The sequence below is a fragment of the Flavobacterium sp. MAHUQ-57 genome (assembly GCF_051908335.1).
GTDB lineage: Bacteria > Bacteroidota > Bacteroidia > Flavobacteriales > Flavobacteriaceae > Flavobacterium.
The window spans coordinates 980,958-1,096,300 of sequence record NZ_JBPZTE010000007.1 but is presented as its reverse complement, the minus strand read 5'-3'; the positions used below and the strand labels follow the sequence as shown (position 1 = coordinate 1,096,300).

Below are 115,343 nucleotides of genomic sequence, written 5' to 3'. Positions count from 1 at the left end.
GATGATCATTCATTTTTGAAATTAACAGTTAAAGTTCGCCATAAAATTGTTGCCGATGGGTTAAATGACGCAACTTTTGATGTAACAAACAAAGGAGTGCATCTGAATGCAAAAGATTTCAATGCCATTTTGGATGATCCCAATACAATTGTAGTGGATTTCAGAAATCATTACGAAAGTGAAGTAGGTCATTTCAGAGGAGCAATTACTCCCGATGTGGAGACCTTCCGCGAATCACTCCCAATCATCAATGATCAATTGAAAGATTTCAAAGAAGATAAAAATTTGGTGATGTATTGTACCGGCGGTATTCGTTGTGAAAAAGCTTCTGCCTATTTCAAGCACCAAGGCTTTAAAAATGTATACCAACTAGAAGGCGGTATTATAAATTACGCCAAGCAAATTAAAGAAGAAGGACTAGAAAGTAAATTCATTGGTAAGAATTTCGTATTCGATCATCGATTAGGAGAAAGAATTACAGATGATATTATCGCGCAATGCCATCAATGTGGTAAGCCTTGTGATACCCATACGAATTGTGCTAATGATGGTTGCCATTTGTTATTCATTCAATGTGATGAATGTGCAGATAAAATGGAAAACTGTTGTTCATCCGATTGTTTAGAAACAACGCATTTGCCTTTGGCTGAGCAGGTGAAGAAAAGAAGAGGAATTCAAGTTGGTAATAAAATTTTCAGAAAAGGTAAATCGGATTCGTTAGTGTTTAAAAAATCAGGTGAGCTTTCTGCAATTCCATTAGCTAAAGCGACCGGTGAAGAAAAACCAAGAAATATCCGTCAGAAAATAAAAATTAAAAAAACGCTCGTTGGAAAAGCGGAACATTTCTTCGTAAAAGCCAATGTTGCACAGTTTTTAATTACCAATGGTGAAATTGAGGTGGGTAATACAATTTTGATTTCTGGCCCAACAACAGGTAACCAAGAATTGGTAATTTCCAAATTGCGTGTAAATGGTTCAGAAGGTACAAAAGGAACTGTAAATGATAAAATTACCTTTGAAGTGCCTTTTAGGGTACGTCTTTCTGACAAACTATTCAAGATCATCGAATAAATTTTTTAAAATTTACCGATTTTAAATCCCAAATCCCAAAATGTAAAAATTGGTATTTGGGATTTCTTTTTTGGAATTTAAAATATGTATCTTTACCCTCTAATAGTAATTTGGCAATAGTAGTTTCATGTTACAATGGAACGATCAATATATATAAAATTATGGCATGTAATAGTTGTTCAACCTCGACTGGCGGAGCGCCAAAGGGGTGTAAAAATAATGGGACTTGCGGTACCGATAGCTGCAATAAATTAACTGTTTTTGATTGGCTTTCTAATATGAGCCTTCCAGGAGGTCAAGAGCCTTTTGATTGTGTGGAAGTGCGTTTCAAAAACGGGAGAAAAGAATTCTACAGAAATTCAGAAAAGCTGACCCTTAGCATTGGTGATATTGTTGCCACTGAAGCATCTCCAGGACACGATGTAGGTATTGTTACTTTAACCGGAGAATTGGTTAAGGTTCAAATGAAGAAAAAGGGGGTAAATCACGAAGGTGAAGTTCCTAAAGTGTATCGTAAAGCATCACAAAAAGACATCGATATTTGGAGCGAAGCACGCGATAGAGAAGAGCCAATGAAAGTTCGTGCTCGTGAATTGGCAATTGCATTGAAATTGGAAATGAAAATTTCGGATATAGAATTTCAAGGTGATGCCTCAAAAGCAACGTTCTATTATACAGCCAATGACCGTGTCGATTTTCGTCAATTAATTAAAGATTACGCAAGTGAATTTAAAATCCGTATCGAAATGAAACAGGTAGGTTTCCGTCAGGAAGCTTCTCGTTTGGGTGGTGTTGGTTCTTGCGGACGAGAATTGTGTTGTTCTACTTGGTTGACCGATTTCAGAAGCGTGAATACTTCTGCAGCACGTTACCAACAATTGTCGCTAAATCCTCAAAAATTAGCGGGACAGTGTGGTAAATTAAAATGCTGTCTGAATTATGAATTGGATACGTATATGGATGCTTTAAAGCATCTTCCGGATATGGACACGAAGTTATATACAGATAAAGGAGAAGCAGTATGCCAGAAAATAGATATTTTCAAAGGGTTAATGTGGTTCTCTTATGTTGATAATTTCTCTCAATGGCATGTATTGAAAGCAGAACATGTAAAAGAAATTATGGCATTGAACAAACAGAAAACGAAAGTTTCTGCGTTAGAAGATTATGCAATTGAAGCTGATAAACCGGAAGTGGAAAAAACGTTCCAGAATGCAATGGGTCAGGATAGTTTAACCCGTTTTGATCAGCCTAAAAAGAAAAATAAAAACAACAATAAAAAACGTCGCCCTCAGCAAAACCAAAATAAAGAGCAACAGCAACCGGTTGCACAAGCTGGTGGTGAGAAAAAAGAGAATAAACCAAACCGTTCTAAATTTAGAAATGACAAGAAGAATCCTAAAAAGTAGCCTGCTGTTTTTTTTCTCCGCATTGATGTTGGTGTCATGTGATGAAAGTCAGGTCTTTGATGAATACAAAACAATCGAAGATGGATGGCATAAAGACAGTATTATTACATTTGATTTTGAGCAAAAAGCGTCAAATATTCCTGTAAACTTGTTTCTTAATGTAAGAAATAATAACGATTATGAGTTTAGTAATCTATTCTTGATTGTGAAAATGGAACAGCCCAAAGGAAAAATAAAAGTGGATACTTTGGAGTATCAAATGGCTAATGCTGATGGAACACTTATGGGTGAAGGTTGGTCAGATATTAAAGAAAACAAACTTTGGTACAAAGAAAATATGTCTTTCCCTGAAGACGGAAAATACAAAGTATCCATTCAACAAGCTGTAAGACAAACCGGAAAGGTTAAAGGTGTGGAACGTTTGAATGGGATTACAGAAATAGGTTTTAGAATAGAATCATTACAAAAGAAATAGGATGACACAAAAAACAAAAACTAGCAAACCAGACTATTCACCTTACGTGAAAAAATTCTGGAAATTTTTCTTCATGGGATTTGGAGGAATTTTATTGTTTTTCCTTTTTGCTTCTTGGGGACTTTTTGGTCCTATGCCTTCTTTCTCAGAGTTGGAAAACCCGGAATCAAATTTAGCTACCGAAATCATCTCGTCCGATGGAGTTACTATCGGAAAGTTTTTTAATGAAAACAGAACACCAATCAAGTACGAAGACTTGCCTCCACATTTGGTAAATGCTTTGGTTGCTACCGAAGACGAACGTTTTTACGAACATTCAGGAATTGATGGAAGAGGAACAATGCGAGCGGTTTTAAGTATCGGTACAAGCGGAGGAGCTAGTACATTAACACAGCAGTTGGCTAAGTTATTGTTTCACGGTGAAGGGTCAAAATTTTTACTGTTTCGTATTGTTCAAAAAGCAAAAGAATGGATTATTGCTATTCGTTTAGAACGCCAGTATACCAAAAATGAAATCATTGCAATGTACCTAAACAGAGCCGATTTTATCAATACGGCTGTTGGTATCCGATCGGCTTCCAAAGTATATTTTGCTAAGGAACCGAAAGATTTAACTGTTGATGAAGCAGCCATGCTGGTCGGAATGCTTAAAAACCCTTCTTTGTTTAACCCTCTTCGTCGTGAAGAAAAAGTAAGACTTCGACGCAATGTGGTATTGAAACAAATGGAAAAGAACAATTTCTTGACGGCAAGCCAAAAAGAAAATTTTCAGGCGAAACCCATTAAATTAACATTTACTCCAGAAAAATACAACGAAGGAACAGCTACTTATTTCCGTGAATACCTTCGAGATTACATGAAAAAATGGGTATTGGAAAATAAAAAAGAAGACGGTTCTGATTATAATATCTATTCTGACGGTTTAAAAATCTATACTACCATCGATTCTAGAATGCAATTGTATGCCGAAGAAGCTGCGAAAGAACACTTGGCAAATCTGCAGGAAGAATTTTTTACGGAAATGAAGAAAAATAAAACGGCACCGTTCGTGAATATCCAACAAACAGACATCGATAAAATTATGGAACGATCCATGCGTAATACAGAGCGTTGGAGAATTTTGTCGGAAAATGGAAAAGATGAAGAGGAGATTAAAAAATCATTCTACATCAAAACGAAAATGACCGTTTTCACTTGGAAAGGAGATAGAGATACCATCATGACACCGTACGATTCTATTCGTTACTATAAACATTTTTTACAACCGGGATTAATGGCAATGGAACCGCAAACCGGTTTCGTTAAAGCGTGGGTTGGTGGAATAGATTATCGTTATTTCCAGTACGACCACGTTGGTTTAGGTGCAAGACAAGTGGGTTCAACTTTCAAACCGTTTGTGTATGCGACAGCTATCGAACAATTAGGGATGTCACCATGTGATACTATTGTGGATGGTCCTTTTATGATTCGCAAAGGTAGACATAATGTAACGGAAGATTGGGAACCGAGAAACTCTGACCATAAATATCGAGGAATGATGACATTGAAAAAAGCTTTAGCCAATTCGGTGAACACGGTTTCAGCAAAATTAATTGATAGAACGGGACCGGATGCGGTGATTGATTTAGTGAAGAAATTGGGAGTTGAAACGGATATTCCTTCTCAACCTTCGATTGCTTTAGGAGCGGTAGATATGACCGTGAGAGATTTAGTGGCCGCTTTCAGTTCGTTTGCCAACCAGGGAATTTATTTGAAACCACAGGTAATTACGAAAATCGAAGACAAAAACGGTAACGTCATTTTTGAACCAAAATTAGAATCCAAAGACGTATTGAGTAAAGATGTTGCGTATGCGGTTATCAAATTGATGGAAGGAGTAACCGAATCCGGTTCCGGTGATCGTTTGAGAACACAAGGAGGAGGATGGAAATACAATAGAGTAACGGGTTATCCGTACATGTTTGATAATCCTATTGCCGGTAAAACAGGAACAACTCAAAATCAATCCGACGGTTGGTTTATCGGAATGGTACCTAATTTGGCAACAGGTGTCTGGGTGGGTAACGAAGACCGTTCGGCGCATTTCAGAACATTGGCATCCGGACAGGGTGCTACCATGGCTTTGCCAATTTGGGCTTTGTTCATGAAAAAATGCTATGGTGATCCTACTTTGAATGTATCGAAAGAAGGTTTCGAAAAACCAAAAGATTTATCAATCAAAGTGGATTGTTATGTTGCTCCGAAAAGAACGGTTAGTGACTCTATCGCCAATGATTCTATTGCGGTTAAACCAGAAGATGAAAATAATACAGACGAATTTAAAATTAATTAAATTGTACTTGAAGCTTTTCCAGCTGTACGCTGTATCTTTTATTGCCATTTGTTAAAGCAATAAAAGGATGCCGCTTCCATCTGGGCTAAAACAACAAACTAATGATTAACAGAAAAGTAAACAACGTTAAAGAGGCTTTGCACGATATTAAAGACGGACAAACCATCATGCTAGGTGGTTTTGGTCTTTGTGGAATTCCTGAAAATAGTATTGCCGAATTGGTAACTAAAAATGTAACGAATTTGACTTGTATTTCGAACAATGCAGGTGTAGACGATTTTGGATTGGGTTTATTATTGCAAAAGCGTCAAATTAAAAAAATGATCTCTTCTTATGTGGGTGAAAATGCCGAATTTGAAAGACAAATGTTGTCCGGAGAATTGGAAGTGGAATTAACACCTCAAGGAACTTTAGCAGAGAAATGCCGCGCCGCTCAAGCCGGAATCCCCGCTTTTTTTACTCCGGCAGGTTTTGGTACCGAAGTGGCTGAAGGAAAAGAAACTCGTGAATTTAACGGAAAAATGCATGTGATGGAATTAGCATATCAAGCTGATTTTTCAATCGTAAAAGCTTGGAAAGGGGACGAAGCAGGAAATTTAATCTTTAAAGGAACCGCACGTAACTTCAACGCTTGTATGGCAGGAGCTGCTAAAATCACTATCGCCGAAGTAGAAGAATTAGTGCCGGCGGGTACATTGGATCCAAACCAAATTCACATTCCAGGGATTATGATCAATCGTATTTTCCAAGGTGAGAAATTTGAAAAAAGAATCGAACAACGTACGGTAAGACAAAAAAGTTAATCATGGCATTAGGTAAAGAAGAAATCGCAAAAAGAATCGCAAAAGAAGTTAAAGATGGATACTATGTGAATCTAGGTATCGGTATACCTACTTTAGTAGCCAATTATGTTCGAGAAGATATTTCGGTTGAATTTCAATCTGAAAACGGAGTTCTGGGAATGGGACCATTTCCTTTCGCAGGAGAAGAAGATGCAGATGTAATTAATGCCGGAAAACAAACCATAACAACATTACCTGGCGCAAGTTTTTTTGACTCTGCATTCAGTTTCGGAATGATTCGCGCGCAAAAGGTTGATCTAACTATTTTAGGCGCTATGGAAGTTTCTGAAAATGGAGATATAGCCAACTGGAAAATCCCAGGAAAAATGGTGAAAGGTATGGGAGGCGCTATGGATTTAGTAGCTTCTGCCGAAAATATTATTGTAGCCATGATGCACGTCAATAAAGCAGGAGAATCTAAAATTCTGAAAAAGTGTACTTTACCACTAACCGGAGTTGGTTGTGTGAAGAAAGTGGTTACTGAATTGGCCGTTTTGGAAATTACAGACAAAGGCTTCAAATTATTGGAAAGAGCACCTGGTGTTTCAGTAGACGAAATCATCAAAGCTACCGAAGCAAACCTGATTATAGAAGGGGAAATTCCTGAAATGGTATTTTAAATAATTATTAAAAAATAAGTAAAAGGGTCGTGCATTGCACGACCCTTTTTTGTTATGACATTAACAAAAAATATGGTTTTACCATATTTTTATTTCAATACTTTAACATATTTTTGTTTTTTAACGATATAAAACCAAATATTGTTAAGAATATTCAAAATTTGTAAGTGTTACGCTCGGTTTTTATTAATGTTAATAATTCTGCATAAACACTGCGATTTTGATAAAAATAAACAAATTATTAACCAACCAAAAAACCAACCAAATTATGAAAAAACAACTACGCGGTTTAGCCTCGCTGACTGCATTGTCGTTGTTTACATTGTCGTCGTTTGCTCAAACAGACAAAAATGTAAGCAAAATTGAAAAAAATGGAAATGGAACTCCTGGTTTCATAACATTTAATGAAAATGCAGGCTTCAAAACCTCAGATTCTCAATCGCTGTTCAAAAGCCAATTGGGTTTAAAAAACAACCAAAACTTCTCAAAGATTAAGTCAAACACTGACGAATTGGGTTACACCCACGAAAAATTTCAATTGTTTCACCAAGGTATTAAAGTAGAATTTGCCAATTACACGCTTCACGCTAAAAATGGCAGAGTTACTGCAATGTCAGGTGAGTACTACACGATTGGAAATATCGATGTACAACCTTCGCTTTCTGCAGATGCAGCATTGAATAGAGCATTGTCACAGATCAAAGCTAAAAAATACCTTTGGGATAATAAGGAAGAAGCTTCAAAACTGAATTATGAAAAACCAAAAGGGGAATTGGTATTGCTACCCGTTAGTGATAATGATGTAAAACTAGCCTATAAATTTGACATCTATGCTACCGCTCCGGTAAGTAGAGGTGATGTTTATGTTGATGCTAAAAACGGACAAATCTTATTCTATAATGCAACCATTAAGCACTTAGGCGAACATAGTCATGGTAAGAATTTAGTACCTAACAATAACAATGATGTTAACCTATTCAAAACACCTTCAATTTTCGTTGCAGCCAATGCAGCAACACGTTACAGCGGTACACAAACAATCCAAACGCTATTGAGTGGTTCTTCGTATATCCTTCAGGATAATACAAGAGGTGGTGGTATGCAAACGTATAACATGAAAAAAGGAACCAATTATTCTTCAGCAGTAAACTTTACGGATGTAGATAACAACTGGACTGCTGCGGAGTTTAATAACACCAATAAAGATAATGCTGCACTAGACGCACATTGGGGTGCCGAAAAAACGTACGATTATTTTAGTACTGTGCATTCTAGAAATAGTTATAATAACGCAGGTGCAAAGATTAACAGTTATGTTCACTATAGCAGCAACTATAACAATGCATATTGGGATGGTTCTCGAATGACCTATGGTGACGGAAGTGGAACAGGAGGATTTAACGCTTTAACGTCTCTAGACGTTGCTGCACACGAAATCGGACATGCTGTATGTACTTACACGGCCAATCTAGCCTACCAAAAAGAATCAGGTGCAATGAACGAAGGTTTCTCAGATATCTGGGCAGCTTGTGTTGAGTTCTTTGCTGCACCAACAAAACAACCTTGGTTAATTGGTGAAGATATCGAAATGAGATCAGGACATGTGGCATTGCGTTCAATGAGTAACCCAAATGCTGAAGGACAACCGGACACGTATGGTGGAACGTATTGGATTAACCCTAATTGTACACCAACACAATCCAACGACTATTGTGGAGTGCACACGAATTCAGGAGTGCTTAATCACTGGTTCTACATTTTGTCAGTAGGTAAATCGGGAACAAATGATTTAGGGAATGCTTTCAATGTAACAGGTATCTCTGTTGATAAAGCAGCTAAAATCGCGTACCGAACAGAAGCAAATTACTTGTCTGCCAATTCAACTTTCGCGAACGCAAGAACATATTCTATACAATCGGCTACAGAATTATACGGTGCCGGTTCTGCGGAAGTAATCGCTACTACAAATGCATGGCATGCTGTAGGTGTAGGTGCTGCTTATTCTGGTGGAGGAACAGATACTACTGTACCAACAACACCTACAAATTTAGCAGCTTCAGGAACAACTTCGTCTTCTACGAACTTGACTTGGACAGCTTCTACAGATAATGTTGGAGTTACAGGTTATAACATCTATAATGGGGCAACTTTAGTTACGACTTCTACTTCGAATTCAGCTACTGTTGCTGGGTTAACAGCTTCAACGGCTTATACTTTCACAGTTAGAGCAAAAGACGCAGCAGGCAATTTATCTGCAGCTAGTAACGCGGTGAATGTAACGACTTTAGCTGGAGGAACTACAACCTACTGTGCATCCAAAGGAAACAGTGTAGTCGATGAATATATCGATTATGTTGCTCTTAACGGAATGACGAATACTACCGGTGCAAATGCTGGTTACGGTAACTTTACAAGCTTAGTAGCGAATTTACCTTACGGATCCAATACTATTGTTTTCAGCGCAGGATTTACAGGATCTGCTTATACAGAATACTGGTCTATCTGGATCGATTACAACAAAAACGGTACGTTTGAAACTTCAGAAAAAGTAGTAGCAGGTTCTTCTTCAAGTAGCGGCAACTTATCATCAACTTTCACAGTACCAACCACTGCTTCGGCTGGAAATACAAGAATGAGAGTTCAAATGAAATACGGTTCTACTTCAACGGCTTGTGAAACGTTTTCTTATGGAGAAGTGGAAGATTATACAGTAAATATTGGTGCTTCTGCTATTACAACTGTAACGGGTGATGCTACAATCGCAGAAGAATCTAACGTGTTCGATTTCGATATGTATCCAAACCCAACAGAAAATACTTTGAACATTAGAATGATAGATAACCGTAGTGTTTCTTATCAAATTTACAACCTTATGGGACAATCTTTGAAAACAGGAAAAGTAACACAACAAGAAATTAATGTGGCTGACTTAGCTTCTGGATTGTACATTGTAGAAGTGAATGATGGTCAAAAAGCGATTACTAAAAAATTCGCAAAAAAGTAAATCAAATAAATTAAACTAATCTAACTGGAAAGAGGCTGAGCAATCGGCCTCTTTACATATCTAGGTTTTTGAACAATTTCAAATGTTTTAAAAGCGATACTAAAAATTTAAAAAAAACCAACACACCATGAAAAACAAACTAATTAAAAAGTATAGCCAACTAGTAATAATTGGTTGTATGTCGTTTTTTTCTACTGTTGTGAATGCACAGTTTAATTCGGATGCACCATGGATGAATGAAGCGTCTACAAAAGCAAAAGGAAAAGAATTGACTATGGATGAAATAGTAGCTTCTTTTGATGCGTATTGGCTAACACACGACAAAAACAAAAAAGGATCGGGTTACAAACCGTTCATGCGCTGGGAGTACTATTGGAGAAATAATACACACCCTAACGGAACTTTAATCACACCTTCGGAAACTTGGAACGCTTGGAAAAATAAAAAGAATGCCAAAAAAAGAAGCACCAATTCCATAACTGCTAAAGTAACAAATTGGCAACCAGTGGGACCATTTTCACATACAATTACAGGATCATGGTCTGCCGGACAAGGAAGAGTCAATGTAGTCTATGTCGATCCTAATAATTCCAATATTATATATGTAGGAACACCTGCCGGAGGGATTTGGAAAACGACCAATGCCGGAACCAATTGGACTCCACTATCGGATGAATTACCACAAATTGGAGTGTCAGGAATTGTGACCGATCCTACCAATTCCAACATCATTTACATTGCTACCGGGGATAAAGATGCAGGTGATACTTATTCAATTGGAGTGCTAAAATCAACAGATGGAGGAACAACATGGAATACTACCGGATTGTCTTTCTCAAATACTTCCACCAGAGCTGCAGATATTTTTATCCATCCTACCAATCCAAGCATCCTATGGGTGGCAACCAGTGCAGGGGTATATAAAACTTCCAATGCAGGGGTTTCTTGGACCAATGTATTAAGCGGAAATATTAAAGATATTAAAATAAAACCGGGTGATCCAAATACGGTGTATGCCGTTACAACTTCAACGTTTTATAAATCAATAGATGCGGGCTCAACATTTACTGCCGTTACTTCTGGATTACCAGCAAGTTCCGGACGATTAGCCATTGATGTGACGCCCGCAAATTCCGCCTATGTATATGTATTAAGCGCAACAACAGGAAATGGTTTCCAAGGATTGTACCGCTCTACAAACAGTGGAACATCATTCACTAAAACAGCTTCAACCACCGATATTTTCGAATCTACTCAAGCATGGTACGATATGGCATTGGCCGTTTCTAGAACCAATGCCGATTTGGTCTTTACAGGTTGTTTGAACGTTTGGAAAAGCACGAACGGAGGAACTTCTTTCACAAAAGTGAACAGCTGGAGTTCGCCAACTTCTGCAACATATACACATGCAGATATTCATTTCTTAAGATATTATGGTGATAAGCTATACTGCGGAAGCGATGGTGGTATCTATGTTTCTTCCAACAATGGAACCTCTTTCAGTAGCCTAACTACCGGTTTGCAAATCGGACAATTCTATAAAATCGCCGTGTCCAAACAATCCTCAGGAAATATGGTTGGTGGATTACAGGATAACGGAGGGTATGCTTATAGCGGTAGCCAGTGGAAAAATTATTATGGCGCCGATGGAATGGATACTGGAGTAGATCCCAATAACAGCAGTAAATACTACGGTTTTATCCAATCGGGTTCGAATTTGTATGTAACAACTAACGGTGGGAATAGCTTGACTTCAACCATTACCGGTCCTGGTACTGGAAACTGGGTAACACCGTTGGCTATAAACGCAGCCGGAGATGTTTTCGGAGGGTATACCAAAGTCTACAAACTAAACGGAACTTCTTGGATTGGCAGTACAACCACTTTCGCCAGTAATGTGGAAAATGTAATTATCGATCCGTCAAACGACAATATTATGTATGTTTCTGACGCAGCCAAATTGTATAAAAGTACCGATAAGGGAGTTAACTTTACCTTATTGTATACTTTCCCAACAACAGTAAAAGACATCCGTGTTCATTCTACCAATGGCACTATCATTTATGCAATTACGCAAGGAACCGGAGGTTTGGTATATAAATCAACCGATTCTGGTGTTACGTTTACAAGTATAAATACCGGATTACCGTCTATTGGTAAAAATGTAATTGTGCATCAGGCAAATAATCCGTTAAATCCTTTATATGTAGGAACTTCATTGGGCGTGTATTACAGAGACGATAGCTTGACGGCTTGGGAACCTTTTGATACAAATCTACCGAATGTACCGGTAACCGATTTGGAAATCAATTATGTCGACAACAATATTACAGCTGCAACATACGGTCGTGGTGTTTGGAGAACGTCTATTGCAACAAGTACAGATACTCAGGTTCCATCTACACCAACTAATTTAGCAGCCTCAGGAACCACATCTTCGTCAACAAACTTGACTTGGACTGCTTCAACTGATAATGTTGGGGTTACCGGATATAATATCTACAACGGAGCAACATTGATCACAACTTCCGCATCGAATAGCGCTACAGTTTCCGGATTGGCAGCTTCAACGAATTATTCTTTTTCTGTTAGAGCGAGAGATGCTGCAGGAAATGTATCAGCATCTAGTAATGCGGTTGCCGTGACAACTTCTCCTATAACGATTACCTATTGTGCTACTAAAGGAAACAGTGTGGCCGATGAGTTCATCGATTATGTAGCCATCGGTGGAATAGCTAATTCGACTGGAGCTAACGCCGGATATGCTAATTTTACCAACTTGGTAGGTAATCTACCTTACGGATCCAACACCATTACCTACAGTGCCGGTTTTACAGCCTCAGCGTATACCGAATTCTGGGCAGTGTGGATTGATTATAATAAAAACGGTACTTTCGAATCAACAGAGCAAGTGGCTTCTGGTTCATCGTCTAGCAGTGGAAATCTGTCCAGTACGTTCACTGTGCCTACCACAGCTTTGGCCGGAACTACAAGAATGAGGGTTTCTATGAAATACAACGCAGCACCAACGTCTTGCGAAACGTTCTCGTATGGAGAAGTGGAAGATTATACCGTGAATATTGGCGCAGCAGCACCGGTAGTACCAATTAGTGCAACTGCAATCGCTAATGAAGAGAATATTTTCGATTTTGATATGTATCCGAACCCTGTGGAAAGTATATTGAATGTTGCTATGGTAGATAACCGTAAGGTGTCGTTTGCAATCTACAATCTGAACGGTCAACAAATCAAAACCGGAAAAGTAGCTCAAAAAGAAATTAATGTGTCCGACTTGGCTTCAGGATTGTATATTTTAGAAGTTAATGACGGCCAAAAAACAATCAGTAAAAAGTTTACCAAAAAGTAAATCGGTATAACGAATACAGAAACAGAAGAGAGGTTGAGCAATCAGCCTCTTTTTTTATAAAATAAATCATAGCTTTGCATAATAATTTGGGCGTGCCCCTTATCCCGTTTTACAAACGCAATAAGGGTCGGGCTGTTCGCGCTACACGGTAGCTTGCTTCCATCCCTCACGCGGCTTAACACAGAAAAAATGTCCTATCCGAAAGTTATTTTAAAATCAGGTAAAGAAAAATCCATTCAACGTCGCCACCCATGGGTGTTCAGCGGAGCCGTTTATGGTGTAACACAAGAAGTGAATGACGGTGAAATGGTCGATGTGGTCGATTCCAATAACAATCATTTGGGTACAGGCTATTTCAGTGATAAAGGAAGTATCGTAGTACGTATCTTAACTTTTGCCAAAGAAACATTTTCAGAAACCTTCTGGAACGATAAATTGCAATCGGCTTGGGAATTACGCACGAAATTATTGGATTTGGAAGTAACCAATGCGTTCCGTGTAATTCACGGAGAAGGCGATGGAATTCCGGGTTTAATCATCGATTATTACGATAAAAACTGGGTACTGCAAGCACACTCTTCGGGTATTTATTTCCAAATTGAGAAAATAGCAGAAGCCATAAAGCATAATTTTGCTACCAATTGTGATACGATTTATTGTAAAAGCAGTGGTACGTTACCCAATACGGGTAAAGACTTTTTCTTATATGGCGATAAAGCTGAAACCGTAGCTAAAGAAAATAATATTCTATTTGCTGTTAACTGGGTTGAAGGCCAAAAAACGGGCTTCTTCCTGGATCAAAGAGACAATCGTAAATTGTTAGGAGAATACGCGAAAGGCAAAAAAGTATTGAATACCTTCTGTTATACGGGTGGTTTCTCTATTTATGCCATGAGCGCCGGTGCCGAGTTGGTCACTTCCGTGGATATTTCCCAAAAAGCAGTCGATTTGGCCGACAAAAATATGCAACTGAATTTCCCGGATTCCAATCATAATCCTGTCGCTTCCGATGTATTCGAATTCATGAAAGCACACACACAACAGTACGATGTAATTGTATTGGATCCGCCGGCTTTCGCTAAAAGCATCAAAAGCAAACATACCGCTACACAAGCATACAAACGGTTGAATATTGCCGGATTGAAAGCATTGGCGCCAAAAGGTATTCTGTTTACTTTTTCTTGTTCTCAGGTGATTGACGATGTATTGTTCTACAACACGGTTGCCGCAGCGGCTATCGAAACCGGAAGAAACATTAGAGTATTACACAAACTCTCACAAGGTCCGGATCACCCAACCAACATTTACCATCCGGAAGGACATTACTTAAAAGGATTGGTTTTATACGTAGAGTAGAATTACTGAAATGATTTTTAAGCAAAAGTTTTCAAATTATAATGTTTTATCTACGGGTGTAGATGGAGGACATTACTATATTTCAACTTAAATTAAATACAAAGGATTAACAAGAACAATAGTAGTGTTTTTTGAAAATAAATTAGACGAAAAAGCGCTATTGGCTAATGAAGAGATTTTGGTAAGAGGTAATTTAATTGACGATGGTTTGCAACAATCTTTAACTCTAAAAATACTATAATTATTCGTTAAATAAAAAAACCCGCTTCATCATTGAAGCGGGTTTTCTATTTTCTTTACTCTTTATTCTATTGTCTTAAAAACTATAAATTAGCAAAGAAATCATTGCCTTTGTCATCGGTGATGATGAACGCAGGGAAATCTTTCACTTCAATTTTACGAACGGCTTCCATACCTAACTCTTCAAAGTCAACCACTTCAACTGATAAAATGTTTTCTTTGGCTAAAATAGCTGCTGGACCACCAATAGATCCTAAATAGAATCCTCCATAAGTAGCACAGGCATTGGTCACTTCTTTAGTACGGTTTCCTTTTGCTAACATGACCATACTTCCTCCGGCTGCTTGGAATTCGTTCACATAAACGTCCATTCTTCCCGCAGTAGTCGGCCCAAAACTTCCCGATGGCATTCCGTCTGGGGTTTTCGCTGGTCCGGCATAATACACCGGGTGATTTTTAAAGTAGTCCGGCATCGGTTTTCCGGCGTCTAATAATTCTTTGATTTTAGCGTGAGCAATGTCTCTAGCAACAATCAATGTTCCGTTAAGTTTCAAACGGGTTTTGATCGGATACTTCGACAACTCAGCCAATATTTCTTGCATTGGTTTGTTCAAATCAATCTCCACTGCAGGTTCCAAATGCGGTGCGGTTTCTGGTAAAAATTGTTTCGGATTGGTTTCCAATTGTTCCAAAAAGATACCGTCTTTGGTAATTTTTCCTTTGATGTTTCGGTCAGCAGAACACGATACTCCCATTCCAACCGGACATGAAGCAGCATGACGCGGCAAACGAATCACACGAACATCGTGGGTTAAATATTTTCCTCCAAACTGCGCACCAATATGACTTTCTTGACAAATTTGTTGTACTCTGGCTTCCCATTCTAAATCACGAAACGCCTGTCCTGACATGTTTCCAGAAGTAGGTAGGTTGTCATAATAACCGGCAGAGGCTTTTTTTACAGTAGCTAAATTCGCTTCTGCAGAAGTACCACCAATTACAATAGCCAAATGGTAGGGAGGACATGCCGAAGTTCCTAAATCCATGATTTTTTCACGGATGAATTCTTCTGTCGATTTCTCGTTCAATAAGGACTTTGTCTTTTGGTATAAGAAAGTCTTATTTGCCGATCCACCACCTTTGGTCAAGAATAAAAATTCGTAAGAATCTCCTTTTTTAGCATAAATGTCAATTTGCGCCGGAAGATTCGATCCCGAGTTTTTCTCTTCAAACATAGAGATAGGAACAATCTGTGAATAACGAAGATTTTTGTTTTGGAACGTATTGAAAATCCCTTTCGATAACCATTCACCATCATCTACACCAGTATACACATTTTCTCCCTTTTTTGCCATCACGATTGCAGTTCCTGTATCTTGACAAGAAGGCAGTTCTCCATCAACGGCTACCACTGCATTCTGCAATAAGTTGTACGCCACGAAACGATCGTTGTCTGTAGCTTCGGGATCATCAATAATATTTTTTAGCTTTTGTAAGTGTTTTGAACGAAGCATGAAAGAAACATCATTCATCGCTTCTTGCGCCAATAATTCCAAACCTTTTGGATCTACGGTTAAAATTTCACGGTCGCCTAATTGTTCTGTTTTTACATAATCAGAAGTTAATTTTTTGTACTGCGTATCGTCCTTTAAAATAGGATACGGGTCTTGGTATATAAAGTCCATGAAGTTATTTTTTGATGCGTAAAGATAGCAATAATTACGAAAAAAGCCGATCAGAAATCGGCTTTGAAATTTTTATGGTTTCGGAGTGGTTACCAGTTTTTTTACTAAATCAGACTGTCCGAACAGCATTTTTTCCAGTAATGGTTTTAAGCTGTCTGGGAAGGAAACCCACGGATTGGTTCCTAAATACAATTCTTTTAAAACCACCAAATTGTTCATTTCCTCTGGAAGTGTTTTCAATTGGTTTTCATCCAAATCGACTATTTTCAATTGAACCAAATTCCCAATAGAGTTAGGAACTTTACGAATCAAGTTCTTTTCCACATTCAAGGTTTGTAAATTGGTCAGATTCCCAATTTCATTCGGAAGTACACTAATTCTATTTTGGTTTACCATTAGGGTTGTTAAGTTAGGTAACGCGCCAATCTCTATCGGAAGGATTTCAATTTTATTATTACCTGCATTGATTACTTTTAAATTTCTGCAGTTCTCGAAACCGGGAAAAATAGCTCTGATGGTATTGGTAGAAAAATTGATTTCAGTCAAATTAACCAATCCACTCATTTCGGCAGGAAGATCACTAATGCGGTTATTGCTCACATCCAGTTTTCTTAATTTGGTCAACTTTGCAATGGAAGTTGAAATGTATTCCATTTTATTGCGACTCAATTCCAGTTTTTCAAGATTTGGAAGTTTACAGATTTCAATCGGAAAACGCTGAATCTGATTGTTGTTCAAATACAACTCCTTCAACTTGGTCATTTTACTGATCTCAATCGGTAAGGAAACGATTTGATTGTTTCTCAAATACAACTTCTCTACATTGACAAATCGAGCAATTTCAGGCGGAACCTTGGTTAGTTGTTTGTTCGAAAGGTCTAAGATTTTTACTTTCTGAGGGTTCTCAGCATTGATATCACTCTCAATACCTACTTCTTCTTCTTGTGCGGAAGCGGCAATTGGGAGTAGAAAAAACAAGGCCAATAAGGCTAAAATAGATTTTTTCATATTCATAAATTTGGGCGCTATAAAAATAATCATTTTGCTCAAAATCAATCTATAAAATTGTTTTTTTAAGATTAAATTATTGTAAACATCCTAAACTACTTACAGGATTAAAAAAACAAACTGGCCACTAATATGGCTGTGATAACACAAATCAAATCTACCAGTAACATCATCCCTAAAGTATATCGGGTGTTTTTAATATTAACCGATCCAAAATAAACGGCAATCACATAAAAGGTGGTTTCTGCACTACATTGGAAGATACAAGCCAAACGTCCAGTGAAGGAATCCGGGCCGAAATTACGCATCGCATCAATCATAAATCCTCTGGAACCTCCCGAACTAAAAGGACGCAACATGGCTACAGGCAGCGAATCGGTGATTTGTTTGCTCACACCAATATTCGAAAAGACAAACGAAATACCATTACTGATGATTTCAAATAAACCACTGTTTCTAAAGAAGGAAATGGCAACTAACATTCCCATTACGTATGGAAAAATCTTTACTCCGGTAGTCAATCCGTTTTTAGCTCCTTCCACAAAAGTGTCGAATATGGTCGTGTCTTTTTCTGTAAATTTCGCTTCGTTCTTGAAAGCAAATACCAACGTAAAACCAATAATCGTAACCAACATCAATCCGGAAAGATTCCCGGTGAAATAATTTTTACCGATTAAATCCATACGGTTGATATAGAATAACAAACCGGCAATTCCTGCTATAACAGTCGTAATGGCAACAACTAATGAAGCGCTTTTGAAATTGATTCGTTGTTTGATACCCACCAGAATAAATGCAGCAATCGTACCTACAAAAGAGGTAATAATACAAGGCAACATCACATCCGCAGGATTGGAAGCGTTTTCAGCAGCACGGTAACCAATAATAGAAGTAGGGATTAGTGTCAATCCTGCCGCATGCAAACACATGAACATAATCTGTGCATCACTCGCTTTGTCTTTCTCTGGATTGATTTCCTGCAAACTCTCCATGGCTTTCAAACCGAATGGCGTTGCAGCCGAATCTAACCCCAAAAAGTTAGCCGCAAAATTCAACGTCATATAGGAAATCGATTCGTGATTCTTCGGAACGGTTGGAAAGACTTTAGAAAAAACCGGACTCAACTTCTTCGCTAATTTTTCGGAAGCGCCAGAAATAATGAGTAATTCCATTAAGCCGCAAAAGAAAGCCAAATAGGCAATCAACGGAATAATCAAATCTGTCAAACTGTTTTTACAGGTAGGTAATAATCCATCCGATTTTTGAACACCACTGTATACTTTTACAGTCTGGTTTTTATACACATACGTAGTATCGGCATTAACAGTATCACGATTAACAACCATAGTCATATCCGGCGCTTTTTCAATACTGTCGGCAATAAATTTCGGCACTTGTTTTAAGTATTGCTCTGAAATTAAAATAGGTTCATCCTTTTTACCATTCAATACATAATCGATAGAATAACTGTTTCCGGTAAATAAACTTACCACTACAAAAAGAATAGACGAAATAAAGATTACGAGCCAAAATCTGCTTAAAACCATAGATTATAAAATTTAACCGCAATGTACGCAAAGTTTTTACAAAGCACACACAGCAAAATAAGTTTCAAAAGTTACACATGAATAATTTCTTCTTCAATCAATAAATCTTCCCTACGCAAACGAAGCAGGATTTGTGCAACCGCTATCACATCTTTTTCACAATAGGTCACAATGCGGTCAATGTTTTTGTCTGCATAATAAACCCGGGCTACTTCACTGCCGTCGATGTCATCTTTTGGCGAAGGTATACCCAAGACATTGGTCAGTAATTTCAATGAGGTGTAATGTTTGAAATCCCCGAATTTCCATAATTCCAAGGTGTCCAAATGGGGTACTTCCCAAGGTTTCTTCCCAAATAAATTCAGCTTTTGCGGTATCGGAAGTCCATGAATAATCATACGTCTGGCGATAAATGGAAAGTCGAATTCCTTGGCATTGTGTCCGCATAAAATATGTTGGGGCTGACTGAAATGATTGTTCAGTACATTAGAGAAGTCTTTCAGTATCTTGACTTCTTCACCAAAAAAGGAAGTAACTCTAAAGTGCCTGATATCTCCTTTGAACGTAAAATAGCCTACCGAAATACAAACTATTTTTCCAAACTCGGCCCAAATCCCGGCACGGTCATAAAACTCCTCCGGAGTAAAATCGTCTTTGCGTTGGTATTTGGTTTTAAGATCAAAAAGTTCTTGCTTGGTATCGTCTAAGTCTGAAAAGGATTCCGTTTCAGGAACGGTTTCAATATCTAAAAAGAGGATGTTTTCGAGCTGGATTTTGTCTAACATGATATGATGATTTTGGCGTTGATGTTACGAATGTAATAAATAGAAAGGTGTAAAACCGATTTAAGATTTTGATAATACGAAGGGGGTATTTCCTAATTCGATTACTAATTCACTTTCATCTAGTTTGATGATAACAAGTTTTGCCTTTTTGCCGGTTTTCGAAACAGTATTAATGATATTGGAATTGTCTGCATCAAAACTCCATTGGGCTGCCTCTGATTTTCCCATTAAGGTAAGGATCATTTCACTTTCTTTAAAATCCAGACTAAAGCCTTTAAACATCATTTCAGTCATTGCTAAGTTTTCCTCCTCTTGTTTTTCTTTTTCATAAATTTCCTTATAAGTCCATTTGCCAATTATAGCCTTTTTTTCCTGGGCTAAACTGGATAAGGAAAAGAACAAAATACAAATAGTTACAATGATGTTTTTCATGATATTGATTTAGTTATTGAATAATTTAAAATAAACTTTGCTGTTGCGACGGACTTTCATGTTCCAACAACCATTTCTTACGCCACAAGCCTCCGGCATAACCGGTCAGCGAACCATCACTGCCAATCACTCGGTGACAAGGAACAACAATCCATAACGGATTTTTGCCATTGGCCGATGCCACAGCTCGGATGGCTTTCACATCACCTAATTTCTTGGATAAGTCCATATAGGAAGTGGTCTTGCCAAAGGGTATAGTAAGTAATTCCTGCCATACTCTCTGCTGAAATTCGGTGCCTTGTGGATTGAGTGCGAAAGTGAATTCGGTACGTTTGCCTTCAAAATAATCCTGTAGCTGCGTAACGGCTTCTTGAAGTACTGCAGGAATGGTTTTGCTTTCGTTCCCCTCGGATGATACCGACTCGAGAGCAACGCTCGAACTGGCGCAGCAAATCACCGCAATGCCGTTCTCGTCTCCTTCTATTTTTGTAATGCCCAATGGCGATTGTATATACGCAGTTTCCATCGCATAAAAGTAAAACATTTAAATAAAAAAAGCCATCCGGGGATGACTTGATTTTTGTTTTATTTAGCAAAACTGAGCATATACGCTTCTAACGCTTTTAACTCTTCTTCAGGTAAATTCTTAGTGATTGCAAAGTTGGTTTTCATCGTTGCATACTGACTCGGATCAACAATCGGTTCGCTTTTTTCCTTCAGGAATTCAGTAATGCTTCCGCCTTTTTCTTTGTAAATTTTGGCAATGTCCTGTATCGAAGGTCCAACTGTTTTTACTTCTGGTTTATGACAAGTATAACAAACACCTTTTCCTTCAAATATTTCTTGTCCTAATGCCTCCGGTTGTACTTTCGTTGTTGTCGTTAGGTCTTCATCGGTTTTCCCAAACTGCTCTTGGCTTTCTTTTTTACACGATAAAAAACTGAAAACAAGTAGGGTAAATAGTAATTTCTTCATTATTTCTGATTCAATAAAATAGCAGCTTCTTTAGCAAAATAGGTAGAGATTAAACTGGCACCGGCACGCTTGATACACATCAATTGTTCCATCATGATTTTATCATGGTCCAACCAACCTCTTTCAGACGCTGCTTTAATCATGGCATATTCTCCGGATACATGAAATACTGTTACCGGAACATTCACCGCATTTTTGACTTCTCGAACAATGTCCAAGTAGGCAATCCCGGGTTTTACCATAACCATATCGGCACCTTCTTCCACATCCATAACGGCTTCTCTAATGGCTTCAATACGGTTGGCATAATCCATTTGATAGGTTTTTTTGTCTTTCGGAACGGCAATTTCAGCTTCTTTTGGCGCACTGTCCAAAGCATCACGGAAAGGACCGTAAAAGGCAGAGGCATATTTCGCCGAATAACTCATGATGCCTACATGATGAAATCCTGCAGCATCCAATCCTTCACGCAAACGCAAAACACGACCGTCCATCATATCACTCGGTGCTACAAAATCAGCTCCGGCCTGCGCATGTGAAACCGCCATTTTAACTAAGGCTTCTACTGTAGCATCATTGGCAACATCTCCGTTTTCAATAATTCCATCATGACCATAAATCGAATACGGATCCAATGCCACATCCGGCATCACAATCATCTCAGGACAAGCTGCCTTGATCGCACGAATGGCTTGTTGCATCAATCCGTTCGGATTCCACGCTTCTTTTCCGGTATTGTCTTTCAAATCATCATTGACTTTCACATAGATATTAACCGCACGAATTCCTAAGGCAAATAACTCCTGTACTTCAGCTACAGTTAAATCAATCGATCGTCTATAAATGCCTGGCATGGAAGGAATGGCAACGGAAACATTTTCGCCTTCGGCAATGAACATGGGAAACATAAAATCGGCAGGACTTAAACTGGTTTCGCGCACTAAACTTCGTATCGATTCATTCACGCGCAATCTTCTGCCTCGGTGTAATGGAAACATAATGTGATATTCAATTATTGAGGGTGTAAAGGTACTGAATTCCGGTTAATATCTTTCTCTTTACATATGATGACTATATGTTAATTATATCTTATTTTTGCGCCATGAAAAAATGGACTTTATTAAGTATTTTCTTTCTTCTGACCAGTTGTTTTGAAATCACCGAAAAAATCAAGCACAACAAAGACCAATCCGGCGATTATACGCTGGTTGTCGATTTTTCCAATTCATGGCTCAAAATGAAATCGGCAATTATGCTGGAAGAAGTCGACGGTGTTAGCATACCCAATGAAGAGGAAATCAAAGCAAAATTGGCACAATTCAAATCGGATGCACTTAAAATAAAAGGGGTTTCTAATGTATCAACCTCCCACGATTTTAGCAGTTATATTTTTAAAATCAATTTTTCCTACAGCTCGGTTGAGGTACTCAATAAGGTGCTTAACAACATGAACAAGAAAAATAACTTAGTGCACTTCCGGGAAAATGAAGGTAAATTTGAACGAATTGCCTCCTATCCATTACCGAAAAGTCTAACGAAGAACGACGATAAAAAGGACGATTTACTCAAGGCGCATATCACTGCGGTGTATACTTTCGATAAAGAAGTAGCCAATAGTCAAAATCCCAATAGTAAACTGTCAAAATCCAAAAAAACAGTGTTTTTAAAACAGAATATATGGAATGTTTTAAATAACAATAAACTGATGAACAATTCCATAAGCTTCACAAATTAATTTATGAAAAAGTATTTCTATTTATTTTTAATGCTACCTGTATTGGCTTTCGGACAGGTGCAAAAACAAAATCATGACTATTTTGTTCAATTCAATATGCCGCAGTTGGATAAAAAAGTGAACATTGATAGTATCTTAAATCACAAGGCTTTAAAAGGTTTCAGCCAAGAAAGTGCTAAGGTGAAACTAAACGATTTTATGTCGTTTGTTGACAAGACGAAACCGGTTACCATTCACGGAAATTATACCGATAGTATTCCGTACTACCAAATTTCATTGCCACTTCGCAATAACAAAGGCTTGAAGCAGTTCATTCAGAATCAAATCGATCAAGACAAAGCAAACGATACTATCGTAGAAACCATAAAAAGCTTCCCAAAATACGAATTGTATTCTCCTAAAAAGAACAATTATACGCTGGCATGGAACAACGAACATCTTGTTTTGTATGGTCTTATGGATGAAAGAAAATACGATGCGTATGCTGTTGATAGCGTTGCAGTAATTGATTCAGCAGCTGCTGTGGTAGATACAGCATATGCAGTAATTGAGGAAACTGCACCAATTGTAGTGGATGAACCGGCTGTAATCGAGGAATTGAAACCTATAACCGAATTAGAACCTGCAAATGATGAAGAGGAAGGGGAGTCCGGTGAGGCCGATCTTTACAATGAAGACTATTACCGAAATCTTGAAGAGGAAAATAGAAGAGAACGCGAAAGAGAACGTTTGGAAAAACAAGCCAAACAGGAAGTGCAATTGGCATTGTTGTTCGATAATGGGTTTACGTCGCCGGTTTCAGATAAAATCAATACCAAAGCTGATATCTCTGCGTGGGTCAATTATACCAGCTTAATGGGTAAATTCAATGTGTTATCCTACTTATACCGCTATATGCCGAACGTTAATAGCTACAATGCAACACACTCTATCAAAGGAATGAACTGTGACTTTTATTTTGAAAATGATAAAGCCAGAATGGAACAATCAATTGAATATTCTGAACCTTTGGCTAAAATTGTTGCGAAAGTAATTGCAAGAAAACCAAACAAAACAATCTTTAAGTATTTTCCAAATGAAGCGCCATTGGCTTATATGTCGTACCATGTTAACACAGAAGAGGTGCTTAAAAGTTACCCAAAATTAACAGAGCAAGCGCTGGCAAGTTTACCGATGGAACAACAAGATTTGGAAATTATTACCGACTTGTTTAGCACCATTATCGATGAAAAAGCTGCAGCTACGATTTTTGACGGTGACGTTTCCATGTTCCTTCACAACATGACGCCTTACACTAAAAATATAACCGAGACCACATACAACGAGGACTATGAAGAGGTGTTGGAAGAAAAAACAATCACGAAAACAAAACCGATTTTTTCTATACTTTTAACTTCTTCGCACCCAACATTGGTGAACAAATTATTGGATCTTGGAGTACGAAAAAAAGGTTTGGAAAAAGTAGGGAATGATTACGTAATCACTAAAACCTCTGAAGAATTCGGACCAATTGTCTTACTGAAAGACGGCGATGTTTTCGTAATCACCAACGGATTGAATTATTTGACAAATACTACCAAATCTGGTTTCGCTGTCAACACCAAAAAAGAAATCGCCAAAAATTATTTTGTCGGAAATTTGGATGTAAGTGCATTCATAAGAAGCCTAGTGAAAGCAAATCCATCCGAAAAAGATGCAGATAAAATGATGAGATTCGCCAATCAATTCAAAAACTTACAAGTCAAATCGGCTAAAAAACTGAAAGAGAATACCATGAAATTAGAAGCAGAATTCAATGCAACTAACAATTCGAAAAATATTATTCTTCAATCTTTGGATTTATTCAGCTACTTGAAGTAAAAGAAGTTACAACCTACCTTTAACAAGGATTTCCAATGAGCCCGATACTATTTCGGGCTCTTTTTTTGTAAGTTACGGTTGCATTAATATCGCCTCAAAGTATATAGTAATAAGTGAACTGTATATGACGTATATATGACGTATATATGGCGTATATATGGCGTATATATGGCGTGTATATATCGTATATATGTCGTGTGTATCTAGCACATGAATTGCTCTTGAGTGAAGAAGGAGCAGTGTATAATCGCTTTTCACCTTTAACTATAAACGACAAACCATAAACGATAATCAACTCCTGACCATAAAAAAAGCCCCAAATAGGGGCAGTTTGAATCTGTTTTTATTTTTTAAACCCAAGCTTTTGGGTTGGCTAAGACTTGAATTAATCGCTCTTCTTCACTTCCTTTTTCAGGATGATGGTCATATACCCATTGTACATGGGGCGGTAAACTCATTAGTATGGATTCCATTCTTCCATTGGTTTTTAACCCAAATAAGGTGCCTTTATCATGTACCAAATTGAATTCCACATAACGTCCTCTACGAATCTCCTGCCAAGTGCGCTGCGCTGAGGTATAAGGCAAGTCTTTTCGCTTCTCGACAATTGGTAAATACGCTTCAAGGAAACTATTGCCTACCTCGGTAACAAACTGATACCAATCTTCCATAGACATAGTTTCGGTTGCTTTGCAATGATCAAAGAATAAACCGCCAATACCGCGGGCTTCATCACGATGCGCATTCCAAAAGTACTCGTCACATTGTTGTTTAAACTTCGGATAAAACTCCGGATTGTGCTTGTCGCAAGCTGTTTTACACGTCTGATGAAAATGACGGGCATCTTCCTCAAACAAATAATACGGCGTCAAATCTTGTCCGCCACCAAACCAGGAATTGAGTAATGTTCCTTCTTTATCATACATTTCAAAATAGCGCCAATTGGCATGAACTGTAGGAACCATAGGGTTTTTCGGATGGATAACCAAACTCAGTCCGCAGGCAAAAAAATCAACCTCGCCCACATTGAAATAGGTCTGCATGGCTTTAGGTAAAGCGCCATGTACCGCAGAAATATTTACTCCGCCCTTTTCGAATACTTGACCGTTTTCAATAACACGGGTTCTTCCACCTCCACCTTCGGGACGCTCCCACAAATCCTGACGGAATCGGGCAACACCATCCATAGCTTCCAATCCTTTGCAAATTTGATCTTGCAGTGTTTCTATGTAGTGATAAAATTTAGTTTTCATCTATTCTGTATCGTTTATTCGTAGTCTAATTTAAACTTCTTTTTCAGTTGTTCTATTTTTTTAGTTTCGCCAAAAATATACATCGCATCTTGTCCTCCGGTACTAACGTAAACAAATTCTTCTGTTATCCCAGAATCTTTTACAATTAAGTCCAATAATTTTGGAAAACTTTCCATATCATACCAGTCGCCGAAATCTTCTGGAAACATTACATAACATTTGTTTTTATAATGAACCAAAAACTGGTAGTCTAACTGCTCTTTTTGGGGATTCAACTTTGCAATTACAACCGATTGTATACCGCTAATTTTATGCTTGGATGCCTGAGCAAAATTATCCAATAATACATCATAGTCTACTGGTGTGAATCCGGTTTCGGTATCAAATGCCACACTGATTTTAGCGATTTCCATACAGGTATAAATCGAATTGAGGTCATTGGGATACTCATTTTCAGTCAGGTAGTTGGTAACCTGTTCTTTCGAAATCGGCTGTTCAATTAAGCCGCTACTATAAAGGTACTGATTGATTTCGTCAAACGTATATTTGTTAATGGTAAACGCTTCCAACAATTGGTGTTGTAGTTCTTTGGAGCGGATGTTTTCTCGAACCAATAAGGTAAATTCCTCTTTTTTCTTGTTCTTAAAATACGTTAGTAATCGGTCATGATCATAGGCGTCTGTAAATCCAAATCGGTCAAACTGTTGTAAAACGTGTTGCTCAATATTTTTGTTTTCTTGTAAAAATGGATCTTTTTGAATCACTTCAAGCATTTCAAAGTAAATGTCTTTTTTTGTAAGACTCTCCAATGTAGCGCCTACTTTCTCTGAATTGTTTAGAAACCGTATTGATGTCAGCTTTATTTTATTTTTAAAATCGTCAATATCTTCCATCCCTTTTAATTCTTTGATCAAGGTATCTTCAATTTTTTTAAGTAAGCCGAATGTTCTTTGATCTCCATTATCCAGTACTATTGAAAGTAAAGCAAGTTTAAGTTGTGATTCTGAAAAAAAGGACAAATGGGTGTCATGTTTAAAATCGGCATTCGTAACAGGATTTTTTTCAAGGTAATCAAAAACAATGTCTAAGATTTTCTTTTTTTCCTGCTCTGATCCTTTTTTCAATATTTCTGAAATTCCCTCAAAAATCCAGGTTTCGTGAAGTAAATTTTTACCTTGTTTAAAATAGAGTTCGTGGATGTAATTGACTGCTTTTTCTGTTGTGCCTTCTTGGGCAAGCCAGAAGAAAATACGTCCGTTATCCTTCGATTGCCCTGAGAGTAATCGGTTTTCAAATAAAGGAATACTTCCTTCTATCTTGTTAATTCCTAAAAATTGAACAACAATATGTTCTAGATTTTCATCTTCAATGTATTGAAAAAGCAGTTGCTTTATCGCTGGATCAAGAATTAGTTTCTTGGGTTTCTCATCAAAAACCAAATCCATTTCAGAAAGCAGGGTATTGATTTTTTCTAGATTTTTTTCTCTTAAAATCTTTATAATATCGGGTACAACCGAATTGTCACCATTACGATAGCGTCTCCCAAGTTTGGATTCGTGCTCCAACTTTAGTTTAGCCTCCTTCTTTTTTTTCTCAACAACACATTTTTCAATATATTGAGAAATCAATTGCACCTCTTTGGTATCGGTAATGGTAAGGAGTGTAGGGACTTTTTTCTCCTTGTTGTATTTCTGAATTATTTTTTGAACGGCGATACTGTCTTTCTTTAAGCTTTGTGCATTTACCGATGTAAGTATGCCCAGCAATAGAAAGGAAAGTGAATGGTTTACAACGAATAAACTAAGATTTTGGATAATTTGAAATAACTTATTTTTCATTCTTCCGATTCAGTTTGTATACAATCATAATGCCACCACGGTAGGGCAATAATTCGCCACTTTTGTTGAAATGTTTGGCATTTTCATAACGTTCTCCGGTACTTAATAAATAACCGTTATAGTAGGCTTGTTGAGATCCGCCTCCTAAAAAGGCATCCATTGCAAAGCGCTCATTAATTTTTACTTGATAACCCACCGTAACACCGTAGAGTACATTATATCCTTTTTGGTAATAGTCGGTATTGATATAGCTCCACTTCTGCATTTTGAAAGCCGAAGCACCTACATGTCCACCTATATAGAATCCTTCCATCGCTTTTTTGGGGTAATACCGAAACTCAGGAATCACCATATAAGCCTGCTGTGGAGCACCGTTGATCGATTTCCAAACCGAAGCCAAAGCATCTACTTGAAAACTGGTTTTCTGTCCCAAAGCAGTTTCAATCCCAACTTGTGGAAAACCAAGAACGCTGATGACATTGGCCTTTACAGTAGTTTGTGCTTGTGAAAAGTGACAAACCAACAGCAATAGAAAAATAAAGGAACTAGTAGTGAGGCGACGACGCATGCCCAAGATTACTTTTGGTATTCTTTAACGGCTTCAATAAAAGCTTTAGCATGGTCTACCGGGATGTTCGGTAAAATACCGTGTCCAAGGTTTACAATGTATTTGTCCTTTCCAAATTCATCAATCATCTCATGTACCATTTTTTTGATGGTAGGTATTGGAGATAATAAACGTGATGGGTCAAAATTACCCTGTAGTGTGATGTTACCGCCGGTTAAATAACGGGCGTTTCTTGCCGAACATGTCCAGTCTACTCCTAAAGCTGATGCTTTCGATTTCGACATTTCATTCAAGGCAAACCAACATCCTTTACCGAAAACAATTACTTCTGTTTCTTCGGCTAAAGCTTCTACAATCTGGTTGATGTATTGCCATGAGAATTCCTGATAATCTACAGGCGATAACATTCCGCCCCAAGAATCAAAAATCTGTACGGCATTTACGCCTGATTTTACTTTTTCTTTTAAGTATAAAATGGTGGTATCTGTAATTTTCTGTAATAAAGAATGTGCTGCTACCGGGTTTGAAAAACAGAATCCTTTGGCAGTATCGAAACTTTTAGATCCTTTCCCTTCTACAGCATAACAGAAAATAGTCCATGGGGAACCCGCAAAACCAATCAAAGGTACTTCGTCGTTCAACATTTCTTTGGTCAGTTTGATGGCATCCATTACATAGCCCAAACTTTCTTCAATATTCGGAATGAATACTTTTTCAACTTGCTCTGTTGATCGGATAGGATCCGGGATAATTGGACCTAAATTGTCTTTTAATTCCACATGGATTCCCATAGCTCTTGGAACTACAAGAATATCAGAGAATAAAATCGCAGCATCCGGCTTCACAATTCGGATAGGTTGAACTGTAATTTCGGCAGCCAATTCAGGGGTTTCACAACGGGTAAAAAAATCATATTTATCACGTAATGCTCTGAATTCTGGTAAATATCTTCCGGCCTGACGCATCATCCAAACAGGTGGACGTTCAACAGTTTCTCCTTTTAATGCTCTTAAAAATAGGTCGTTTTTTATCATCTTATTGCTTTTAGCGAACTGCTATTCGTGTTTGTAATAATTTATGGTTTGAATAATCGTGTTTTCCACAGTAGGTTGATTCGCGATTATAATGTTTTTTATTTTCTTGGATTCCAATGCTTCTGCAGTAGTGTTGCCTATGCAGAATGCAATTTCATCAGTAATGTTGTTTTGCTGAAAATAACTTTCTACCGCCGACGGACTAAAAAATAGAATACAGTCCGGTTTGGCGTTCATCTTTTGGGGTGTTAAAAGTGTTTCATAAACCTGTATCTCATTGAAAACAATTCCGGCTTCCTTCAATAAATCAGGAAGGGTATCCCGACGTAAAGTACCACTAAAAAAAGTATAACTTAAATCACTATATACTAAAGCTATGATTTCGGCCAAATCTTGTGCATATCCGGTATAAGCCACTACCTTAAATCCGTTTTCTTCCAGTAATGCTTTTGTTTTTAATCCCACACAGAAGACTTCTTTGGACTTCAACTGCTCAATAGAGGGATGATTCAATAGTGCATTTACAGCATTCTGACTCGTAAAAATCAAAGCACTATTGGTGTTTTTTAATTCGAAATCCAAGGTTTTGGTTTCGATGAAATCTGCTTCAATAACAGAGAAATCTGCATTCAATAAAAACTGCTTTTGATTGGTCAAAAGTGTTTTGGTTGAGAGTATACGGATTTGTTTCGCTGCCATAAACCGGTTATTTTTTTAATTTTTCCTTGATGTCGGCCATCAATTCCGCACCACCATTGGCTAAGATTTCTTTTGCACAATGGAATCCTAATTTCTTCCATTCCGAAATATCAAAAGCACGGTCTATTTCTAATTTCTGCTGACCATCCAACGAAAACAATACACCCTGAAATTCAATCGTATCATTATCTTCATTGTATTTTGCTAAAGCACCGATGGGTGCAGTACAACCGCCTTCTAATGTTCTTAAGAATTGACGTTCTATGTAGGTGCAAATTTCGGTTTCAACATGATTCAACTCACGCAATGCTTCCAATGCAAACGTGTCATTTTCCATGGCCACTACTAACATGGCACCCTGAGCAGGTGCAGGAATCATCCAATTCAAATCAATATAAGTTTCAGGTTTTAAATTGATTCGCTCTAAACCTGCTGCTGCAAAAACAGCTCCATTCCAGTCGTTGTCTTGTAGTTTCTGCATGCGTGTATTGACATTCCCACGCAAATCAACTACCGTATGAGTAGGGTATTTGTTCAGCCATTGTGCCTGACGGCGTAAGCTTCCAGTAGCGATAGTTCCGGTTGATTCCAAAAAATCAAGATTGCCTTTGTGTACCAAGATATCTAGTGTGTTGGCGCGTTCTAAAACTGCTGCCTGTACTATCCCTTTTGGCAAAGCAGTCGGTACATCTTTCATAGAATGTACCGCAATATCCACTTGACCTGAAATCATGGCTACATCAAGTGTTTTAGTGAAAATTCCGGTAATTCCTAATTCGTATAAGGGTTTGTCAAGTATGATATCACCTTGCGATTTTACGGCAATGATTTCTGTGGGATAACCTAAATCGTTTAACTGCTTTTCAACAGTATGCGCCTGCCATAAAGCTAATTCACTATCGCGGGTTCCTATTCGGATGTTTTTTTTGTTTGAACTTTGTTTTGACACGTATATTGGAGTGTTTATCAGTGTTGTACTGATTGGCTTTTACAATTGAAATATCTTTTGGATCCATTCTACACTTTCGTCAACCGTAGTGTTTTCGTCTTTTAAATGATTCGCAAAATGATTGGTTATTTTTTGGATAATTCGGTTACTGATGATTTCTGCTTGTTCTTCATCAAAATTATCCATTTTTTTCTTTTGGTAGGTCAATTCTGTTTGCTTGATTGCATTCAGTTTCGCCTTTAACGCATGAATGGTTGGAGCATACTTCCTGCCTTTAGACCAAGTAATAAACTCTTCTTTGATTTCTTCAATAATCGCTTCGGCAGCCGGTACTTGTTTCTTTCTGTTTTCCAAAGTTTCATCTGTAATTTGCGACAAATGATCCATGTGTACCAGTGCTACACCTTCTACATCCAATACGTTTTCGTTTACGTTTTTCGGAATCGATAAATCTAAAATCAAAAGTGGTTTTTTTAGATTTAGAATAGCCTTGTCTACTGTAGGGTTTTGTGCACCAGTGGCAACTACTAAAACATCGGCTTTTTGAATCTCAACCTGTAAATCAGTATAGTCTTTAACAATTAAGTCTAGTTTTTTTGCTAATTTTTCTGCTTTATCTTTGGTACGGTTAATTAAGGTAATTTGGTCGTGTTTGGTATGTTTTACCAGATTCTCACAAGTATTTCTTCCTATTTTTCCAGTGCCGAAAAGTAAAATGTTTTTCTCCGAGATATCGGGAACAGTCTTGAAAATATATTGTACTGAGGCAAACGACACCGAGGTAGCTCCAGAGGAAATTTCGGTTTCATTTTTCACTCTTTTGCTTGCCTGTATTACTGCATTGACCAAACGTTCAATATAAGCGTTAATCAATCCGTGTTTTTTAGAAGTAACAAACGCGTTTTTGATTTGAGATATGATTTCAAAATCACCTAAAATCTGGCTATCCAATCCAGTGCCTACACGAAATAAATGATTGATGGCTTCTTTGCTTTTGTAAACGTAAGCTACTTTTTGAAAGTCCTCTACTGTGCCTTGACTATTGTCACACAATAATTTGATGAGTTGGAATGGATGTTGTGCAAAACCGTAGATCTCGGTTCTGTTACAAGTTGAAGTAACAATTAAACTTTCTATGCCTTCATTTTTTGCTTGAGTTAACAAGGATTCTTTAGCCTGTTCGTCCAGACTAAATTTTCCTCTTATCTCCGCATCAGCCTTCAAATAACTTAATCCAATTGCGTAAAATGTAGTGGTTTTGGCCTCCAAATTGTTCGTCATCCCTTAAAATCAATTGATGGGACAAATTTAATCGGTAGGAATTTATAAAAGTAACGCTAAAAGTTCTTTTTGTGTCGCTAAACGTTTTTTTGGGAATAAAAAAGATTTCAATCGTTATTTCTTTTATTTTTGTAGCAAAATAGGGTCGTTAGAACATGATTATGTAGAATCATTCTAAATAAATAGTTTTCTAGACTTTTGTTTATATTGAAAAAAAGTATCGCTATGAGTACCAGAGAAGCATCAAATTTTTCGGAAGAGATTAAAATTGACGATGAGTTTATTTTAATTCGTTTTCAGAATGATACCGCAGAACATCTGACCTATAAGCGTCAGGTTAAGACCGGATTGATTCAGTTTCATTTTGGTTTAAAAGGCAAGGCAAAATTTATCTTTAACCAAGGGAATTATACGCTGGATTTGATGGAAGAAAAGTCTTTACTTTTTTATAATCCTGAAAAAGAATTGCCTTTGGACGTTGTTTTAGAACCGAAATCCTGGATAATTTCCATTTTGATCTCCATAAAAAAATTCCATGGTTTGTTTACTTCCGATGCCGATCACATTCCGTTTTTAAGTGAACAGAACAAAGACCGAAAGTATTATGGGGAAGAGAATATTACGCCTTCAATGGCGATTGTACTAAATCAGATGTTTCATTATAGTCTCAATCCTTCCATTAAAAATTTATACTACAAAGGGAAAGGATACGAATTGTTGAGTTTGTTTTTTAATAAAAATGAAGATCCCAATGCGGAACAATGCCCCTTTCTTATAGATGAGGAGAATGTGCAGCGTATTAAGAAAGCCAAAGAAATTATTATAGCCAATATGGCCGAACCTCCCGGCTTGGAAGAGTTGGCACATCAGGTTGGTTTAAACCTAAAAAAACTAAAAGCCGGTTTCAAACAAATTTATGGTGATACGGTTTATGGTTTTTTGTTTGATTATAAAATGGAGTATGCTCGGAATTTGTTAGATTCTGGTTCCTACAATGTGAATGAAGTCGGACTAAAAATAGGATATAGCACTGCGAGTCATTTCATTGCAGCATTTAAGAAGAAATACAACACTACACCCAAGAAATATTTATTAGAAAAAAGCATATAGATGAAAGGAGTTTTATTAGTGAATTTAGGATCTCCGGAAAGTCCGGATCCAAAAGACGTGAAACCATATTTGGATGAATTTTTAATGGATAAATACGTGATTGATGTTCCGTATTTGTTGCGTGCATTTTTAGTACGAGGAATTATTTTACGAAAACGACCAGAAGAATCTGCTCATGCCTATGGTAAAATATGGACAAAAGAAGGTTCTCCGTTAGTGGTGATTTCTAAAAATGTACATCAAAAAGTACAAGAAAGAGTTGCTATTCCAATCGCTTTGTCAATGCGTTATGGTTCAATGACCATTCAAAAAGGACTTCAAGAGTTAAAAGATAAAGGTGTTACTGAAGTATTGCTTTTGCCAATGTATCCACAGTATGCAATGGCATCGACCAAAACAATTATAGTTTTAGCGGAAGAATTGCGTAAAAAGCTTTTCCCTGAAATGAAATTCACGGTCATCAATTCATTTTACAACCGAAAAGAGTATATTCAAAATTTAGCCGATTCCATTAAAAAACATTTGGAAGGATTCGAGTACGACCATCTTTTATTCTCTTATCACGGGATTCCTGAACGTCATATCCGTAAAACCGATGTAACCAAATCTCATTGTAAAATTGATAAAAGTTGTTGTGTGACGGCATCTCCGGCTCATGAATTTTGTTACCGTCATCAATGTTTTGAAACCACACGCCAAGTAGTTGAACTTTTAAATATTCCAAAAGAAAAATACAGTGAAACGTTCCAGTCTAGACTAGCTGGTGACAAATGGCTTGAACCGTATACTGATATCGAAATCAATAAAATGCCGAAAAAAGGTATCAAAAATTTAGCAGTGGTTACTCCTGCATTTGTTGCCGATTGTTTGGAAACTTTGGAGGAAATTGCCATGAGAGCTAATGAAGATTTCGTAGAAAATGGTGGTGAGAAATTCAAAGCGATACCTTGCCTGAATGATGATGAAGCTTGGATGGATACTTTAGCAAAATGGATTACCGATTGGGCTAAAAATTAACCAATATGGAGCTTTACAATTACATCAAATCACTGCATTTAATTTTTGTAATCACATGGTTTGCCGGATTGTTTTATATCGTACGCTTATTTGTTTACCATGCCGAAGCGAAACAAAAGCCTGAACCTGAACAACAAATCCTAATCAAACAATACCAGTTGATGCAATACCGTTTGTGGTATATTATTACATGGCCAAGTGCGATTTTGGCTAGTTTTTTTGCGTATTGGATGTTGTTTTTTACAGATGCAGGTACTGTTTGGCTAAGCCAATCGTGGATGCATGTTAAATTGGGATTTGTGTTTCTTTTGTATTTATACCATTTGAAATGCCATCAAATTTTTCTTCAGCTACAAAAAGACGATGTAAAGCACTCTTCAGGATTTTTCCGATTATGGAATGAAGGTGCTACCCTAATTTTATTTGCAGTTGTTTTTTTGGTTATCCTAAAAAATGCCATCAATTGGATTTATGGGGTAATAGGTATTGTACTTTTTTCTGTACTTTTAATGCTGGGTTATAAATTCTACAAACAAATCAGAGAAAAAAAGTAATCAATGGAAACCCTTTTGAAGGTAAAAAACTGGTCGTTACGCGTTAGAATCTTTTTAGCAATGATTCTCATAACGATTGTATCGTCTATTTTAATTGCCGGGGTATCATTAGTGCATTTTCAAATTGAAAATCAAGAGTACCATCAGGACAGGCTAATTCGGAAGGAAAATCAAATTAAGCAACATATTCAATATGTCCTCGAGGTGACTCCGCATCCACTGACAACATTCAACTTGCAATCTATTTTTAAAGATAAAATATTTGAGATTGCTGATATTCATAATATCGAAATCGATATTTATGACTTATCTGGACATTTGATAATTACATCGAAAGCACCCATAATAAAAGGACAGTTGTCTCCTAATTTACCTGAAGCAATAATTCGTAGAATTAAAACTTCCGAAAACAACAGGTATGTATCCATAGCCGAAGACGAGCAAAATACCTACCGTTTTTCCTATACGTATCTGATGGATTATATCGAAGACAAACCGATAGGGATAATTCGTTTACCCTACGTTGAAGAAGATGATTTTTACAAAGAAGAAATTATCAGTTTCCTGAAAATTTTTGGGATGGTATATTTTGGAATGATTGTTATTTCTATTTGGATTGCGTATTATTTATCACGTTATATCACGAGATCTCTTAAAACCATTTCCGATCGTTTAACCGAGACATCTTTAACGGAGAAGAACGAAAAAATTGATTTAGTAACCAATAGTTATGAAATCGATAGATTAATACAATCGTACAATCATATGATCGATGAGTTGGAAGAAAGCGCCAACAAATTAGCACAAGGTGAAAGGGAAGGAGCTTGGCGAGAAATGGCGAAACAAGTGGCCCACGAAATTAAAAATCCTTTAACACCAATGCGTTTGACTGTGCAGAGCTTTGAAATGCGATTTAACCCAGAAGATCCAAATGCAAAACAAAAACTTGCGGATTATTCCAGAACTTTAATTCAGCAAATTGACACGATGAGCGCTGTAGCTTCTGCTTTTTCTAATTTTGCTTCGATGCCGGCACAGCAAAACGAAACCCTTAATGTGGTGGATGTAGTGGATTTGGCACTGGATATTTTTAATGAGGATTACATCGAATTTTCAAGCGAATCGGAAGAAATTATTACCAAAATTGATAGAACGCAACTGATTCGTATTATCACCAATTTAGTTAAAAATGCTATACAGGCAATTCCAGAAGAACAAGATATCAAAAGAATTGACGTTACCGTAAAAAGAGAAAATGGAAATGCGGTCATTAAGGTGCATGACAACGGAAATGGAATAGCCGTAGAGGATTTTGACCGAATTTTTGAGCCTAAATTTACAACCAAAACCAGCGGAATGGGATTGGGATTGGCAATTATTAAAAACATTATAGAAAATTATAACGGAACCATTACCTTCGATTCTACCATTGGTAAAGGAACTGTTTTCAAAGTAACATTACCTATCATTAACCAATAATTTAGTTATGACATTTGAGAATATTTTAGTCGAACACGAAAAAGGAATTGCAACAGTTACCATTAATCGTCCTGAAAAATTGAATGCATTGAATAAAGCAACCATCGAAGAATTGCATGATGTTTTAAAGCAATTGGATGCTAACGAAAATGTACAGGTGGTTATCATTACCGGAAGTGGAGAAAAAGCTTTCGTCGCTGGTGCCGATATCTCTGAATTTGCTCATTTTTCGGCAAAAGAAGGCGCACAACTAGCAGCCAAAGGACAGGAATTGTTGTTCAATTTTGTAGAAAAGATGAAAACACCGGTAATTGCCGCAGTGAACGGTTTTGCTCTAGGTGGTGGATTGGAATTGGCCATGTCGTGTCATTTCCGTATCGCTTCAGATAATGCTAAAATGGGTTTGCCTGAAGTTTCTTTAGGAGTTATTCCAGGTTATGGTGGAACGCAGCGTTTACCTCAATTAGTAGGTAAAGGTCGTGCTATGGAAATGATTATGACTGCTGGAATGATTGATGCTGCAACAGCATTGAATTATGGTTTGGTAAATCATGTAGTGCCGCAAGCAGATTTATTTGCAACATACATGACTATAGCCAATAAGATTTTGAAAAATTCACCGGTTGCTATCAGTAAAGCAATACAGGCTGTGAACGCCAATTATAAAGACGGTGTAAATGGTTATGAAATTGAAATTAACAAATTCGGCGAATGTTTTGCTACTGCCGATTTTAAAGAAGGAACAACGGCATTCTTAGAAAAGAGAAAAGCGGAGTTTACTGGAAAATAAAGCATACTAAAAAGAGAACCAATTCGGTTCTCTTTTTTTATTTATGGCCTTCCCATTCTGCGTAAAATTGGGAAAGAAACTGTTCCATGTAACGGTGACGTTCTTCCGCAATTTTTTTGCCAGAAGCGGTATTCATTTTGTCTTTTAAGAGCAAAAGTTTTTCGTAAAAATGATTGATAGTTGGGGAATCACTTTTTTTGTATTCTTCCTTATTCATATTGAGGTTGGGTTGAATGTTCGGATTGTATAAGGCACGGTTTTTAAAGCCGCCATAATTGAAAGCTCTTGCCACACCAATCGCTCCAATAGCGTCTAATCGATCGGCATCCTGAACAATTTCCAACTCGATAGAGTTGAATTTCTTCTCGAAATTTCCACCTTTGAATGAAATGTTTTCAATGATGTTAATTACATGTTGGATGGTTTCTTCTGCGACATTTTGACTTTCCAAAAATTCACGAGCTACTTTTGGACCAACCGTTTCATCTCCATTGTGGAACTTACTATCGGCTACATCATGCAATAAAGCACCTAATTTTACAACCGTCAAATCGCAATCTTCTCCTTGTGCAATCAATAAAGCATTTTTAAACACGCGCTCGATATGAAACCAATCATGACCTCCTTCGGCATCATGTAATTGTTCTTTGACGAAGGTAATGGTAGTATCGATCAAGCTCATATTAAACGGTTATTGAAGGTTGTACCCATTTGAATAATTTTTCTTCTGCAGGAATTACTAAACGTTCCGCAATTCTGGTCATTCGTGAAGGTAATTTCATTAAATAATCTCTCGCTTTTTCTGCTTCATCTGTCAAACCAGTAATCTTATCAATTTCCCATTTGTCAATTAATTTTTGAAGAATCTCTACATAATCCATAGCAGTATATACTCCAATACGTTGCGCCGATTCTGAGAATTTTTCAAAGGCTGTACCTATTGATTCTCCAGATTCACGAATTAAATGCGCTGGCATAGTGATTTTTTGCTTCATCATGTATTGAAAAGACAACATCATTTCGCTTGGATCAATTTTGAAAATACGGTTAACAAACTCGGAATAAGCATGATGGTGGCGCATTTCGTCCCCAGCAATCAAACGACAAATTTTAGATAATTTGTGATCTCCAAATCGTTTGGCAATTTGAGCTACACGATTGTGAGAAATGTAAGTAGCTAATTCTTGAAAGCTAGTAAATACAAAGTTTTTGTAAGGATCTCTGTCGGTTCCCGGATCAAAACCGTCATTAATTAAATGCTGTGTAGTAATTTCCACTTCACGCATGTTTACTTTTCCGGATAGGTACAAATATTTGTTTAATAGATCGCCATGACGGTTTTCTTCTCCCGTCCATTGACGTAGCCATTTTGCCCATCCGTTATCGCCGCCTTCTCCTTTTTGAGAAACGCCTTCCACGTCCATCAACCAAGATTCATAAGTTGGTAAAGCTTCTTCGGTAATGGTGTCGCCGACTAAAACTACCCAGAAATCATACGGTAAATCTTTTGCAATTTCTCTCAATTCTGTTACTTCTTCTAGAAAAGTATCTTTTTCAGAATTGGGTAATAAATCACTTGGCTGCCATATTTTTTCTACAGGCATCAAGTAGGTCTCGACAAAGGAGTCGATGTTTTTTTCTAAAAACTGCATCACTTCACGACGCACATTTTGTATAGACATAATTAACTTTTTTTGATGTTTTGCGTGATAACACTTTCGGTTTTTTCGATAATTTCTTCGAAAGTATGATCGCTAATTTTAAGTGGTTTGTGAATGGTAAACGACAAACGATTCCCCAAACCTAAAGGGAATTGTCCATAACGCGTCATTTTCCATGAATTGTTTATGGTAACAGGTAAAAAGTACGCGTCGGGCGCAAATTTATACAGCATTTTCAATCCGTTGACAGCAAAAGGTTTTGGTACACCGGTTTTGCTTCTTGTTCCTTCCGGAAAAATAACAACAGAATAATTATTTTTGTTAATATACTCAGCTACACGTTTGATTTCAGGCAGAGCTTGTTTCGGATCTTTTCTGTCTATAAGTGCAGAGCCACCATGGCGGAGATTAAAGGAAACACTTGGAATTCCTTTCCCTAATTCTTTTTTACTGATGAATTTTGGATGGCATTTTCTTAAAAACCAAATATACGGCGGAATATCGTATAAACTTTGATGATTGCTTACAATAATTAACGGCTGGTTGTTGGGTATATTTTCAAAACCTTCAATCGAATAAGTAGTGCCGAGTAGGTGAGTGGTTCGAACTAAAAAACCATTTAAAATCGCAACACTCCATCGATGTGCGTTATAACCGAATACAGTAATACAAAACCATTGAATTGGATGAAACAGAACTAGCCAAAATCCGAAAAATAAATAATAGACAATAGATAGCGGATAGGAAATAATTTTTTGCATCGCTTTAAAGTTTGCACAAAATAAATAAAAAAATGTCATTCTGATGAAAGGATAGCCTTCTTCCAGAATGACATTTGTATTGTAATCAAATCAATTAACAGAATTCGCTATACGCATCTGTTAAATTTTCTGCAATAATTTCAGCTGGGCGACCTTCAATATGGTGACGCTCTAACATGTGAACCAATTCTCCGTCTTTAAATAAAGCAATGCTTGGTGAAGACGGTGGAAAAGGGAACATGTGTTGGCGAGCAGCATCTACAGCTTCTTTGTCTACACCTGCAAAAACAGTTACCAAGTGGTCTGGTTTTTTGGCACCAGCTAAACTCATTTTAGCTCCCGGGCGCGCATTACGTGCTGCACAACCACAAACCGAATTTACCACTACTAATGTTGTTCCTTTTTGAGCTAAAGCATTTTCGACAGCTTCAGCACTATATAAATCTTGAAAACCTGCCTCTGATAATTCAGCACGCATTGGTTTTACCATTTCCTCTGGATACATAATTTTTGAGTTAAAAAGTTAACGAACGCAAAGGTACGAACTTGATGGATTATCTTCTAGTATGTTTGGCTATTTTTTAACGAATTATTCTTTTTTTGAATTGAGCTCAAAATCATTGACATGAAGTTTTTTGATAAGATCAAACATTGGACATCGTTTGCAACGCTTGCTTTCTTTTTTTTTGTACTTCTCACAGCATTTCGACTTACAATCTTTGGCGATTTTAAGTTGCTTTTGCAACACTTTGTCGTGTTTCTCTTTTTTTTTATGTTTCTCTTTTTTACTCAAAACATAATGGGATACGATTAATTTTTGGCCCCGACCGAACTTTTAACATTCAGTTGTTGTATGTCTCTGTCAAATAGATATAACCCTCCTTTGTCATCTCCAATGAGATTGATTTTATCCAAAATGGTTTTCGCTTGTGCTTCTTCTTCGATTTGTTCGGCTACATACCATTGTAAGAAATTGTGGGTGGCATAATCTTTTTCCTGTAAAGCAATATGTACCAGTTCGTTGATCGAGTTGGATACGAATAATTCGTGCTTGTACAATTCTTCAAACATTTCTTTAAAATCACCAAATTGTGTTTTGGGTGCTTTTAGTTCGGTTACAGTTGCGTGTCCACCACGTTCGTTAAGGTATTTAATCAGTTTGAGCATGTGCGCTCTTTCTTCATCCGATTGTAAATACATAAAACTGGCAATTCCTTCAAAACCTTTAGTTTCGGCCCAGCAAGCCATGGATAAATAAATTTGTGAAGATTCGGCTTCGATACGAACTTGGTTATTTAATGCTGATTCGATACTTTTAGATAACATAACTTTACTTTTTTCATAAAGTTACGAATTTTTTTATTGCATTTCTGCTTTCAATCTTTCTAAAAATAATCCTACATGATAGCCATCCATTAGACCGTGATGTACATGTACAGAGAAAGGCATACTTTTTATTCCATCGGTTTCAGTGAGTTCACCAAAGGCTATTTTTGGACAGCTGTCAGGATAATTAAAGCCGCGTGCATGAGAAACGGATGAGAAATTCACCCATGGCACTGCAGAGAAATGAATCAGATTGACTTCATTGAACTCACGAGTAAATAATCCGGAAGTAGTTTGAATTCTTTCGATTTCTTTTTGGGCAATTGCATTAAATCTATGAATGTCTTCGTCAAACTCGATGAATGAAAAGCCAAAAGTTTTGTCTTCACGCATAATCGTTGCCGATACATTGATTCGGTCAAATACAACCACTTCATTGTTTATGATCCTATACCTGAAATTTTCAATACTATTAATTGCTATAAGCGTTTTATGCAGGTAATAGACGAAAAACGAAATGTTTAATTCTTTCGCTTTTTCATAGGCTCCAGTGCAATCCAGTGGAATGGTAAACCCAAAAAAAGGTTCGTCCATTTTACTGAAGAACTCGTAATGTTCTTTACGATTCCAGGTAGCTAAATCTAGTTTGCGCATCATTATAGCAAAGGTAAGATATTCATAATTTGTTCTACCGCTTGGAAGTTAGCGTGATCGATTTCAAAATCTATTTTTTCGTATTCCCATGTCGTATGGTAAGGTATATGAATAGCGTGACCACCTATGTTCAATACAGGAAGAACATCTGATTTCAGTGAATTGCCAATCATTAAAAATTCAGATTCTTTGATATCAAGTCGGGACAACATTTTCTGATAATCCAAATCGGTTTTATCGCTCATCACTTCAATATGGTGAAAATAATGACCCAAATGGGAATCGTGTAATTTGCGATGTTGGTCTTTCAAGTCGCCTTTAGTAGCTACAATCAATTTGTATTTACCGTGGAGTTCTTTTAAAACAGTTTCTACATTAGGTAACAATTCAACCGGTTTTTCCAGTAATTCTTTTCCTATTTGTAGAATTTTTTCTACTGCTTTTCCGGAAAGCTGATGATTGGTCAAGGACAAACCAGTCTCAATCATGGATAACGTAAATGCTTTAATCCCGAAACCATACAATGGTAAATTTTTCACCTGATGGGTTAAAATGAGCTGCAACAATTCCTGACGAGAAGCAAAGTCCTGAAATAGGTCACAAAACTTGGCTTGTGCTTCGTCAAAGTAGGGTTCGTTGTGCCACAGTGTGTCGTCGGCATCAAATGCGATTACTTTAATGTTCATTAGGGTGTGAATTTTCAAAAATCTTTCTTTAGAGGGATTTTTCTGATATGTACTAAGTTATTAAACTTTAGCGTATTTAAAAAGGATTTAGTAATCAAACCGGATTGCGGGAAAATAACTTTTATGGGTGTTTATCAATCAACAAATTTTATGAAACTGTATTTTATCATTTATAGTAAGCCGTTGAAGGTTATTTTGATTTAAAATTGATAGAAGGTAGTTTGTTTTAATTCCTTGTTATAACTTGTTAAATACAACTTGTTTTTTAAACTGTAAACCAATTGAAATTCTTGATCTTTTTGAGTTTCAATATATTTTCTCAAGTTTTCTAATTTTGAATCCTGTGCTTTTTCGGCAACATGATTAAAATTTGAATCAAAAATGATTTTGGTATGTACAACTATTTTATTGGCATAGGAATTAATTTCCAAATTACTAGTATTTCCAGCCACCAAAGCACCAACTATTCCACCAATTAACCCACCAAATGCTCCGCCAATAAATGCCCCTGAGTTTTGTTGTGGATAAGAAACACCACCAAGCGTAATATGGTATTTGTCATTTTCAAAATAACCTGAGATAGAAGGATTTTGTCTGTTAACTCGTCTTATAAATTGATTCGGCTTTTCTAAAATTGTTTTTTTAGTAATGCTTCCAATTTCCTCAGTTAAATCAGAATTATAAGTAGTTCCAAAATTATCTATTTGATATAATATATTTTTAACTTCATTGTTTTCAGCATCTTTTATGCTTAAATAAATCTTTCCTTCGATTGTTTTTATTTGAAAAACATGATTGTTGATGATATAGGAATTTGAATCAATAGTAGCTAACTGATTGTCTGTAGTAACAAACTGTTTGTTGAAAACCTTCTGTGATGAGGAAAAGTCTTTTAAATTAATGGATAGTGTTTGCGTGAAATTGGAATTGTAATCAAAACACAAAGTTAATACGTCATCTTTTAAGAAGATCTTTTTCTTTTGAGTACTTGAAACTAACGATGGGAAGGTATTGTTTGACATAACTCTGAATCCGTCTTTATAAAAAGCTCCATTTCCTTCCCAACATATATCATTAAAATTGGCGAAACCACCATCTGAGTTCAAGAATTTCATATCTTTAAGATCGACTGTTTTTTGAATTGCAGCATTTTTTTCTAAAACGAAAATGGTTAATAAGTTGCTTCCTTTACTAGAAGATAAAATATAACATTTTCCGTTTTCCGATAAGTGAGAAATTACTTTTCCTTTGTTTTCTGAAATCAAATCAATTTGGCTTGTTTTTACAGTATTGGTAGCAAAGTCCAATTCCTTGACTTCAATAGTATTATCTTTTGCCCAATAGGTGTAATAAAGATTGTCGCTAAAACTATATCCCAAATAGAATCTATTTTCCTTTTCTGCAAATGATTCCGAAATTTTTCCTTTAGGACTCATAGTATCATCGAAAAGTAAAAAATCGATTTGAGTTTTATAGTTGTAAATAAATACAACTTTTTCATTTATGTCATCCGTTAGAGTGACAACATTTTTTGGTTTATTAATTTCATAACTAAATGTGTTTATCTTTTCTTGAGATAATGAAATTTGCTGCACAAATAGCAGAAAAGCAATGATTTTTAGTTTCATGATGTAGTAACTTATTATGCGATAGTAGCTCCGTTTTCCACTCCTTCTTTTTCAGGAGACACAAATACTAATTTTCCTTCAGCATTGTTAGTCAATAATAACATTCCCTGACTTTCTACACCACGTAACGCTCTTGGTGCTAAGTTTACTAGAACGGTAACTCTTTTGCCAATAACTTCTTCCGGTGTAAAGTGCTCGGCTATTCCCGAAACAATCGTACGAACGTCAAGTCCTGTATCTACTTTTAAAACTAATAATTTATCCGCTTTTGGCATTTTTTCAGCTTCGATAATGGTTCCAACACGTAAATCGATTTTTGAGAAATCATCGAAAGTAGCAGTTTCTTTTTGAGGCATAATTTTATTGTTATCAGCAACTACATTGGCTTTTTTAGTTGCTTCGAGTTTGTCAATTTGTTTTTGTATTTCAGTATCTTCAATCTGAGCGAAAAGAATTTCAGCATCACCAATAGTATGACCTGCCGGCATTAAATTGGAAGTTTCTGAGACTGTATTCCAGTTCAATTCGTCTAGTTTCAAAATGTTGGCCAATTTCGAAGCAGTGAATGGTAGGAACGGTTCCGCCAATACACGTAAAGCTGCGGCAATTTGTAACGCCACATACATTTGTGTTTTTACGCGCTCAGGATCGGTTTTTACCATTTTCCAAGGCTCTTCATCGGCTAAATATTTATTACCCAAACGGGCTACATTCATCATTTCTCCCAAAGCTTCTCTGAATCGGTAGCGTTCTACTGAAGAAGCAATCACTGCTGGATAGGCTTTCAATTCTGTTAAGGTTGCTAAATCAACTTCACTATATTCATTTGGCGTTGGAACAACTCCTTCATAATATTTATTCGTCAATACCACTACACGGTTAATGAAGTTCCCGAAGATAGCCGCTAATTCGTTATTGTTTCTCGCCTGAAAATCTTTCCAGGTAAAATCGTTGTCTTTTGTCTCAGGTGCGTTCGCCGTCAAAGCATAACGTAAAGCATCCTGTTTTTCAGGAAAATCAATCAAGTATTCGTGTAACCAAACCGCCCAGTTTTTAGAAGTAGACAATTTGTTGCCTTCTAAATTCAGGAATTCGTTAGCAGGAACATTATCCGGCAAAATGTAACTTCCTTCCGCTTTTAACATCGCTGGGAAAATCACACAGTGGAATACAATATTGTCTTTTCCGATAAAGTGTACTAATTTGGTATCATCCGATTTCCAATACGGCTCCCAGTCTTTTCCTTCACGTGCCGCCCATTCTTTGGTGGAAGAAATATAGCCTATAGGCGCATCAAACCACACATATAGTTTTTTACCTTCAGCACCTTCAACTGGAACATCAATTCCCCAATCCAAGTCACGGGTTACCGCACGGGGTTCTAATCCACCATCAATCCATGATTTTACCTGACCATAGACATTCGGTTTCCAGTCGTTTTTATGACCTTCTACAATCCATTCCTGTAAGAAATCAGAATATTCATTTAATGGTAAAAACCAGTGTTTTGTCGATTTTAAAACAGGCTTCGTTCCTGTGATTGTCGATTTAGGGTTAATTAAATCGGTTGCATTCCATGATGACCCACATTTTTCACATTGGTCTCCATAAGCTTCTTCATTGCCACATTTTGGACAAGTACCAATTACAAATCGATCGGCTAAAAACTGTTCAGCTTTTTCGTCATACAACTGATCTGTTGTTTCTTCGATGAATTTACCTTCATCGTATAATTTTCTAAAAAATTCTGAAGCCGTTTTATGATGAATTTCCGCTGAAGTTCTAGAATAATTGTCAAAAGAGATTCCGAAATCAATAAAGGATTGACGAATGATTCCGTCGTATTTATCAATTACTTCTTGAGGGGTAATGCCTTCTTTTTTGGCTTTCATGGAAATGGCTACACCGTGTTCATCGCTTCCGCAGATGTAAGCTACATCTTTTCCTTGTAAACGTAAAAAGCGGGCATAAATATCACCGGGCACATAAACACCAGCCAAGTGACCAATGTGGATGGGACCGTTTGTATAAGGCAATGCTGCCGTAATGGTATATCTCTTCGGATTTTGTAACATAACGCAATTAAATTGAGTGCAAAAATAAGGTTTTTAGATTTATTATGCTGATTTTTATTAGAAGCTATTCTCTCGTCTTTAGGACGAGATCACTCTATCTTTTTTTGCCATTGGTCAAAGCAAAAAAAGGATGCCGTTTCCATCAGGGCTATTGTATTATAATTTTTATATTTGTCAAACCTGATGCAGTTCAAATGAAAAAGGCACTTACATTTTTACTTTTAGTATTTTCATTCACCTTAATGGGACAAACCAAAACTATGATTACACCTCCTTTATTAAAAAAAGGCGATACCGTAGCCATTGTAGCTACAGCGCGTAAAAATATTGATGACAATTTAAAACCGGCAATCGATTTGCTTAAAAGCTGGGGATTGGAAGTAAAAGTGGGGAGCACAATTGGTTTGGATTTGAATCAGTTGGCGGGAACCGATGAACAACGTGCTAAAGATTTTCAGGATCAGTTGGACAATCCTAATGTTAAAATGATTTGGTGTGTCCGTGGTGGATATGGTACGGTTCGTATGCTGGATTTGTTGGATTTTACAAAGTTCAAGCAAAATCCGAAATGGATTGTAGGCTTTAGTGATGTCACTGTTTTACACAGTCATTTGAATACAATGGGTTACCAATCCATTCACGGTATCATGCCGGTAACGGTTGCCAAAGCTTCGAAACAAGCAAAAGAAACAATGAAGGTCGCTTTGTTTGGTCAAGAACGATTGGAATATGATATTCCTTTTCATGCAATGAACAAATTAGGTAAAGCCAAAGGAGAATTAGTTGGAGGAAATTTATCCATTTTATACAGTTTGTTTGGTTCACCTTCTGCCATAGATTGCAACGATAAAATTTTATTCATTGAAGACTTGGATGAATACCTGTACCATATCGACCGTATGATGATGAATTTAAAACGCAATGGTTGTTTGGAAAGCATTAAAGGAATCATGGTGGGTGGAATGACAAAAATGAAAGACAATGACATTCCTTGGGGTAAAGATGCTTTGCAGATTATCGAAGATGTTACCAAGAAATACAATATTCCTATCGTTTATAATTTTCCTGCAGGCCATATTCAGGATAACCGCGCATTGGTTTTCGGTTCTCAAATCGAATTGGATGTGAATGCAGAGTGTACAAAAGTGTATTTTGAATATAAGTAATGGCGGATCACAACGATTTAGGAAAACAAGGTGAAGTTGCTGCAGTCGCTTATCTTCGAGAAAATGGGTATGAGATTTTAGAGCAAAATTTCGTTTTTCAAAAGGCGGAAATTGATATTATTGCCCGGAAAAGGGATTGGCTAATTGTAGTGGAAGTGAAAACCCGTTCTACTGTAGAATTTGGTTCGCCTGAGGATTTCGTCAACAAAAAGAAAATAAAACTCTTAGTCAAAGCCATTGATGCTTATGTAGAACAAACCGGACTTGATTTAGAGATTCGCTTCGATATTATTGCGGTTACCAAGGAAAACGAGAAATTTAACATAGATCATTTGGAAGACGCCTTTTATCACTTTTAAAAAATATTCTGTTGTTTTTGTAACAAATTGTTTTATTTAGTAAATTTGCACAGAATTTAAAACAAGTTGGAAATGAAAACGATTTCTTCTGTTGTAGAAAACTACATTAAGACTAAGCCTTTCTTACTGAATGCCTTATCGCAAGGTATTATTAATTTGACTTCTTTGGCCAGAAATATTTCTGACGAGTTGGAAGCGGAATTAGGAAAAGATGTGAAGCAGGGAGCTGTCATTATGGCTTTGAAACGTCTTTCCGAAGATTTGGATTTTCAAGTGAATCATAAAGTTACTAAAGTATTGAAAGGAATTGGTGAAATCACGGTTCGTTCTTCATTAACTGATTATACTTTTTTAGTCTCGGATACTATTTTTGCAAAACAATCCGAATTGATTGCCGAAATTAATGACTTACCGGATGTTTTCTTTACATCTTCTCGAGGAGTTCATGAAACCAATATTGTGTTAAGTGATAGCCTGGCACATTTGGTGGACAAATATTTCAAAGGGGAAAAGTTGACGCAAAAACTGGAAAACCTTTCTTCAGTAACGGTAAAATTACCCAAAGAAAACACTACAACTTCAGGGATTTATTACTTTATTTTCCAACGTTTGGCTTGGGAAGGGATTATCATTTACGAAGTAATTTCCACTTCAAATGAATTCACGGTTTTAGTAAGTGAAGATGTGGTAGATAAAGCTTTTAAAGTAATTAAAGACTTGAAATTGACGAAGTAAAATTCAATACAATTTTTATTTATTCCGATGAACATAATTACAATTTCCAATCCGGTTTTAGTTCCTAAAAATCTGACTAGTTTATCTAAGTCCTATATGTTTAGGGCGGGTTTGGCAATACTCGCAATTATTCTTTTTTTCGTTTTATACCTTGCCTTGCTATTTGGTTTGGTACAATTAGTAAAGCTTGCTTTTTTTTATGAGATTGAAAATGTCAACAAATTCACTCTTTTAGTAAAATTGGGCTCAATTGCAGGATCAGTAATGCTATTGTTATTTACATTAAAGTTTATAGTAAAGCTTAAAAATGTAAAGCCGCAGAACAGAATAAAACTCAAAAAAGAAGAAAACCCTCTTATATTCGATTTCATTCATCAGATTTGCAAAGAGACAGGTGCGCCCAAACCTAAATCAATTTATATAGACCCCGATGTTAACGCCTATGTCAGATATACTAATGTATGGTTAAGTTTGCTATTACCTACAAGGAAAGAATTGACTATTGGACTTGGTTTGGTGAGTTCATTGAATTTGAGCGAATTTAAAGCGGTAATGGCTCATGAGTTTGGTCATTTTTCCCAAAGAAGCATGAAAATAGGCAGTTATATACATAGCGCAAATACCATTATTTATGATATGATTTATGACAGGGATAAATGGGATGAAATTCTTGAGCAATGGAGAAATTCCGATTTTAGGCTTTCTGCTGCAGCGTGGGTTATAACACCTATTATTTGGATCATTCGAAAAACTCTCGAACTTTTTTATATGTTTCTGAATTTAATGCATTCCTCTCTTTCGAGGGAAATGGAGTTCAATGCGGATAAAGTAGCTGTAAAAAGCGCAGGCAGCCTCGCAATTGTATCAGCTTTATGGAAACTTGATTTTGGTTTTTCCTACTGGGAGACAATATTGAATAACGCCTATTATGCTTCAAAAAAAGAGATATTTACAGATAATCTTTATCATCATAAATTAAATTATGCACAGAAAAACCTACCTCATTTAGAGGAAAAATTTGAGAATCTATCTGTCGAAGAAAATGGTGTTAGAAAATTTTTCAATGCTGATGAGCATTCAAGTGTAAGTATGTATTCCAGTCACCCGCCTAATGATCAGCGAGAAAAGAGTGCTAAAACTCCTTTTGTAGAATGTGATGAAGATCAACGCTCGCCTTGGATTTTATTTTCAAAAGAAGAAGAAATACAAAAGGAAATGACAAAATTCATTTATGACAAGTATTTTGGGCTTCAGCCAGAAGTTTTTGTCAATCACAATGAATTTGAGAATTTTATCGAATTGGAGTCAAGAAATTTGAATCTCGTAAATGAATATCAAAATACATTTCAATTTCGTTTTATCAATTTGCCTGAATTAAATTCGTTGGAACAAAATGATATTTTTGAAGGGGATTTCAAGAAAAGGGTTGAACTTTTAAAAGAAGAATTAACAGTTTTAATGGAACCTGTCGTTAACATTGAAGAAAAAATGAATCTAGCTATTCAAATTTCCAATGACGAAACCAAAATTAAATCTCTAGAATATAAAAATACTCACTACAATAAAAAAAATATTATTGAAGCGTATAATATGATGTTTAATGACAGAGAAGAATTATTCACAACTACTTTTAAAGAATGGGATGAAAAGTTCATAAAGTCACATTATCGATTGGCCAAAAAGTACAATAAGGATAATGAATATAAAAAATTACTTACTCAGCATAGTAAAATAATAAATGTCTACAAAAAACTTATTGAAGTTAAAAATCAAATCATAACCGAGATAAACATACTTCAAGCTAAATCAGATGTAACACCTTCTGAGGTGACTTCCCTTTCTGAAGATATTATTCATTTTTGCCTGAAGATTAATGATGAAATCAATAATATTGATGAAAATAGTTTTGTAATGATTTCAAATATCGACTCTGTTCAAGAATTAAAAGATGCCTTTATTGATGGTGGATTAATTAAGAAAGAAACAGGTAATATATTTGAAAATGGAGGATTAGATAGGATTATGTTTGCAATTGAAAACGGAATTGTAAATTCTAATCGTATTGAAAATAAGAACTTGGATGAGGTTCTTAAATTCAACAATGATCTCGTTTTACTTGAAACCTAAACCATCTCCATCAATTCCAATCCCTTCTTAATCGATTTTACATTTTCGAAAGTCAATAATAAACGAAGCCCGTTTTTGGTCTCTTTTTCTTTCATCTTGCACAGGTTACTGTTTTGCTGTACAAACTGCAATACTTTATGAAAACGCGCCGATTGGTAATACGTGCTTTGCTGATCACCTATAAAATAACAGACCATTTTCCCTTGCTTTAAAATGACTCTTTCCACACCAATGTGAGTGGCTTTCCATTTAATACGCAAGCTATCCAATAACGCTAAGGCTTGCTTAGGTAGTTTCCCGAAACGGTCTTCTAGTTGTTGTTGGTATTCTTGTAATTTTTCTTCGGTTTTGATGATGGCCAAATCGTTATACAAACTCAAACGCTCGGTAACACTGTTGATGTATTCGTCCGGGAATAACAATTCGAAGTCGGTATCAATTTGTAAGTCTTTGACATATTCTTTGGTTTCCACATCGCTTTCTTCGGGATACAAATCCTTGAATTCGTTTTCTTTCAATTCTTCAATAGCTTCTTGCATGATTTTCTGATAGGTTTCGAAACCAATTTCATTGATAAAACCACTTTGTTCACCACCCAATAAATCTCCCGCTCCACGAATTTCCAAATCTTTCATCGCAATATTGAAACCACTACCCAATTCACTGAATTGTTCCAATGCCTGAATACGTTTTCGGGCTTCATCAGTCATCGCCGAATACGGTGGCGTAATAAAATAACAAAACGCTTTTTTGTTGCTTCTTCCCACACGACCGCGCATTTGATGCAAGTCGGATAAACCGAAATTATTGGCATTGTTGATGAAAATGGTATTAGCATTTGGCACATCCAATCCACTCTCAATAATGGTTGTGGCAACTAAAACGTCAAAATCACCTTCCATGAACGAAAGCATGACTTCCTCTAGTTTTTTACCATCCATTTGTCCGTGACCGATTCCCACTTTGGCATTAGGAACCAAACGCTGTATCATTCCGGCAATTTCTTTGATATTTTCAATACGGTTATTGATGAAGAAAACCTGACCGCCGCGTTCAATTTCGAATGAAATGGCATCACGGATAATTTCTTCGTTAAAACCAACCACTTGTGTTTCGATAGGATAACGATTAGGCGGAGGAGTGGTAATTACAGATAAATCCCTGGCGGCCATCAATGAAAACTGTAACGTCCTCGGAATGGGAGTGGCTGTCAATGTCAGTGTATCCACATTGGTAGCAATGGTTTTCAGTTTGTCTTTCACGTTGACTCCAAACTTCTGTTCTTCATCTACGATCAATAATCCCAAATCTTTGAATTGCACATTTTTATTCACCAATTGATGGGTGCCAATTACTATATCCAGTTTTCCGGATTCCAAATCTTTTAGGATTTCTGTTTTTTGTTTGGCCGAACGGAATCGGTTCAGATAATTCACATTGACCGGTAAATCTTTCAATCGTTCTTTAAATGTTCGGTAATGCTGGTAGGCTAAAATAGTGGTTGGAACCAAAACGGCTACCTGTTTGCTGTTATCTACGGCTTTGAATGCTGCACGAATGGCCACCTCGGTTTTTCCGAAACCTACATCACCACATACCAAACGATCCATTGGACGTTCGTTTTCCATATCGGCTTTGACTTCCTGAGTAGCTTTGACCTGATCGGGTGTGTCTTCATAAATGAAGGAACTTTCCAACTCAAGTTGTAAATAACTGTCGGGAGCAAAAGCAAATCCCTTGTCAAGTCTTCGTTTCGCATACAATTGAATCAAATTGAATGCAATATGTTTGACGCGTGCCTTGGTTTTTTGTTTTAAGGCTTTCCACGCTCCCGAACCTAATTTGTAAATTTTGGGTGGCGCTCCGTCTTTTCCGTTGTATTTCGAAATCTTGTGCAGAGAATGAATACTCACATAGACAATATCATTATCGGCATACACCAGTTTGATCGCTTCCTGAGTTTTGCCTTCTACCTGTATTTTTTGCAATCCGCCAAACTTTCCGATACCGTGGTCAATGTGTGTTACATAATCACCCACTGACAAAGCATTCAATTCTTTTAAAGTGATATTCTGCTTTTTGGAATAACCGTTTTTGATGGAGAATTTATGGTAACGTTCAAAAATCTGATGATCGGTATAACAAGCTATTTTATTTTCTTCATCAATAAAACCTTGATATAAGGGCAGAACAATGGTTTCGTAATCTTTGACAAAATGTTCATGGTTTTGCTCGTCCATGGATTCGAAAATGTCATGGAAACGTTTCGCCTGTTGCTCGTTAGCACAAAACAAATAGTTTCTGATGCCGTTTTGCCTGTTTTCCTTCAAATTCTCCATCAACAAATCGAATTGTTTGTTGAAGGAAGGTTGAGGTTTGGTATAAAACTCAAAACTTTCCTGAATCTTGAAAGTGGGTTTTGAACTCAGTTCCACTACCGAAAATTGCAAGGCTTGTTTAAGAAAGGCTTTCTGATTCAGAAATAATTCTTCGGGCGAAGCATGCTTGATTTCTTTCGATAATTTCTCGAAACTCTCTTCGGCTTTGCCAAATAATTTGTCCAGATTCGCCCCAAGCAAATCGGTATTCTGAATAAAAAGAGTAGTTCTTGGATGAATATAGTCTAAGAAACTTTCTCTTTTTTCTTCCAATAATTTATTTTCAAAATTCGGAATGATCGTAATCTTATTTTTCTTTTCTACCGATAATTGTGTAGCCACATCGAAAGTTCGGATACTATCGACTTCGTTGCCGAAAAACTCAATTCGGTACGGATTGTCATTGGAAAAGGAAAATACATCTAATATTCCGCCTCGTACTGAAAATTCACCGGGCTCAGTAATAAAATCAACACGTTTAAAATGGTATTCGAATAAAACTTCGTTGATGAAATCAATGGAAAGATTGTCGCCAACCGCAATTTTTAAGGTGTTTTTTTCGAGCTCTTTTTTGGTGACTACCTTTTCGAACAAAGCCTCCGGATACGAAACAATAATAACCGGTTTTTTTCTTGAATTAATACGGTTTAATACCTCGGAACGTAACAATACATTGGCATTGTCTGTTTCTTCAATCTGATAAGGTCTTCGATAAGAACTAGGATAAAAAAGTACGTCTTCTTCACCTACTAATTCTTCCAAATCGTTGAGTATATAAGCGGCTTCTTCTTTCTCGTTACAGAGTAAAAGAAAAGAATTTTCCTTTTTACGGAACAGACTCTCGACGACAAAAGATAAGGAAGAACCTAATAATCCTTTGATGTGCAATTTGGCATCACCGGTAATAGCATCGGCAATGGAAGTAATTTTAGATTGTTCTGCAATCAGCTGCTTGATGTAATCGGTACTCAACGGTTTTTATTTTATTTCTTCAAATGATTCTATTTCTTCGTCCAAAGCAGGTTGTACCGGCGCAGAAGGCTTCACTACAGTTCCGCCTGCACGTTGGATCATTTCGGCTTCTCCTTCTTCCAGTTGGATTTGGCTTCTTCTCACCGTTTCTTCAATTTGGTCTTGAAAAGCATTGACTTCGAGATTTAAGTCACGCACCAATTGCAATACTTTTTTTTCCGGGATTCGGTCCAGATTAATGAACATATGCAATGCTTTGACTTTAGTGATTAAAGTTGCGAGGCGACTTTTGGTTTGTCTTTTATTGAGCTTTTCCGGAATAGTGGTTTGAAGCACTTCTGTTTTGGTGACTAAACTGGTTGTCTTACGTTTGAATGCACCAATAGTTCCTTTCGGTTTTTGGTACAGTTCATCAGTAAACAAACGCCATTCATTCCAGTTGGATGCAATGGATTGTGAGGCCGGAGTTAATTTTCTTCGATTAAAATTCCATGCCTTATTGATGTTATTGAAGACTAATTCTTTTTCTTTTTTGGCTCTTGTGATTTCAATTTCATGTTGTTCGCTATCGTTTTTACACGAAAACACAACAAAAATTAAGCTCGATAGAACTGCTAAAAATGATTTCATAGGTTTGGATAAAAATGTAATAGCAAATGTAAGGTTTTTGTTTTTTGGATAACTATAAGTGTTAAAGTTCTTAAGAGTTAATAGAGTTAGAAATAACGAAAACTGTATCTTTGTAGCACAACTTTTCTTAAAATGGATACTAAAATTTTAATTATAGGTGCCTGTGGTCAAATAGGTACTGAACTTACTCAAAAATTAAGAGAAACTTACGGTAATGAAAATGTAATTGCTTCTGATATCAGAAAATTAAATATTGACGTAGTTAATGACGGAATTTTTGAAGTAGTCAATGCGCTGGATTACAATCAGATTGAACATTTGGTAGAGAAATATCAAATTACCGATGTCTATTTAATGGCAGCATTGCTTTCGGCTACTGCCGAGAAAAACCCTGCATTTGCTTGGGATTTGAATATGAATTCGTTATTTCATGTCTTGAATTTGGCCAAAGCAGGAAAAATCAAAAAAGTATACTGGCCTTCAAGTATTGCCGTTTTCGGACCTACGACGCCAAGAGACAATACACCACAATACACGGTTATGGAACCATCTACTGTTTATGGAATCAGTAAACAAACCGGTGAAAGATGGTGTGAATACTACCACGTGCAATATGGTGTTGATGTGAGAAGCATCCGTTATCCAGGATTAATCAGTTGGAGTACACCTCCAGGTGGCGGGACAACCGATTATGCTGTAGATATTTATCATAAAGCGATTACCGAAGGGAAGTTTACTTCATTTTTATCTGAAAATTCGGCTTTGCCAATGATGTATATGGATGATGCCATCAAAGCTACCATTGGTATCATGCAAGCTCCAGCAGAACAGATTAAGATTCGCTCTTCGTATAACTTATCGGCCATGAGTTTCACACCGAAAGAAATTGCAGAAGAAATCAAAAAACATTTCCCAGAGTTCACCATTGATTATGCACCTGATTTTCGTCAGAAGATTGCTGACAGTTGGCCAGCTAGTATTGATGACTCAAGAGCAAGGGAAGATTGGGGTTGGAAAAATGATTTCAACATGGATAACATGACGGTCGAAATGATCACAAAACTGAAAGAGAATATTTATAAATAATAAAAAAAGGGAACGTTGAAACGTTCCCTTTTTTTATTTCCCTAAAATGTATTTTGTTCCAAAAAAAGCAACGAGAAAAGTTAGGATAAAAAGGATAAGCTGAAATAGTAACTTATTCTTGGATTGGGGTTGATTGTTGTCTTCCATCGGTATTAGTTCGGTTTATAATTTGCTTTCAATTTTTCAATCAACGGATCTTCTAAAGCGGCTTTGACTTTAATCACCTCGTTGGTTGTATCATTAGGAACGGTCATCGATAAAACATAATGCTTTATCTTCCATTCTTTTCCTACTTTCATTAGTACACCGCTGCCACGGCATATTTTCATCTGTGTATTTAATAATTCGTCAAACCAAGCCATTTTTCCTGATTTGTCAAAATAGATATTTCTTTCAATAGCCGTGAAATTCCAGGCTTTTCCTCTATCAAAATAGGGTTTGGCGAAATCCATAAACTGTTTTTTGTTCCAGTTTTCGGTGGCATCTGTTCCAATGAAAATAGATTCTTCAGCTAGGTAATTAAAGTAAGTGTCAAATTTACCTTCCGCCGCAGCTTTATGCCAATTGTCTAATAGTAAACTGATGTTAGTTTTCTCTTTAGTTTGTGCCTGAACCAATGTAGAAAGGAATACGAAAGCAAAGAATATTTTTCTCATAAAAATTGAAATTGATGGGACTAAAGTACTTAAAAAAATTAAGAAGATTTAGGCTTTTAGATAGATGTTTCAGCTAATCAATTGTTACTTACCCATTTATTCAAAAACGAATAGAAAAACACGCCAAAAAAATCAGGAAAAACACCCTTCAAAAAGTGCGGTTTTCCCGTAATACAGATTGAATTTGTTTTAGTTACTTTGTAATACAATACATACAGCATTTTTATATAATGCTGATAATGAGTATTGTGGAAAGCCCCCTTTTCTTACCCTAAACATCTCATTTAAAATAAAAAGAGATGAATTTAAAAGTCGTTATAGAACAACTCAGCAAGCTTGTTGATCCCGGTCAAACAGTAGTTGAAATCACCAATATTGCCACTTTAAATGACGGGGATGATTTTCTGTTATCAAAATCGGTCATCGTTTTGTCAATCGTAAATATCGAAGAAGACAAAACGCTCAAAAATCAATCGGTCTACTTAAGAGATACAAACGATCAAACGAATATTAGCCGATACAAACAACCTACCCAGCATTTAATTATTTCGGTGCTGTTTGCTTCATATAATAAAGACATGGCAAAGTACCTCGATGGTATTGATAAGCTAAAAAATGTAATCAGTTATTTCCAACAAAACAATTCATTCTACTATAAGATAGATGATACCGAGATGATTGATTATGATACTTATTTAACCAAAACCGAATTGCAAAAAGAACAATACCAAAAAATTACTATGGAATCGGTGAGTTTAACCACAGAGCAGCTCAACCAAATGTGGTCGTGTCTAGGATCGAAGTATATGCCTTCCATGCTATACAAAATGCGCTTGTGCATGATCCAACAGTCACCAACTATTCAGGAAAAAGTCATCAAGAAAGTGAAGGTCGATTTGTGGGAAAATAATCAGAACGATCCCGTAGGCCTATTAGAATCAGGCGAATTTGATAAGTAACCAATAAAATAACAATACAAACAATAAATTAAACAGTCATGAATGTAAGTTCTCTAAAAACACCGGGGGTCTATATCAATGAGATTGATGCTTTTCCTCCTTCCGTTGCACAGGTTGCAACAGCAGTACCCGCTTTTATAGGTTATACCGAGAAAGGACCTTTGGTTCCTACTCGTATCACTTCCTTTATGGAATTTGAGCAAATTTTCGGAGGTGCGCCTAGCCCTGACAATGTAACGATAAACATAGGTACAGAAACGTATGACGTTGCAGAAAGTAAATTTAAATTATACAACAGTCTCCTTTTGTTTTATCTGAATGGTGGAGGGGTTTGTTACATTGTATCGTTGGGTAAGTTCACAGATAACCCAACTTTTTCAGCAGCTACTGAGTTTGTTGATGGGTTGGATCTTTTGAGAAATTTTGATGAGCCTACTTTATTGTTGGCCCCAGATGCAGTCAATTTATCCGCTGATAATCTTGCAGCACTACAACAACAAATGTTGATGCAATGCAGCGATCTTATGGACAGATTTTCAATTTTTGATGTAAAACCGGTAACTGCTGTTAATAAAACAAATTTGATAGCAAGTAGTGAAAGTTTTAGAGACAAAATTGGTAATATGAACCTAAAGTATGGAGCAGCCTATTATCCGTTTTTAAATATCAACTCGACTTATAAATTCAGATTCAGCACAATTGACGCTCAAGTTAATTTTGCAAGTATTTATGCATCTGATGCTGTTGTTCTACCATTAATCACAAAGTTCAAAACACAATACGATTTAGTCTATAAACCAACGGCAACAAAAGGGATTGTGTTTCTTTGGAATGAAGCAGCTTTTCAAGTAAACAAAGATAAGGTTGTAATTGCAAACGATTTTTCTAATACCAATGCTTATTTCGCAAAGCTTGTCAACTTATTGGCAAAATTGGGTAAGACTTCAACGGTAACTGATGCAGATTTAAAAACGTATGTTGAAAATGTAATTGCTACTTCACTACGCCCTTATCTTCAAAGTCTAATTGATTTTAAAGCGATTTATAATACGTTAAAAGATCCGGGAACGAACGCTGTTTTTGTTGCTGGAAAACAAATTGCAGCAACTATTGTTGTAGCTGATTTTGAAGCTATATGGGGTCCTTTAACAGTTTCGGGTACTAATCCATACACCGGCGTTTTGGAAACATCGACTCCTTTAATTGCCGATCTAAACAAAATACAATCGGCATTAGATAAGTTAAGAACATCTATTCTGAATGGTATGAACAATGCCATGACTTCGATTGAAAATTATATTCAACAACAAGAAAGTACTCTGGTAGCCAATATGCCATTATTTGCAGATATCGTTGCCAAGCTTTCAGTTTCTATGAATACTGTTCCTCCATCTGGTGCCATCGCCGGGATCTATGCTAAAACAGATGCAACCAGAGGGGTATGGAAATCGCCTGCAAATGTTAGTATCAATAGTATTATAGGGTTGACCGATGATATTAATGATGCTAGTCAGGAAGATATGAATATTCATGAAACTGGAAAATCTATCAATGCTATCCGAAAATTTACTGGGAAAGGTTTCCTAGTTTGGGGCGGAAGAACCTTGGCGGGTAACAGTAACGATTGGCGTTACGTGAACGTTAGAAGATTAGCCAATATGATTGAAGAATCGGTTAAAAAAGCATGTATGCAATTTGTATTCGAACCGAATGTTGCTCAAACATGGGTAAGTGTGAAAGGGATGATAGATAATTATCTGACCACTTTATGGAACGATGGTGCTTTGGCTGGACGTAAACCCGAACATGCCTTTTTTGTGTCGGTAGGATTGAATGAAACGATGTCGGCTCAGGACATTTTGGAAGGTAGAATGATTGTGAAAATCGGTTATGCTCCTTCAAGACCAGCTGAGTTCATCATATTGGAGTTCAAACAAATGCAACAAAGATCATAGTCAGTTATTAATTTTTAAAAGATAGAGATATGCCAAATATGGATTTTCCACTACCAAAGTTTCATTTTAGCGTGACTTGGGGTGGCAGTAAAATAGCCTTTACAGAAGTTTCAGGCTTGAATAAAGAAATGGATGTTATTGAACACCGTGTAGGGTCAAGCCCTGAATTCTTTAAGAAGAAAATGCCAGGTATGCAAAAATTAAGCAACATTACTCTGAAAAGAGGAGTGTTCGTGGGTGATAACGAATTTTTTGAATGGTACAATACTGTTGCACTTAACACTGTTGAAAAAAGAACAATCATCATTTCATTGTTGGACGAAAACCAAAAACCAAGAGTAGTTTGGACAGTCAACGACTGTTTCATTGTTTCCTTGAAATGTACCGATTTGAAATCGGATGCCAATGAGGCAGCCATTGATACTGTAGAAATTGCGAATCATGGTTTCACTGTTGAATATAAATCATAAGCACTATGTCTAGCAGTGATCCTATAGTTGGTTTTCATTTTTCGGTGATTTTTGAATTGGTTCCACAATTTTCGATTGATACCAAGTTCCAAAGTGTTACCGGATTGAAAGTAACTATGGAAACAGAATCCTATACCGAAGGGGGGCAAAACCGTTTCAAACACAGTTTTCCCCTTCGTTCGGGATACCAAGATTTAGTCTTGAAAAGAGGATTGACTTCTGACATGTCAGGATTGTCGATGTGGTGTACTCAAGCATTGGAGGATTTTGTTTTTTATCCCGCCAACCTCGTAGTTTCATTACTTAACGAAAATGGAAATCCAATTAAAGTATGGTATGTTTCGCACGCCATTCCTTTAAGTTACGAGTTTAGCGATTTTAATGCAGAGGAAAACAAAATTGTGATTGAAACCATTACACTACGGTACAACTTTTTTAAGGAAATACCTGTTCCAAATTTCTAAAAAAAATGACAAATGGCAATAGAAATTAAAGAGTTGCGAATCAAAGTAACTGTTACTGAACCAGGAGAAAATTCATTCATTACAGACAAAATAAGTCCAACGAAACTTCAGGAAATGAAAGCTGAAATTGTGAATGAATGTACTCGGAAGGTTTTGGAAAAAATTAAAGAAAGAACAGAAAGATGATAAGTGGATTATTAGGCATAATAGATAAAATGCGCATTGAGGTCTTTCCAACCAAGGATTATATAGAACCTCCAAAGAAAACCATTTTTGTGCAACTCAATCCGGAAAAATATTCCATGAGACACAATGTGGAGTTTTGCGAAGGGCAAGCCATGGGAACTTCAGGAAGCGATCTACGATTTAACCGCATCGAAGGGGAAGAAGTCAATTTTGAGTTTTTTTTCGATAGCTCGGGTATCGTTCCTCCTGGAAAGATTAAAGACGGAAAAGGAGAGGAAGGTTTACTAGATGCACTCGGAGATATTGCAAATGCACTTAAACCGGCTATTGTTAATCCCTTTGCTGAGGTAGAAACCGTTGAAAAAGAAGTCGAGGAGTTTAAAAATTTATTAATGGGCTACGACGGTGAAACGCATCAGACTGCTTTTTTAAAATTGCTTTGGGGTGGCTATAGTCTTACATGCCGTTTGAAAAGTATGGAGATTGAATATACGCTATTCCGTAAAGATGGACGACCAATTCGCGCTAAAGTCAAGTGTGTTTTCAAAGGAACTATCGACTATAAACTTATGGTTGCCAAAGAAAATAAAAACTCACCGGATTTAACACATCAAAGAGTGATAAAAATGAATGATAAACTTACACTGTTGTCTGAAGATATCTATCAAAACAATAATTACTATATCGATGTGGCTCAGAACAATAAATTGTTGAGTTTCAGACAGCTTCAATTAGGGCAAAAATTAAAATTCCCACCAATTAAATAATAATCATGCCAAACGTACAACCTTTTTATCCTTCTGAGACATTGCTCAAACTGGAGTTCCTTATTAATGGAGAGAATAAGGGTTTGGATAATTTATTAACCGAAGGGAAAGTACATTTCGAATTGAATAAAATTCCCTTTGCAAAATTTACCTTCACTTGCTCTGAAGAAGATTTTAAAGAAGGAGGTGATTCGCCTTTACAATCTTTGAACAGACCTCAAGGATCGGCACCCATAGAAATTGAAGTTAAGGTGGCAGCAGGAAATGAAATGAAAACGCTATTTAAAGGAGTCATCAAATCATTAGATCTTGAGCATGAAAATTGTAATGTGGTAGCCAAAATAGAATGCAAAGACATTGCTTTACGGCTGTCACAATCATCTACGGAAGCCGAAAACAACAATCAAACTTTCGGGGAAAGACTCACGGCTTTTACTAATGGTTTGCAATTGAGCGACAATCTCTCAGGACAAAGCTGGAGTGAAGAGCATATCACACAAAATAATAACGCAGTTCCGTGGGATTATTTGATTGGTTTTCTCGATTCTATAGGAATGCTAGTGTCCTTACGTAATGCAGAATTCACCGGAATTGACATTGTAAATCCAGAAACCTCTGCTACTTATATGGCTGAAAACGGAATCAATGTTTTTGGGTTTACCGGAAGAGTAGATCCTGAGAGAAGACGTTCCATGGTAACTATTCAACATTGGGATATTGAAAATCAAACGGTAAATACAGTGACATCAGAACAAGATGCAACGGAGAATCCACATACAGTACGAATCGATCAAACCAATCTGCAACCGGAAACCTTGCAAAGGATAGCGGATACAATTATTGCCAAAAGTAAAATTGCTTCAATAACCGGGACGGTAACCACATTTGGAAATCTAGAAGCTAAAGCTGGAGACTATATCGGATTTAGTAAAGTGAATCCAGAAATTGACAAGGAAACATTGCTTATCAGTACTGAGGAACATCTTATCACCAATGGCTGTTGGAAAACGGTTTATACCTACGGTTTAGAGAGTGAACGATCATTTACCGAGAATACAACTACAGGAATCAATAACGCTCATGCACAGGTGGGGCAATCCAATACTATCAACGGATTATTGATTGGTATTGTGACTCAAATTGTGGAGGATCCCAATAATCAGTTCAGGATTAAAGTCCGAATTCCACTTTTGTCAGAAAATGGAGAAGGGGTTTGGGCTAGGTTGGCAACCCTGAATGCAGCAAATGAAATGGGAAGTTATTTTATTCCCAATATCGATGATGAAGTAATTGTAGGTTGTTTAGGAAATAATCCAGATACACCAGTAATTCTTGGTAGTCTTTACAGCAGTACTCGTGCAATGCCTTTTCCCATCACCGAAGAAAATTATCTCAGTGGTTTTGTAACCAAAGAAGGTACAAAAATTATCATGGATGACGAAAAAAAGAGCATTGAAATTAGTACTAAAAAAGGAAACATATTAACCATCAGTGATGACCTTAAAGGGTTTGTACTGGAGGATGAAAATAAAAATAAAATCACTATGAACGATCAGGGAATTACAATAGAAAGTTGTAAGGATTTGAATTTGAAAGCCAAAAGTAATATCAAAATCGAAGGAGCTCAAATATCAGCAAATGCTAGTGGTACAATGGAATTAAAAGGATCAATTATTAATATCAACTAAATGGGAGCAGCAGCAAGAGCAACAGATATGCACACTTGTCCAATGGTAAATGGCACTGTGCCTCATGTAGGCGGACCTTTATTACCCGGTGGCAATACTACAGTTATAATCGGAGGAGTAACAGCATCAGTTGTTGGGGATAGTTGTGTGTGTACCGGACCAACAGATTCTTTGGTCGCAGGTTCTTCAAGTGTTATGATTGGTGGTAAACCTGCCGTTCGAATGGGAGATTCAACAGCTCACGGAGGTGTAGTGGTGGCGGGTTGTCCAACAGTTATCATTGGCGGATAAATAAAATAGTAACATGAAAAACAAATCATTTTTAGGAACAGGTTGGGGGTTTCCTCCAACATTTAGTAACCAATCGGGTACAGTACAAACGGTTTCGGATGAAGAAGATATTTACCAGAGCCTACACATTTTGCTCTGCACACAGTTGAAAGAAAGGGTAATGCGATCGGATTTTGGTTGCGATTTAAGTGCTATGTTGTATGAAAGTATAACCGTCACACTTTTGACGAAAATTAAAGGAATAGTGAAAAATGCAATTCTTCAGTATGAGCCAAGAATAGATTTGCTTGAAGTAGAATTTTATATGGAAGATGTAAATAACGGACTCATCAAGATTGAGGTTGTATATAAAATTAGAGCAACAAATTCTAGAAAGAATTTTGTATTCCCTTACTATCTGGAAGAAGGAACATTTGTGAAACCGCTTTAGCAATAAACTAGGTAAAATCAAGCGACAAAAGATGATTTTTAAAATAAGATTTTACAGAAGAAACAATAATCGAAAATGAAAAACTGTAACACCATATTATCTATACACGAAGGAATGGGAACAACTCAATTGGATCGAGTGCGCCCCGAACTTCAAACAGATTTTTTTCTGATCGATGAGAGAAAGGAAGAAGACTTTATTTTGTTTATACAACGTCTTTCGAAGTATGTGTCTTTTTATAACGAATTTGATATTGCAGAAAGTGATTGGAGTGCTTTTTTTAGCAAAGAATCCACAGCGATACTTATCTATATTGCCGGTTGGAATATTGAAGTGCAGCAACGCCTTTTTGAAGTAAAAAAGAATGAAATTCTTCTCAATACTGATTTTTTAATTCAACAAACATTACTGCAAAAATACTTCACTCAAATCAAAACCGATTTCGAAGATTTGCTGGATCGCGCAGCCATACTAGACAACGAAATTCCCGAAAAGGAAAATTTGATGGCTTCTTCGTATGCAATCAGTAATCAATTTGATACAGTATCCAATTTGATCACAAATGCTGACGATATTCCGGCTTTACTCCAAAATTACGTGTTCATCAAGAGTGTACAACAATTATTCGGATTATTATTGTCCTGGAAAAATTTTTCCAACAATGCCATCGAATTTCAGTTGAACGGATACACGAAACATACACCACATTATGCATTGTTCCTTGCTTTCGTTAAATTATTAAAGGTTGCTTCAAACCATTTTAATGAACTCACAAAAAAACATCTGGATTTTTATTATAAAGATGTCCTTAAAACAGAAAACCAACGAGCAACACCAGATTATGTTCATATTGTATTGGAACCCTTTGATACCAAACCTTTTTTAGTGCCTAAAGACACCATTTTCTTGGCAGGAAAAAACAGTATGGGGCAAAAGAAGTTTTTTGCTTCTACAGCAGATCAAACGGTTAATGGCATTAAGCTGAAATCATTTTGCAGCTACCATCGAAATGGAGATTTATTTTATAAAGTAGCTAATTTATTGCCATTAAACGGACAAGGAAAAAGCTTTGATTGTTTTAACTCAGAAAAAGAAGTATTTAAAGAAGGTATCCTAATTGCGAGTCCGCTTCTATTTCTGCAAAGTGGGGAAAGAAGTATTTTTTTACGTTTTAATGATAAAAATTTCAATGCTACTGATTTTGATTTTTACCTAACAGGTGAGAAGAAAGTAATTGAAGTTCTAGAGAAGCAAAATGTTAAGGAAACAAATAATGCGGCCAATACACTCATAAAATTAACAATTCCAGCAAAAGAGAAAGCAATTGTGCCTTACAATGCAGAATTGCACCCGGAAATTTTGGTAAAAACAGACTTTCCGGTTTTGAAAGTTATACCGAAAAATAAAAATGTGATCAGCACGGTAAAAAATATCTTCATCAAAGTGGAGGTAAACCAATTCAAATCATTTGTGCTTGAATCTGATTTTGGAGGGATTGATTTTGAGAAACCGTTTTATCCTTTTAGCGAATTTCCAAAAAATGGGAGTGGTTTTATGTTGTCTTCCAATGAATTTTTCATGAAGAATAAAGCCGTGGCTAATCTGGGTATACCAACTGATTTCAGTGGTTATGAATACATTGTTGTCAACGATGGGGTGGATAAAATTCAAGCTGTAGAGGATATCCAAAAAGCGAAAAGCGCTAAAAAACAAAATGACGATTTTCTAGGATTTGACATCGATGCTGAGATGATGGAAATTCAGGATGAATTCGATGAGATTACTAAGAATGTGACCAAAATCAAATGGCTGACAGGAAACGATTGGATGCTCAATAAAGTGAATGTATTTCAATTGGATAACGGTCAATGGAAAAGCTATTCGGAAGGTTTACGGTCAATTACCAATGAATATCCAATCGAAGAATTTCACTTTGATGAAATCATAACAGAAGAAATTACATCAAGTGGTAAAATCAGAATTGAACTCGATGGTGTTGATTACGAAGGAGAGAAATACATTCAAAATTATATTGCAGCAAGCGCAGATGAAGGTCATGATGCAACTTTTCCCTACAAGCCAAGAATAAAAGAATTCACTTTCAATTATTCGGTTTCTGAGACAATTAATCTAGCAACCAAAGCCAATGGAGCGAATAATACGGTAGAATTGTTTCAAGTGTTACCTTTTGGGTATGCCAAAAAAACAAAAGGAGCTATTACTTTTTCGACAATTTCTTCTCAGGAAGGCTATATTTATTTGGGATTTGATAAAGTACAACCCAATGACGGACTTACTTTCTTATTACAACTGGAAGAAGGTACCGCCAATCCACAACTTCAGCCGGCTACTATCACATGGCATTATTTGTCTAACAATGGTTGGACCGATTTTGAATCCAATGCAATTGGTGATGAAACACGTTCGCTTACACAATCTGGGTTGGTGGCAGTAAGCATTCCTGAATTTAACAGTTCCAACAATACAGAATTGGCATCTAATATATTTTGGATGCGTATTACAGTTTCTAATGTTCAGGCAACGTGTAAATGGCTGGGCGTTCATGTTCAGGCGTTAAAGGCAGTTTTAACAGATTATGAGCATATCGGCATAGAATTTCTAGAAACGACACCTAAAGAAACCATTAGTAAGTCCTATAAATCTATTGGTGGAGTAAAAAAAATTCTACAACCCTACGTTTCTTTTGGAGGAAGGGTTAAAGAAGAGGATTCGTCTTTGTATACTCGTATAAGTGAACGATTACGACATAAAAAAAGAGCCATTACTACTTGGGATTACGAGCGTATTGTGTTGCAGCAATTTCCGGAAGTAGCCAGAATAAAAACGTTGAATCATTACCGATACGATACTAAAATATCCAATGTGGCAGCGGGGTATGTAACATTGATTCCCATTGCCAAAACATCACCAACAGAAAATATTAACTGGAAACCTTTATTGAGTCTTTCAAAGATGATGGCCATTAAAGAATACTTAAAGCAAATCAGTTCTCCACATGCTCGAATCAATGTAAAACCTCCGAAATCAGAAATGGTTAAGGTTAATTTTAAAGTAAAATTCAGAGAGCAAGAAGGGATGGATACCCGATTGTATCTGCAGCAATTAATGGAAACCATTAATCAGTATCTGAGTCCATGGGCGTATGATACTGTGGATGTCAATTTCGCCGGGAGTATTGAATTTTCTGCTATTATTCAACTTTTAGATAATCAGCCTTTTGTTGATTATATAACCGATTTTAAAGTTACTCAATACATTTTGGATGAAAACTATCAGATTGTAGGAAGCCCGATTCAGAACTTGAATAAAATTACACCACAAACCGATTTTACACTTTTCATTCCAACAGAAACGCATCAAATAAAGGAAATAAAATAACAGGTCATGGAAACAGAATTTTTTATACCAAAAGACAGACAGCTGCTCCCATCACAGGATTTTCAATACCTGTATAAGGCCGGTTTACAATATATCGAACAATTGGGGCAGCAATTTTGGACCGATTACAATGCACATGACCCAGGAATAACCATTATGGACGTTTTGTGTTATGCCATTACTGAATTGGGGTATCGCGCAGATTTCGACATTAAAGACATTTTGACCCACAAAGACGGAGTCATTCGAAATAATACTTTTTTCTCACCAGCAACCATTTTTACCAATGCTCCATTAACGGTTATGGATTATCGTAAAATGCTAATCGATATAGAGGGAGTTTCTAATGCCTGGCTATTGGCGACAAAGAAAATAAAAGATGGTCAGGGCTATAACTTGCCAAATGATGCTGAAGCGAGCTTGTATCTCAACAAACTGGAAGACAAATTAAGTTTGAAGAGTAAAGACAAAAAAAATAATCCACTTCCGAAACTGGCTCTAAGAGGACTTGGAAAGGTGAAAATCGAATTGGACGAAGATCCTATATTGGGCGATTTGAATACGTTACTGCTGGAACATGCGTTCTGGAAAAATAACCGATGGGTGAATTTTAAAATCATTCCTCAATTCACAACTTGGAATCATCCCGATGCCCAATTGTTTAAAAAAATGAACACACCTTCTAAAATTACTATAGATAGTGTGAAGAAAGTACAGGATATTGTTATGTTGATTGTGAACCGATATACTAAACCATCGGATTCATTACACTTTAGAATTTTCCCTGAAGATGCTTCCGAAGCCGATCTTATAGTACAGTATTTTAGTACTGAAGCACACGTGTGCGAAGTGATTTCTCTTTTTGATCAGAAAAAAACAAAAATCCAAAAAATAGTTTCAACGATTGCGCTCAAATTACAGCAAAACAGAAATCTTACTGAAGATTATTTGTGTACGGAGATTATCGAAAAAGTTCAAATTGGGGTTTGTGCCGATATCGAACTGGAACCAGGATCCGATGCCGTTGAGGTAATGAGTAAAATACAAATAGCGATTGATAATGTAATCAGTCCGAAAATCAACTTTTATACGCTTACTCAACTGGTAAATGAGGGTTGGCATTCGGAAGATATTTTTCTTGGTCCTAGATTGGAACATGGTTTCCTAAAAGATGAAGAAATTGAAAAAGCACAATTAGCACAAGAAATTTATGCTTCAGACATTATTGCTATTCTGATGGATGTGGATGGGGTTCATTCAGTTAAAAACTTAATGATGACGGCCTACACTAACTTAGGAAAGCCTATCCCAGGAGCTATTAATCAGAGCTGGGTTTTGGAACTTTCGGGAGAAGTAAAACCAGTTTTTAGTATCACACAATCTAAACTGTTACTTTTTCAAAAAAACATTCCTTTTTTGCTAACCGAAAACCAGCAAATGTTGGTAGAGCAAAAAGTAATGTTCTACAAAGCACAATTTCAACAAAAGAAGTTACGAAATACTCAAAATGATTTCACCATAGAAAACGGTGAGCATTTTGAACTCCAAAAATATTACAGTATTCAGGATGATTTCCCAGCGGTATATGGATTGGGTAAAAATGAAGTTTCAGAGAAAGAAATGCCCCTTCGTAAGGCTCAGGCGAAGCAATTGAAAGGGTATTTGTATTTCTACGAACAACTTTTGGCCGATTTTTTTAATCAGTTGTACAATGCCAAATGGCTTTTAGATACCACTACTTTGGAACAGACTTATTTCCCAACCTTTCTTGATAAGAATCATTGGACAGATGAAGAGTTTTATTCGAAATCGCTTTTCAAACCAACACTAAAAGATGCATTGTTAAAAGGGGAATTGCTAGACAATGAAGTGTCATTATATGAGACCAAAAGTGACTTTTACGACCGTCGTAACAGATCATTGGATCACTTGATAGCGCGTTTTGGAGAAAGTTTTAGCGATTATGTTTTTATGATGTATCAGGTTACACAGGATACATCAGGTATGGGGTCACTTTCTTTTGATAACGCTGATTTGATTCTCGATAAACAAAATTTTATTAATGAATATCCAATCATCAGTAGCAATCGTGGTTTAGGTATGGATTATTTGAATGCTTCTTTGAACACAATAACGGGAGTATTGGATTTTGCTCCGTTCTGGAATACTGAACATCGAAGCGGATATGAAAAAAGAGTCGCCAGACTATTGGGTATTGGAGAGATTCCATTGCGCGATATTGTGACCGAAGAAGGCCCTCAGACACAATGGACCGTAGAAACACCAACAGGAGATTATCTTTTTAAAATTGTTTCCCCTGCAGTGGATTTGGTAGCAAAATGGGAATGGGCACAACTACATTTCTTAGATCAAAATTTGTATAAAATAGACAGTTATGGGGGTAAATATTATTTGTATTTGATGAATGATACCCTTAAAACTGCTCGCTTTGAAAAGAAATTTGATACGGCGGAATTAGCGTATGATTTTCTGGAAAAAATGATGAAAGTACTCAATTTATATTATGAAAATTTCTACTGCTTAGAACATATTTTATTGCGTCCTTTCAATAATTCTACATTTACTGACAATGACCTGTTAACAGTTTGTCTGAATGACGACTGTGACGATGAAGCCAAAAATGATCCTTACTCTTTTAAAGCTACACTTGTTTTGCCAGGGTATTTATCACGCTTCAAGAGCTTGATTTTTAGAAAATACGCCGAAAAAACTTTCCGTCAAGAAGCACCGGCTCATGCCTTATTGAAAATCTGCTGGGTTAATGCCAGTGATATGTTAGGATTTCAGAAAACCTATAAAAAATGGCTCGAGGAATATCGTCATTACCGATTGAAATTCTGTGAAAATACACTAACTAAAAACGACCAAGTACAATACAATAAAACATTAAACGAATTGGTAGTGGCTTTGAAGGAGCTTAATACCATTTATCCAGAAGGTAATTTATACGATTGCCAAATCAGTGAAACCAAAAACCCAATCATTCTAGGAAATACATCATTAGGAACTTTATAAAAATACATCATGGAAGCATATAACACATTTACATATCCCGTTTTTGAAGCCGATCAGGTTTTAAGTCAGAAGGAACTTAACATGGCAGTAAGCCATCTTGAGGAACAAGACCGTATTACCCGGAAAAATTTAACAGGAATTGGAATCATCTGCGGATTGGATTTGGTTTTTCCAAATGCGAACAGCGTGAAAATAACTTGTGGTACAGCTGTAACCTCATTGGGGTATCAAATAAATTGGAAAGAACAATTATTAACACACTATCAGGATTATGAGTTGTCGGAACAGTTTTTACAGCCCGATTATACAAGAGAACCTTATTTGGTAAATATTTTTAAGTATTCTGCCAAATATACTCCAATAAAAAACTGTTTTGAATTGCTTCCTTCAAATTCCGCTGTTGTCAATAAAAAAAGTATTCCTAATGACTTTTTTGATGATAAAGTAATCATGCTTCTTTTGGAGGTTACGCTAATTGATCAGAAAAATTGTGTGACCACCAATTGTGATGACAAAGGGAAAAGAATGGAATTCAATGTCCGACCATTAGTAATCCCAATTTCGGAATTGACAGAAGCTTTGGCTCCGGATTATCCATTACCTACTTGGTATAAGAAATTGAGTTTCCCTAGATACAATGTGCCTTTTAAAAACACAGTGACCGCAATTCAGGTTTTGGATGGTTTTACAAAAGTTTATAGTGATGCCTATCTTACCGAAATTTCAAATGCTATCAAAACAATTTATGACGCACATCAAAATAATTTGCCAGCAAGTACAACTGTTTTGGGGAATTGTAAATCTACTTTAGTCAATTCAGTCAATACCTATAAATCGAGCGTATCTGTTCAGTATTTATGGGATTGGATTTCTGATATAGTTGCTGGGTATAACGAAATCATTGCCTTTAAAAAAATAAACCCGGCTTTGTGTTGTGTTGATGAAAATTTATTTCCTTTTCATGTCATTCTGGGTGGTGATACTCCTGAAAGTATGGCGTATAGAACACCTTTTTTTGCTACGCTGAATGAAAAACAAAAAGAAGGGCTACAACTGAAAAAGTTAATCGGACTTTTTGAAAAATTAGCTTTGATTATTACTTCTTTCGATATTGAAAAAGGAGCCAAAATTAAAGTGACACCTTCTTCTTACGGAAATGTGTCGCTAGCAGACAAAGCCATACCGTTTTATTATGACCAAATTTTGGAGTTGAACAAGAAATGGAACCCTGAGTTGACGGTGAAAAATCAAAATGACTCAATATTATCTTACTATTCTGATTTACCCAATTATACCAATAAAACAGAGGTCACCAAACCATTGTTGTTTGATATCGAACCGTATAATTTTTTCCGTGTCGAAGGTCATGTCGGAATGAATTATAAAAAAGCATTGAAGGATCTGAATTTAATCCGTGACAGCTACAATCTACCTTTTAAAATTACAGCGTTAAATGCAGTTGATTTTTTGAATAAGGAAGTTGATATCATGAAGTTTGACGGTCGTTGGGACGATTTGGAAACGGATTATGATCTGGCTCGCAAAAGGGTGTATAACATCACAGAATTCGTGATCAAATGGATGGATCAAAGAAGAAATGTGCTGGAACAGAAGAATATCATGACCAAACAAAACATTGATAACTTCAAAAACATTCTGACACAACTTAAGAACTTATTGACTAATGATTTGAAGCAATTTCTTCCAAACTACAAATCATTTTACGAAATTTTCAAGCAACTGAATTTGGTCTTTTTGTTTCATCGTTGGTGTATCCAATTGTTCAATCCGGAATTATCCACTTTGGCAGAAGATCTTATCGATAGAATGGACGATATCAACGAATTATTTTTGGAAGATCCGTTCACAGTAATTTACGAAGAAGCCAATTTGAGATGGCAAAAATTATACAAAGATTTGTTCTTTACTACTTTCCTTAAAAAACACCCGGGACTAGAACATAAAGCAGGAGTAACAAAAGGAGGAACGTTTGTAGTGGTTTATGTGGATACTACAATCTTCAAAGCTGCTGCGCCACCCTTGATTTATACCAATTTATTGAATGCCGTTACAGCGTATAAAGACAATATTGCAATTGATCAGTCAGTTAAAGATGATTTGGCCAACAGTGTGAAGTTCACTGATTACAAGTCTCAATTGAAGAAAAAACCGGTACAAACTTCAAGTACAAAATGTCAAGAGGAAGCGGATAATATCAAAAATGATATTCTAGAATTGGCTCAATACAACATGGAAGCACACTATACTGCTGAAATGAGTGGGTATATTTTAGAAAACATCAAAGGCGTTTTGGAATATGAAGTGGGTTCAGCTAACCAAAATATTCCTTTTCAGCAAACCGTAATCGCCGATTTCTTTTTACCGTATACCTGTTGCAGTGATGGAAATACTATAGAAGTAAAAATTGAAGTGGAACAACCCTTAAGTATCTCTCTTGATCCGAAGGTATTTTGCCAAAAAGATCCTGGTGAATATGAGATTATCATCAAAGGACCGTCAACCGGAATATTTACAGGCACTGGAAAAGAGGCTGTAGTGAAAAGCGGTGACAAATATTACCTACAGCCAGGAAACGATTCGGTGGAACAACCTAAAATTTATACGCTCCAATATGAAGCAGAAGGAGAATTGAGTAATACAATTGAATTTGAAATCAAAGCGCCTTCCGGATTAAAATGGAAAGCGGAAAGAGATGCAAATGATCCTAAAAAATTCATTTTCACCAATACTATACCTGGAGATACACATGAATATGAAATTGATTTCGGTGATGGTACACCCGATGTAATTAGTAAAGTAAGTCCAATCTCTCACGTTTTTGATTTTGACGAAACCCAAAAACAATTTGTCGTTACCATCAAGCAATTGGGAGAAGTATGTGCAAATACACAAAGCTTGACAGTTAAAATTATAGGCGACTTTAAAGCGGGCGATTTTAATTCAAATGATTTTTATACTGAACAATAATTAAATAAACTAAAGAACTATGGCAACTTATCAGCAAATAATTGACAAAATCAATGGTATTACCGATAATGGTAATAATACGGCAGCGGAAGTAAGAAGTGTACTTACTGATATTTTGAATTATAACGATACTGAAGCATTTGAAGTGGCAACTGCCGATATGGTGGAAACTCAGGAAAGTTTTTATCATTACTCCTTTAGAGGAATAAAAAAGCAATGTTGTAATTTGTATTTTATTTTTTCTCCTAAAGCAGAAACAGCAACAACAGGCGCAGGAAGTCCAGGTCTTATTCTTGAAATTTCTCAAGCTGATTTTGATTTGTTATCGCCTTTTATTCCTGTCATGGATTATACAGGAGGAAAACTTAACAACTATCAAGGATATTTGGCTTATATCGTGCCCGAATCTCAGAGAGGTACACCTAAAAACATGAATATAGTATTGATAAAATACCAAGGAAAATTGTACTTGTGGATAATGACTACTTTGGGAGGTGGAGAGTCAATTATGACAGCAGTAGCAGTTAATTACAAACCTTTCAAATTTACAAATCTTACTGATGTTAAAAATGAAGCTGCAGCATTCACCAAAGGTTTTGAGGCAAGTTTTAAAGCTGGAAATATTAAATAATTATGTATTTACTCCGGCAAAACACATTTGATATTCATTGTTCTTCTCAAGCGTTTGGGGCAGAACTGCAATTGCAATTGAGTTCGCTGCTGGAGAAATCATTTTACCCGAAGTTAGAACAATTATTCATGAAGTATGATGTTTCTGACTTGTATTGGACTATCGATAAGTTGGAAATCGAATTGCCTGATATTTCAAAAAAATATTGGAAAGAAGAGTTAATAAATAAATCGTTAGCGCAAATCGAAGAGTTTTTACTTCGTAATAGCCCTAAAACAGAACTCCGCATAGCTGCACTGTTGGGAAACGATGTTAGTGTAATCGCTTCAGAAAAGAAGGCGGCAACATTAGTATTGGAATTTCTCCAAAAAGGCTATTTTCCGAGAAATGTGATAGGCAATAGCTTACTCAAAATTATTGAGGTTGTTACTATTGATCAGGATTTCGTAAATCGACTTTTAGCACTTTTTAGAAACGATTTTAACGCTTTAACACGTTGGGTTTTTTCGGTTCCAGAAGAGTATAAAAATAAAGTGCTGAACCTTTTGCCGAATTCCGATAATGGGCAATTTTTAATGAATATTTTCATGAACCTGTCCTCTTACTCTTCTTTTGATTCAAAAGTTCTGAGGTTGATAAAAGATAGGATTTTCTCCGATGAAAAAAAAATAGGTCAATGGCTAGAACTAGTTCAGTGGTCCAAAAATTTAATCGATAAAGGAATGCACTCAGCGCAATCATTCGCGTTTCTTAATCAAACAATTGAGAAGTATTGGGGTGTTTCACAAATTGAAATGCAAGAATTTTTCACAGTGATAGTTCATGAAAATAATTTTAAAACTTTTGCAGAAAGTAGAAGGTCAGAACTTGAATTCTTTATTGCTTGGCAGCAGCAAATGGAGGCAGGAAATTCAATTTCGCAACAATACCAAAATGGAAATCAGTCAAATGAACAACATAATGTTGAAGCGGAGTTTACGCAACGATCCAAATTGGTTGAAGAAGAATCTGTTTTTTATATTAATAATGCCGGATTGGTAATTCTTCATCCTTTTTTGCCCATGCTTTTTGAGCAACTAGGATTTACTATGAACCAAGAATGGACAAGTGAACTTGCAAGACAAAAGGCGATTTTAGTATCACATTATTTGGTTTTCAATAACCAGGAAATGGAAGAAAGTCAAATGATATTGAACAAAATTATTTGTGGGTGGTCTATTGAAGAAGTCATTACTACTCAAGTCATTTTGGAAGAAAATGAAAAAGAGAAATGTCAAAGTTTGTTGGATGCGGTTTTGGAACATTGGAAAATTATGAGAAATTCCTCGAAAGAGGCATTACAGGAAACATTTCTGCAAAGAGAAGGAAAACTGGAAATTCAAGCCAATGGCTTTGAAATGTGGATTGAAGAAAAAGGATATGATATTCTTTTAGAACAATTGCCATGGGGTATCGGAATGATTAAAACGCCATGGATGGAATCGTATTTGATTTGTAATTGGAACCAATAAAGAACAATATGGAGAATGTTTCAATGTTTAGAGAACGAAATGATGGTGCTAAAAACACTTCTTTTTTTAAACCGGTCATACAAAAGAAATTGAGTGTTGGTTCTTCTAACGATAGTTATGAAGTAGAAGCAGGTCACATGGCCGATCGTGTGATGAGCATGCCCAAACCATCACTGACAGATTTTTCACATTCAGGTGCACTAATTCAACGAAAGTGTTCTGCATGTGAGCAAGAGGAAAAAATTCAAAAAAAACCATTGGCTGAAACGATTCAAAAAGTAGGTAATAGTGATTCACAAACTTCGACGGCTCCTTCTCAAGTAGAAACTGGAATTAATAGTAGTAAAGGAGGTGGGAATTCTATGGATCATAGTACTAAAGATTTTATGGAAAGCCGCTTTGGTATAGATTTTTCTCAAGTACGAATACATACAGGAGGTGAAGCCATACAAATGAGCCGTGATTTGAACGCACAGGCATTTACTGTGGGCAATGACATTTATTTTAATCAAGGAAAATACAACCCCGCAACAGAATCTGGAAAACATTTATTAGCCCATGAGTTGACACATACAGTACAGCAATCAAAAACGTTGCATCGTAAAATACAAAGGTCTTGCCACGATGGGCAATGTGATACTTGTGCAGGAGGTGTAAAAGATTTATGGATTAGTGTTTTCTTCAGAAGAGCAGCTACTTCAAGAGCAATTTCAGAATTGCGAAGACAAATTAATGAAGCAAAAACCATTTTAAGAAATTGCTGTATTAATTTAAAATTTGATTTTAATTGGAACCGGGTAAGTGGTGCTGCAAGTATGGATGCCTATACCCCGGCAACAGCTACAGATAGATGGAGATTTACGGCCGAGGAAACGGCTTTAGGAACTGGAACAACATTTAGCGGAGCCAGAGGTATACCAATGCTTGTCGTAGATGATGTTCCTTTGTCTGGAGGCGGAGTTACCGTAGATACAAGATTTGATCCCGGCTACACAGGAAGCAGTTATTTTATCATTGGATTATTTCAAAGTACCACTCCAAATAACACCACAAATCATATAGCACACGAGTTGTCCCATATTGCGGGCATCAATCATGGTCAAGCGGGAAATAGTTCACTCGATAACAGTTCAGGAAATGAAGTGAGTTCTAGATATTGTACAGGTCTTAGAGCATTAACATAAAAGATATGGAACAATTGCAAAAAAATAACGATGAAAAGGCAAAAAATGGAGCAGTCAAAACTGGAGTTCCTTTTTTTGCGAAGTCTTCTCTGATTCAAAAAAAACTGAGTGTTGGTTCTTCTAATGACAGTTACGAAACAGAAGCAGATCACATGGCCGATCGTGTGATGAGTATGTCGAATCCTGCAAAAACCAATGTTTTTCACTCCGAGGGGTTGATACAAAAAAAATGTGCTGCTTGTGAAGAAGAGGACAAAATTCAGAAAAAACCATTGGCCGAAACCATCCAGAGAGCAAGTTTAAACGCTGGAGAAACATCCGTTGCACCAAACCATATTGAGGACGGAATTAAGAGTAGTAAAGGCGGTGGAGAAAGTATGGATGACGCAACCCAAAATTTTATGGAAAACCGCTTTGGTAACGATTTTTCAAATGTTCGTATACATACTGGAAGTCAAGCTATCCAAATGAGTAGGGAATTGAATGCACAAGCTTTTACCGTTGGCAATGATATTTATTTTAATCAAGGAAAATATAACCCTGACACACATTCTGGGAAGCATTTGTTGGCCCATGAATTAACACATACGATACAGCAAGGAAATCAAAACATACAGCGAAAAGTTGAATTTAGAGATGTCGGAAGGGGTGAAGCGTCTGGTTTTGGACAACGTAATGATATCATTCAGCGGTTAAATGATGTATCAACAGGAGCAACGTATTCATTGGATGCCAGTAATGATCTACAATATGCGCTTAGACCCGGAGGGACTTTGAATAATTTCGACACACAATTAACCGGATTTATTGATAACGCAAGATCCATTCGTCTACGATTGTCCAATCATCATGGATTAATGGGTGATCGCGCTTCTGGTTTTAATACACCTATTGATGGAGACAGCTTTACTACAGGATATGTTGATGTAGATGATTTGATGGGAGGGACCAATTTAGGATTTCAAATGTTGTTTCTGCACATCATAAGAGAAAGAATGTCAGTAAATCGCTATACACAACGAATAGGTACGTGGACTCAAGCTCAGTTTGATAGTGAATTTCCAACTGCCCATTCTAACGGAATCGACTCTGAAACGCAAGTATTACGTGAGTTTTTTAATGATCCTAGTATTAGACTTGTTAATGATTCGCCAAGTGCAACTGTAAGAAGAGTTTTTAGGAATTGCCATAGACACTTAATCAGAAGACGTATAAGCAGTGTGAGAAATGTTGACTCCTCTTTTATCGATATCATTGATCCTCGACAAACTAGAGCCGCTTTTTATTTTACTGATCAACCTGGACATGCTGGGAATACGCTACAAGATTACTTAGCTCAATTTCCCAATTGTTAAAAATTGTCTTTGAATATGCATCAAACGCAAAAGAATAGCGAAAATACAACCACCACTACAACGGCACCGGCAGTCAAATCGACTCCGGCACCTTTTTTTGCGCCCGCTCCAATTGTTCAAAAAAAAATGGATATTGGAGCAGCAGATGATGCGTATGAATCTGAAGCAGATGCAATGGCAGATAAGGTCATGCAAATGCAAGGGGAGCATACACATAGTTTTAAAAATGGAGGACCATTGGTACAACGAAAATGTGCCAAATGCGAAGAAGAAGAAAAACTACGAATGAAACCAATTGGTGGTGAAATTTCACACTTCATTCAAAAATCGGCTTTGACAAATGGGAAATCTCTGTCAGCACCGAACCATATAGAAAGTCAAATCCATAACTCAAAAGGTGGTGGAAGTGCAATGGATGGAAGTACAAAAAGCTTCATGGAATCCCGTTTCGGAATCGATTTTTCTTCAGTTAGAATTCATACTGATTCCCGTGCTTCTCAAATGAGCCAAGAATTGAATGCAAAAGCTTTTACCGTTGGAAACGATATTTATTTTAATCAAGGCTATTACAATCCCAACACATCGGGTGGAAAACATTTATTAGCACATGAATTAACACATACTGTACAACAAGGAGGTAGCAATGTAAAAAGATTACCATTACCGACAACAGCAACTCCAACTCAAAAAATTCAAAGAGGAATTTTAGGAAGAATAGGGAGTGGGATTGCCGGAGCAGCATCAACAGCTTGGGATTACACAGGTGGTGCGGTTATTCGTTTTGGAGGAAGAGTGATAGAATGGGTTGAGGATAGAGCAGAGGATATTATCAATTCCATTGCGCCAGGACTATTGGATTTTCTTCGTTCTAGTATTTGGGAACCAATCCGTGATATGATTGCCAGAGGTCTTGATGCTATGACAGGAGGCTTGTTTAGTCGTTTACAAGAAGAAGGTCTTTCTGGAATTCTTCATGAATTTGTTGATGGTGTTATGCAAACTCTTCAAGGGGCTATTGCCGATGCATGTAGAAGTTTTGCACAATTAGCAGATAAGGTGTTTAATTTTATTAGCCGTTTGGGTAGTGGAGCATTGGCTCGTTTGAGAGCTACTTTTAATAGAGTAAGCGGCTTTTTTAGTTCCATTTGGAGTGAATATGGTCGCCCAGCTATGGATGCCATCCGTCATTTTGCTAGCGATGCATGGAATTGGATTGTTGAAAAGGCACAATGGGTTTGGGATTTGATCGAACCTATTCGAAATGCCATAGCAGCAGCATGGAATTGGATCAAAAGAATGTTTAATATTGCTTGGGAAGGTGCTAATTCGGTTTGGGATTGGCTAGTTGAAAAAGCAACTCAGGCTTGGGATTGGATAAAAGAGGCCATCGAGCCAATCAAAACCCCTTTAATGATTATTGGAGGTGTAATTCTTATGCTTTCTCCTTTGGGTCCGTTTGTGGCTATTGGAGCAGCGGTTTATGGAATATACAGGGCGGTTCAATGGGTAAGAGCTAACTGGAATAATGAGGTGTTTGTCCGCTTTAGAAATTTCCTTCAACAAAATATTTTAGATCCGATTCAAAGAGGAATTGAACAGTTGAGAAACATGGTCAATGCCGCTATGCGGTGGTTAAGTGGTCTATTTCAACAACTGCAATCTGCTTTTATGTCATTGGTCAATGCCGTAATGTCTTCGAGTATATTTGTGTTTTTGAGAGGAATAGTGCAAACTGTTGCTAATGCAATACAGGAAGCAGCTGGATGGGTAGCAGATCAATGTATCAGTATCGGACAGTTTATAGCTGAACTCGCTCAGGAAATATGGGGATTGATTCGTCCTTTTGCTGTATTGGTGGCCAAATTGATCATTTTAGCCAATTATCCTTTCCTGATTCCAATAGTTTTAATGGCATGGTACTGGCGATTATTGCCAGATTGTTTCAAACCGCCTATCATCAATTTTGTTTTGCGGGTAATGATTGGTGTTTTGAGAGCCATGCCAAATTTTGCTATGTTTGGAGAAACCTGGGGACAAGTCAAATTGAGAATTGTTCAGTTTTTACAAGAGAAACTTAATGATACTGATGAAGCAAAAACAGCAGCTGCAAATCGAGTAGCAGTAATGGTTTCTGAAATGGACTTAAGTTTGATTAGCAATCAAATTGCAGCAGCGGCTGGTGCGCCTGCCGAGTTTGAAGGTCAAATGGAGGAAGAGTTGTTAGGTGTGAATTTAACTACACCATTACCTTTTGAGAGAACCAGTGAAGAAGAGCCGAGTTTAATGAGCCAATTCCAATCTTCTGGAATCGCTGAAAATTTAAGTACTGAGGATGCTTCTTTATTTAATAGAACAGAGTATACAGATCAACATATTGGTGTAGATAGTGTGGGAAGTTTGGATGTTTCCCCAGAATTGCAACAGAGTATTTTAAGTCGAACAGGAGGTGGTGATGGAACAGTTGAGTTTGGTAATTCGGCAGATTCGTCGAGAACAGTTCATGGTATCTTGTCTGAAATGATACCGGCTGGCGGTGTAACTGGAGGAGAATCGGGTGAGGGCACTGAAGCAGGTTCAGAATCTTCTCCCGGAAATGAAACAGAAGCTGGACCTCCAATGACACGGGAAGAGGAAACCGAAATGCGTTTACAGCAAATGATGGACCAAAGTAGTGCGGAAATAGCAAGACAACCATGTGCTACTCCAGAAGCTGCTCCAGCAGGTGGAGAAGGCGCTTCAGTTCCGTTTCCGGAAGCCGCTAAGTTCGGTCCATTGACAAGAGGTCAGCGTGCTCGATATTCGTTGAACCAAATGTACAACGGTTTAGGTCATTGGTGGCGCTGTAATAGAAGTTGGTTGATTCCAACAATTATAGGAATAATTATTGTCATAGTTTTAGCCGAAGTACTTTCTGGTGGTGCGGTAACCGCTGCTTTGCCGGCCATTTTTGGAGCTTTAATGCCTATAATGATTGGTGTTGCTGTTATTAGAGCATCTTATTATTTGGGAGAATATGTATACAAGTCAATTGGAGGTGATATACCAGGCGCCAGTAGGTCTTTAGCTCGCGCATTTGCGGTAGCCGCCGTGGAAGCTATTTTTGCTTTGTTGGGAAGTTCGGCCTTCTGGAAATCAATCACCTCAGGAATAAGTAGAGCAGGAAGAGCGGTAGGTCGTGCTGCCAGTACACTTGTTAGTGGAGCAGGTAGAATGATTGCTAATACAGGAAGAGTTGGAGCCCGTTTTGTAAGAGGTGTAACCGAGGCAGGGCATTTTATTTTGCAAACATCCAGAGCTGCAGTCAGTAGAGGACGTTTGGTGATGCAGGGTGTAAGAGGAAGAATTGGAAGAGGAGTTCGTTCCTTGGAAGAATTGGGAGAACGTTTGTTGGGAAGAGTCCGTTTTAGAAGATTCAGAATACGCTTTAGCAGAGGATGGTTCCGACTAGAAGGGTACATTAATCCTTGGGTACTCTTGGCAACAGGGGAATTGCAATTTATTGAGCAAGGAAGATTGAGACCAGCCGGTGGAGGTGGTTTGTTGGATGATACTGTTCGATTAGGAGATGAGGTGTTGATAGGTAATTCGACTTCTCGGGGTATAATTGTTGGTGTAGAGAATACACCTAGCCGATTTGTAAGAGAATTGGACGATTTGTCACGTACTGCAAGGTTAGAAGAATTTAGAGAATTGAGAGGTCCACTTGGAAGTCGTTTGTCTGCAGCTGATAGATTAAGAATCATACAAAACGGTGAAACCACTGCAGCTCTTCGACGAGGAATTCCCGGAGCTCAACCACTTAACTTTCAAGCGCATCATATTGTGCCTAGAGAATTGAGAGGGACTTTTGATGATTTCTTCAGAAGAATTGGGTTTGACATTGAAAATGGAGCCCGCAATGGTATCATGATAGCGCCTGATTTGGCTACAAGAAATGCGGCTTTATTAGCAAATCCAAGTTTAGCTAGTCAATTCGGAAATGCGGCTCTACATTTGGGTTCGCATCCAGCTTATACTTTGAGAATGTCAAGTGAATTGACTACTATACGAAGTGCGTTAACTAGTGGTATTATTACCGAAGCGCAAGCATTGGCAAGGGTTGATGCAGTAATTGCAAGAGCTAGAACAGCCATATCCAGTGCAGGTGGAATACATATCAATAATGTTGTTTTTTAAAAAAAAATAGTATGAGTGTTTATAAACGTTTTTATCCTTTTTTAGAAGCCGGAGGCTTATATATTTCAGAAATTAAGTTTGATCCAGTGTTTGAACCTTTTTTATTCAATGGTTCTTCACTGAAAGGAATGAAATTCCCACAAGCTACTGTCAAAAATGCTACTGGAAAAGCAGCTGATTTTTTATATTCTTATAGTGGAAAACTTATTGTTTCTGAAAAAGCCAAACAGTTTCTGAAAACTTCTAATGACGCTGAATACTTCGAATTCATTCCCATTGAGTTTACCAATAAAAAAATAAAACCGTACTATCTACTAACTATTTTACAATTGGTAGATGCTTTCGATTGGGAACTCTCAACCTATGAACTTTTCGATGAATTAGGACCAAAAGGAAATAAAGTAATTCGGGATTTAGTCAAAATGGAGCTCATCGATGCGCAAATCAAAGGTCGGAAGCTTTTCTCGTTATTGAATTTTGAAGGAAATGCCATTGTGCATATTGATTTTGTAGAACAAATGAAAGCGGAAGGTTTGACAGGAATTTTGATAGATCCACTTTGGGGACATTCAAAATAAGTAGTATAAATAGTTAAATAAATTTAAGATGCATTTCAATCATTTAAAAAATTATATTCTTTCATGCCTAACAACAGGTGAAATACCAGTTATTAATTTTCAAGGCGCTTTTTCTGAAGTTTTGGGAAGAGAAACGACTCATGAAGAGGCTTTTATTCTTTGGATTGCCTTAATTCCGCATATTCATCCTGTTTTTTTTGATGAAATAGTAAAAGAAATTTATCCGGAAGGTGGTGATCTTCCAGAACTTGGAGGCGTTAGGGAAGGAAGTCACCGAGGAATGATTCCTACCGGAGAAACTGCTTTGTATTTATTAGCTAAAACGGATTTGAATTATCGGTTGAATGTTCAACAAGTTTTTGCTCCTGATCACTGGTTTTACAAAGAAAGTATTTTGTTTTTGGAAGAAGTGAAAGAAGGCAGCCCTGCAATGAGTGGAAAGATGATGTTGCCGAAAGAAATTGTTCATTTGCTTTGTTATGGAGAAAAATTAAAACCGAAGTTCGGAATTAATTTTCCTGCCAAGGAAACTAGTACTTTAATGGAATGGGATGATTTAATTGTAAGCGAAGCAGTGCACGAACAAATCAATCAAATTAAACTCTGGATTAAACATCATAAAACATTGTTGAATGAGTGGGAAATGAAGAAAAAGATTTTGCCAGGCTTCAGAACATTGTTTTACGGCCCTTCCGGAACAGGAAAAACGTTAACAGCGACTCTTTTAGGTAAAGAATTTAATCGTCCGGTATATCGCATCGATTTATCTCAGGTAGTTTCCAAATACATTGGAGAAACTGAGCAAAATCTTGAAAAAATATTCAATTTGGCCGAACATAAGGACTGGATTCTGCTTTTTGATGAAGCGGATGCCTTGTTTGGTAAAAGAACAAGTACAAAATCATCCAATGACAGGTATGCGAATCAAGAGGTAAGTTATCTTTTGCAAAGAGTAGAGCAATTCAGTGGATTAGTCATTTTAACCTCAAATTTCAAAAACAATATTGATGATGCTTTTCTAAGACGATTCAATTCAATTATCAAATTTTCCAAACCTACGATAGAAGAGCGTTTGAAGTTATGGATGAAAGCAATACCTAAGTCTGTATCGGTAGAAAGTCTTCTTATAGAGCAATTGGCGGCTTATTATGAATTAACCGGAGCGCAAATTGTTTCGGCGGTAATGCATGCGTCTCTTTTAGCTTTAGAGGAACAATCCAATGTATTGTCCAGTGAAAATCTTTTGTCGGGAATAAAAGCAGAGTTTGATAAAGAAGAAAGACATTTTAATGCAATTAAAAATCAATTGGAACTCAATAAAGATTTGAATTAATGCTAGTGAATTCTTGAAATAGACATAGAATCTTCTATGAGTTTGTATGGATAAACGTGGTAATCTTGAAAGAAATTATTTCCAATAGTTATTCGAGGTAGTTTTTTAATAATGTTTTAGAAATTTTTTCAAATGAAAGAATAACGATTTTGGGTTTGTTCTCCCTTTCCTTCTCTTTCTTGAGTTCACTTTGACAGATTGGGGATAAGATACCCTTTTGATATATAAAATAAAAAAAGCCTCTACATTGCTGTAAAGGCTTTTTTTGAAGCTCCCCCTCTTGGGCTCGAACCAAGGACCCTCTGATTAACAGTCAGATGCTCTAACCAACTGAGCTAAGGAGGAATCACCTAAAAGGTAAATATGTTTGCTAAAAAGTTGCTCCCCCTCTTGGGCTCGAACCAAGGACCCTCTGATTAACAGTCAGATGCTCTAACCAACTGAGCTAAGGAGGAAGATTAATATCTTTTTAGCGAGTGCAAATATAATTGATTTTTTAAAATCTCAAATAAAAATTGCACTTTTTTTACGATTATTTTTTAGGGATCACTTCCATGACCCATTGGTAAATGTCTTTTCCGAAGGTAAAAGCCATCAAAGTCAGCAAGATAATCATTCCGACAGTTTGAACATAACCTGCCGCTTTATCATTTAATTTTTTTCCAGTTATCATTTCAACAATGGTAAATAAAGCATGTCCGCCATCCAAACCTGGAATAGGTAATAAGTTCATGAAAGCCAAACCAACAGAAAATATTGCGGTAAAACCCCATACAAATTCCCAATCCCAAGTGTCAGGCAATTGTCTTGCAATACCTATTGGGCTTTTAAGTTGCATGATCGCACCTGTTTTAGGGCGCAATAGAAGTTTGAATGAATTGATATTGTAAACAAACATATCCCACGTTTGTGAAATTGCTTCTGGAATCGCTTGTCCTATAGACATTTTATGTCTCTGAATATATTTTTCTTCTAAACGTTTGTCAGAAAGTGCAATGCCTACTTTTGTATTTTTGTCTAAAGTTACCTTTAATGGTAGTACATTATTGTTTCTAAGTACTTCGATTGTAATGATTTGATTCGGCTTGTATTTAGCAATTTCTGTTTTGAAAGCTACGTAATCGTCTATTGCATGATTGTTTACTTTGGTAATTTTATCATCAAATTGAATACCTGCTTTTTGTGCTCCCGAATCTTTCGCCATTCCTGCTATGACAGCATTTTTCATGTCGAAATTAAAATTCAATAGAAGATTTTCTTTATTGATTCCGGTTTTGCCAGTACTGTCTATTTTAACATTGGCAAGAACTTCTTTGCCGTTTCTAGTTATAATTAATTCTACTGTATCATTTTCTCTGTTTCTTAGCACATCTGCTAATTCATCAGTATAGGTGAATTTTTTATTGTCAGCACCAATGATTCGGTCAAAACGCTCAATACCTGAATTTTTAAGACCGATAGAGTCAACAAAAAAATCATGGATGGAATTTCTTCCAGCTACAAATCCTCTACCTTCTTTTTTAATGATTTCACCTTTCTCTTCATCGGTTAAAGTAAGTTCTACTTTTTGACCTTTCCTGTCAAGTACAACTTTGTCACCAAACAAAACGGCCATAGTAACGAATTTGAAGTCGTCGTATTTTTTTCCATCAATTGTTACAATTTTGTCACCATTTTTGAAACCTACCTTATGGCCAACTTCTCCAAACGACAAACCATTTTCTTGTACTTTATTTGTGTCAATCACCTTTTTGCCAACAGTTGAAAACATCGCAGAATAAATTAGCAATGCCAATAGAATATTAACAATAATACCCCCAAGCATAACAATAAGACGTTGCCAAGCTGGTTTTGATCGGAATTCCCATGGTTGAGGTTCTGATTTTAGTTGTTCACTATCCATACTTTCATCCATCATCCCTGAGATTTTTACGTAACCTCCCATTGGAAGCCAACCAATTCCCCATTCTGTATCTCCAATTTTCTTTTTTACCAAAGAAAACCAAGGATCCATAAAGAGATAGAATTTTTCCACTCTCATTTTAAACATTTTCGCTGTGATATAATGTCCAAATTCGTGTAGAATAACTAAAACGGAAAGGATAAAAAGTATTTGCGCTAATTGAATCATTTTTAAATTGGTTTGGTATTAAAACGACAAAAGTAAGGTTTTCGCCTTACTTTTTATGTCAATATGTATGCCGAATTAATTTTTTATAAATTTTTTAAGAGCTTTGCCTTCTGATGTTTCAATAATGATATTGTAAATTCCATCACTCAGGTTTGAAATATCAATTCTATTTGTGTTGTTTTCATAGGCTTTCTGCCCTAAAACAGTATAAAAGTTGACTTTAAGTAACTCAACTTGAGCTGGTATATCTATTGTTATATAGTCATTCGAAGGATTAGGATACAGATTGACTTGATTACTAAAGGTAAAGTCATCACTAGACAAAGTGGCAGTGCTGTTTCTTGAAATAATGTCTTTATTAGGATCGAATAGTACACCTGTAATTGTAGTACCTGCTGGAAGAGCTACATTAAAACTTTGTCCTCCAAAAGTGTTGGTTAATCGAACATCCAGCGTTGTACTATTGCTTAAATTTAAACGAACTGTTACTGGCATTTCGAAGTAAGATACATAACCAACTTGTGAAGAATTAGTGATGGATTGTGTTTGATTAATGACTACTGTAGCCTGATTTACGCCCGAATTATAAGCATTGATGCTGTAAGTTGGGTAACCTTCATTGTAAACCCAGTCATTAAAAAACTCTTGAAGACTACTACCATGTACCGCTTCCAAATGGGATTGAAATTGTGGAGTTACAGCATATTTATAAGCCAATGCCGAATCATTTAAGTAATTACGTAAAGCCAAAAAGAAGTTGTCGTCACCCATAACATATCGCAACATATTGGTTACCATGGAGCCTTTGTTGTATGTTATACGACTACTGAATATTCGACCCACATCTGTCAGTTGTGAATCATAAAGATATAAGTTGCCTGTTGGTTGACCAGTAATGCTATTGATTTTATTAGTTTTCCAAGTTACAAATGCGGCTTGGCCGTCTAAATTTTCAACCACACAACCCGACATATATTCCGTAATTCCTTCATTTAACCAAATGTCTTTCCATGTTCCGCAGGTAATTTTGTCTCCAAACCATTGATGAGCCAATTCGTGTGCAATTAGGCTTCTACCGAAATTTCCCATGTAAGAGTTTGTTGCGTGTTCCATCCCTCCGAAAGTCGGTGCCCATTGTGTATGACCATATTTTTCTGAATTGTACGGATAAGCTCCAATTTTGCTTTCAAAAAAATTAATGATTGGTGCTGTTATCGCTAAACTTGACGCTGTAGTTGCATTATCAATTTCAGGATAGATATAGTCAATAATTGGGAAAGTTGTTGTTAGTCCAGCTGTCCCTGTATTTTTTTTAGTATAATTGGTAACTGCAATGGCAACCAAATAGGCTGGTATTGGATAATTGTGTCTGAATCGTGTTGTAGCATTCGCCCCATTTATAGTTCTTGACATTTCAACACCATTAGAGGAACTTAAATATTGTGAAGGTGCCGTAATGTAGATGTCAATGGAATCAATTTTATCATTTAAATCTTGTTTGCATGGCCACCAATCTCTAGCGCCATAAGGTTCGGATAGAGTGCTTAGGATAGGTATATTACTACCATGTGTTCCTGTGTAAAAAGCGCCATTGCCTGTAGCAGGTGTTCCACTGTAATTGATTTCTACAGTTTCGGAATTCCCTGTTGTTACTGTTGTTGGTAAGGTGATTACAACCTCGTTATCTGCATTTTGTATAAATGTTAAATCAACAGCTCCTTTTTTCACTGATGATACTGTAAGTTGATTGGTCAAGTCAAAAGTTACGGTTGACATATCAGACAAAGCAGAGAAAGTAGTAGTCACTTTTCCAGAAATAGCAAAGACAGCAGGATTAACTGTAAATTCTAGTTTTGAGTACGTTATGTCGTAATTTAAGGTGTTGGGATTCACTCTGAGATCTATTTTTTTGGAGGCTGATTTCATTTCAGTTTCAACCATTTTATGAAAATCGTCATCTTGTGCGAATCCAGCTACATAAAATAAAATTAATAAGATTTGGGTGGTTTTTTTCATTTTTTTGATTGTTATTTTCCACAAAAGTAGTGAAATGTGTATTTTTTTTAACAAAAATGTTGTTAAATTAAAACAGAGGGTTTTAACCCTCCGTTTTTTATTTTCCTAAAAGCAGCAGTTCGTTGGCTATTATTTCTGTTGAATACCTTTTTTCACCGGTTTTGTCTTCCCAGGTGCGATACGTTATTTTTCCTTCTACTGCTATTTCTTTGCCTTTGGAGACGAAATTTTCTATTATGTCAGCAGTTTTACCCCAAGCGGTGATGGTATGCCATTGGGTGTCAGTAACTTTTTCTTTTTTGTCGTTGTAATACGATTCGTTGGTGGCTAATGTAATTTTGGCTACTTTTTTTCCTCCGTCAAGGTTTTTGATTTCTGGTTCCTGACCCACATGTCCGATTAATTGTACTTTGTTTCTTAGTGTACTCATGGCTTGTAATAATTTTAGTTAATGTTTATACGATGTCGTTTATCGATTTCGACTTGGCAAATATCTGTCCGCCGAATTGCTCTATTCGGTTGTAAAATATTTATTATCGTTTGTAACCATTTGTTGTCGTTTGTAATCGGGATTTTAACTATATTTGAAGGAACAATTATTTCTCAATGCAGAATTTGTTAGCCGGGTGAGGAGAAATACAACTTTTTTAGGACAAACTAAAATCATTGATGATGAAAAAAGTATACTTACTCGCGCTTCTTTTTAGTACACTACAAACTATAAAAGCACAAAATACCATTCGTTTAGAGGAAGGAAAATCGAGTCCGTCAGCCACTTTGCAAGATGTTAAATGGATGAGCGGTAATTGGGTGGTCGATTCTCCCATTGGTTATTGTGAAGAAAATTGGGGGGTACCTAGTGGCAACACTATGATGTTCTGCTTCAAAATGGTAAGAAACGGTGCCGTTTTCTTTTATGAATTAGGACATATCGAACAAAAAGACACTACTATTCTTTTAAAAATAAGACATTTCGATTCTGTATTGCAACCGATTTCTCAATCTATGCAAGAAGAATTCAAATTAGTAAAAATTGAAAAAAATCGAGTATATTTTGAAGGCATAACCTATGAAAAATCCTCAAATGGAATGAATGTGTATGTCTTTGAAGAAGACGCTAAGAAAGAACTGAAATTTGAATTCAAAAAAGCAAAAAAATGAATCTTGACAATTTAAAATTTCCAATAGGTCAATTTTCTTTTCCTGAAGATTGTAATCAAGAATTAGTTGTCAGTTGGATTGAGACAATCGCTTCATTTCCGATGCAACTCAAACAAGTAGTTGGTCAATTGTCATGTGTAGAATTAAATTGGAAATACCGACCAGAAGGTTGGTGTATCAAACAAGTGGTACATCATTTGGCTGACAGTCACATGAATGCATTAATCAGAATTAAATTGGCATTGACTGAAGATTCACCCGTAATACGACCCTATGAGGAAGGATTATGGGCCCAACTTTCCGATGGTTTGAATGACGATATTTCCGCTTCTTTAAAAATTATTGAAGGTGTTCACATACGCTGGTCACAGCTTTTAGAAAATCTTACCGAAAAAGAATGGAACAAAACGTATTTTCATCCGCAACATCAACGATTATTTTCTGTTAAGGAGGGATTAGGGATTTACCAATGGCATTGTAACCATCATTTGGCGCATATCAGACAAGCATTGAATAATAAAGGAGAATTCGAGCTATGAGAAATTGTTTGGAATGTGGAGAAAAAGTATTAGGACGCGAAGACAAAAAGTTTTGTAGTGATGGTTGTCGTAATGCTTATAACAATAAAATGAATAAAGACAGCAATAATTTAATGCGAAACATTAATAATAAGCTGCGTAAAAACTACCGAATCTTAACCGAGTTAAACCCTGAGGGTAAAGCGAAAGCAACTAAGAGTAAAATGCAGAGTAAGGGTTTTGATTTCGAATTTTTCACCTCTATCTATACCACTAAAACAGGTAACACGTATTATTTTCTCTATGATCAGGGCTATATGGCTATTGAAAATGAGAGTTATGTGTTAGTAAAAAAAGACAGTTAATTATGCAAAAATCTCCTACTACCGTATTTACTTCAATATTTTTTTTAGTTGCCGTTTTGTTTTTTGTTTTCTTTTCGATGACTCCACAGTATGATCCTTTGGATAAAGTTACCATTACAGAGTTTTCGACAAAAAGAGCATTGGAAAAGGTTAAAGCAATGACACAACAACCTCATTATGTAGGTTCTCCCAATCATGAAGTCGTCGCTCAATATTTGAAGAAGGAATTGCAATCGCTGGGATTACAGCCCCAAATTCAAGAAGGTTTTACTCTTTCAGATGGAGGTACTTTGGTCAAATCAAAAAATATTTTAGCCCGAATTAAAGGTTCTTCCAACTCTAAAGCATTACTGTTATTGTCACATTACGATAGCGCACCTCATTCGAAATCATTAGGTGCCAGTGATGACGCAAGTGGAGTAGCTACGATTTTGGAAAGTATCCGTGCCTATCAAGCCAATAAAGAACAGCCCAAAAATGATATTATTATTTTATTTACCGATGCGGAAGAATTGGGACTAAACGGTGCGGCTCTTTTTGTAACTCAGCATCAATGGGCCAAAGAAATTGGTCTTGCCATTAACTTTGAAGCACGCGGATCAGCGGGTCCGGCTTATATGCTAATGGAAACCAATCAAGGAAACGCCAAAATGGTGGAAGCTTTTCAACAAGGAAATTCAAAATTTACGGTTTCCAACTCTCTAATGTATAGCATTTATAAAATGCTACCGAACGATACTGATTTAACAGTTTTTAGAGAACAGGGCAAAATTCAAGGGTTTAATTTTGCCTTTATTGATAATCATTTTAACTACCATACTGCGCAAGATTCTTATGAAAATTTGAATCCAAATTCTTTAATGCATCAGGGTGCGAATCTGATGTCGTTACTACGCTATTTTGCCGATGCCGATTTATCCGATTTGAATTCTGCGGAAGACAAAGTATATTTTAGCCTACCTTATGCTTTTGTTACTTATCCTTTTGATTGGATTTTTCCAATGTTGATTATTACATCAGTATTATTTATATTCTTTGTTTTCGCTGGAATGGGGAAACAGGTTTTACTTCCGGCAAAAATGTTGGGTGGATTTTTACCTTTCTTGGGTGCTTTAATTGTCTCAGGGGCACTAACTTTCTTCGGTTGGAAGTTATTGTTGAAATGGCATCCGGAGTATTTGGATATCCAACAAGGTTTTACTTACAACGGACATGATTACGTTTTTGCTATTGTAAGTTTGACGCTTGCCATCTGCTTTTTGTTTTATCACTCTAATGAACAAAAGCCTTTAGAATACAACCAACTTATAGCGCCATTAGTATTTTGGTTGTTAATTAATACTGTTATTGCTTACAAATTGAAAGGAGCCGCTTTTTTTATCATTCCAGTTGTGGCTAGTGTATTGTTGTTGGGTTATCATGTAATTACTCAAAGATCTAAAGGGATACTGAATCTAGTCTTAGCAATTCCGACTTTAATTTTAATCGTTCCTTTTATACATATGTTCCCGATTGGATTAGGATTGAAAATTTTAGTAGGAAGTGCCGTATTGACCGTTCTGGTGTTTGGATTGATGTTACCTGTTTTTGGTTCGTTTCCCCGTAAAAAAGCATGGTCAGGATTGTTTTTATTGTTGGCCGTTGCCTTTTTGGTGAAAGCCCACCAGTCGTCAGGCTATGAAAAAGGAAAAGCAAAACCGAACAGTTTGGTCTACTTTTATAACGCAGATCAAAACAAAGCCTATTGGACAACCTATGATAAGAACTTGGATGAATGGACTAAAGGGTACTTGGGTGAAAAACCCGACACAGCTGCGGTTTTGAATAAAAATAAAATGTATAGCAAATACCAAGCAGGATTTACATTTATGGCTAAAGCACCAATTAAAAATATTGCAAAACCAAGTATCGATTTTGTGAAGGATTCGATTATTGGATCTAAAAGATATCTTAAAATTAGTATTACGCCAAACCGAAAAGTAAATCGTTATGATATCTTCTCAAACGGAACCACAGTCAGTAATTTGAAGGCTAACGGAGTGCAATCTTTGGATTTGAAAAGTAAAATATCGGGTTCAGAGAAAAATAAATTGATTACCTATTATGTGGTTGATCAGATTCCGTTGATTATGGAATTTACAATACCGAGGAATCAAAAACTGAATTTGGAATTAAAAGAAAGTTCGTTTGATTTGTTGGACAATCCAATGTTCAGTATCGCGAAAAGAAGAGATTGGATGATGCCAATGCCTTTTGTTTTGAATGACGCGATTGTTATTGAGCAAAAGATTATGCCAACTCCAAAAATCATTACTACCACTAATTTAATCACAACTCCTAATGGCACAAATTAGTATTCTAGGTTGTGGATGGCTAGGGTTGCCATTAGGCGAAACGTTACATTCGAAGAATTTTACCATAAAAGGTTCTACAACTTCTCCAGAAAAAATAGAACAACTAATGGAACGAAACATTGTTCCTTTTTTAGTAACTATTTCTGAAAATGGAATTGAAGGTGATCTTACAGGTTTATTGAATGGCTCGTCGATTTTGATTATTGATATACCGCCTAAATTACGAGGTGCGAATGCCGAAAATTTTGTCAAAAAAATACAATATTTAGTCCCATTTATAGAAGCATCTACAGTTAAAAATGTGGTATTTGTTAGTTCTACCTCGGTTTATGGTGAATCTAATGCTTTGGTTACAGAAGCCACTAGTCCAAACCCTGATACTGAAAGCGGAAAGCAATTATGGGAAGTTGAAAAAATGCTGCAAAATAATTCAGTGTTTAGCACTACTATTCTTCGTTTTGGAGGATTAATAGGAATAGACAGAAATCCTATAAAGCAATTGGCAGGAAAAGTAAACCTAGAAAATCCGGCATCGCCAATTAATTTTATTCATCAGGAAGACTGCATTGGAATTATTTGTTCAATTATAGAACAGCAAAGTTGGGGAGAAACATTTAACGCTGTGGCACCTTTTCACCCTTCAAGAGCAATCTATTACACTCAAATGGCCAATAGAATGGGGCTCGTTCCTCCTCAATTTTTAAAAGACAATAGTTCTACTGGAAAGGTAATCGGATCAGAGAAAGTAATCAATAAATTAAAGTATTCATTTAAGTTAGAATTGTACTGATGTTATCCAAAACTAAAAATAGTATTCTTCAAAAATCAGCATCTATAGGTTTGCCAATGTTGGCTTTGTTTTGGGTTTGCTTTTTTTGGGGCACTACTTGGTTGGCAAGCAAAGAAGGGGTAAGGTATATGCCTGCATTGCAATTGGTAGCCATTCGTCAATTTATTGGAGGACTGTTTTATGTTCTCTATTTTGTTTGCAGGAAAGAACCATGGCCGAAGAAAAAACAATGGAAAACTATCTTTATCTTGAGTATTCTCAACTTTGTATTGAGTAATGGTTTAAGTACATTAGGGGTCAAATACATCTCTAGCGGATTGGGCGCAGTGATAGGAGCTATATTTCCATTGTGGATTGTCATTATCAGTTTTTTTCAAGGGCAACGATTGTCGAAACTTGCCGTAGTTGGACTATTGGTGAGTTTTGGAGGAGTGTGTGTGGTTTTTTCCGATTATTTAAACGATTTGTTACGCCCGGATTTTCAGTTAGGTATATTATTATCATTGATCGCGACTATGACTTGGGCAGCTGGTAGTATGTATACTAAAAAGAAAGCGGCTAGTTTTAATCCCTATTTTAGTTTAGGATTACAGATGTTAATATCATGCATTATGCTTTTTGCATTTAGCGGAGCGACTGGAACTTCGGTTCCATTAACTGAAGTGCCTTCTCAAGCATGGTGGTCTATTGCCTATTTGGTGATTTTTGGATCCATAACCACTTTTATTGCATTCATTTATGCTCTGCAGAAATTACCCACTGAATTGAGTAGTATATACGCGTATGTAAATCCAATAATAGCGGTGATTCTCGGAAGTCTTATTTTTAGTGAACCTTTAACAATTGCTATTATAATAGGAGTAGGATTAGTAATATTGGGTATTTATTTGATCAATTATTCCTTGCGGAAAATAAAATAAAAAAGGCGCTATAACAGCGCCTTTTTAGTACAGTATTGTATAAATTACCAGATTTTAACTCTGTTTTCAGGTTTTACATACAATTTGTCACCTTCTTTGATACCAAATGCTTGGTAGAAAGTGTCAACGTTTTGTAGTGGTACATAAGCACGATAAATACCTGGAGCATGCGGGTCTGTTTTTACCTGGTTTTTAACCGCTTCGTCTCTCATTTTCGAACGCCAAATTGTTCCCCATGAAATGAAGAAACGTTGCTCCGGTGTAAACCCGTCAATGTCTGCTGGTCTTCCGTTTTTGTTTAAGTACAATTGTAAACCATCATAAGCAGCATTAACACCACCTAAATCCCCGATGTTTTCACCCAAAGTGAATTTACCATCCACGAAAGTTCCAGGAAGTGGTTCCAATGCAGAATATTGTGCAGCTAAAGCGCCTCCTAATCCAGTAAATTGTTTCAAATCATCCTCAGTCCACCAGTTGACTAAATTTCCGTCAGCGTTGTAGCGCGATCCAGAATCATCAAATCCGTGAGAAATTTCATGTCCTATTACTGCACCAATTCCTCCATAGTTAACCGCCTCATCAGCTTTGTAATCGTAAAATGGTGGCTGTAAAATTGCAGCTGGGAATACGATTTCGTTGTACGAAGGGTTATAATAAGCATTTACTGTTTGTGGAGACATTCCCCAACGAGTTTTGTCTACCGGCTTTTTAAGGTCAGCAACATTTTCGGCAAATCCCCAACGAGCAACATTTTTCATGTTGTCATAGTAGTTTCCTCCTTTGTCCAGAGCAATAATTTCTAGTTTTGAATAATCTTTCCATTTGTCAGGATATCCAATTTTTACAGTAGATTTTCGTAATTTTTCGATTGCACCTTTGCGTGTAGCTGGTGTCATCCAAGGTAAATTGTTAATACGGTTTTCAAAAGCAAGGAAAACATTGTCAATCATTGCTTTAGCTTTTTCTTTAGCTTCAGCTGGGAATTTTTTCTCAACATATAACTTTCCTAAAGCTTCTCCAACAGTTCCATTAACAACTTGTAAAGCTCTTTCCTCACGAGGACGTTGTTTTAAAGCGCCTGTCAATGTTTTGCTGTAGAATTCCCAATTGGCAGTTTCAATATCAGTGGTAAGTACACCTGTTGATTTATTAATTAAAGTCCAACGTAAATAGGCTTTCCAATCTTCTATTTTATTTGCTTTGAAAATATCTTCTAAAGCAGTCATATATTTTGGTTGAGAAACCACCAAAGAATCTACTTTCCCGATACCAATACCTTGTAAATAATTCTCCCAATTGACAGATGGAGTTAATTTTTGCAAATCAGCAACTGTCATAGGGTTATAGGTATTTCTTCGGTCACGACGTTGAACGCGATCCAAACGAGGGCGAGACATCTCAATCTCTAGCGCTAATACTTTTTCTGCATTTTTTTGAGCCACCTCCGGTTTTTCTCCTAAAAATGTTAGCATTCTAGCCACGTGAGCTACATATTTATCGCGTTTTTCTTTAGAATCTTTATCTTCGGATACATAGTAATCTCTGTCTGGTAGACCAACGCTTCCTAGTCCGATGTAAACTACATTTCGATTCGAATTTTTAGCATCCGGTCCAACACCGGCTGTATAGAACCCAATACCACCTTCCGGTGTCATTTCAGTAATTAAAGCATTGATGTCTTTGACTGATTTGATGGCATTGATCTTTGTTAAATACGGTTTTAAAGGTTTAATTCCTTTTTTATTTCTGGTAACAGTATCCATGTACGTTTTGTATACATTTACCGCTTTTGCTTGATCCGATTTAGGATCTAAATTTTTAGAAGCCGCTTCTTTTAAAATGGCCAAAACATCGTTATCTGTATTTTGACGTAATTCGTCAAAACTTCCCCAGCGGGTTTTGTCGGCAGGAATTTCGGTTTTTTCATACCAAGCACCGTTTACAAAACGGAAGAAATCATCACCGGGTTTTACAGAGCGATCCATTAAGCTAAGATCGATTCCAGGGTTTTTGGTGTTAAGTTTTTTGATATCCAGCTTGCTGTCTTGTGCATAACCTTGCGAAGCGGTGAAGCATAGTAAGGCCAATAAGCCAAATTGAGTTGGTCTTTTCATACTAATTTTTAATAATTCGTTTAACAGTACTTTGGTTGGCTGAAGTTATTTTTACGAAATAAATTCCGTTGGCAACAGCACTCAAGTCTAATGAGTATTCAAAATTTGAATTTGTTACATTTTTGCTGTTGAAAATTATTTTTCCGCTTAAATCGTAAACTTCCAATTTATCTATCGTTTTATTTCCGGAAGCTATCGAGAAAATACCATCAGAAGGATTTGGATAGATGCTAACATTCTGTAACTCAAAATCATCATTGGCAAGTGTTCCTTCAATTACAAAATCATCGACAACTACTCCTAATTGATTGGCACTTTCGTCGGTATGAAAAACAATTCTGAATATTACATTAGATTGCCCAACAAGGGTATTTAGCGGGTAAAAATAAGTTTTAAGCGTGTTGTCAGTTCCAGTCCATTGACCACCAGGACAATTGTTACAATCAGTGCCTGAAGTTGCAGGTGTTCTGTTGCTGTTGTACCAGTTGGCGCCTTGACTACCTAATAAGTTCCAATTTTGTCCAAAATTGGTAGAATATTGAACATAAACAACATCCCAATTGTTTTCTAAATTATAAGCTAATTTGAATTTAATTAAAGGGTTAGTTGCGTTCGTTAAATTGTAACATTGAGAAATCAGATAGGCTTTCGTATTGTCTGGATAATTTCCTGTAAAGTTGGTTGTATATACATTGTTAGTTCCGGTTGCTAATGCACCATTGGTATTTACACCTCTTTGCCATTGGCTTGAAGTACTTCCTTCAGTATACGTTAATAAATTTTCAGGAGTGGTTTCGAACGTGTTTACCAATCCAATTGTTCCAGAATCGTTCACGTAAAATTTGGTTTTCCCTTTGTTGTTGTCTGAATAAGCATCACTTACAATTGTTGAAGTAACATTCAGTGTATAAATACCTTTCGATGCAACGACGAAACTTGGAATTGTAATGGATTGCGTTGCTCCAGGTGCAATTGTACCGTTCCAAGTCAAATTTTGAGGTGTACCATTATATTCATAAGTAATATCTACACTAGAAACGGGATTTGTACCACTGTTTTTAACACTGATTTGTGGTGAAATAGTCCCATTACAGGTAATGCTTTCTGAAGGTGCATCAACTGAAACCAATTTCAAATCGTTGGCAGGTACTTCTACAGGTATTGGCGATTGCCAGATTCCTCTTCCGTAAGTTGCTGCTGTAATTGTATTGTCTTCGATGTTAATTTCTAAATCGGTTACCGGAACGTTCGGCAAATTAATATCGAAAGGTTCCCATTGCGACATAGAATCGTCACGGTAATACACACCAAGCGTGGTGCCCAAATAAAGTGGGTTAAGCGTGTTTCTTCCTTGATGTCTGATTACATTTTTTCCAATAGCTGGTAAATTGGTTGAGAAATTCGTGAATGTCGTACCGCCGTCAATCGATTTTTGAGCTTGTCCACCTGTGCCCGATGTAGTTAAATAGACAATGTTACTGTTTGAATAATTTACACAGATAGAGGTTATTGTAGAACCAGCTGTATACGTATTCACAAATGTTACTCCTCTGTCAGTACTCTTGTACAATCGGGTTCCATTAGAAACATACATTGTATTGTCATTACTTGGATCTACCGCAACCAATTCAATATCACCTGTTCCTATTGTACCCGTTGATTGTTGTGTCCATGCACTACCATTAAGTCGGTAAAGTCTACTGTAACCTGAAAAAATTTCTCCAGCAGAATTGGTCGCCAAAGGCGTTACCCAATTTCCTCCATCATCATTGGTTCCTTTTTCTGCAGCAGGAGCACTTACACTAGACGAGTTTGAATTTCCGGCATTGTTACTAATATACATTGTGCCGCCATATTGTATAAAACCATAGAATTTATTGCTGTCATTAGGATCAACACCAGTATCCATTCCATCGGCGCCATAATAATTTTTCCAAACACTACCACTGTAGGCATGTCCACCGTTATCTTGAAGTCCGCCCACTAATTTACCTGAAGATTGTTTCGAAACTGCTACTTTGTAGAATTGACTGATTTGTAATCCTGCAGTTAAGCTGGTAAAATTAACCCCACTATTAGAAGAAACATAAATCCCTCCATCTGTTCCGGCAAAAAGGCGATTCCCATAGAAACCCAAATAATGAATATCTGCGTGTGTATAACTTGCACTTGAAGGGGAACTCCAGTTATTTACTTTTACGGCTGTTGCACCACCATCGGTAGATTTCCAAACATTTAAGCATCCAGTAAACAATTCATCTGCATTGGTAGAAGATACGGCTAAAGCCAAATCATACCAAGATTGTGTTGATTCTAAAACATTAGTGGTTACATCGGTTTTTGTCCAAGTAGCCCCACTGTCAACGGAACGATAAATCCCTTGAAAACCATTTCCAGTAGTTGAACTTAAAATATAAATATAGTTTGAATTGGCAGGAGTAACATCCATTACTAGTCGTCCAGATGCTGCTGGTAAACCAGCCGCACCAGTGTTCATTGTAAAGGTTGCTCCCGTATCGGTACTTTTGTAAAAATTATCGCCATCTACAGCATATACTGTTGTGGGATCTGAAGGTTTTAATCGCAATGATCCTTGTGCGAAATTACCCGCTCTAACATTCGTCCATGAGGTACCTCCATTTGTTGTTCTGAAAATTCCTGAATTGGTAATGCACCAAAGAATTTGATTGTTTGTTGGATGGATAAATAAATCACCGGCTAGAGTTGTTCCTGAAAGCGCTCCAGTATTGGTCCAGGTTGTTCCTCCGTCTGTAGACTTAAATACTCCGGCAAAATTAGTATCACTTGAGTCTTTATCTCCTGTAGCAATATAAATTGTGTTTGGATTGGAATAATCTACAGCAATCCCCGAAACTCCAATTTGTGGTAAATTATCGGTTAGTACTGTCCATGTAGAACCATTGTTAGTCGATTTCCAAAGGCCACCCGCTGGCGCACCAATATATATCGTGCTAGGATTTGATGGGTCTACGCAAATGAAATTTACGCGGCCTTGACCAGAAGACCATGATCCTGTATTGGTATGTGTGAAAGGTCCAGTTGGAGTCCAGTTGCTTGTTGGTAATGCAAGACGAGCATTTTTGGAATTGTTTTTTTGCACCCAAGCCTTCCAAAGATCTTCCGAAGACATCAAAGTGCCATCTTCTTTAACTAGATTCTGCCAATAGTTTTCCCAACGTTTGAATGGCTTATGTCCAGAGCCTTTTGTATTATGATCTTTGTCTTCCCAATAGGTATTAAAAGCGGATACAATATCGTTAAATGTTTGTTCTTTTTTTGCGGTGCTATTTGGTTGCATCCAAGGAGCTTTGTCATTGTATTGTGAAAAGCCGGAGAATGAACCTAAAATAATTAGGGTTAACTGGTAGATTTTTTTCATTTTGGTTTAGTTTTGCCAAAAATAAAAATGTTTTGTTGTAATAGGAAAATTTTAACATTGTTTTTTCTTACAACAAAGAAACTAAGCCATTGATTTTTAATATTTTTGATAAAAATTCATTTGAATGACTTCTCAATTAAGAAAATACAAGACCTTTATTGTAACGTTAAGTTTGCTTTCAATTCTTTGTATCGTCCTATTTTATTTTGTTTTAAAACCTAAAAAAACCCTGCCAATTTACACTCCGTCAATGGTAAATCCAGAATTGGTAGATACAACGATCCAGCATATTGCGAACGAACATTATATTGCAGATTTTTCATTCCTTAATCAAAATGGAAAGAAAATCACCCAAACGGATTATGAAGGTAAAATCTATGTAGCTGATTTCTTTTTTACCACTTGCCCCACTATTTGTCCGAGAATGACTAACAATATGGCGTGGCTCCAGGATCAGATTAAAAATAATCCAAAAGTAATGTTGCTTTCCCATTCTGTAACCCCAGATATTGATAGTGTACCAGTATTAAAAGAATATGCGCAAAGAAATGGAGTACTTGACGCAAAATGGAATTTGGTTACTGGAGATAAAAAGGACATTTATTACATAGCCCGAAAATCGTATTTAGCTGTAAAAACGGGTAGACCAGAAGAAATGTACGATATGGTGCATACCGAAAATTTTGTTTTAGTAGATCAGAAAAGACGCGTTCGTGGATTTTATGACGGTACTAAAAAAGAAGAGGTTGAGAAGCTATTGCAAGACATTCAATTTTTAGCTGAAAAAGAATAATTTCAGTTGTTTGATATTTATCATATTTAGAATCGTTTTAATTAGTACTTTTGCAATCTTAATTCAATCTAAATAAGTGGAAGTTAATTTAGCACAACTACAAATTGGCCAAAAAGGAATCATACTGGATTTTGACATCGATTTAGTTCCTTTAAAATTATTGGAAATGGGTTGCTTGCCTGGAAACGAGGTGCAATTACTTCAAGTGGCTCCTTTCGGTGATCCTTTGTATTTGAATGTCAATGACTCTCATTTAGCAATACGTATTGAAACGGCTAAAGCTATTATAGTGCAAATTCCTAATGAAAACCTATAATGAAAGTTGGGAATATTAACATAGCACTTATTGGTAATCCTAATGTGGGAAAAACTTCGGTGTTTAATCAACTGACAGGCTTAAATCAACAAGTAGGAAACTATCCCGGAATTACCGTTGAAAAAAAAGTTGGCGTTTGTAAATTGGCCTCCAATCTTAAAGCAACTATTCTTGATTTACCAGGAACCTACAGTTTGAATGCAAGTTCTTTGGACGAAAATGTGGTAATCGAATTATTGCTCAACAAAAACGATAAAGACTATCCAGATGTGGCCATTGTGGTTACCGAAGTCGAGAATCTGAAGCGAAATTTACTGCTTTTTACTCAAATAAAAGACTTGGAAATCCCTACCATTTTAGTGATTAATATGGCTGATAGAATGTCCTACAAAGGGATTGAATTGGACATTCCATACCTTGAAAAAATACTAAAAACCAAAATTGCTCTTACCAGTTCTAGAAAAAAAGAAGGTATTGAAGATTTGAAAAACCTTATCATCAATTATAAAAACTTACCAACCGAACCTTGTTTGAATGCTTCGGAAATTGATCCGGTTTATTTTGGTAATCTTCGCAAAGCTTTCCCAAATCAGTTGTTGTATAAACTTTGGTTGGTAATTACACAGGATGTCAATTTTGTAAATTTAGACCGAAAAGAATTACCCAATCCTTCGTTTACCAAATCGAAAGACGAATTAAAAAGATTGCAGCATAAAGAAACGATTAAACGCTATCAGTTTATCAACGAAGTACTCAAAAATGGACAAACCATCAACACAAGTACGGCCAAAGATCTTCGCAGTAAGTTGGACCGTATTCTGATGCATAAAGTGTATGGTTATTTGATTTTCTTCGGAATTTTAATGCTTATTTTTCAATCCATTTTCGATTGGTCGAGTGTTCCGATGGATTTTATTGACGGTAGTTTTGCAACGCTTAGTTCTTACGCTAAAAATAATCTTCCGCCAGGAATATTAACCGACTTAATTGCCGAAGGGATCATACCTGGATTGGGTGGTATCGTCATCTTTATTCCGCAAATTGCCTTCTTGTTTCTCTTTATTTCTGTATTGGAAGAAAGTGGTTATATGAGTCGCGTGGTGTTTTTGATGGATAAAATCATGCGCCGATTCGGACTTAGTGGTAAAAGTGTGGTGCCTTTAATTTCGGGTACAGCTTGTGCTATTCCGGCGATTATGGCCGCCCGAAACATTGAAAACTGGAAGGAAAGATTAATCACTATTTTGGTAACACCTTTCACTACATGTTCGGCAAGATTACCCGTATATGCTATTCTGATTTCATTAATCATTCCTGATAGACGATTGTTTGGTATATTTAATCTGCAAGGATTGACATTAATGACGCTTTACATGTTAGGTTTCGGTATGGCGATTTTTTCAGCCTATATTCTGAACAAAGTTCTCAGAATTAAATCCAACAGTTATTTTGTTGTTGAGATGCCAGGCTATAAAGTGCCAATGTTTAAAAATGTGGCCATTAACGTTATAGAAAAAACTAAATCTTTCGTTTTTGGTGCCGGAAAAATCATATTGGCTTTGTCTGTTATTCTTTGGTTTTTAGGTTCCCATGGCCCTGATGCTACGTTTCATAACGCCGAAAAAATTATAGCGACCCAATTGCAAAATAAAAAAATTAGTGGTGATAAAGACGACTTAGTGGCTTCTTATAAATTGGAAAATTCATACATCGGAATTGTGGGTAAAAGTATTGAACCTGTTATTAAACCTTTGGGTTACGATTGGAAAATTGGAATTGCCGTAGTAAGTTCTTTCGCTGCACGTGAAGTTTTTGTGGGTACGCTAGCTACAATTTATAGTGTGGGAAGTCATTCAGATGAAGAGACAACCATAAAAAAGAAAATGGCAGCTGAAGTGCATCCGGTAACTGGAGATAAAATTTTCAATTTCGCTACAGGTATGTCGTTGCTGTTGTTCTATGCTTTTGCGATGCAGTGTATTTCGACTTTGGCGATTACTAAAAAAGAAACAAACTCATGGCAATGGCCAATGGTTCAGCTGTTCTTTATGAGTGGATTTGCTTATGTTGTCTGTCTTATCGCCTATCAATTACTAAAATGATACAACAAATTATTGCTTTTGGACTTTTAGCAATAGCCATTGCTTTTTTGGTTAAGAAATTCTTTTTCAAAAAGAAGAAGAAGAACGATAAGAATTGCGGCAACGATTGCGGTTGTCACTAATAAATTAATTGAATATAATAATCTTTCGGATCAATTTGCTGATCTTGTTTCGGGTAAGGAGAGATGCCAATTTCTTTTAAAGGCGTTTTGCTTTCCGGTAAATGTTTGACAAACCATTCAATTACTTGTTTTTCTTTATTGGGCGTTATTGTTAATTGGGTCTGTTCAATTAATTTTCCGTTTTCGAAGGCTGCCGCTTCAAAGGTGATCTCGCCTGCCCAAATGCATTGCACTCCTTGTGGGCATCTTGAGTCATTGATGACTTTTACCAATACAATTTCCTTGTCTTTTTTTGAATCTAGTTTCTGGTTGATAATGTTGTCGTTTTGTGCAGTGGCACACCCGGCAAGTAATAAAGCGCTTGTAAAAAATTGTAAATACTTTTTCATAGAATGTTTTTTTATGCAATCATAAATGATTCACAAATTACACTTTTTTTACAAAAAGGTTGGCGGCTATTTTATTGGAAATCATCAGTTCTTTGTGACTGACTCTTATTCGTAATGACAAATCAAAGCTTTCTTTGGAAAGTACTTCAATTTTAGAACCTAAAGCAATTTCCTGTTTGTCCAAATACTGTAAAAATTCTGAAGAAGTGTCTTTTACTCCCACACAAACGCCTATTTGTTTTTCGGATAACTCGGAAAGCAATTGTTTTTCTACTTTAACAATCATTCCGTCGGCATTAGGGATGGGGTCGCCGTGCGGATCTTCTGTCGGATAGTTCAAAAACTCATCCAATTTATTGATTAACTTTTCTGATTTGATGTGTTCCAATTGTTCTGCAATATCATGTACTTCATCCCATGGAAAATCCAACTTGTCTACTAAAAATACTTCCCACAATCGATGTTTTCTGACAATCATTTTGGCCGAATGCAATCCTTTTTCGGTTAACGAAACGCCTTGGTATTTTTTGTAATTGACCAAATTCTTATCCGCTAATTTTTTTAGCATATCGGTTACCGATGATGCCTTCGTTTCCATCTTTTCGGCAATCGCATTGGTACTGATTTCCGAATCGAGTAGCGTCGTCAAATGGTATATGGTTTTTAGATAATTCTCCTCTGAAAATGTCATGCTTTACTTCTTTACTATGAACAAAGGTATAGAAATTTGATGGCGTAAACGATCAACAGTCGTTCCAAAAAGTAAATCGCTTAGGCCGGTATGACCGTGAGTTCCCATTACCAAAACATCAAAAGTACCTTCGTTGATAATCTTTGAAATGGCTTTGTTCGGTTTGCCGAAGCCTAAAATGGTATTCACATGGAAACCTTTTTCAGTAAGCATTTGTTTGTATTCTTCCAATAGTTTTTCATCTATAGAGGTTTCGCAGTCTTCTATATGTTCACCATACATCATGGCTCCAACGGTTTCAACAACATGAATTAACGAATATTGTGCTTCTTTTCCACCCAATTCAAATGCTTGATTGATTGCCGCTTCGTCAGCATTGGAGAAGTCAACCAAAATAGCAATGTCTTTTTTTGAATTACTGGCTGATGGCGAAAAATGTAATTTTAAATTATGCGGCGAATGATTGAGTAGGTCGGTTTTGGATTTTGATATAAAGGGTTTGAATACGATGTACAAAAGCAATAGTAAAAAACCAATTGCTAAAGGAACTACAGTAAACCAAAGTATTGTTGGGTTTTCCGAAGATTCTAATAAACCAACAATTTCCGAAAACACCAATTTAGCATTCAATGAAACGATAATAGTGGCAATTATCCATGCAGCAATTTGAGTTGGTTTACTAATGTGAAATCCTTTCATCTTGGATTTGTCACTCACAAAATGGATTAATGGTATAATTGCAAAACCTAATTGTAAACTTAAAATTACCTGACTCAGAATAAGTAGCTTACCGGTTACACTTTCTCCGAAAATTGATATGACAATGACAGCGGGTACTATTGCAATTAATCGGGTTAAAATGCGTCGAACCCAAGGTTGAATTCGAAGATTTAGATAGCCTTCCATAATAATTTGCCCGGCGAGTGTTCCTGTAATTGTCGAACTCTGTCCCGCTGCAATCAAGGCAACCGCAAATAAAACAGGCGCCCATTTGGTTCCCAACAATGGCGCTAATAATTGATGCGCATCCTGTATTTCAGCGACTTCAAAATAACCGTTTTTATGGAATGTAGCGGCAGCCAAAATTAAAATGGCAGCATTCACAAAAAAGGCCAAATTCAACGCAATGGTAGAATCAATAAAGTTGTATTTTAACGCTTGTTTGATACCTTGTTTACTACGATCAAATTTTCGGGTTTGTACCAAAGAAGAATGCAAATACAAGTTGTGCGGCATCACAGTAGCTCCAATAATTCCAATAGCAATGTATAAGGCAGTATCATTTGGAATAGAAGGAACCAAACCGGAAATAATTTTGCCTACTTCAGGTTGTGCAAATATCATCTCAAATACAAATGAAAAACCGATGATGGCTACCAAGGCAATAATGAAAGCTTCCATTTTTCGGATGCCTTTGTTGATCAAAAACAACAACAAGAAAGTGTCTAAAACGGTGATGAAAACGCCATTGATAAGCGAAATGTCAAACAATAAGTTCAAACCGATGGCCATCCCTAATACTTCTGCCAAATCACAGGCCGCAATAGCTATTTCTGCTAAAAAGTACAAAATGTAATTGACAAACTTGGAATAGGTTTCCCTAGAGGCCTGCGCTAAATCACGCTGCGTTACAATTCCTAATCGAGCACTTAAACTTTGTAAAAGCAATGCCATGATGTTACTCATCAATAAAACCCAAAGTAAAGCATAACCAAACTGACTACCGCCAGCTAAATCGGTCGCCCAGTTCCCCGGATCCATATAGCCCACACTTATTAAGTAGGCTGGACCAAAAAAGGCTAGTATTTTTCTAAATAGGGAAGTTTTATTTTGTGTCGAAACCGATTCGTGTACTTCTTCTAACGATTTACTCATTTCTTTTATAATTGGTTAAGGCAAATTTAATTAAAATATTTGCTTTCTAAAATTTAATTTTTAGCTTTGTCTAAAAATTAATTTAAATATATAAAAATCACAATTGTGAAAAAGCTAATTATAGTTGTAGGAATCCTTTTGTGCAACTTATTGAACGCACAAAGCGTTAAAGGAACGGTGTCGTCGGATGGAATAACTTTTGAAAATGTTGTCATTACTCTTGATAAAATAAAAAAGGTAAAAACAGATAGTGAAGGGAACTATGTGTTCGAAAATGTAAGCCTTGGAAACCACGAAATCAGTGTGGTTTTTGAAAGCTTTCAAAGTCAGAAAAAGAAAATTGAAATTAAGGATACAATAGGTTTAACGGTAAACTTCGATTTGATTCCACAAAAACAGAAACAAAACGAACTAGATGAAGTTGTGGTAACCGGAACGCTTAAACCGGTAAGCCGATTGGAAAGTGCAGTTCCTGTAGAAGTGTATAAGCCTTCATTTTTTAAAAAAAATCCAACAGCAAATATCTTTGAAGCGCTTCAAAATGTAAATGGTGTTCGTCCACAGCTCAATTGCAATGTGTGTAATACGGGCGATATTCATATCAACGGTTTGGAAGGACCTTATACCTTGGTTCTAATTGACGGAATGCCAATTGTGAGTGGATTGTCAACAGTGTATGGATTATCAGGTATCCCTAATTCACTATTGGAAAGAATCGAAGTCGTAAAAGGTCCTGCATCTTCGTTGTATGGTAGTGAAGCCGTTGGAGGATTAATCAATATCATTACTAAAAACCCTAAAAATGCTCCTTCTTTTGCCATCGACGGTTTTTCTACGAGTTGGGGTGAAGCCAATTTAGATTTAGGCTTGAAGGCAAATATTGGAAAGGAAATTTCGGTTCTTACGGGAGTGAATTACTTCAACTATTCAAAACCAATCGATAACAATGACGATAATTTTACCGATGTAACTTTGCAAGACAGAATATCGGTTTTTCAAAAATGGAACTTCAACCGAAAAAGCAAAAAGCTATTCTCTATGGCTGGACGTTACTTTTATGAAGACCGCTGGGGTGGAGAAATGCAATGGAGAAAAAAACACCGAGGTGGGAATGAAGTCTATGGAGAAAGTATTTACACAAGCCGCTATGAAATCTTAGGGGCGTATGAACTGCCGGTAAAAGAAAAACTACTATTTTCATTCTCGTATACAGACCACGATCAAAATTCGGTCTACGGAACCACTCCCTATTTAGCGAAACAAAAAATCGGTTTTAGTCAACTAACGTGGGATAAAAAAATAAAAAAACATGATTTCCTTTTCGGAACGGCAATCCGTTACCAATTGTACGATGACAATACTCCGGCTACCGTGAAAAAAGATGAAACATGGATTCCGAGTCTCTTCGCTCAGGATGAAATTAAACTGGCAGAAAAACATAGTGTATTATTAGGTACTCGTTACGATTACAACAACAATCACGGTAACATTTTTACGCCCCGATTGGCTTATAAATGGAAGAAAAATGACAATACTATTTTTAGATTCAATGCCGGAACGGGTTTCCGTGTGGTGAATTTGTTTACCGAAGAGCACGCAGCACTTACAGGTTCTCGTGAAGTAATTGTTTTGGAAGATTTAAAACCGGAACGTTCCTACAATGCCAACCTGAACTTTCTGAAGAAGTTCTACTTGAACGACGGTAGTTTCATCGGTTGGGAAACGACAGCTTGGTATACGTATTTTACCAATTCAATCATCCCGGATTATGATACCAATCCAAATCAGATCATTTACAAAAACTTAGATGGTTTCGCTGTTACGCAGGGAATCAGTACCAATATCGATATGGTGTTTACCAACGGACTCAAATTCATCCTGGGAGCTACTTTTATGGATGTCAATAAAACGGAAAACGACGTAAAAACACGTCAGATTTTAACCGAAAGATTCACCGGTACTTGGTCGGTTTCGTATCGTATTCCGAATTTTTATTTAGACATCGATTATACCGGAAATGTTTACGGACCAATGCGTTTACCTCATTTAGGTGAAAACGATCCAAGAAAAAAATATTCTCCGGTATGGAGTATTCAAAACATTCAGTTTACATTTAATAAGTTGAAGAATTGCGAGGTATATTTCGGAGTGAAAAACTTGTTGAATTGGACACCAAACAAAGGAAATCCTTTCATCATTGCCGGAGCAGATGATCCATTCGATGAAGATGTACAGCCAGGCGAACTGAGCTTCGATCCGGGTTATGTGTACGGCCCCAATCAAGGCATCCGAAGCTTTTTAGGTGTGCGATATACTTTAAAATAATGAAAAATTGTTGCATCATACTATTGTTTTTGTTGGCCTGGACAGGATTCGGGCAAATAAAAACGCATACTTTTCAGGAAGTCGAAGCATTGAACAAAACAACACCAAAACCGACTTTGGTTTTTATACATACTTCTTGGTGTAAGTACTGTAAAATGATGGAAAATAGTACCTTCAAAAATCCGGAAGTAATGCAACTGTTAAATGACAGCTTTTATTTTGTTTCGCTCAATGCGGAGGAAAAATCAGACATCACTTTTCTCAAGCATACGTTTCGGTTTAAACCGTCAGGTAAAAATACCGGAGTACATGAATTGGCCACTGAATTGGCTACGATGAATAATGAAATAGTGTATCCGACAATGGTTGTCCTCGCTGGCGATTATTCCATACTTTTTCAGAAGCATTCCTTCACTAATGCAAAAGAATTGATAACAATACTACAAAAGCTCAAATAATTTTTACATTTTATCGGCATTGCATCGACTAATTCTTAAATTTGCGTTCTTATAAAATTTAAGTCATGTTACAAATCGCAGTTATTAGAGAAAAAAGGGAAGAAGTGATTAAAGCGTTGGCCAAAAGAAATTTTGATGCAACCGCTATAGTTGATTCTGTAATTGCATTAGACGAAAAACGTCGTGCAACACAAGTGGAATTGGATAACATTTTAGCCGAATCTAATAAACTGTCCAAAGACATTGGCGCTTTAATGAAATCGGGGGAAAAAGCAAAAGCCGAAATCCTAAAAGAAAAATCAACGCAGTACCGTGAAAAAGGAAAAGAACTTTCGGAAGTGTTGAATGCGGTTTCTGAAGAATTAACGCTAGAATTATACAAATTACCCAATACACCGGCTGCTATCGTTCCGGAAGGAAAAACAGCAGACGATAACATCAATGTATTCGAAGAAGGTGAAATCCCGGTATTGCACGAAGGCGCACAACCACACTGGGAACTGATCAAAAAATACGATATCATCGATTTTGAATTGGGAACCAAAATTACAGCTCCAGGTTTTCCTGTGTATAAAGGAAAAGGCGCCAAGTTACAACGAGCGCTGATTGCTTATTTCTTAGATAAAAATACAGAAGCTGGTTACGAAGAAGTACAAGTACCACACTTGGTTAACGAAGCTTCGGCTTATGGTACAGGACAATTGCCGGACAAAGACGGACAAATGTACCACGATGCCAAAGATGATTTGTATTTAATCCCTACGGCTGAAGTTCCGGTAACAAACATCTACCGTGATGTTATCTTACAGGAAAGCGAATTGCCGGTAACTGTTACAGGATATACGCCGTGTTTCCGTCGTGAAGCTGGTTCTTGGGGAGCACACGTTCGTGGATTGAACCGTTTGCACCAATTCGATAAAGTGGAAATCGTTCGCATCGAACATCCGGATAAATCACACGAAGCCTTAGATGGTATGGTGGAGCACGTAAAAGGAATCATGCGCGAATTGAAATTACCATTCCGTATCTTACGTTTATGTGGTGGCGACATGGGATTTGCTTCGGCTTTGACATATGATTTCGAAGTATTCTCAACAGCACAGGATCGTTGGTTGGAAATTTCATCAGTATCTAACTTTGAAACTTTCCAAGCCAATCGCTTGAAATTACGCTTCAAAGGAAAAGATGGAAAAACACAATTGGCACATACATTAAACGGAAGCTCATTAGCATTGCCTCGTGTATTAGCCGGAATCATTGAAAATTATCAAACGCCGGAAGGAATCGTTATCCCTGAAGTGTTACGCAAATACACTGGTTTCGATATCATCAACTAGAAGTTTAACGAAAACATAAAATGTACTAAAGTGGCAAAATTATTGCTACCTTAGTACATTGTTTTTTTATACCCATGAGAAATACTGTTCAAATCGTAGTGTTGCTAGTAAGCGGAATCGCTTTTGGACAAACGTATACTGTTACTCCTCCTAAAGACGGAAATCCTCAAGCGCACATGCAACAACAAGGTGGCGGTAACGAGTTTCTGGCACAAAATTATTTTGACCGTGGCGAGTTCGATAAAGCCATTCTGATTTACGAAGACTTGATTCGTTCTCAACCCAATAACCACCAGTTTTTTCAAAGACAAATCGTCTGCTATCAGCAACTCAAAGAGTTTGTGAAAGCCGAAAATGCCATTAAAACGAAATTAGATAGAACAAAAGCACCGCAATTCTACGTAGAGTTGGGGTACAACTACCAATTGCAAAACCAATTGGACAAAGCACAAAAAAATTACAAACTGGCACTCGATAAAATCCAAGAAAATCCAAGTCATGTTTATGGTGTAGCGCGCGAATTTGAAAACAAAGTGCTCATTGCTCAGGCGATTGAAGCCTATACCTTGGCGCAACAATTGAATCCAAACAATAACTTCGATTACCAAATTGCGCTCCTGCAAGGCCAACTTGGTAAATTCGATTTGATGATTGATGCACTAATCGATTACGGTTATAAGTATCCCAATAACTTACTATTGGTACAAAACCAACTCAACCGATTCCTTGCCGAAGACCATAGTAAAGTATTTGCTGACTACCTGCGCAAGGCATTGTTAGTAAGAACACAAAAAAATCAAGACTTGTTCTGGAATCAATTCATGAGCTGGTTTTTTGTACAGCAAAAAGAATTCGGAAAAGCATTCATTCAGGAAAAAGCAATCTTCAAACGCAATCCGGATAATTTCAGCAACATTCTAAACTTAGCTCGCCTGGCTTCAGACGAAAAAGAAAAAGAAATCGAAAAGGAAATTTTAGAATTTGTCTTGGCCAATACACAAGATCGAGGTATTCTTATCGGGGTAAATCATGCCCTGCTGAAAATGGATATCGAAAATGCAACTCCAGCCGAATACCCACAGCTTTCTCTTCGAATCAATCAACTGTTGGAACAGTACGGAATGTCAGGAAACACCTTACCGTTGCAACTCCTCAAAGCGCACTTCGATGCCTTTTATCTGAAACAGTTCGAATCGGCAAAAACAATACTTACTCAAGCATTAGATTTGCCTTTGGATTTATACCAAAAGGCAGAAATCAAACTGGAATTAGCCGATGTTTTATTGCTCAATGAAAAATTCAACCAAGCCATTATTTACTACGCTCAGGTAGAGGAAGAATTGGCCAATGACGAAATCGGCCATCAGGCTAGCTTGAAAATGGCCAAAGCAAGTTATTATAAAGGCGATTTTGAATGGGCGCAGCAACAGTTCAAAGTATTGAAATCGTCTACGTCACAATTAATCGCTAACGATGCCATGCAATTGTTTTTGTTAATCTCGGATAATACGGTGGAAGATTCCACACAAGTGGCTTTGAAAAAATTTGCAAGAGCCGATTTCTTAACGTATCAAAATAAAAATGCTGAAGCATTGGAACAATTCAAGGCTATTTTGGAACAACATAAAGAACAAGCTATAGAAGATGAAACGCTGTTGCAAATCGGTAAAATTTACGAAAAGCAAAACAACTACCAACAGGCGTTAACCTTCTACCAACAAATCATCGACAAACACGCTGAAGATATTTATATTGATGAAGCCTTGTTCTTCTCTGCTGAGATTTACAGAAAACAGCTACAGGATAATGAAAAAGCAAAGAGTTTGTACGAGAAAATCTTGTTCAATCATCAAGATAGTATTTACTTTGTAGACGCTAGGAACAACTTCCGAAAATTAAGAGGAGACACTAATTTATAAATAGACTGGCTTAGACTAACTTAGACATCTTGGAAAAAGAATAGATTGAAAGAATCTACTATTCTAACAATCTAAGAAGTCTAACAATCTAAGAAGTCTAAGAAGTCTAAGAATCTAAGAAGTCTAACAATCTAAGAAGTCTAATAATCGAAAAGAAATGATAATCTATAACGTTACAATAAACATCCACGAAAGTGTTCACGACCAATGGATGAACTGGATGCAAAACAAACACATCGCAGATGTGTTGGCTACTGGAAAATTCTCAGCAGCTCGAATGGTCAAAGTATTAGTGGAAGAAGAAATGGGAGGCGTTACGTATTCCATCCAATATACAACCGACAGCAAAGAAATGTTGCAACGCTACTACGACGAAGACGCCGATCGCTTGCGAATGGAAGGACTGCAACTTTTTGGTGATAAAATGCTAGCCTTCCGAACAGAGCTGGAACTAATTTCAGAGCATTAATAAAAGACAGTTAGACTTACTTAGACTACTAAGATTTATGTATAATTTCTAAGGAGTCTAACAATCTAAGAAGTCTAACAATCTAACAATCTAAGAAGTCTAAAAATCCAAACAATGCATAACAAGCTATCAGATTCTAAAGTGAATGTAAGAGGTCAATTGAGTGTCAACATTCCGGTTGCCCTAATAATCTGCTTTTCACTTGTTGTTTTCTCTATGTTCATGCAATATAGGATAGCAGTTCTGTTGGGGTCAGCTATAGGATGGCTCTATTGGAAATACGCTACACCAAAATGGATAAAATGGGCACACTCCAATGGCGTTGAGGCAGAACGAATTGCCGCAATCGGAAAACGCGGTTTCCTCGTTTGGAACAAACAATACGTAATTGATGTTATCGAAGGCAATAAAAAGCCTTGGTTCTAATTCTGACTTACTGTCTTTAGATTACTAGAAAGTCTAATAGTCAAAAAAGTCTAAAAATCTAAGAAGTCTAAGCAGTCTAAAAATCTAAGCAGTCTAAAAAAAATGGATAAAGTAAAAGCAAAAAAACACCTCGGTCAGCATTTCTTAAATGACGAAAACATCGCACAAAAAATTGCCGATGCACTTACCTTGGACGGCTATAAGAAAGTACTGGAAATTGGTCCGGGAATGGGGGTGCTTACAAAGTACCTTCTGGAGAAACCCATCGAGACCTACGTGATCGAAATCGATACCGAATCCGTGGAGTATTTGCAAAACCATTATATCAAACTAAGCAACAAAATCATTTCTAAAGATTTCCTGAAATACAACATCAACGAAGTCTTTCAAGGGGAACCGTTTGCTATCATCGGTAACTTCCCGTATAATATCTCGTCGCAAATCGTGTTCAGAACACTGGAAATGCGCGGCCAAATCCCAGAATTCGCCGGAATGTTTCAAAAGGAAGTAGCCGAGCGTATCTGCGAGAAAAAAGGAACGAAAGCCTACGGAATCTTGTCGGTATTAACCCAAGCTTTCTACGATACCGAATACCTATTTACCGTATCTGAACACGTATTCACTCCACCTCCAAAAGTGAAATCCGGAGTAATGCGTATGAAACGTAAAGAAAATTATAAGCTGCCTTGCGATGAGAAATTGTTCTTCAACGTAGTAAAAACAGCCTTCAACCAACGTAGAAAAACACTCCGAAATAGCTTAAAAAGCTTTAACATGTCTGTTAATTTAAGAGAAGATAGTATCTTTGACCTGCGTCCGGAACAAATTTCGGTAGAGCAATTCATAGAACTCACTCAAAAAATCGCAGCCGATGGAGTTTAAAATCAGTAGAGACTTTCTTGTTCAAATCGAACAACTCATTAGTGAAAACCGTGCACAGGAACTCGAAAACTTGTTGCAGGATATTCACTTTGCTGATATTGCCGATATCATGGATGAGCTTGACGACTACGGTGCAAGCTACATCTTTAAGGTATTGGATTCCGAAAAAACAGCCGAAGCGCTTCTGGAATTAGACGAAGAAGTTCGTGTCAAAATCCTTAAAAACCTCTCGGCAAAAGAAATTGCAGAAGAATTAGATGAGCTGGATACCGATGACGCTGCCGATATCATCGCAGAATTACCGCAATCCAAAAAAGAAGAGGTAATCTCTGAGCTGGAAGACGTCGAACACGCAAAAGACATTGTCGATCTATTGCGCTACGACGAAGATACCGCCGGTGGTCTAATGGGAAAAGAGCTCGTGAAAGTAAACGAAAACTGGAACGTTTTAACCTGTGTTAAAGAAATGCGTATGCAGGCCGAACACGTTACCCGTGTGCATTCTATTTATGTGGTCGACGACGACGACCGCCTGAAAGGCCGATTGTCCTTAAAAGATTTATTAACCACTTCTACTAAAACACCAATTAGCGATGTCTACATCAAAAAGGTGGATTATGTAAAAGTGGATACCAAAGATGTCGAAGTGGCACGTATCATGCAAAAATACGACTTGGAAGCCATTCCCGTTGTAGATGAAATGGGACGCCTCGTAGGCCGTATCACCATCGACGATATTTTAGACGTGATCAAAGAGGAAGCCGACAAGGATTACCAGTTAGCTGCCGGTATCTCGCAAGACGTAGAAGCAGATGACAGCATCCTGCAACTTACCCGTGCTCGCTTGCCTTGGTTGGTCTTGGCCTTATTCGGCGGATTCATTAGCGTTCGTGTGTTGGGCTTCTTCGAACCAGCCATGAAAACGCACCCCGAATTGTTTTTCTTTACTCCACTAATCGCCGCAATGGGCGGAAACGTCGGAGTACAGTCGTCCGCAATCATTGTTCAAGGTTTGGCCAACAACGCCATCACCGGAAGTATCGTGGAACGCCTCTTGAAAGAATTATCCCTGAGTTTGTTAAACGGCGTAATTTTAGCTTCCATATTGTTTCTGGGAAGTTATTACTTGCTCAATTTCGAAGCACACATCGGTGTAACCGTAACCGTAGCGCTCATCTCGGTAATCGTTATCGCATCACTCAACGGGACGTTTATTCCAATCATCTTGAACAAATACGGTATCGATCCGGCTTTAGCAACCGGACCGTTTATTACAACCAGTAACGATATCTTGGGAATCTTAATTTACTTCTCTATCGCTAGAATTATTCTCGGATTTTAAGTTAGACAAGTTAGACTTCTTAGATCAGTTAGATAGTTTAGATTGTTAGACTATCGATGAATTAAACACTCCAAAAGTCTCAGAAATCCAAGCAGTCTAAGTAGTCCAAGAAATCCAAGAAATCCAAGAAATCTAAAAATCTAAGCAGTCTAAGTAGTCTAAAAATCCAAGTAGTCTAAAAAAGATTTTTCTTCTTAAACAAAAACGCCCCAACCATAGCCAAAAATCCAGATACCAATACGATAATTAGCAATCCGTTCGGGTTGTTTTCCAATGCATTCGGTACATTCATCCCGTAAATACTGGCAATCAATGTCGGAATCATCAAAATAATCGAGATCGAAGTCAAACGCTTCATAATCACATTCAAATTGTTCGAAATCACAGAGGCATATGCATCCATCATCCCTGATAAGATGTTGCTGTAAATGGTAGACATCTCTTGTGCCTGCTTCAACTCAATATCTACATCTTCTAAAAGGTCTTCATCAAAGGAGTCTTTTTCGGAT

At 36.8% G+C, this 115,343-nt stretch carries 94 protein-coding genes and 2 tRNA genes (2 of these 96 cut by a window edge); 58 read left to right on the top strand and 38 right to left on the bottom strand.

The features are described from left to right. The 9 genes from trhO to ACS8MM_RS12965 form a co-directional block, all read left to right on the top strand. Positions 1-1,071, top strand: partial view of an oxygen-dependent tRNA uridine(34) hydroxylase TrhO gene (gene trhO, locus ACS8MM_RS13005; protein ID WP_379717613.1) — the 3' portion only. Its footprint begins 297 nt before the window's first position; 1,071 of the gene's 1,368 nt are visible here — the last part of the coding sequence; its start codon lies off the left edge, out of view; it ends in the stop codon at positions 1,069-1,071. A 161-nt stretch (positions 1,072-1,232) separates the two neighbouring features. Beyond that, positions 1,233-2,480: a PSP1 domain-containing protein gene (locus ACS8MM_RS13000; protein ID WP_379717611.1), complete on the top strand. Its 1,248-nt coding sequence runs from the start codon at positions 1,233-1,235 to the stop codon at positions 2,478-2,480. Further along, a complete protein-coding gene (locus ACS8MM_RS12995; protein ID WP_379717609.1) occupies positions 2,455-2,955 on the top strand; it encodes a gliding motility lipoprotein GldH in 501 nt (166 codons plus the stop codon). Before ACS8MM_RS13000 ends, ACS8MM_RS12995 begins: the two co-directional genes overlap by 26 nt. Before the next feature lies 1 nt (position 2,956). After that, positions 2,957-5,287 (top strand): penicillin-binding protein 1A, encoded by a 2,331-nt coding sequence (locus tag ACS8MM_RS12990; RefSeq protein WP_379717607.1) that lies wholly within the window; start codon positions 2,957-2,959, stop codon positions 5,285-5,287. A gap of 101 nt (positions 5,288-5,388) precedes the next feature. After that, complete coding sequence (locus tag ACS8MM_RS12985) at positions 5,389-6,090, top strand: CoA transferase subunit A (protein ID WP_379717605.1); 702 nt, start codon at positions 5,389-5,391, stop codon at positions 6,088-6,090. Positions 6,091-6,092: 2 nt separating this feature from the next. Beyond that, positions 6,093-6,749 carry a CoA transferase subunit B gene (locus ACS8MM_RS12980; RefSeq protein WP_379717603.1) on the top strand — a complete coding sequence of 219 codons (657 nt, stop codon included), beginning with the start codon at positions 6,093-6,095 and terminating at the stop codon, positions 6,747-6,749. A gap of 268 nt (positions 6,750-7,017) precedes the next feature. Beyond that, positions 7,018-9,753 (top strand): M4 family metallopeptidase, encoded by a 2,736-nt coding sequence (locus ACS8MM_RS12975; protein WP_379717601.1) that lies wholly within the window; start codon positions 7,018-7,020, stop codon positions 9,751-9,753. A gap of 127 nt (positions 9,754-9,880) precedes the next feature. Continuing rightward, a complete protein-coding gene (locus ACS8MM_RS12970; protein WP_379717599.1) occupies positions 9,881-13,120 on the top strand; it encodes a GEVED domain-containing protein in 3,240 nt (1,079 codons plus the stop codon). Positions 13,121-13,309: 189 nt separating this feature from the next. After that, the gene (locus ACS8MM_RS12965; RefSeq protein WP_379717597.1) at positions 13,310-14,476 is read left to right on the top strand and encodes a class I SAM-dependent rRNA methyltransferase; all 1,167 of its coding nucleotides are present in this window, start codon (positions 13,310-13,312) and stop codon (positions 14,474-14,476) included. A gap of 323 nt (positions 14,477-14,799) precedes the next feature. Here the strand turns inward: ACS8MM_RS12965 and ACS8MM_RS12960 are convergent, their stop codons facing one another. From ACS8MM_RS12960 to hemB, 8 genes are all read right to left on the bottom strand, one after another. Beyond that, on the bottom strand, positions 14,800-16,401 hold the full coding sequence (locus tag ACS8MM_RS12960; protein WP_379717595.1) for a fumarate hydratase: 1,602 nt from the start codon (positions 16,399-16,401) through the stop codon (positions 14,800-14,802). Between the two features lie 72 nt (positions 16,402-16,473). Further along, positions 16,474-17,409 (bottom strand): leucine-rich repeat domain-containing protein, encoded by a 936-nt coding sequence (locus ACS8MM_RS12955; RefSeq protein ID WP_379717593.1) that lies wholly within the window; start codon positions 17,407-17,409, stop codon positions 16,474-16,476. 107 nt (positions 17,410-17,516) lie between these two features. Further along, positions 17,517-18,956, bottom strand: coding sequence for a nucleoside recognition domain-containing protein (locus ACS8MM_RS12950; protein WP_379717591.1), 1,440 nt, complete (start codon positions 18,954-18,956; stop codon positions 17,517-17,519). A gap of 71 nt (positions 18,957-19,027) precedes the next feature. Next, positions 19,028-19,741, bottom strand: coding sequence for a 3'-5' exonuclease (locus ACS8MM_RS12945; RefSeq protein ID WP_379717589.1), 714 nt, complete (start codon positions 19,739-19,741; stop codon positions 19,028-19,030). Between the two features lie 60 nt (positions 19,742-19,801). Beyond that, positions 19,802-20,173: a hypothetical protein gene (locus ACS8MM_RS12940; RefSeq protein WP_379717587.1), complete on the bottom strand. Its 372-nt coding sequence runs from the start codon at positions 20,171-20,173 to the stop codon at positions 19,802-19,804. A 25-nt stretch (positions 20,174-20,198) separates the two neighbouring features. After that, positions 20,199-20,699 (bottom strand): methylated-DNA--[protein]-cysteine S-methyltransferase, encoded by a 501-nt coding sequence (locus ACS8MM_RS12935; protein ID WP_379717585.1) that lies wholly within the window; start codon positions 20,697-20,699, stop codon positions 20,199-20,201. 59 nt (positions 20,700-20,758) lie between these two features. Then, entirely contained in the window at positions 20,759-21,148 is a 390-nt protein-coding gene (locus ACS8MM_RS12930) for a c-type cytochrome (protein ID WP_379717583.1), read from the bottom strand. After that, positions 21,148-22,146, bottom strand: a complete 999-nt coding sequence (gene hemB, locus ACS8MM_RS12925) for a porphobilinogen synthase (protein ID WP_379717581.1) — start codon at positions 22,144-22,146, stop codon at positions 21,148-21,150. Before hemB ends, ACS8MM_RS12930 begins: the two co-directional genes overlap by 1 nt. Positions 22,147-22,250: 104 nt before the next feature. Here hemB and ACS8MM_RS12920 point away from each other — a divergent pair, with 104 nt between their 5' ends. Continuing rightward, positions 22,251-22,883, top strand: coding sequence for a hypothetical protein (locus ACS8MM_RS12920; protein ID WP_379717579.1), 633 nt, complete (start codon positions 22,251-22,253; stop codon positions 22,881-22,883). Between the two features lie 3 nt (positions 22,884-22,886). Further along, complete coding sequence (locus tag ACS8MM_RS12915) at positions 22,887-24,743, top strand: hypothetical protein (protein WP_379717577.1); 1,857 nt, start codon at positions 22,887-22,889, stop codon at positions 24,741-24,743. 350 nt (positions 24,744-25,093) lie between these two features. Here the strand turns inward: ACS8MM_RS12915 and hemF are convergent, their stop codons facing one another. The 7 genes from hemF to hemA are packed head-to-tail and all read right to left on the bottom strand — an operon-like array spanning position 25,094 to position 32,365. Next, entirely contained in the window at positions 25,094-25,996 is a 903-nt protein-coding gene (gene hemF / locus ACS8MM_RS12910) for an oxygen-dependent coproporphyrinogen oxidase (protein WP_379717575.1), read from the bottom strand. A 14-nt stretch (positions 25,997-26,010) separates the two neighbouring features. Continuing rightward, complete coding sequence (locus ACS8MM_RS12905; protein ID WP_379717573.1) at positions 26,011-27,834, bottom strand: hypothetical protein; 1,824 nt, start codon at positions 27,832-27,834, stop codon at positions 26,011-26,013. Beyond that, on the bottom strand, positions 27,824-28,402 hold the full coding sequence (locus ACS8MM_RS12900; RefSeq protein ID WP_379717571.1) for a DUF3575 domain-containing protein: 579 nt from the start codon (positions 28,400-28,402) through the stop codon (positions 27,824-27,826). The genes ACS8MM_RS12905 and ACS8MM_RS12900 overlap by 11 nt, the downstream gene beginning before the upstream one ends. Before the next feature lie 8 nt (positions 28,403-28,410). After that, positions 28,411-29,436, bottom strand: a complete 1,026-nt coding sequence (gene hemE / locus ACS8MM_RS12895; RefSeq protein WP_379717569.1) for a uroporphyrinogen decarboxylase — start codon at positions 29,434-29,436, stop codon at positions 28,411-28,413. A gap of 21 nt (positions 29,437-29,457) precedes the next feature. After that, positions 29,458-30,135, bottom strand: a complete 678-nt coding sequence (locus ACS8MM_RS12890; RefSeq protein ID WP_379717567.1) for a uroporphyrinogen-III synthase — start codon at positions 30,133-30,135, stop codon at positions 29,458-29,460. A 7-nt stretch (positions 30,136-30,142) separates the two neighbouring features. Beyond that, entirely contained in the window at positions 30,143-31,084 is a 942-nt protein-coding gene (gene hemC, locus ACS8MM_RS12885) for a hydroxymethylbilane synthase (RefSeq protein WP_379717565.1), read from the bottom strand. A 39-nt stretch (positions 31,085-31,123) separates the two neighbouring features. After that, the gene (gene hemA / locus ACS8MM_RS12880) at positions 31,124-32,365 is read right to left on the bottom strand and encodes a glutamyl-tRNA reductase (protein WP_379717564.1); all 1,242 of its coding nucleotides are present in this window, start codon (positions 32,363-32,365) and stop codon (positions 31,124-31,126) included. Positions 32,366-32,590: 225 nt separating this feature from the next. Here hemA and ACS8MM_RS12875 point away from each other — a divergent pair, with 225 nt between their 5' ends. Genes ACS8MM_RS12875 through ACS8MM_RS12855 form a run of 5 tightly spaced genes read left to right on the top strand, consistent with a single transcriptional unit; the run spans position 32,591 to position 37,315 of the window. Next, the gene (locus ACS8MM_RS12875) at positions 32,591-33,475 is read left to right on the top strand and encodes a helix-turn-helix transcriptional regulator (RefSeq protein ID WP_379717562.1); all 885 of its coding nucleotides are present in this window, start codon (positions 32,591-32,593) and stop codon (positions 33,473-33,475) included. Next, the gene (hemH, locus tag ACS8MM_RS12870) at positions 33,476-34,492 is read left to right on the top strand and encodes a ferrochelatase (protein ID WP_379717560.1); all 1,017 of its coding nucleotides are present in this window, start codon (positions 33,476-33,478) and stop codon (positions 34,490-34,492) included. A 5-nt stretch (positions 34,493-34,497) separates the two neighbouring features. Continuing rightward, the gene (locus tag ACS8MM_RS12865; RefSeq protein ID WP_379717558.1) at positions 34,498-35,046 is read left to right on the top strand and encodes a CopD family protein; all 549 of its coding nucleotides are present in this window, start codon (positions 34,498-34,500) and stop codon (positions 35,044-35,046) included. 60 nt (positions 35,047-35,106) lie between these two features. Then, a complete protein-coding gene (locus ACS8MM_RS12860) occupies positions 35,107-36,525 on the top strand; it encodes a sensor histidine kinase (protein ID WP_379719016.1) in 1,419 nt (472 codons plus the stop codon). A gap of 7 nt (positions 36,526-36,532) precedes the next feature. Then, a complete protein-coding gene (locus tag ACS8MM_RS12855) occupies positions 36,533-37,315 on the top strand; it encodes an enoyl-CoA hydratase/isomerase family protein (RefSeq protein ID WP_379717556.1) in 783 nt (260 codons plus the stop codon). Positions 37,316-37,352: 37 nt separating this feature from the next. On the opposite strand, the gene ACS8MM_RS12850 is transcribed toward ACS8MM_RS12855, so the two are convergent. The 9 genes from ACS8MM_RS12850 to metG form a co-directional block, all read right to left on the bottom strand. After that, positions 37,353-37,997 carry an HD domain-containing protein gene (locus ACS8MM_RS12850; RefSeq protein WP_379717554.1) on the bottom strand — a complete coding sequence of 215 codons (645 nt, stop codon included), beginning with the start codon at positions 37,995-37,997 and terminating at the stop codon, positions 37,353-37,355. A 1-nt stretch (position 37,998) separates the two neighbouring features. Then, positions 37,999-38,997: an acyl-ACP desaturase gene (locus ACS8MM_RS12845; protein WP_379717552.1), complete on the bottom strand. Its 999-nt coding sequence runs from the start codon at positions 38,995-38,997 to the stop codon at positions 37,999-38,001. A 2-nt stretch (positions 38,998-38,999) separates the two neighbouring features. After that, positions 39,000-39,737, bottom strand: coding sequence for a lysophospholipid acyltransferase family protein (locus tag ACS8MM_RS12840; protein ID WP_379717550.1), 738 nt, complete (start codon positions 39,735-39,737; stop codon positions 39,000-39,002). A gap of 94 nt (positions 39,738-39,831) precedes the next feature. After that, entirely contained in the window at positions 39,832-40,242 is a 411-nt protein-coding gene (locus tag ACS8MM_RS12835; protein ID WP_379717548.1) for a BrxA/BrxB family bacilliredoxin, read from the bottom strand. Positions 40,243-40,547: 305 nt separating this feature from the next. Further along, positions 40,548-41,063, bottom strand: a complete 516-nt coding sequence (locus ACS8MM_RS12830) for a ferritin (protein WP_379717546.1) — start codon at positions 41,061-41,063, stop codon at positions 40,548-40,550. A 33-nt stretch (positions 41,064-41,096) separates the two neighbouring features. Next, positions 41,097-41,720, bottom strand: coding sequence for a CatA-like O-acetyltransferase (locus ACS8MM_RS12825; RefSeq protein WP_379717544.1), 624 nt, complete (start codon positions 41,718-41,720; stop codon positions 41,097-41,099). Next, complete coding sequence (locus ACS8MM_RS12820; protein ID WP_379717542.1) at positions 41,720-42,403, bottom strand: HAD family hydrolase; 684 nt, start codon at positions 42,401-42,403, stop codon at positions 41,720-41,722. Before ACS8MM_RS12820 ends, ACS8MM_RS12825 begins: the two co-directional genes overlap by 1 nt. Positions 42,404-42,603: 200 nt before the next feature. Continuing rightward, a complete protein-coding gene (locus ACS8MM_RS12815; protein ID WP_379717540.1) occupies positions 42,604-44,031 on the bottom strand; it encodes a hypothetical protein in 1,428 nt (475 codons plus the stop codon). 14 nt (positions 44,032-44,045) lie between these two features. Then, positions 44,046-46,106, bottom strand: coding sequence for a methionine--tRNA ligase (metG, locus tag ACS8MM_RS12810; protein WP_379717538.1), 2,061 nt, complete (start codon positions 46,104-46,106; stop codon positions 44,046-44,048). A 194-nt stretch (positions 46,107-46,300) separates the two neighbouring features. Between metG and ACS8MM_RS12805 the strand changes: the two genes are divergently transcribed. The 4 genes from ACS8MM_RS12805 to ACS8MM_RS12790 all read left to right on the top strand — a co-directional run bounded on the left by ACS8MM_RS12805 (position 46,301) and on the right by ACS8MM_RS12790 (position 50,493). Continuing rightward, entirely contained in the window at positions 46,301-47,272 is a 972-nt protein-coding gene (locus ACS8MM_RS12805) for a S66 peptidase family protein (RefSeq protein WP_379717536.1), read from the top strand. After that, entirely contained in the window at positions 47,272-47,631 is a 360-nt protein-coding gene (locus ACS8MM_RS12800) for a YraN family protein (RefSeq protein WP_379717534.1), read from the top strand. Before ACS8MM_RS12805 ends, ACS8MM_RS12800 begins: the two co-directional genes overlap by 1 nt. Positions 47,632-47,703: 72 nt before the next feature. Then, positions 47,704-48,366 (top strand): aspartate kinase, encoded by a 663-nt coding sequence (locus tag ACS8MM_RS12795; protein WP_379717532.1) that lies wholly within the window; start codon positions 47,704-47,706, stop codon positions 48,364-48,366. Positions 48,367-48,534: 168 nt separating this feature from the next. Next, positions 48,535-50,493: a M48 family metallopeptidase gene (locus ACS8MM_RS12790; protein WP_379717530.1), complete on the top strand. Its 1,959-nt coding sequence runs from the start codon at positions 48,535-48,537 to the stop codon at positions 50,491-50,493. Here ACS8MM_RS12790 and mfd read toward each other — a convergent pair. Together mfd and ACS8MM_RS12780 are read right to left on the bottom strand one after the other, a co-directional pair. After that, complete coding sequence (gene mfd / locus ACS8MM_RS12785) at positions 50,490-53,798, bottom strand: transcription-repair coupling factor (protein ID WP_379719013.1); 3,309 nt, start codon at positions 53,796-53,798, stop codon at positions 50,490-50,492. The two genes, ACS8MM_RS12790 and mfd, sit on opposite strands and share 4 nt — an antisense overlap. 51 nt (positions 53,799-53,849) lie before the next feature. Beyond that, entirely contained in the window at positions 53,850-54,473 is a 624-nt protein-coding gene (locus ACS8MM_RS12780) for a hypothetical protein (RefSeq protein ID WP_379717528.1), read from the bottom strand. Positions 54,474-54,605: 132 nt separating this feature from the next. Between ACS8MM_RS12780 and ACS8MM_RS12775 the strand changes: the two genes are divergently transcribed. After that, positions 54,606-55,559: an L-threonine 3-dehydrogenase gene (locus tag ACS8MM_RS12775; protein ID WP_379717526.1), complete on the top strand. Its 954-nt coding sequence runs from the start codon at positions 54,606-54,608 to the stop codon at positions 55,557-55,559. Positions 55,560-55,711: 152 nt separating this feature from the next. Here ACS8MM_RS12775 and ACS8MM_RS12770 read toward each other — a convergent pair whose 3' ends face one another. Further along, positions 55,712-56,215 carry a nuclear transport factor 2 family protein gene (locus ACS8MM_RS12770; RefSeq protein WP_379717524.1) on the bottom strand — a complete coding sequence of 168 codons (504 nt, stop codon included), beginning with the start codon at positions 56,213-56,215 and terminating at the stop codon, positions 55,712-55,714. A gap of 299 nt (positions 56,216-56,514) precedes the next feature. Between ACS8MM_RS12770 and ACS8MM_RS12765 the strand changes: the two genes are divergently transcribed. From ACS8MM_RS12765 to ACS8MM_RS12675, 19 genes are all read left to right on the top strand, one after another. Beyond that, positions 56,515-57,174, top strand: a complete 660-nt coding sequence (locus tag ACS8MM_RS12765; RefSeq protein WP_379717522.1) for a Pvc16 family protein — start codon at positions 56,515-56,517, stop codon at positions 57,172-57,174. A 38-nt stretch (positions 57,175-57,212) separates the two neighbouring features. Continuing rightward, a complete protein-coding gene (locus ACS8MM_RS12760; RefSeq protein ID WP_379717520.1) occupies positions 57,213-59,129 on the top strand; it encodes a phage tail sheath C-terminal domain-containing protein in 1,917 nt (638 codons plus the stop codon). 38 nt (positions 59,130-59,167) lie between these two features. Next, positions 59,168-59,599: a phage tail protein gene (locus tag ACS8MM_RS12755; RefSeq protein WP_379717518.1), complete on the top strand. Its 432-nt coding sequence runs from the start codon at positions 59,168-59,170 to the stop codon at positions 59,597-59,599. A 5-nt stretch (positions 59,600-59,604) separates the two neighbouring features. Then, complete coding sequence (locus tag ACS8MM_RS12750; RefSeq protein WP_379717516.1) at positions 59,605-60,063, top strand: phage tail protein; 459 nt, start codon at positions 59,605-59,607, stop codon at positions 60,061-60,063. A 12-nt stretch (positions 60,064-60,075) separates the two neighbouring features. Then, a complete protein-coding gene (locus tag ACS8MM_RS12745) occupies positions 60,076-60,249 on the top strand; it encodes a DUF5908 family protein (protein WP_379717514.1) in 174 nt (57 codons plus the stop codon). Further along, on the top strand, positions 60,246-61,016 hold the full coding sequence (locus ACS8MM_RS12740; protein ID WP_379717512.1) for a CIS tube protein: 771 nt from the start codon (positions 60,246-60,248) through the stop codon (positions 61,014-61,016). The genes ACS8MM_RS12745 and ACS8MM_RS12740 overlap by 4 nt, the downstream gene beginning before the upstream one ends. A gap of 5 nt (positions 61,017-61,021) precedes the next feature. After that, entirely contained in the window at positions 61,022-62,704 is a 1,683-nt protein-coding gene (locus tag ACS8MM_RS12735) for a phage baseplate assembly protein V (RefSeq protein ID WP_379717510.1), read from the top strand. Next, entirely contained in the window at positions 62,705-62,995 is a 291-nt protein-coding gene (locus ACS8MM_RS12730; RefSeq protein ID WP_379717508.1) for a PAAR domain-containing protein, read from the top strand. 13 nt (positions 62,996-63,008) lie between these two features. Further along, positions 63,009-63,425: a GPW/gp25 family protein gene (locus ACS8MM_RS12725; RefSeq protein WP_379717506.1), complete on the top strand. Its 417-nt coding sequence runs from the start codon at positions 63,009-63,011 to the stop codon at positions 63,423-63,425. Between the two features lie 75 nt (positions 63,426-63,500). Further along, a complete protein-coding gene (locus ACS8MM_RS12720; protein ID WP_379717504.1) occupies positions 63,501-66,824 on the top strand; it encodes a baseplate J/gp47 family protein in 3,324 nt (1,107 codons plus the stop codon). A gap of 6 nt (positions 66,825-66,830) precedes the next feature. Continuing rightward, the gene (locus ACS8MM_RS12715) at positions 66,831-69,860 is read left to right on the top strand and encodes a hypothetical protein (RefSeq protein ID WP_379717502.1); all 3,030 of its coding nucleotides are present in this window, start codon (positions 66,831-66,833) and stop codon (positions 69,858-69,860) included. Positions 69,861-69,869: 9 nt separating this feature from the next. After that, positions 69,870-72,848, top strand: coding sequence for a hypothetical protein (locus tag ACS8MM_RS12710; protein WP_379717500.1), 2,979 nt, complete (start codon positions 69,870-69,872; stop codon positions 72,846-72,848). Between the two features lie 19 nt (positions 72,849-72,867). Beyond that, positions 72,868-73,479, top strand: coding sequence for a hypothetical protein (locus ACS8MM_RS12705; protein WP_379717498.1), 612 nt, complete (start codon positions 72,868-72,870; stop codon positions 73,477-73,479). A gap of 2 nt (positions 73,480-73,481) precedes the next feature. Next, complete coding sequence (locus ACS8MM_RS12700) at positions 73,482-74,990, top strand: contractile injection system tape measure protein (protein WP_379717496.1); 1,509 nt, start codon at positions 73,482-73,484, stop codon at positions 74,988-74,990. A gap of 8 nt (positions 74,991-74,998) precedes the next feature. Beyond that, positions 74,999-76,174, top strand: a complete 1,176-nt coding sequence (locus ACS8MM_RS12695; RefSeq protein ID WP_379717494.1) for an eCIS core domain-containing protein — start codon at positions 74,999-75,001, stop codon at positions 76,172-76,174. Between the two features lie 5 nt (positions 76,175-76,179). Next, positions 76,180-77,529 (top strand): eCIS core domain-containing protein, encoded by a 1,350-nt coding sequence (locus ACS8MM_RS12690; RefSeq protein ID WP_379717492.1) that lies wholly within the window; start codon positions 76,180-76,182, stop codon positions 77,527-77,529. A gap of 15 nt (positions 77,530-77,544) precedes the next feature. Then, a complete protein-coding gene (locus ACS8MM_RS12685; RefSeq protein ID WP_379717490.1) occupies positions 77,545-81,705 on the top strand; it encodes an eCIS core domain-containing protein in 4,161 nt (1,386 codons plus the stop codon). A gap of 11 nt (positions 81,706-81,716) precedes the next feature. Continuing rightward, the gene (locus ACS8MM_RS12680; RefSeq protein WP_379717488.1) at positions 81,717-82,283 is read left to right on the top strand and encodes an imm11 family protein; all 567 of its coding nucleotides are present in this window, start codon (positions 81,717-81,719) and stop codon (positions 82,281-82,283) included. A gap of 28 nt (positions 82,284-82,311) precedes the next feature. Next, on the top strand, positions 82,312-83,616 hold the full coding sequence (locus ACS8MM_RS12675) for an ATP-binding protein (protein WP_379717486.1): 1,305 nt from the start codon (positions 82,312-82,314) through the stop codon (positions 83,614-83,616). A 271-nt stretch (positions 83,617-83,887) separates the two neighbouring features. Here ACS8MM_RS12675 and ACS8MM_RS12670 read toward each other — a convergent pair. The 5 genes from ACS8MM_RS12670 to ACS8MM_RS12650 all read right to left on the bottom strand — a co-directional run bounded on the left by ACS8MM_RS12670 (position 83,888) and on the right by ACS8MM_RS12650 (position 88,193). Then, positions 83,888-83,961 (bottom strand) — tRNA-Asn (locus tag ACS8MM_RS12670). A gap of 36 nt (positions 83,962-83,997) precedes the next feature. After that, a tRNA-Asn gene (locus ACS8MM_RS12665) sits at positions 83,998-84,071 on the bottom strand. A gap of 77 nt (positions 84,072-84,148) precedes the next feature. Beyond that, on the bottom strand, positions 84,149-85,747 hold the full coding sequence (locus ACS8MM_RS12660) for a site-2 protease family protein (protein ID WP_379717484.1): 1,599 nt from the start codon (positions 85,745-85,747) through the stop codon (positions 84,149-84,151). Positions 85,748-85,822: 75 nt separating this feature from the next. Then, complete coding sequence (locus ACS8MM_RS12655; RefSeq protein ID WP_379717482.1) at positions 85,823-87,763, bottom strand: M1 family aminopeptidase; 1,941 nt, start codon at positions 87,761-87,763, stop codon at positions 85,823-85,825. Between the two features lie 97 nt (positions 87,764-87,860). Then, complete coding sequence (locus tag ACS8MM_RS12650; protein WP_379717480.1) at positions 87,861-88,193, bottom strand: single-stranded DNA-binding protein; 333 nt, start codon at positions 88,191-88,193, stop codon at positions 87,861-87,863. Positions 88,194-88,435: 242 nt separating this feature from the next. On the opposite strand from ACS8MM_RS12650, the gene ACS8MM_RS12645 reads away from it, so the two are divergent. Genes ACS8MM_RS12645 through ACS8MM_RS12620 form a run of 6 tightly spaced genes read left to right on the top strand, consistent with a single transcriptional unit; the run spans position 88,436 to position 93,871 of the window. Then, the gene (locus ACS8MM_RS12645; protein ID WP_379717478.1) at positions 88,436-88,924 is read left to right on the top strand and encodes a DUF6265 family protein; all 489 of its coding nucleotides are present in this window, start codon (positions 88,436-88,438) and stop codon (positions 88,922-88,924) included. Next, positions 88,921-89,463 (top strand): YfiT family bacillithiol transferase, encoded by a 543-nt coding sequence (locus ACS8MM_RS12640; protein WP_379717476.1) that lies wholly within the window; start codon positions 88,921-88,923, stop codon positions 89,461-89,463. Before ACS8MM_RS12645 ends, ACS8MM_RS12640 begins: the two co-directional genes overlap by 4 nt. Further along, positions 89,460-89,807, top strand: a complete 348-nt coding sequence (locus ACS8MM_RS12635) for a hypothetical protein (protein WP_379717474.1) — start codon at positions 89,460-89,462, stop codon at positions 89,805-89,807. Before ACS8MM_RS12640 ends, ACS8MM_RS12635 begins: the two co-directional genes overlap by 4 nt. Before the next feature lie 2 nt (positions 89,808-89,809). Beyond that, positions 89,810-92,161 (top strand): M20/M25/M40 family metallo-hydrolase, encoded by a 2,352-nt coding sequence (locus ACS8MM_RS12630; protein ID WP_379717472.1) that lies wholly within the window; start codon positions 89,810-89,812, stop codon positions 92,159-92,161. Beyond that, complete coding sequence (locus ACS8MM_RS12625; protein WP_379717470.1) at positions 92,148-92,951, top strand: SDR family oxidoreductase; 804 nt, start codon at positions 92,148-92,150, stop codon at positions 92,949-92,951. The genes ACS8MM_RS12630 and ACS8MM_RS12625 overlap by 14 nt, the downstream gene beginning before the upstream one ends. Further along, on the top strand, positions 92,951-93,871 hold the full coding sequence (locus ACS8MM_RS12620; RefSeq protein ID WP_379717468.1) for a DMT family transporter: 921 nt from the start codon (positions 92,951-92,953) through the stop codon (positions 93,869-93,871). Before ACS8MM_RS12625 ends, ACS8MM_RS12620 begins: the two co-directional genes overlap by 1 nt. A gap of 44 nt (positions 93,872-93,915) precedes the next feature. On the opposite strand, the gene ACS8MM_RS12615 is transcribed toward ACS8MM_RS12620, so the two are convergent. Beyond that, complete coding sequence (locus tag ACS8MM_RS12615; RefSeq protein WP_379717466.1) at positions 93,916-95,988, bottom strand: M13 family metallopeptidase; 2,073 nt, start codon at positions 95,986-95,988, stop codon at positions 93,916-93,918. Position 95,989: 1 nt separating this feature from the next. Continuing rightward, a complete protein-coding gene (locus tag ACS8MM_RS12610) occupies positions 95,990-99,388 on the bottom strand; it encodes a T9SS type A sorting domain-containing protein (RefSeq protein ID WP_379717464.1) in 3,399 nt (1,132 codons plus the stop codon). 124 nt (positions 99,389-99,512) lie between these two features. Here ACS8MM_RS12610 and ACS8MM_RS12605 point away from each other — a divergent pair, with 124 nt between their 5' ends. The 4 genes from ACS8MM_RS12605 to ACS8MM_RS12590 all read left to right on the top strand — a co-directional run bounded on the left by ACS8MM_RS12605 (position 99,513) and on the right by ACS8MM_RS12590 (position 102,721). Next, the gene (locus tag ACS8MM_RS12605) at positions 99,513-100,181 is read left to right on the top strand and encodes an SCO family protein (protein WP_379717462.1); all 669 of its coding nucleotides are present in this window, start codon (positions 99,513-99,515) and stop codon (positions 100,179-100,181) included. A gap of 76 nt (positions 100,182-100,257) precedes the next feature. Further along, positions 100,258-100,497: a FeoA family protein gene (locus ACS8MM_RS12600; RefSeq protein ID WP_379717460.1), complete on the top strand. Its 240-nt coding sequence runs from the start codon at positions 100,258-100,260 to the stop codon at positions 100,495-100,497. Then, positions 100,497-102,599, top strand: coding sequence for a ferrous iron transport protein B (gene feoB, locus ACS8MM_RS12595; protein ID WP_379717458.1), 2,103 nt, complete (start codon positions 100,497-100,499; stop codon positions 102,597-102,599). The genes ACS8MM_RS12600 and feoB overlap by 1 nt, the downstream gene beginning before the upstream one ends. After that, positions 102,515-102,721 carry a FeoB-associated Cys-rich membrane protein gene (locus ACS8MM_RS12590; protein WP_379717456.1) on the top strand — a complete coding sequence of 69 codons (207 nt, stop codon included), beginning with the start codon at positions 102,515-102,517 and terminating at the stop codon, positions 102,719-102,721. Before feoB ends, ACS8MM_RS12590 begins: the two co-directional genes overlap by 85 nt. On the opposite strand, the gene ACS8MM_RS12585 is transcribed toward ACS8MM_RS12590, so the two are convergent. Genes ACS8MM_RS12585 through ACS8MM_RS12575 form a run of 3 tightly spaced genes read right to left on the bottom strand, consistent with a single transcriptional unit; the run spans position 102,718 to position 105,676 of the window. Then, entirely contained in the window at positions 102,718-103,110 is a 393-nt protein-coding gene (locus ACS8MM_RS12585; RefSeq protein WP_379717454.1) for a lipoprotein, read from the bottom strand. The genes ACS8MM_RS12590 and ACS8MM_RS12585 overlap by 4 nt on opposite strands. Before the next feature lie 37 nt (positions 103,111-103,147). Next, positions 103,148-103,801: a metal-dependent transcriptional regulator gene (locus tag ACS8MM_RS12580; RefSeq protein WP_379717452.1), complete on the bottom strand. Its 654-nt coding sequence runs from the start codon at positions 103,799-103,801 to the stop codon at positions 103,148-103,150. Positions 103,802-103,804: 3 nt separating this feature from the next. Continuing rightward, a complete protein-coding gene (locus ACS8MM_RS12575) occupies positions 103,805-105,676 on the bottom strand; it encodes an Nramp family divalent metal transporter (protein WP_379717450.1) in 1,872 nt (623 codons plus the stop codon). 105 nt (positions 105,677-105,781) lie between these two features. Between ACS8MM_RS12575 and ACS8MM_RS12570 the strand changes: the two genes are divergently transcribed. From ACS8MM_RS12570 to mgtE, 8 genes are all read left to right on the top strand, one after another. Continuing rightward, complete coding sequence (locus ACS8MM_RS12570; protein ID WP_379717448.1) at positions 105,782-108,001, top strand: TonB-dependent receptor; 2,220 nt, start codon at positions 105,782-105,784, stop codon at positions 107,999-108,001. Next, on the top strand, positions 108,001-108,459 hold the full coding sequence (locus ACS8MM_RS12565) for a thioredoxin family protein (RefSeq protein ID WP_379717446.1): 459 nt from the start codon (positions 108,001-108,003) through the stop codon (positions 108,457-108,459). Before ACS8MM_RS12570 ends, ACS8MM_RS12565 begins: the two co-directional genes overlap by 1 nt. A gap of 65 nt (positions 108,460-108,524) precedes the next feature. Continuing rightward, positions 108,525-109,796, top strand: a complete 1,272-nt coding sequence (gene serS, locus ACS8MM_RS12560) for a serine--tRNA ligase (protein WP_379717444.1) — start codon at positions 108,525-108,527, stop codon at positions 109,794-109,796. Between the two features lie 74 nt (positions 109,797-109,870). Next, positions 109,871-111,715: a tetratricopeptide repeat protein gene (locus ACS8MM_RS12555; protein ID WP_379717442.1), complete on the top strand. Its 1,845-nt coding sequence runs from the start codon at positions 109,871-109,873 to the stop codon at positions 111,713-111,715. Positions 111,716-111,872: 157 nt separating this feature from the next. Then, positions 111,873-112,184, top strand: coding sequence for a DUF4286 family protein (locus ACS8MM_RS12550; protein WP_379717440.1), 312 nt, complete (start codon positions 111,873-111,875; stop codon positions 112,182-112,184). 114 nt (positions 112,185-112,298) lie between these two features. Continuing rightward, the gene (locus ACS8MM_RS12545; RefSeq protein ID WP_379717438.1) at positions 112,299-112,610 is read left to right on the top strand and encodes a hypothetical protein; all 312 of its coding nucleotides are present in this window, start codon (positions 112,299-112,301) and stop codon (positions 112,608-112,610) included. A 102-nt stretch (positions 112,611-112,712) separates the two neighbouring features. Next, positions 112,713-113,492: a 16S rRNA (adenine(1518)-N(6)/adenine(1519)-N(6))-dimethyltransferase RsmA gene (gene rsmA, locus ACS8MM_RS12540; RefSeq protein ID WP_379717436.1), complete on the top strand. Its 780-nt coding sequence runs from the start codon at positions 112,713-112,715 to the stop codon at positions 113,490-113,492. Then, the gene (mgtE, locus tag ACS8MM_RS12535; protein ID WP_379717434.1) at positions 113,482-114,834 is read left to right on the top strand and encodes a magnesium transporter; all 1,353 of its coding nucleotides are present in this window, start codon (positions 113,482-113,484) and stop codon (positions 114,832-114,834) included. The genes rsmA and mgtE overlap by 11 nt, the downstream gene beginning before the upstream one ends. 175 nt (positions 114,835-115,009) lie before the next feature. Here mgtE and ACS8MM_RS12530 read toward each other — a convergent pair whose 3' ends face one another. Beyond that, on the bottom strand, positions 115,010-115,343 hold the end of the coding sequence (locus ACS8MM_RS12530; RefSeq protein ID WP_379717432.1) for a magnesium transporter CorA family protein. It continues 596 nt past the right edge of the window; only the last 334 of its 930 coding nucleotides appear in the window; its start codon lies beyond the right edge, outside the window; its stop codon occupies positions 115,010-115,012.

Coding starts and splice junctions, on each gene's coding strand:
- ACS8MM_RS12565 (WP_379717446.1), top strand. CDS start 108,001: ATGAAAAATTGTTGCATCATACTATTGTTTTTGTTGGCCTGGACAGGA.
- ACS8MM_RS12780 (WP_379717528.1), bottom strand. CDS start 54,473: ATGAAATCATTTTTAGCAGTTCTATCGAGCTTAATTTTTGTTGTGTTT.
- ACS8MM_RS12700 (WP_379717496.1), top strand. CDS start 73,482: ATGTATTTACTCCGGCAAAACACATTTGATATTCATTGTTCTTCTCAA.
- ACS8MM_RS12760 (WP_379717520.1), top strand. CDS start 57,213: ATGAATGTAAGTTCTCTAAAAACACCGGGGGTCTATATCAATGAGATT.
- ACS8MM_RS12720 (WP_379717504.1), top strand. CDS start 63,501: ATGAAAAACTGTAACACCATATTATCTATACACGAAGGAATGGGAACA.
- ACS8MM_RS12695 (WP_379717494.1), top strand. CDS start 74,999: ATGGAGAATGTTTCAATGTTTAGAGAACGAAATGATGGTGCTAAAAAC.
- ACS8MM_RS12825 (WP_379717544.1), bottom strand. CDS start 41,720: ATGATGCGCAAACTAGATTTAGCTACCTGGAATCGTAAAGAACATTAC.
- ACS8MM_RS12735 (WP_379717510.1), top strand. CDS start 61,022: ATGCCAAACGTACAACCTTTTTATCCTTCTGAGACATTGCTCAAACTG.
- ACS8MM_RS12750 (WP_379717516.1), top strand. CDS start 59,605: ATGTCTAGCAGTGATCCTATAGTTGGTTTTCATTTTTCGGTGATTTTT.
- ACS8MM_RS12815 (WP_379717540.1), bottom strand. CDS start 44,031: ATGAAACTAAAAATCATTGCTTTTCTGCTATTTGTGCAGCAAATTTCA.
- ACS8MM_RS12855 (WP_379717556.1), top strand. CDS start 36,533: ATGACATTTGAGAATATTTTAGTCGAACACGAAAAAGGAATTGCAACA.
- ACS8MM_RS12590 (WP_379717456.1), top strand. CDS start 102,515: ATGGCAATGGCCAATGGTTCAGCTGTTCTTTATGAGTGGATTTGCTTA.
- ACS8MM_RS12705 (WP_379717498.1), top strand. CDS start 72,868: ATGGCAACTTATCAGCAAATAATTGACAAAATCAATGGTATTACCGAT.
- ACS8MM_RS12635 (WP_379717474.1), top strand. CDS start 89,460: ATGAGAAATTGTTTGGAATGTGGAGAAAAAGTATTAGGACGCGAAGAC.
- ACS8MM_RS12675 (WP_379717486.1), top strand. CDS start 82,312: ATGCATTTCAATCATTTAAAAAATTATATTCTTTCATGCCTAACAACA.
- ACS8MM_RS12640 (WP_379717476.1), top strand. CDS start 88,921: ATGAATCTTGACAATTTAAAATTTCCAATAGGTCAATTTTCTTTTCCT.
- ACS8MM_RS12840 (WP_379717550.1), bottom strand. CDS start 39,737: ATGCAAAAAATTATTTCCTATCCGCTATCTATTGTCTATTATTTATTT.
- ACS8MM_RS12620 (WP_379717468.1), top strand. CDS start 92,951: ATGTTATCCAAAACTAAAAATAGTATTCTTCAAAAATCAGCATCTATA.
- ACS8MM_RS12865 (WP_379717558.1), top strand. CDS start 34,498: ATGGAGCTTTACAATTACATCAAATCACTGCATTTAATTTTTGTAATC.
- ACS8MM_RS12905 (WP_379717573.1), bottom strand. CDS start 27,834: ATGAAAAATAAGTTATTTCAAATTATCCAAAATCTTAGTTTATTCGTT.
- ACS8MM_RS12965 (WP_379717597.1), top strand. CDS start 13,310: ATGTCCTATCCGAAAGTTATTTTAAAATCAGGTAAAGAAAAATCCATT.
- ACS8MM_RS12580 (WP_379717452.1), bottom strand. CDS start 103,801: ATGACATTTTCAGAGGAGAATTATCTAAAAACCATATACCATTTGACG.
- ACS8MM_RS12615 (WP_379717466.1), bottom strand. CDS start 95,988: ATGAAAAGACCAACTCAATTTGGCTTATTGGCCTTACTATGCTTCACC.
- ACS8MM_RS12585 (WP_379717454.1), bottom strand. CDS start 103,110: ATGAAAAAGTATTTACAATTTTTTACAAGCGCTTTATTACTTGCCGGG.
- ACS8MM_RS12915 (WP_379717577.1), top strand. CDS start 22,887: ATGAAAAAGTATTTCTATTTATTTTTAATGCTACCTGTATTGGCTTTC.
- ACS8MM_RS12900 (WP_379717571.1), bottom strand. CDS start 28,402: ATGCGTCGTCGCCTCACTACTAGTTCCTTTATTTTTCTATTGCTGTTG.
- ACS8MM_RS12625 (WP_379717470.1), top strand. CDS start 92,148: ATGGCACAAATTAGTATTCTAGGTTGTGGATGGCTAGGGTTGCCATTA.
- ACS8MM_RS12745 (WP_379717514.1), top strand. CDS start 60,076: ATGGCAATAGAAATTAAAGAGTTGCGAATCAAAGTAACTGTTACTGAA.
- ACS8MM_RS12550 (WP_379717440.1), top strand. CDS start 111,873: ATGATAATCTATAACGTTACAATAAACATCCACGAAAGTGTTCACGAC.
- ACS8MM_RS12715 (WP_379717502.1), top strand. CDS start 66,831: ATGGAAACAGAATTTTTTATACCAAAAGACAGACAGCTGCTCCCATCA.
- ACS8MM_RS12975 (WP_379717601.1), top strand. CDS start 7,018: ATGAAAAAACAACTACGCGGTTTAGCCTCGCTGACTGCATTGTCGTTG.
- ACS8MM_RS12725 (WP_379717506.1), top strand. CDS start 63,009: ATGAAAAACAAATCATTTTTAGGAACAGGTTGGGGGTTTCCTCCAACA.
- mgtE (WP_379717434.1), top strand. CDS start 113,482: ATGGAGTTTAAAATCAGTAGAGACTTTCTTGTTCAAATCGAACAACTC.
- ACS8MM_RS12545 (WP_379717438.1), top strand. CDS start 112,299: ATGCATAACAAGCTATCAGATTCTAAAGTGAATGTAAGAGGTCAATTG.
- feoB (WP_379717458.1), top strand. CDS start 100,497: ATGAAAGTTGGGAATATTAACATAGCACTTATTGGTAATCCTAATGTG.
- ACS8MM_RS12980 (WP_379717603.1), top strand. CDS start 6,093: ATGGCATTAGGTAAAGAAGAAATCGCAAAAAGAATCGCAAAAGAAGTT.
- ACS8MM_RS12995 (WP_379717609.1), top strand. CDS start 2,455: ATGACAAGAAGAATCCTAAAAAGTAGCCTGCTGTTTTTTTTCTCCGCA.
- metG (WP_379717538.1), bottom strand. CDS start 46,106: ATGTTACAAAATCCGAAGAGATATACCATTACGGCAGCATTGCCTTAT.
- ACS8MM_RS12770 (WP_379717524.1), bottom strand. CDS start 56,215: ATGAGAAAAATATTCTTTGCTTTCGTATTCCTTTCTACATTGGTTCAG.
- ACS8MM_RS12680 (WP_379717488.1), top strand. CDS start 81,717: ATGAGTGTTTATAAACGTTTTTATCCTTTTTTAGAAGCCGGAGGCTTA.
- ACS8MM_RS12610 (WP_379717464.1), bottom strand. CDS start 99,388: ATGAAAAAAATCTACCAGTTAACCCTAATTATTTTAGGTTCATTCTCC.
- ACS8MM_RS12765 (WP_379717522.1), top strand. CDS start 56,515: ATGAATTTAAAAGTCGTTATAGAACAACTCAGCAAGCTTGTTGATCCC.
- ACS8MM_RS12850 (WP_379717554.1), bottom strand. CDS start 37,997: ATGAGCTTGATCGATACTACCATTACCTTCGTCAAAGAACAATTACAT.
- ACS8MM_RS12820 (WP_379717542.1), bottom strand. CDS start 42,403: ATGAACATTAAAGTAATCGCATTTGATGCCGACGACACACTGTGGCAC.
- ACS8MM_RS12835 (WP_379717548.1), bottom strand. CDS start 40,242: ATGTATCCAGAGGAAATGGTAAAACCAATGCGTGCTGAATTATCAGAG.
- ACS8MM_RS12655 (WP_379717482.1), bottom strand. CDS start 87,763: ATGAAAAAAACCACCCAAATCTTATTAATTTTATTTTATGTAGCTGGA.
- ACS8MM_RS12690 (WP_379717492.1), top strand. CDS start 76,180: ATGGAACAATTGCAAAAAAATAACGATGAAAAGGCAAAAAATGGAGCA.
- ACS8MM_RS12945 (WP_379717589.1), bottom strand. CDS start 19,741: ATGTTAGACAAAATCCAGCTCGAAAACATCCTCTTTTTAGATATTGAA.
- ACS8MM_RS12730 (WP_379717508.1), top strand. CDS start 62,705: ATGGGAGCAGCAGCAAGAGCAACAGATATGCACACTTGTCCAATGGTA.
- ACS8MM_RS12740 (WP_379717512.1), top strand. CDS start 60,246: ATGATAAGTGGATTATTAGGCATAATAGATAAAATGCGCATTGAGGTC.
- hemE (WP_379717569.1), bottom strand. CDS start 29,436: ATGATAAAAAACGACCTATTTTTAAGAGCATTAAAAGGAGAAACTGTT.
- hemF (WP_379717575.1), bottom strand. CDS start 25,996: ATGAAAACTAAATTTTATCACTACATAGAAACACTGCAAGATCAAATT.
- ACS8MM_RS12920 (WP_379717579.1), top strand. CDS start 22,251: ATGAAAAAATGGACTTTATTAAGTATTTTCTTTCTTCTGACCAGTTGT.
- ACS8MM_RS12710 (WP_379717500.1), top strand. CDS start 69,870: ATGGAAGCATATAACACATTTACATATCCCGTTTTTGAAGCCGATCAG.
- ACS8MM_RS12950 (WP_379717591.1), bottom strand. CDS start 18,956: ATGGTTTTAAGCAGATTTTGGCTCGTAATCTTTATTTCGTCTATTCTT.
- ACS8MM_RS12955 (WP_379717593.1), bottom strand. CDS start 17,409: ATGAAAAAATCTATTTTAGCCTTATTGGCCTTGTTTTTTCTACTCCCA.
- ACS8MM_RS12805 (WP_379717536.1), top strand. CDS start 46,301: ATGAAAAAGGCACTTACATTTTTACTTTTAGTATTTTCATTCACCTTA.
- ACS8MM_RS12985 (WP_379717605.1), top strand. CDS start 5,389: ATGATTAACAGAAAAGTAAACAACGTTAAAGAGGCTTTGCACGATATT.
- ACS8MM_RS12930 (WP_379717583.1), bottom strand. CDS start 21,148: ATGAAGAAATTACTATTTACCCTACTTGTTTTCAGTTTTTTATCGTGT.
- rsmA (WP_379717436.1), top strand. CDS start 112,713: ATGGATAAAGTAAAAGCAAAAAAACACCTCGGTCAGCATTTCTTAAAT.
- ACS8MM_RS12555 (WP_379717442.1), top strand. CDS start 109,871: ATGAGAAATACTGTTCAAATCGTAGTGTTGCTAGTAAGCGGAATCGCT.
- ACS8MM_RS12645 (WP_379717478.1), top strand. CDS start 88,436: ATGAAAAAAGTATACTTACTCGCGCTTCTTTTTAGTACACTACAAACT.
- ACS8MM_RS12660 (WP_379717484.1), bottom strand. CDS start 85,747: ATGATTCAATTAGCGCAAATACTTTTTATCCTTTCCGTTTTAGTTATT.
- hemH (WP_379717560.1), top strand. CDS start 33,476: ATGAAAGGAGTTTTATTAGTGAATTTAGGATCTCCGGAAAGTCCGGAT.
- ACS8MM_RS12685 (WP_379717490.1), top strand. CDS start 77,545: ATGCATCAAACGCAAAAGAATAGCGAAAATACAACCACCACTACAACG.
- ACS8MM_RS13000 (WP_379717611.1), top strand. CDS start 1,233: ATGGCATGTAATAGTTGTTCAACCTCGACTGGCGGAGCGCCAAAGGGG.
- ACS8MM_RS12935 (WP_379717585.1), bottom strand. CDS start 20,699: ATGGAAACTGCGTATATACAATCGCCATTGGGCATTACAAAAATAGAA.
- ACS8MM_RS12775 (WP_379717526.1), top strand. CDS start 54,606: ATGGATACTAAAATTTTAATTATAGGTGCCTGTGGTCAAATAGGTACT.
- ACS8MM_RS12970 (WP_379717599.1), top strand. CDS start 9,881: ATGAAAAACAAACTAATTAAAAAGTATAGCCAACTAGTAATAATTGGT.
- hemB (WP_379717581.1), bottom strand. CDS start 22,146: ATGTTTCCATTACACCGAGGCAGAAGATTGCGCGTGAATGAATCGATA.
- ACS8MM_RS12890 (WP_379717567.1), bottom strand. CDS start 30,135: ATGGCAGCGAAACAAATCCGTATACTCTCAACCAAAACACTTTTGACC.
- ACS8MM_RS12575 (WP_379717450.1), bottom strand. CDS start 105,676: ATGAGTAAATCGTTAGAAGAAGTACACGAATCGGTTTCGACACAAAAT.
- ACS8MM_RS12795 (WP_379717532.1), top strand. CDS start 47,704: ATGAAAACGATTTCTTCTGTTGTAGAAAACTACATTAAGACTAAGCCT.
- ACS8MM_RS12960 (WP_379717595.1), bottom strand. CDS start 16,401: ATGGACTTTATATACCAAGACCCGTATCCTATTTTAAAGGACGATACG.
- ACS8MM_RS12830 (WP_379717546.1), bottom strand. CDS start 41,063: ATGTTATCTAAAAGTATCGAATCAGCATTAAATAACCAAGTTCGTATC.
- ACS8MM_RS12605 (WP_379717462.1), top strand. CDS start 99,513: ATGACTTCTCAATTAAGAAAATACAAGACCTTTATTGTAACGTTAAGT.
- ACS8MM_RS12990 (WP_379717607.1), top strand. CDS start 2,957: ATGACACAAAAAACAAAAACTAGCAAACCAGACTATTCACCTTACGTG.
- ACS8MM_RS12875 (WP_379717562.1), top strand. CDS start 32,591: ATGAGTACCAGAGAAGCATCAAATTTTTCGGAAGAGATTAAAATTGAC.
- ACS8MM_RS12845 (WP_379717552.1), bottom strand. CDS start 38,997: ATGTCTATACAAAATGTGCGTCGTGAAGTGATGCAGTTTTTAGAAAAA.
- serS (WP_379717444.1), top strand. CDS start 108,525: ATGTTACAAATCGCAGTTATTAGAGAAAAAAGGGAAGAAGTGATTAAA.
- hemA (WP_379717564.1), bottom strand. CDS start 32,365: ATGACGAACAATTTGGAGGCCAAAACCACTACATTTTACGCAATTGGA.
- ACS8MM_RS12940 (WP_379717587.1), bottom strand. CDS start 20,173: ATGAAAAACATCATTGTAACTATTTGTATTTTGTTCTTTTCCTTATCC.
- ACS8MM_RS12860 (WP_379719016.1), top strand. CDS start 35,107: ATGATTCTCATAACGATTGTATCGTCTATTTTAATTGCCGGGGTATCA.
- ACS8MM_RS12800 (WP_379717534.1), top strand. CDS start 47,272: ATGGCGGATCACAACGATTTAGGAAAACAAGGTGAAGTTGCTGCAGTC.
- ACS8MM_RS12630 (WP_379717472.1), top strand. CDS start 89,810: ATGCAAAAATCTCCTACTACCGTATTTACTTCAATATTTTTTTTAGTT.
- ACS8MM_RS12755 (WP_379717518.1), top strand. CDS start 59,168: ATGGATTTTCCACTACCAAAGTTTCATTTTAGCGTGACTTGGGGTGGC.
- ACS8MM_RS12650 (WP_379717480.1), bottom strand. CDS start 88,193: ATGAGTACACTAAGAAACAAAGTACAATTAATCGGACATGTGGGTCAG.